Below are 115,343 nucleotides of genomic sequence, written 5' to 3' on the forward strand. Positions count from 1 at the left end.
CCCGCGCATAAACCCCGGCCACCTAACACCCCGTGGCGGCCCTGTGTGGGGTTTTTTTGCCGCGGCCGGGTTTCCCCGCGCCCCATATGGCCCGTTACCCGGGGGGCCCGGCCCCCCCGGGCCCGGGCGCCACGGCTCCGCCATTTCACCGGCAATTGAGGAACGCGGGAAATCCGGGCAGCGGAAATACCCGCCATCGAATTCCCTCCTCTTTGTATACGGTGCCCGTGTTAATGCCGCGGGCTCGACATGTTTACAGCATGTTGCGAAGTCCTCACGCGGTCCGGGCGGCCCTCGCCGCCGGAAAAGCGCCATCGGTGCGCGACCGTCGCCCGCTCGGTGTGCAGCGCCGTGAGCGCACGCGCGCGTTCGCCGTCGCCGCGCGCCACCGCGTCCACGATCGCGCCGTGCTCGGCCCAGGAGTCCACCGGGCTCGACGGGGCCGCCACCGCGTACATCCAGGCGATCTTGTGCCGGAGTTGGGTCAGCATCGACGTCAGCGAGGGACTGCCCGAGGCCTGGGCGAGCGTCTCGTGGAACCAGCCCCCCAGCGCGCGCAGATCCTCGCTGTTGCCCCGTCTGGCCCGCTCCTGCCCCAGCCTGACCAGGCCGCGCAGCACCTTCAGGTGGGCCTCGGTGCGCCGCTGGGCGGCCCGGGAGGCGCCGAGCGGCTCCAGGAGCATGCGCATCTCCAGCAGGTCGGCGGCCTCCTGCTCGGTCGGCTCGGCCACGCACGCGCCCGCGTGCCGCCGGGTCACCACGAAGCCCTCCGCCTCCAGGGTGCGCAGGGCCTCACGAACGGGGACGCGCGAGACGCCGTAGCGGCGGGCCAGGACTTCCTCGGTGAGCCGGCCGCCGCGCCCATGGACACCTGCGACGATGTCGTCCCGGATCGCCGTGCACACCGAGTGCGCCGGAATACGCATGACCGACCTCCGCCTTAATCCCCGTGAAACGCCGACGATGGACGTGTTGATCCGTGACTCTATTCCAAAGGAGCGGAATTTCCGACGGCGGCCCGGAATCCATGCATATTTTTTGGCCAACCGGTCCGGCGGCCATCGCTGGAAACGGCGAAAGCCCCGGCTGGGTGAGCCGGGGCTTTCGGGTGTCCGTGCGGGAGATGTCAGACGTGCACGCCGTGCTTGCGGAGGTAGGCGATGGGGTCGACGTCCGAGCCGTACTCGGGGGTCGTCCGGGCCTCGAAGTGGAGGTGCGGGCCGGTGACGTTGCCGGTCGCGCCGGACAGGCCGATCTGCTGGCCCGGAACGACCTTCTGGCCCACCGTGACGCCGATGGACGACAGGTGGCCGTACTGGGTGTACATGCCGTCGGCCATCCGGATCACGATCTCGTTGCCGTACGCCCCGCCCCAGCCGGTGGAGACGACGGTGCCGGCGCCGACCGCGTGCACGGAGGTGCCGCTGGCGGCGTGGAAGTCGATGCCCGTGTGCGAGCCGGACGACCACAGGGAGCTGCTGGCCTGGTAGGCCGTGGAGACGTACGAGTGCACGATCGGGGCGACGAAGGCGTTCAGACGCCTGCGCTCGGCCTCGCGGGCGGCGCGCGCCGCGGCCTCGCGTTCCTTCTTCGCCTCGGCGGCGGCCGCCTTGGCAGCGGCCTCCTCGGCCGCCTTGCGCTCGGCGGCCTGGGTCTGGGCGGCGGCCTGCTCGTCGATCTGCTCGGCGACCTCGTCGCTCACACTGATCACCGGCGTGAGGCCGGTCTGCTCGACGGGCTTCTCGGCGGCGAGCGCCGGGGAGGCCGCGAGGGTGCCGATGACACCGGTGGTGGTGAGGGCTGCGACACCCGCCGCCTGGGCGGTGGTGCGCTTGACGCGGCCGGGCTTGCGGTGCTTCCCGGAGGCGCACATGAACGCCATGAAGTGGCTGGTCCTTTCCTTCCCTCTCGCCTACCGGGTTAGCTGACGGGTTCGGAGCAGGAAGGTCTCCTACGGACCCCCTCGCTCGCGCGCGGGCGTCCGATTCACCCCAGGGACTGCGATGGGTCCCCGGCTCCCCTGGCTCGCGCCGTACGGGGACTCGGCGATGGCTGTCCGGTGCCGCGGGCGCGGCGCACTGCCTGACGGACAGCCCGGAAGAAGCTAAGCGGCCCGGTCTTCGCCGCCCAAACGGATCCGGGCTTTTGTAGCGCATCCCACAGGGCAGACAGGCAACCTCCGCCTCAATTCGGACATCTGAACAAGGGCGGCTCACCCGTTTCAGGAAGGACCGCGCACGCGACGGGGACCTGACGGCCCGTCGGCCGCGAGGTCCCCACGCGCGCGTGACGCCGTCCGGCCGTTACTCGGCGGCGACGACGGTGACTTCGCCGATGCCGAGCGCCTCCACGGGCTCCTTGATCTGCGCGGCGTCACCGACGAGGACGGTCACCAGGCCGTTCACCGGGAAGGCGCTGACGACCGCCGCGGTGGCCTCCACGGTGCCGGTGGCCGCGAGCTGCTGATACAGCGTCGCCTGGAAGTCGTCGGGCAGGTGCTGCTCGACCTGGTCGGCCAGGGTGCTCGCGACGGCCGCCGCGGTCTCGTACTTCAGCGGCGCCACCCCGACCAGGTTCTGCACGGCGACGTCCCGCTCGGCGTCCGTCAGGCCCTCGGCCGCGAGGGTGCGCAGCACCTTGTACAGGTCGTCGAGCGCCGGGCCGGTGTTCGGGGTGTCCACGGAACCGCTGATGGCGAGCATCGCGGCGCCGGTGCCGTCCGGGGCGGACCGCAGGACCTGCCCGAAGGCGCGCACGCCGTAGGTGTAGCCCTTCTCCTCGCGCAGGACGCGGTCCAGGCGGGAGGTGAGCGTGCCGCCGAGGCAGTAGGTGCCGAGCACCTGGGCGGGCCACACGCGGTCGTGCCGGTCGGGGCCGATCCGGCCGATGAGCAGCTGCGTCTGGACGGCGCCGGGCCGGTCGACGATGACGACACGGCCGGTGTCGTCGGCGGTCACCGGCGGCACCGGGCGCGGCTCGGCGGGGGTGCCGGACCAGGCGCCCAGGGTGTCGGCGAGCAGGGCGTCCAGGTCGGTGCCGGTGAGGTCGCCGACCACGACCGCGGTCGCCGTGGCGGGACGCACATGGCGGTCGTAGAAGGCGCGGACCGCGGCCGCGTCGATCTTCTCGACCGTCTCCTCGGTGCCCTGACGCGGACGCGACATGCGCACGGTGGCCGGGAACAGCTCCTTGGAGAGCTCCTTGGCGGCGCGGCGGGAGGGGTTGGCCAGCTCGTGCGGGATCTCGTCCAGCCGGTTGCGCACCAGCCGCTCGGTCTCGCTCTCCGCGAAGGCGGGGGCGCGCAGGGCGTCGGCGAGCAGGCCGAGGCCCTTGGCCAGGCGGGAGGCCGGCACCTCGAGGCTGAGCCGGACGCCGGGGTGGTCGGCGTGCGCGTCGAGCGTGGCGCCGGCCCGCTCCAGCTCGGCGGCGTACTCCTCGGCCGAGTGCTTGTCGGTGCCCTCGGAGAAGGACCGCGCCATGATCGTGGCGACGCCGTCCAGGCCGGACGGCTCGGCGTCCAGGGGCGCGTCGAGCAGCACCTCCACGGCGACGACCTGCTGGCCGGGGCGGTGGCAGCGCAGCACGGTCAGGCCGTTGTCCAGCGTGCCGCGCTCGGGGGCCGGGAACGCCCAGGGCCTGGCCTCGCCCGGCTGCGGCTGGGGGTGGAAGTCCATCGGGGCGAGCTCGCTCACTTGGCCGTCTCCTCGTTGTCGTGTCGACCCTCCACGGTCGCCTCGGCCTCCGGGTCCTCCGGGACGTCGGCGTCCTGGACGGTCTCCGGGGACTTGGGCTCGTACACGAGGACCGCGCGGTTGTCCGGGCGCAGGCGGGCCTTGGCCACCTCCTGGACCCGCTCGGGGGTCACCTCCAGAACGCGCTCGACGGCCGTCAGGGCGAGCTGCGGGTCGCCGAACAGGACGGCGAACCGGCACAGTTCGTCGGCGCGGCCGGCGACCGTGCCGAGCCGGTCCAGCCACTCGCGCTCCAACTGGGCCTGGGCGCGCTCCATCTCCTCGGGCGTGGGGCCCTCCTCGGCGAACCGGGTCAGCTCCTCGTCGATCGCGGCCTCGATCACCGGCACCTCGACGTCACCGGAGGTCTTCACGTCCAGCCAGCCGAGCGAGGGCGCGCCGGCCAGCCGCAGCAGACCGAAGCCGGCCGCGACGGCCGTACGGTCGCGGCGCACCAGCCGGTTGTACAGGCGGGAGGACTCGCCGCCGCCGAGGACGGTCAGGGCCAGGTCCGCCGCGTCCGCGTCGCGCGTGCCGTCGTGCGGGAGCCGGTAGGCGGCCATCAGGGCGCGCGCCGGAACCTCCTCCTCGACGACCTCGCGCAGCTGGCCGCCGATGACCTCCGGCAGCGAGCCGTCGCGGGGCGCGGGCTTGCCGTCGTGGCCGGGGATCGAGCCGAAGTACTTCTCGATCCAGGCGAGGGTCTGCTTCGGGTCGATGTCGCCGACCACGGACAGCACCGCGTTGTTGGGCGCGTAGTACGTCCGGAAGAACTGGCGTGCGTCCTCCAGGGTGGCCGCGTCCAGGTCGGCCATCGAGCCGATCGGCGTGTGGTGGTAGGGGTGGCCCTCCGGGTAGACCAGGGCGGTCAGCTTCTCGAAGGCGGTGCCGTAGGGAACGTTGTCGTAGCGCTGGCGGCGCTCGTTCTTGACGACGTCCCGCTGGTTCTCCATGGACTCCTCGTCCAGGGCGGCCAGCAGTGAGCCCATGCGGTCGGCCTCGAGCCAGAGGGCGAGCTCCAGCTGGTGGGCGGGCATGGTCTCGAAGTAGTTGGTGCGCTCGAAGCTGGTGGTGCCGTTCAGCGAGCCGCCGGCGCCCTGCACCAGCTCGAAGTGGCCGTTGCCCGTGACCTGCCCGGAGCCCTGGAACATCAGGTGCTCGAAAAGGTGAGCAAGGCCGGTACGTCCCTTGACTTCGTGGCGGGAGCCGACGTCGTACCACAAGCAGACCGCCGCCACCGGGGTCAGGTGGTCCTCGGAGAGCACCACGCGCAGACCGTTGGCCAGGCGGTGCTCGGTCGCTGTCAGGCCCCCGGAGCCTGCCTCGGCTGTGGTCGTGTGACCCATGGGCATGTACGTCCCTTCGCGAGCGGAGGCGGTTGATGGAAACCGCGGTTTTCCTGCCGGTCCTGCCACTGTATGCAAGCGGGCGGAGCCTCGGCGAAGTTCCCGCCGGACGTACGCCCACAGCGGATCGCGTAGCCTGCGTCCCGCGTGCCGTGGGAGGGCTTCCCGGCACCGGGCCGGACCGCGGGGGACCGGGTCGCGGCCCGGGTTGTCAGTGCCGCGGTCCACAATGGTCCGCGTCAGATCCGTCAACCCCGAGCGAACAGAAATCTGGAGGAGCCGGCAGCGATGGCCCGCCGCAGCACGAAGACCCCGCCGCCCGACGATTCGTACGAGGAGAGGATCCTCGACATCGACGTCGTTGACGAGATGCGTGGCTCCTACCTCGAGTACGCGTACTCGGTCATCTATTCGCGCGCCCTGCCGGACGCCCGTGACGGACTCAAGCCCGTGCACCGCCGGATCGTCTACCAGATGAACGAGATGGGCCTGCGCCCCGACCGGAGCTACGTGAAGTGCGCCCGCGTCGTCGGCGAGGTCATGGGCAAGCTGCACCCGCACGGCGACTCGTCGATCTACGACGCCCTGGTGCGCATGGCGCAGCCGTTCTCGATGCGCGTCCCGCTGGTCGACGGCCACGGCAACTTCGGCTCGCTGGGCAACGACGACCCGCCGGCCGCCATGCGGTACACCGAGTGCCGGATGACCGAGGCGACGAGCCTGATGACGGAGTCGATCGACGAGGACACGGTCGACTTCGCGCCCAACTACGACGGCCAGGAGCAGGAGCCGGTGGCGCTGCCCGCCGCCTTCCCGAACCTGCTGGTCAACGGCTCCTCGGGCATCGCGGTCGGTATGGCGACGAACATGCCGCCGCACAACCTGCGCGAGGTCGTGGCGGCGGCCCGCCATCTGATCAGGCACCCGAACGCGGACCTGGACGCGCTCATGAAGCACGTCCCGGGCCCCGACCTGCCCACCGGCGGCCGGGTCGTCGGCCTGGACGGCATCCGGGACGCGTACGCGACGGGACGCGGCACGTTCAAGATCCGGGCGACGGTCACCGTCGAGACCGTGACCGCCCGCCGCAAGGGCCTGGTCGTCACCGAGCTGCCCTTCGCGGTCGGCCCGGAGAAGGTGATCGCCAAGATCAAGGACCTGGTCAACTCCAAGAAGGTCCAGGGCATCGCCGACGTCAAGGACCTCACCGACCGTGAGCACGGGCTGCGCCTGGTCATCGAGATCAAGAACGGCTTCGTGCCGGAGGCGATCCTGGAGCAGCTCTACAAGCTGACGCCGATGGAGGAGTCCTTCGGCATCAACAACGTCGCCCTGGTCGACGGCCAGCCGCTCACGCTGGGCCTGAAGGAACTGCTGGAGGTCTACCTCGACCACCGCTTCGAGGTGGTCCGGCGCCGCAGCGAGTTCCGCCGCAGCAAGAGGCGCGACCGGCTGCACCTGGTCGAGGGTCTGCTCACCGCGCTGGTGGACATCGACGAGGTCATCCGGCTGATCCGGTCCAGCGAGAACTCCGCGCAGGCGAAGCAGCGCCTGATGGAGCGGTTCTCGCTGAGCGACGTCCAGACGCAGTACATCCTCGACACGCCGCTGCGCCGGCTCACCAAGTACGACCGCATCGAGCTGGAGGCGGAGAAGGACAAGCTCATCGCGGAGATCGAGGAGCTGACCCGGATCCTGGAGTCGGACGCGGAGCTGCGCAAGCTGGTCTCGGCCGAACTGGCCGCCGTGTCCAAGAAGTTCGGCACCGACCGGCGTACGGTCCTGCTGGAGTCCGGGGGCGCGCCGGTGGCCGCCGTGCCGCTCCAGGTCGCCGACGACCCGTGCCGGGTGCTGCTGTCCTCGACGGGACTGCTGGCCCGTACGGCGACCGACGAGCCGTTCGCGGATGCGGCCGGCGCGAGGCGCGTGAAGCACGACGTGATCCTCTCGGCGGTCCCGACCACCGCGCGCGGCGAGATCGGTGCGGTGACCTCGGCGGGCCGGCTGCTGCGGATCAACGTCGTCGACCTTCCGCAGCTGCCCGAAGCGGCGACGGCGAACCTGTCCGGAGGAGCGCCGCTGGCCGAGTTCGTGTCCCTGGAGGACGACGAGACGGTGGTCTGCCTGGCCACGCTGGACGAGTCGTCCCCCGGCCTGGCGCTCGGCACGGCGCAGGGTGTCGTCAAGCGCGTGGTGCCCGACTACCCGTCCAACAAGGACGAGTTGGAGGTCATCACGCTCAAGGAGGGAGACCGGATCGTCGGCGCGGTGGAGCTGCGCACCGGCGAGGAGGACCTGGTGTTCATCACGGACGACGCTCAGCTGCTGCGCTACCAGGCGTCCGTCGTCCGCCCGCAGGGCCGCCCGGCCGGCGGTATCGCCGGCATCAAGCTGACCGAGGGCGCCAAGGTCATCTCCTTCACCGCGGTCGACCCGGCCGTCGACGCGGCGGTCTTCACGGTGGCGGGCTCGCGCGGCACGCTGGACGACTCGGTGCAGACGACGGCCAAGCTGACCCCGTTCGACCAGTATCCGCGCAAGGGCCGGGCCACCGGCGGCGTGCGCTGCCAGCGGTTCCTGAAGGGTGAGGACTGCCTGTCGCTGGGCTGGGCGGGCCCCGTCCCGGCGCGGGCGGCGCAGAAGAACGGCACGCCGGTGGAGCTGCCGGAGCCGGACCCGCGCCGTGACGGCTCGGGCACGTCGCTGCCGAAGACGGTGGCGGTGGTCGCGGGACCGGTGTCGTAGGGCGCCTGGCCTCACGCCCGCCGGCTGCTACGCCTCGTAGGTCTTCGTGCCCGGCTCCTCCTCGGAGCCGGGCACGAAGCGCAGGACGCCCCACATGCCGTGCTCGTCGGTGTGCGGGGCGTCGTTCCCGCACGCCTCGAGTTCCTTTTGGAGGGCGTCCGCGTCGATGTCGGAGCCGATCAGCACGAGCTGGGTGTGGCGGGGGCCGGCGGACGGCCAGGGCTCGGGCCTGAAGCGCAGGAACCGGCCGACGGCGTGCACGGCGTACCGGTTGACGGCGTCGTACGGCCCGAAGTCGACGTATCCCTTGATCCGGTAGAGCCCCTCGGGACGGCTGTCCAGGAATCGCATCAGCCGACGGGGGTCCATGGGCGGCGCGGAGGTGAAGGAGAGGCTGTCGTAGCCGGTGTGCAGGTGGCCGGCGTGATCGTGACCGTCCTCGCGGTGCTCGTGCAGGTCGTCGAAGGAGAGCTGGCCGATGCGCTCCTCGCTCGGCCCGCAGTCGAAGAGGAACTCCGGGTCGACGCGGCCGTAGGTGGCGGGGAGGACCGCGGCACGGTCGGTGAGCGAGCGGACGAGCGCGAGCACGCGGTCGGGGTCCGGCGCCCGGTCCAGCTTGTTGACCACGACCAGGTCGGCCAGGGCGAGATGCCGGTCGATCTCGGGGTGCCTGGTGCGGGTGTCGTCGAACTCGGCGGCGTCGACGACCTCGACGAGGCCGCCGTAGACGATCCCCGGCTGCTCGCTGGCCAGCACCATGCGCACCAGTTCCTGCGGCTCGGCCAGTCCGCTGGCCTCGATCACGATGGCGTCGATGCCCGCGGTGGGGGCGGCGAGCCGCTCCAGGTAGACGTCGAGTTCGCTCGCGTCGACGGCACAGCACAGGCAGCCGTTGCCCAGCGAGACCGTCGAGTCGCCGAGGGCGCCGGCCACCGCCATCGCGTCGATCTCGATGGCGCCGAAGTCGTTGACGATCGCCCCGATGCGGCTGCCTCCGCTGTGGTGCAGCAGATGGTTGAGGAGCGTGGTCTTCCCGGAGCCCAGGAATCCGGCGAGCACGAGCACCGGGATCGGCTGCGGGCTGCGGCTGTTCACCAGGCTGTTCCCCAACGGGCGACCTCTCTCACGCGGACGCGCACACCGGCTCGTGGCCCGGCGCGCGGAATTGCTGGAATTGACTGCGACCAGGATACGAGCGGGCGGAAACACGACGGATTGCGCGCTTGTCGGCACGCCCCGCGACGGCCGCTCGACCCGGTGGCGACCGGGTGCCAACCCAGCTCCGGGTCGGCTCCGGGTGGCGTCGGGTCGGCACCCGGTCGGCTCCAGGTCGTCGTCGTCGCCTCAGGCCGCCGGTGGCACCGCGACCGGCGGCTCCGGGCCCACGTAGCGCGCCACCGGCCGGATGATCTTCGGGTCCGCCGCCTGTTCCAGGATGTTGGCGCTCCAGCCCACCACCCGGGCCGCCGCGAAGGTGGGGGTGAACATCTCCCGGGGCAGGCCGCACAGTTCCATGACCACGCCCGCGTAGTACTCCACGTTGGTGTGCAGTTCGCGGCCCGGCTTCAGCTCGGTGAGGATCGCCTCGACGTGCCGCTCGACCTCGACGGCCAGATCGACGCGCGGACCGCCGAAGCCGAGGGCGATCTCCCGCAGCATCCGTGAACGGGGGTCCTCCGTGCGGTAGATGGCGTGGCCGAAGCCCATGACGCGGTCACCGGCGAGCACCCGCTCCCTGAGCCAGGCGTCGGCCCGGTCCGGCGTTCCGATCGCGTCCAGGGTGTCGAGCGCGCGGCTCGGCGCCCCGCCGTGCAGCGGCCCGGACAGGGCACCCACGGCTCCGACCAGGCAGGCGGCCACGTCGGCGCCGGTGGACGCGATGACCCGCGCGGTGAACGTTGACGCGTTGAATCCGTGGTCGATGGTTGAGATCAGGTATTGCTCGACCGCACGGGCCCGTCGCGGGTCCGGCTCCTCACCCGTGAGCATGTAGAGGTAGTTCGCCCCGTACGGCAGGTCCTCGCGGGGCTCGACGGGCTCGAGGCCCCGCCCGAGCCGGTACAGCGCGGTGAGCAGCGTGGGCACGGCCGCACAGGCGGCGACGGTGTCGGCACGCCGCTGTTGCGGGTCCGTGTCGTAGACCGGACGGAATCCCCGCGCGGCTCCCAGCAGCGACAGCGCGGTACGCAGGCCGGCCAGCGGCCCGGAGCCTCGGCCGGCCGCGGCGACGACGGGAAGGGCCGCGCGGACCTCCTCGGGCAGCCGGCGCAGCCTCGCGGTCTCGGCCACGAAGGACGCGGCGCGCTCGGGCTCCGGCAGGGTCCCGTGCACCAGGAGGTGCCAGACGTCCTCGAAGCCGCGGGTCCGCGCGAGTTCGACGGCCGAGTACTGCCGGTAGTGGTAGAAGCCCTCGATTCCCCGGACGTCGCCGATACGGGTGTCGGTGACGACGACCCCCGCGAGGCCACGCGGTACCTCGACACGGGGTGCGGTCCTGCTGACGGACATGGTGTCTCCTCCCTGGACTTGATCCGACTGTCCATGCTTGACTCGATTGCTGTCAATATTGATTGCATCAATATGTATCAATCAAGGTATGGAGAGACGACTACGGTGACCCCCATGCGCGATCACGAACCCGCTTCCGACCGGCGGCCCGGGCGACGGCTGAGCACCCGGGAGACCGCCGAGCTGCTCGGGGTGAAGCCGGAGACGGTGTACGCCTATGTGAGCCGCGGCCTGCTCAGCAGCAAGCGGGAACCCGGTGGCCGCGCCAGCACCTTCGACGCGAAGGAGGTCGAGACCCTCGCCCGGCGCAACCGCCGGGAAGCCGCGGGGAGTCCGGGCTCCGGGGGTGACCTGTCGGTCCGGACCCGCATCACCCTCATCGAGGAGGATCGCTACTACTTCCGCGGTGTCGACGCCACCGAACTGGCCGCGCGCCATTCCTACGAGGAGGTCGCGGAGTGGCTGTGGACGGGCCGGCTGACCCCGGGCATGACCTTCACCGCTCCGGCGACCACCGTCGAGGTCGCCCGCCGCGCCGTGAACGCCCTGCCGGAACACACCTCCCCGGCCGACCGGCTGCGGGTGGCGGCCATCGCCGCGGCGGCCGAGGACCCGCTGCGCTTCGACCTCTCCGAGGAGACGGTGCTGGGTACCGGGCGCATCCTCATCCCCACGCTCGTGGCCGCGCTGCCGCCCGTCCGGCACGACCACGAGGACGACGGCCCGCTGGCCCACCGCCTGTGGGGCCGGCTGACCGGTCGCCGCGCCGACGAGGCCTCGCTGCGCGTCCTGGACACCGCCCTCGCCCTGCTCGCCGACCACGACCTGGCCGCCTCCACGCTCGCCGTCCGGGTCGCCGCCTCGGCCCGCGCGCACGCGTACGCGGCCGTCTCGGCCGGACTCGGCGTCCTGGAGGGCCCGTTGCACGGTGCCGCCAGCGGCCTGGCCCACCGGCTGCTGCTCGATGTGCTGGACCAGGGCACCGCGGTCCCGGTGATCGCGGACGAGTTGCGGGCGGGACGGCGCGTCCCCGGGCTGGGCCACCGGCTCTACTCCGGCGAAGACCCCCGCGCGCACGTGCTGTTCGGCCTGCTGGAGCAGGTGCCGCACGCTGAGCCCGCGCTCCTCGCGGCCCGCGACGTCGTCGCCACGACCGCCCGGCACGCCCCGCTGCACGCCAACGTCGACCTGGCGCTCGCGGTGTTCACCGCCTCCTGCGGCATGCCCGCCACCGCCGGGGAGACGATCTTCGCCGTCGCCCGTACGGCGGGCTGGATCGCCCACGCCCTGGAGGAGTACGGCGAGCGCCCGCTGCGCATGCGCCCGAGCGGTCACTACGTCGGCCCGCGGCCCCCGCAGCCCCTGCCGGAGTGAGGCCGTCCGCGCCTGCGCCGGAGCCGACAGGGGCCCGGCCGGAAGTCGCCCCGGGAGGAGTCAGGTTAGGCTCACCTCTGTGAGTAGGTGCGCGACCGTCTCCCGGAACCTCGACGAGCCCGTTTCCGCCACGGCCGCCACGGCGACGACGTGGCTGCTGCTGGAGCAGTCCGGGCCGTGGGGGGCCAAGGCGCTCACCTCGAGCCACCTCGACCCCGTGGTCGGCCGCGCCCTGGAGGCCGCCGCCGAGGGAACCGGCGTACGCGTCGCGCTCGTCCGGCGCCCCGGCCGGCACGCCGACCCGGGCACCCCGGAACCGCGACAGGTGTACGCGGCCCACACCGTGCCCGGGAACGTGTGGCTGCACAGCGCCACCACGTGCGACCCGCGCCGTCTGCTCGACCTCGACTTCACCGCTCTCGGCGCCGGCGACCACCGCTCCTTCGGCACGGCGCTCGGCGGCGGGCCGCACACCGGCGATCCGCTCGCGCTCGTCTGTACCAACGGCAAGCGCGACCGCTGCTGCGCCCTCCTCGGCCGACCGCTCGCCGCCGAGCTGGACGCCTCCGGGGTGCGGGGCGTCTGGGAGGTCACCCACTTGGGTGGTCATCGCTTCTCACCGACGGTGCTCGTGCTGCCGTACGGCTACGCCTACGGCCGGGTGGAGGCGCACACGGTCGAGGCGGCCCTGCACGGCGTCCAGGAGGGGCGCGTGGTGCTGGAGGGCTGCCGCGGGTGCTCCGCCTGGGAACGGCCCGGCCAGGCCGCAGAGCTGGCCGTGCGCTCGGTGGCGGGGGTACACCGGGCCGGAGCGCTGGACGTCGTACGGACCGAGGGCGGGGCGCCCCGCTGGGAGGTCACCGTCGCCCATGCCGACGGCCGCCGCTGGCGCGTCTCGGTGGCACAGGGCGCGTCCCTGCCGCCGCGCCCGGAGAGCTGCGGCGCCTCGGTGCTCGGCGCGCCCGCGCGCATGGACGTGCTCGCGGTACGCGAGCTGAGGACGACGGCGCTGGCGAGCTGAACCCGGTGCCACCGGCCACGGCCCCGGCTCCGTCCGGCACCGGCCGGGAGATCCGTGCCACACCGGCTGGGGGCGGGCCGGGCCGCCCACGTACCGTCGTGGGTATGAGCTCCACTCCCCCCGCACGTCGCCTGCGCCTCGGTCTGCCCCGGCGGGTGTTCTCGCAGGTGCTGCTGATGCAGGTGGCGATCGCCGCGGGAGTCGCGGTGCTCGCCACGGGGTTGTTCCTGGCGCCGCTGAGCAAACAGCTGGACCAGGAGGCGATGCGCCGGGCCCTGGCCATCGCCCAGACCACGGCGCAGGACCCGGAGATCGCCGAGGGTGTTCTGACCACCCCGCCGAGCAGGAACGGCCCGGTGCAGCGGGAGGCGGAACGGATCCGGCACGCCACCAACGCCGAGTACATCGTGGTGCTGGACCGCCACTGGGTGCGCTGGTCGCACCCCACCCCGGAGCAGATCGGCCAACACGTCTCCACCGATCCCAGTGACGCGCTGGACGGCAGGGACGTCATGGAGATCGACAGGGGCACCCTGGGCCGCTCCGCGCGGGGGAAGGTGCCGCTGTACGACGCCGATCACCGGATCATCGGGGCGGTGTCGGTCGGCATCGCGTACGACAGCGTGCGCGCCCGGCTGCTCGCCGCGATACCGGGGCTGTTCGCTTACGCGGGCGGGGCCCTCGCGGTGGGTGCCCTGGCCGCCTGGCTGATCTCCCGCCGGGTGCAGCGGCAGACCAGGGACCTGGCCTTCTCCGACATCTCGGCACTGCTCGCAGAGCGTGAGGCGATGCTGCACGGCATCCGGGAGGGCGTGGTCGCGCTCGACCGCGGCGGCCGTATCCGCCTGCTCAACGACGAGGCCCGGCGGCTGCTGGGCCTCGGCGACGAGGCCGTCGGCAAGTCGCTGGACGAGGCGCTGGGTGAGGGCCGCACCGCGGACGTGCTGGCCGGCCGGGTGACCGGCACCGATCTGCTGACCGTGCGCGGGCAGCGCGTCCTGGTCGCCAACCGCATGCCCACCGACGACGGGGGCGCCGTGGCCACCCTGCGCGACCGCACCGAGCTGGAGCAGCTGGGCCGTGAACTCGACTCCACCCGTGGTCTGATCGACGCGCTGCGCGCGCAGGACCACGAGCACGCCAACCGCCTGCACACCCTGCTCGGTCTGCTGGAGCTCGAGATGTACGACGACGCCGTGGAGTTCGTCGGCGAGGTCGTCGGGGACCACCGGGTCACCGCCGAGCAGGTCACGGAGAAGATCCAGGACCCGCTGCTGGCCGCCCTGCTGGTCGGCAAGGCGACCGTCGCCGCCGAGCGCGGCGTCGCCCTGTGGGTGTCGGAGCGCACCCGGCTCCCGGACCGGCTCGTCGACCCGCGAGGACTCGTGACGGTCGTGGGCAACCTGGTGGACAACGCGCTGGACGCGGTCGCGGGCACCCCGCACGCGCGCGTGGAGGTCGAGTTGCGCGCCGAGGGCCGTACGGTCGTGCTGCGAGTGCGCGACACCGGGCCCGGCATCCCGGCGGACCAGCGGGAGCTCGCCTTCACGGACGGGTGGTCCACCAAGAAGCCGCCCGCGCACGGCAAGCGGGGCCTGGGTCTTCCGCTGGTGCGCCGGCTGGCCGAACGGCAGGGCGGCGGCGCGACGGTGGGCACGGCGGACGGCGGCGGCGCGGAGTTCACCGTCGTACTGCCCGAGGGGCTCACCGACGCGCTGAGCGCGCCGGACCAGGAGCCCTCGCTCACCGGGTCCGACGCGTCCGGGGCGGCCACGGCCGGGGTGCCGGCCCCCGCCGGGGAGGAGGCACGGTGATCGAGGTCCTGGTGGTGGACGACGACACCCGCGTCGCCCGGGTCAACGCCGCCTACGTCGGGAAGATGCCCGGCTTCCATGTGGCCGGCGAGGCGCACAACGCGGCCGAAGCGCTGCGCCTGTTGGACACGCTGCCCCGGCTCGACCTGGTCCTCATGGACCACTACCTGCCCGACGACACCGGGCTCGCGGTGGTCCAGGAGATGCGCCGGCGCGGGCACCAGACCGACGTCATCATGGTGACGGCCGCGCGGGACGTCTCGACCGTCCGGGCGGCCATGCGGCACGGCGCGCTGCAGTACCTGGTGAAGCCGTTCGCGTTCGCGGGACTGCGGGCCAAGCTGCAGGCGTACGCCGTGCTGCGCCGGACACTGGACGGCGGCGGTGAGGCCGAACAGGCCGAAGTGGACCGAATCTTCGGCGCCCTGTCCGCGCCGTCGGAGCCCGAGCTGCCCAAGGGGCACTCCCCCACCACCGCCGAACTGGTGCGCCGCGCCCTGATGCAGGCCGAAGGCGCCCTGTCCGCGCAGGAGATCGCCGAGCTCACCGGGGTGAGCCGGCAGACCGCCCAGCGCTATCTCAAGCTCCTGGAGCGGACCGGACGGGCCCGGCTGACGCTGAAATACGGCGACGCGGGCCGCCCGGAACACCGTTACGTGTGGGCGACCCGCGTCTGAGCGGGTTGGTCGCGGGCGCTACTTGGCGGCGTCGACGAACTCGGTCGTGTACGTCTTCTTCAGGTCCACCTTGGCGTTCTTGATGTTGAGGTTGAACGCCTTGAGGACCTTCTCGACGGTCTCGGGACCGTTCGCCGGCATCACGCCGTCCTTGGTGAACATCGGCAGCGTGCTCTTGATCGCCTCCGCGTAGAGCGTCTTGTCGCCCTGGGAGTAGTCGGCGGGCATCTTGGCGGCGATCTCGGAGGCGCTGTGGGTGGACATCCACTTCAGCGTCTTGACGAACGCGTTGGCCAGCTTCTGGACGGTCTCCTTGTGCCCGTTCACCCAGTCCGTCTGCATGTACAGACTGGACGACGGGTACGGCCCGCCCAGCGCCTCCTGGGAGCCCTCGGGGGTGCGCATGTCGAGGAGGATCTTCCCGGCCTTCTTGTCCAGGATGGTGGCGACGGTCGGGTCGGTGGTCATGCCGGCGTCGATCGAGCCCTGCTGCAGCGCCGCGATGAAGGTGGGGCCGGCGCCCACGGCGACCGGGGTGAACTCGCTGATGTTCACGCCGTTCTTGACCGCGAGGTACTTGGTGAGGAAGTCGGTCGAGGAACCGAGGCCGGTGACGCCGAGCTTCCTGCCCTTGAAGTCCTTCGGCGAGGTGATGTCCCCCGCCTTCTTGCCGGCGACGACCTCCACCTCGCCGGGGGCGTGCGAGAACTGCACGACGGACTCCACGGCCTTGCCCTTCGTCTGCAGGTCGAGGGTGTGGTCGTAGAAGCCGACGGCGCCCTGGACCTGGCCTGAGACAAGCGCGGTCTCGGCCTGGACACCGGCGGGCTCGCTGAGCAGTTCCACATCGAGGCCCTCGGAGCCGAAGTAGCCGAGGCGCTGGGTGAGCATGGCCGGCAGATAGATGACCTTGTCCAGGCCACCGACCATGATCTTGACCTTCGTGCCCTTGCCGTCGCCCTTGCTGCCGGCGTCGGCGGAGGTGCTGCTCGCCGCGTCATTGGCGCAGGCGGTGAGCGAGGAGAGGGCGAGCAGGCCGGAGACGGCGAGCGAGGCGTATCTGGCGGTCTTGCGCATGAAGGTTCACGTCCTTGTGAGAGGGCGGTGCGGGGAAGGGGGGTGTCTTGGAGCGCCACGGCTGCACGGCGGCGCTCGGCGACGGCCCGGGCTCAGTGGTCGGAGTTCGCCGGCTTCCACCGGAAGATGCGGCGCTCGGCGAAGGTCAGCAAGCCCTCGGCGACGAGTGCGACGACCGCGAGAATGACCATCGCCGCGTAGACGCCGGCGGCGTTGAAGGTGCCCTGGGACGCGGCTACGAGCAGGCCGATGCCCTTCGTGGCGCCGATGTACTCGCCGACGATGGCGCCGATGAGGGCGAAGCCGAAGCTGACGTGGAGGCTGGTGAAGATCCAGGAGGTCGCCGACGGCACGACCACCTGAAGCGTCACTTTGCGGTCGCTCGCGCCGAGGATCCGGGCATTGGCGACCAGGTTGCGGTCGACCTCGCGGGCGCCCTGGAAGGCGTTGAAGAACACCGGGAAGAACACCAGCACCACGGCCGACGCGATCTTGGAGGCGGGACCCAGGCCGAACCAGATCACGAAGATCGGGGCCAGGACGATCCTGGGAAGGGAGTTGAGGACCTTGATGTACGGACCGAGGACATCGGCGAGGAAGGCGATCCGCCCCAGCGCGATACCGAACACCACACCGGCGACGACACCGATGGCCCAGCCGAGCAGCGCCTCGTGCAGCGTGTACCAGATCTGCTCGCCCAGAGAGCCCTGTGCGGTCCCGTGCATCACCCAGGTGTTGATCTGGTCCCAGATCTTCGAGGGCATCGAGAAGTTGAACGGATCGATGACCTTGGCGCGGGACAGCGCCTCCCACAGACCGAGCACGGCCACCAGGAGGATCACCCGCGCGGCGGTGACGACCACCTTGCGTCTGCGGGCGGCCTGAGCCCGCGACTCCGCGCGGCCCGGAACCTTCACCGTGTCGACGACCGGCGTGCTGAGCACCTCAGGCGACATTCGCGGCACCCCTTTCCCGGGTGATGCGGACCTCTTCGCCGAGGGACTCCCAGATCTCGCGGTAGATCTCGATGAACCGCGGCTCCAGCCGTACCGACTCGACCTTGCGCGGCCTCGGCAGATCGATGTCGAAGACCTGCTTCACGGTCGCGGGCCCCGCGGTCATCACGACGACCTTGTCGGCCAGCGCGATGGACTCCTCCAGGTCGTGGGTGACGAAGACGACCGAGGCGCCCGTGCCCTCCCACAGCTCCAGCAACTCGTCAGACATCAGCGCACGGGTCTGCACGTCGAGCGCCGAGAACGGCTCGTCCATCAGCAGGATCTCGGGGTCGTTGACGAAGGTGGCGGCGAGGGCGACGCGCTTGCGCTGGCCGCCGGAGAGCTGGTGCGGATAGCGGTCCTCGAAGGCCGCGAGACCGACCCGGGCCAGCCACTCGCGGGCCTTCTGCTTGGCCTCCGCCTTGGGCACGCCCCGGAAGCGGGGACCCGCCATCACGTTGGACAGCACCGTCCGCCAGGGGAAGGTGGCGTCCTGCTGGAAGACGAAGCCGACCTTGTCACCGACGCCGTCGACCGGCTCCCCGGCCACCAGCACCTCGCCCTCGCTGGGCTCCTCCAGGCCGCTGACCAGGGTCAGCGTGGTGGACTTCCCGCAGCCGGTCGGCCCGACGACGGCCACGAACTCGCCGCGCCGCACGGTGAGGTCCAGGCCGCGCACGGCCGTGTGCAGACCCCCCGACGGGGTCCTGAAGGTTTTGCTCGCGCCCCGTAGCTCGATGGCGGGGCTGGTGTCTGTGCTCATGGCCCGGGACGGTAGATGTGGCCCCGGCCACAGCAGCAGTCTTGTGAGCACATGCCGTTCTTTTGCTCGCAAGCACCTGTTGTGCTCATTTTGCTCGCGTTACAACTGCGGAGCCGAAACACGGGCTTAACGCTCGCCGGCCTTGAAGGAGAGGCCCGATGATTGACGTCCTGGTCGTGGACGACGACTTCCGCGTCGCAGAGATCAACGCCAAGTACGTGGGAAAGGTTCCCGGTTTCCGGGTGGCCGCCCGCGCGCACAGCGCCGCACAGGCTCTGGCCGCCCTCGAACGCGCCGCCATCGACCTGGTCCTGCTCGACCACTACCTGCCGGACCGGACCGGTCTCGAACTCGTGCACCGCATGCGGGAGCAAGGACACGGCACCGACGTCATCATGATCACGGCGGCCGGCGATGTCACGACCGTCCAGCAGGCCATGCGCCTGGGCGCCCTGCACTATCTGGTCAAGCCCTTCACCTTCGCCGCCCTGCGCACCCGCCTGGACTCCTACGCTGCCCTGCGCCGCACCGTCGACCGTGTTGGTGGCCGGGGGCTGACGGGTCAGGAGCAGGTCGACCGGATCTTCGGCGCGCTGCGCACCTCTCCCGCGCCGTTCGCGCCTGGCCTGCCCAGCGGCCACTCGGAACCCACCACGGACCTCATCTGCGATGTGCTGCACGGCGCGGACCAGCCGCTGTCCGCCCACGAGGTCGCGGCGCGCACCGGCCTGAGCCGCTCCACGGCCCAGCGGTACCTCCGCCACCTGGAACAGGCGGGCCGCCTCAGCCTCTCCCTGAAGTACGGGGACACCGGCCGCCCGGAACACCGGTACGCATGGGTGGCGCCGTAAGCGCCGGTGCCCGTCGGCCACCGCGCCGAACGGCGCCCGCGCGCGGTGCGCCTGCGCCTGCCCCTGCCCCTGCCCCTGCCCCTGCTATACGGCGCCCGCGCCGGTCAGCGACCGTACCTCGGTCTCCGCGTACTTGGCCTCGTCGGCGACCTCGTCCGAGGTGACCGTGCCCAGCCAGCCGGCCAAGAAGCCCAGCGGGATGGAGACGATGCCCGGGTTCTGCAGCGGGAAGTACTGCAGGTCGAGGTCCGGGAACAGCGAACCGGGGCTGCCGGACACCACCGGGGACAGCAGCACCAGCACGAGAGCCGGGATCAGTCCGCCGTATACGGCCCACACCGCACCCCGTGTGGTGAAGGCACGCCAGAACAGCGAGTAGACCAGCACCGGCAGGTTCGCCGACGCGGCGACGGCGAAGGCCAGACCGACGAGGAAGGCGACGTTCAGATCGCGGGCCAGCAGACCGAGCGCGATCGCGACGACGCCGATGCCCACGGCCGCGAGACGGGCCACGGCGACCTCGCCGCGCACCTTGGCGTGCGGACGCCGCAGCGACGCGTACAGATCATGGGCCACGGACGCCGAGGAGGCGAGGGTGATCCCGGCGACCACCGCGAGGATCGTCGCGAAGGCGACGGCGGCGACCACCGCGAACAGCACCGTCCCGCCCGTGGAGCCGACGCCTCCGCCGAGATCGAGGGCGAGCAGGGGCATCGCCGTGTTCCCGGCCGCGTTGGAGCGGCGCAGGGCCTCGGGTCCCACCACGGCGGCGGCCCCGAAGCCGAGCACGATCGCCATCAGGTAGAAGCCGCCGATCAGGCCGATGGACCACACCGCGGAGCGGCGGGCGGCCCGCGCGGTGGGCACGGTGTAGAAGCGGGAGAGGATGTGCGGCAGACCCGCCGTGCCCAGCACCAGGGCGAGGCCCAGGCTGATGAAGTCGAGGCGGGCGGTCCAACTCCCGCCGTACTTCAGCCCCGGCGCCAGGAACGCGTCGCCATGGCCGCTGCGTTCGGCCGCCGTGACCAGCAGCCGGTCCAGATCGCCGTGGAAGCGCACCAGCACCAGCACGGTCAGCGCGACCGTCCCGCTGAGCAGCAGGACCGCCTTCACGATCTGGATCCAGGTGGTGGCCCGCATGCCGCCCAGTGACACATACGTCACCATGAGGGCGCCGACCGCGATGACCGTCCACGCCTGGGCCGTCCCGCTCGTGCGCCCCAGCAGCAGTGCCACCAGACTGCCGGCGCCCACCATCTGGGCCACCAGATACAGAACGGACACAGTGACCGAGGCGGTTCCCGCCGCGATCCGCACCGGTCGCTCGCTCATCCGCGCGGCGACCACGTCGGCGAGCGTGAACCGCCCGCAGTTGCGCACCAGTTCCGCCACCAGGAACAGCACGACCAGCCAGGCCACGAGGAAGCCCACCACGTACAGCAGACCGTCGTACCCGTACAGCGCGATGAGCCCGGTGACCCCGAGGAAGGAGGCGGCCGACACGTAGTCACCCGCGACCGCGAAACCGTTCTCCATCGGGGAGAACAACCGCCCGCCGGCGTAGAACTCCTCCGCGGAACCGTGCCGTCTGCGGCTCACCCACGTCGTGATGGCCAGGGTGACGGCCACGAACCCGCTGAACAGCAGCAGTGCCAGTGTCTGGTGTTCGCCGGTCACGAGGCGCCTCCTCGGGCTCCACGGGTCAGTTCTTGTGTGTCCCAACGCAGTTCCAGCGCGAGCCGGTCCCGGCGCAGCCGAGCATGCCGGGCATAGCCCCAGGTGAGCAGGAAGGTGCTGAGGAACTGACCGAGCCCGGCCAGCATCCCCACGTTCACCGCCCCCACCACCGGCCTGGCCATGAGCCCCGGAGCGGTCGTCGCGGTGACCACGTAACCCACGTACCAGACCAGGAAGGCGGCGACACCCGGCACCACGAACCTCCGGTACCGGCCGCGGACCTCCTGGAAGGCCTCGCTGCGCTGCACCTCGAGATACACGTCGCGGGCCCGGACCGCCGCCGCGTCCCACTCCCCGCGCGCGGCCGGAACGGCCCGGGCCGGCGTGCCGGTGCCGTCCGGTTCACCCCAGCCGGAAGCCAGGGCGTCGTACCAGGGGTCCTCGTACCTCACCTCGCGGGAGACCGTGCCGTGGTCATCGTGATTCCCGGCCGAACTCCCGGCACCGTCCCCGGCTCCCCGGGCACGACCGTCGCTTGACTGCATACCCAAGGATGGACAGACCGGGAAGATCCGTGACTTCTCTTCCCAGGACACTTCACCCCATTAGGTGACTCATTTCACGGGGGGCCGCACCAGCCCCTTCGCGTAGGCGTAACGCACCGCCTGCGCCCGGTCCTTGAGGCCCGTCTTGGCGAAGAGATTGTTGATGTGGGTCTTCACGGTCGCCGTGGAGACGTGCAGCCGGCGCGCGATCTCCTGGTTGGTCAGCCCCTCGGCGATCAGCACCAGGACCTCGGCCTCCCGCGCGGTCAGCCCGTCGGGCGCCTCGGTCACGGCGGGTGCGGGCGTGGGCTCCGACAGCCTCTCCAGCAGGCGGCGCTGGACGCTCGGCGACAGTCCCGCCTCTCCCGACAGAACGCTCTCCACGGCCCGCACGATCTCGTCGCCGCCCGCATCCTTGGTCAGATAACCGCGGGCTCCCGCGTGCAGCGCGGGGAACAGCGACTCGTCGTCACCGAAGGTGGTGAGCACCACCACCTGGGTCCCCGGGTACTCCGACCGGATCCGGCGCGTGGCCTCCACTCCGTCGCAGCGCGGCATCCGCAGATCCATCAGCACCACGTCCGGGGCGAGTTCGGCGACCAGCCGCACCGCCTCCTCGCCGTCCCCGGCGGATCCCACTACTTCCAGACCGGGCAGCAGACCCAGCAGCATCACGATGCCTTCCCGGACCACGGTCTGATCGTCTGCGACCACGACCCGCGCGGGCTTCCTCTCCCCCGTCTCCGTCATACGGGCACCTTCAGCGTCACCACGAACCCTTCCTCGTCCGGTCCCGCGTCGAGCGAACCGCCCAGCAGCTCGGCGCGCTCCCGCATCCCCCGCAGACCGTACCCGCCACCGGCCCCCGTGAGTTCGCCCGGACGACCACCCGAGTCCCGTACGTTCAGTGTCACTTCGTGCTCGCCGTAGTCGAGCCGCAGCCGCACCTTGGCACCCTGGGCATGCTTGCGGACGTTCGTCAGCGCCTCCTGCGCGACCCGTCGCACGGCCTGCGACGCCTCGGCCGGCAGAGGTCTGCGCTCACCCGTGACGGTGACATCGGCACCGTCGGCCGCACTGACGAGTCCGGTCAGGAACTCCTCCAGCGGGGTCAGCTCGCCACGCAGCGCGCTCAGTGCCTGCCGGGTCTCGGCGAGGCCGTCACGGGCCATGCCCCGGGCGGCCACCACCCGCTCCAGGAGCTGGTCCCGGTCCGCGCCGCGCTCGATCAGCAGCCGGGCGGCCTCCAGGTGCACCAACTGCGCCGAGAGGCTGTGCGCGAGCACGTCGTGGATCTCCCTGGCGATCCTCGCCCGTTCGGCCAGCGCCGCCGACTCCGCCTCGGCGGCCCGGGCGGCGCGTTCCTGGGCGAGCAGCCGCTGTGCGCCTCCCCGGGCCTCCGCGTCGAGCCGCAGCACATATCCGGCGAGGGCCATGCCCGCCACCGTGGCGGCCGTGGTGAGCCACACGTCGTTGTTGAAGGCGGAGAACGAGGCCAGCGCCACGGACGTCACCGGCAACGCGGCACCCAGGGGCAGGCGCTCCAGGGCGGAGACTCCGCAACCGCACCAGATCACCAGGGCCGGTCCTCTGAACCCGGTGGCCTCGGCCGTGACAGCGATGCTCAGGAGCACCGCCATGAGCATGAGCGAAGACGCCAGCCGGTGCTCGTAGGTGGTGTGGAAGAACGCCCAGGAGACGAGGCCGGCCAGCAGTACTCCCGCCGCGGCCGCGAGCGCACCCCAGATGCCGACGTGTCTCTGGCTGACAGCGCCCCACAGCAGCAGGGCGAGTACCAGGAACCGGACCGCCCAGGCGAGCATCCGCCGGGGCCTGCTGGTGCCCGCCCGGTCGAGCGCCTCCCGGCTCGGCCAGCGGTTCAGAGCGTTCTCCGTCACACGCGCTCCTTCCACGCGAGCCGCATGTCGTCACCGTCAGCGGGGGCCGGGCGGCTCCAGGCGCCGAGGGACTGTGCCCGCCAGGCCAGGATCCCGGCGCGCACCAGCAGCGTGCACGCGAGGCCCAGCATCAGCGCGGAACTGTCCTGGTGTACGCCTGACGCGGCGCCGAGGGCGAAGACGCCGGCTCGCAGGGCTATGCCGACGAGCCAGACGACGGCGCTGGCCTTGGTGCTCCGGGTCCACACGACACCGTCCGACGCCGTCCAGATCCGCGTGGTCCAGGCCCAGCCGGCGCCCGTGACCACACCGATGAGCAGTTCGACGGCGAGCAGGGTGGCCGAGGCTGTGGGGTGGTGGTCGTCGAGTATGCCGGGTTCACGCAGCGCCACCACAGCGAGTATCACGGGCAGCAGCCACCAGCGCCGGTCCGTGCCGATCGCGCGGGCGCGAAACTGCCGCACGATCACCACGGCGGCGACGGCCACGATCACCAGCGCGTTGAGGAACCCGGACATCACTGCCTCCGTGAGCGGGAAGGTGGTGTCGGGAGCGGGTGCCGCCGACACCATCGAAGCTACGGAAAGCCGCCGGTCGGGAGATCGGAGCGGGGGTGGATCGCGGGTGGAATCAGGGGGCCGGTCCGTCTCCACCCACAGGTGGAGAGACGGCATGACCGACCGTTGGGTGAAGAGACCCCGGCTCTGACCGACGTACACGCCTGGGGGGCCACATGGCGGTCGGCCGGTCCGCTCACCTCGAGCGGACCGGCCGGCCGACGCCGGGCGCCGGGGCTAGGCGTCGATCCGCGACCTGTCCAGGGTCGCCGCCGAGCCGGAGATGAACTCCTTGCGCGGCGCCACATCGTTGCCCATGAGCAGGTCGAAGACCTGTTCGGCGGCCTCCAGGTCGGAGAGGTTGATCCGGCGCAGGGTGCGGTGGCGCGGGTCCATCGTGGTCTCGGCCAGCTGGTCGGCGTCCATCTCGCCCAGACCCTTGTAGCGCTGGATGGAGTCCTTGTACCGGACGCCCTTGCTCTGGAACTCCATGAGCTTGTCGCGCAGCTCACGGTCCGAGTACGTGTAGACGTACTTGTCCTGGCCCTTCTTCGGCTGGATCAGCTCGATGCGGTGCAGTGGCGGCACCGCGGCGAAGACCCGCCCGGACTCGACCATGGGCCGCATGTAGCGCTGGAACAGCGTCAGCAGCAGACAGCGGATGTGGGACCCGTCCACATCGGCGTCGGTCATCATGATGATCTTGCCGTAGCGGGCCGCGTCGATGTCGAAGGTGCGGCCCGAGCCCGCCCCTATGACCTGGATGATCGCGCCGCACTCGGCGTTCTTGAGCATGTCGGTCACCGACGACCGCTGCACGTTGAGGATCTTGCCGCGAATGGGCAGCAGTGCCTGGAACTCGGAGTTCCGGGCCAGCTTCGCCGTGCCGAGCGCCGAGTCGCCCTCGACGATGAACAGCTCGCTGCGGTCGACGTCGTCGCTGCGGCAGTCGGCGAGCTTGGCCGGAAGGGACGAGGACTCCAGGGCGGTCTTGCGCCGCTGCGCGTCCTTGTGCTGGCGGGCCGCGACCCGGGTGCGGGCCGCGGCGACGACCTTCTCCATCACGACCCGGGCCTGGGCGGCCGCGTCCCGCTTGGTGGAGGTCAGGAACGCCTTCAGCTCCTTGGTGACCACGGTGTTCACGATGCGGCGGGCCGCCGAGGTACCGAGGACCTCCTTGGTCTGGCCCTCGAACTGCGGCTCGGCGAGGCGCACCGTGACGACGGCGGTGAGACCCTCCAGGGCGTCGTCCTTGACGATGTTGTCCTCGGCGACGCGCAGCATCTTCTTCGCGCGCAGCACCTCGTTCATCGTCTGGGTGATGGCCTGCTCGAAGCCGGCGACGTGGGTGCCGCCCTTGGGGGTGGCGATGATGTTCACGAACGACCGCAGCTTCGCGTCGTAGCCGGTCCCCCAGCGCAGCGCGACGTCGACGCCGAGCTCACGCGTGACCTCGGTGGGGGTCATCTGGCCGTGCTCGTCCAGGACCGGGACGGTCTCCTTGAAGGTGCCCTGCCCCGAGAAGCGGAGGACGTCGCAGACCGCCTTGTCGTTCGCCAGGTACTCGCAGAACTCGCTGATGCCGCCGTCGAAGCGGAAGGACTCCTCGCCCTTGCTGCCGCCCTCGCCGAGTCCGAACTCGTCCCGGACGACGATGGTCAGGCCCGGCACCAGGAAGGCGGTCTGCCGGGCACGCTGGTGCAGCGTCTCCAGGGAGAGCTTGGCGTCCTTCAGGAAGATCTGCCGGTCGGCCCAGTACCGCACGCGTGTACCGGTACGCGTCTTCGGGATCCTCTTGCCCTTGGCCAGGCCGCTCCCGGCCTCGAACTTGGCGTCGGCGCCGTTCCCTCGGAAGGCCCCCGGAACGCCGCGCCGGAAGCTGATGGCGTGGGTGTGTCCACTGCGGTCCACCTCGACGTCGAGGCGGGCCGAGAGGGCGTTGACCACGGAGGCGCCGACGCCGTGCAGACCGCCGGAGGCGGCGTAGGAGCCACCGCCGAACTTGCCGCCGGCGTGGAGCTTGGTCATCACGACCTCGACGCCGGACAGGCCGGTCTTGGGCTCCACGTCCACGGGGATGCCGCGGCCGTTGTCCCGCACCTCGACGGAGGCGTCGTCGTGGAGGATCACCTCGATGTGGTCGCCGTAGCCACCCAGGGCCTCGTCCACGGCGTTGTCGATGATCTCCCACAGGCAGTGCATCAGACCGCGGCTGTCGGTCGAGCCGATGTACATGCCCGGGCGCTTCCGCACGGCCTCGAGGCCCTCGAGGACGAGCAGGTGCCGCGCGGTGTAATTGGAACCGTCCCGGTCTGCTCCTGCCAGCAGCGCTGTGGACGGCACGGACGTATCGGCGGTCACGCGGTTCGCTCCTCGCTGAATTTCAGGTGACCCCCTTGTGGGTAAGGGGGCGGCTTCGGTTGCCGCTCAGAGGGTACCGAGGCCTGGTAGAGCCGTTGTAACGCCACCCTCCTCGAAATCTCACCCTAGTCCACAGTCGTATGAATGTTCGATCCCTCGATGGGGTGAAGTCCACATCACGTTCCATTGGAGGCATGAACCATTTAGGCTCCGGGCACGTCCTCATGAACAACCGGCAACCCAGCCGGGAGGACAGAGACCGGATACCTGCGCGAAACCGTAAGCACACAAGACACGTACTACGGCACATTCGCCGCCAACCGGCAGCAGACAGCCGCCCCGGAAAGATTTTTTCGAGGAAAAGCCACGAGCGGGAACGTTTTCGGGCTGGTTGGATGTTGACCCTGGTACGACAGCTCGTCGAGCTAGAGAAGAGGCGACGTGACTACTGTTCTGACCCCCGCGAGCCCGTTGACGGCCGCCGATCGCTGCGACCGCTGCGGCGCCCAGGCATACCTGCGCGTCGTCCTGCTCAGCGGCGGAGAACTGCTCTTCTGCGCCCACCACGGTCGCAAGTTCGAGCCGGAACTCAAGAAGATCGCCGCTGAGATACAGGACGAGACGGAGCGGCTGACGTCCGCTCCGAGCACCACTTCTGACGAAGAGCGCTGAATCTCGCACCCACGACGAGCCAACCTCGGCACAGGCCGGTGAACGGGCGGCCGCTCCTCTTCCAGGAGCGGCCGCCCATGCTCGTGCCTCCGTGAAGCCCTCAGGAGCCTTTTCCGGGCCGCTGGGGACCCGCAGCCGGCCCTCCCAGGCTTCGGAGGATGTCGGACACCCGTGTGTAGACACCGGGCTCTCCGGGCTGCCCGCATCCGCTCCCCCAGGACACCAGCCCGATCAGCCGGCCCGATGCCACGAGCGGGCCCCCGCTGTCGCCCTGGCAGGCGTCCGGGCCGCCGACGGGCTCTCCCGCGCAGAGCATGGTCTCGGCCCGATAAGTTCCGTCCGGACCGCCGGGATAGGCGCGGGCGCAGACGTCGTCCGCCAGCACCCGTACGCGTGCGGCGTGGAGGTGGCGTGGGTACGCCCCGCCGCCCGTGGTGTCACCCCATCCGGAGACCAGGGCGCCCGTCCCGGGCTTGTACGCGGGATCGCCCTCGGGTGCCATCGCCACAACGGCGCCGCGCGGCAGCGGCTCGGCGAGAGTGAGCACCGCGAAGTCACCGGAGCTGGCCGCGACGTCGTAGCGCGGATTCACCCGGACGTCCCGTACGGCGACCTCCTCGCCCTCGGTGGACAGCAGGTCCGTACGGCTCGCTATGACCCTCAGGTCGCGCACCCGGTTCGGGGGCGCCCCCAGAACCTCATCGGCCATGCAGTGGGCCGCGGTGAGCACGGTGGTCCGCGAGACCGCCACACCGCCGCAGAACTGCCCCGCCCGCGTACCCCCGAACCGGTCACGGCTCGACAGCGCCACGGTCCACGGGGCCTGCGAGACGTCTATCGGGAACCCGCCGACGACCACACCGCCGGTGGCCGCGGATGCCGAGGTGGTCAGGGGTATGGCGGTCATCACGGCCACAAGGGCCAGGGGCCCGATCAGTGCCCGGGCAATCGAACGGCGCATACGGCTTCCTCACTCTGGGGCGGTACTGGAACACCCAGAGTCATTCAGGTGCCCGTCGCGCGCAGCACGAAGGCCCGGCACCCCGAGGGGGGCCGGGCCTTCGGCGTCGTACGACCGGGACCTAGTCGAGGTAGTCGCGGAGCACCTGCGAACGCGACGGGTGGCGCAGCTTCGACATGGTCTTGGACTCGATCTGGCGGATGCGCTCACGCGTCACGCCGTAGACCTTGCCGATCTCGTCGAGGGTCTTCGGCTGACCGTCGGTGAGACCGAAACGCATGGAGACGACGCCGGCCTCGCGCTCGGACAGGGTGTCCAGGACGGAGTGGAGCTGCTCCTGCAGCAGCGTGAAGCTGACCGCGTCGGCGGGGACCACGGCCTCGGAGTCCTCGATGAGGTCACCGAACTCGCTGTCGCCGTCCTCGCCCAGCGGGGTGTGCAGCGAGATGGGCTCACGGCCGTACTTCTGGACCTCGATGACCTTCTCCGGGGTCATGTCGAGTTCCTTGGCCAGCTCCTCCGGGGTGGGCTCGCGGCCCAGGTCCTGGAGCATCTGGCGCTGCACGCGCGCCAGCTTGTTGATGACCTCGACCATGTGCACCGGGATGCGGATGGTGCGGGCCTGGTCGGCCATGGCGCGGGTGATCGCCTGCCGGATCCACCAGGTGGCGTACGTGGAGAACTTGTAGCCCTTGGTGTAGTCGAACTTCTCGACCGCGCGGATCAGACCGAGGTTGCCCTCCTGGATGAGGTCCAGGAACAGCATGCCGCGGCCGGTGTAGCGCTTCGCCAGCGAGACCACCAGACGGAGGTTGGCCTCCAGAAGGTGGTTCTTGGCGCGGCGGCCGTCCTCGGCGATGATCTCCAGCTCGCGCTTGAGCTTCGGGGCGAGCTTGTCGGCGTTGGCCAGCTTGTCCTCGGCGAACAGACCGGCCTCGATGCGCTTGGCGAGCTCGACCTCCTGCTCGGCGTTGAGCAGGGGGACCTTGCCGATCTGCTTGAGGTAGTCCTTGACCGGGTCGGCGGTGGCACCGGCGGCGGCGACCTGCTGGGCGGGAGCGTCGTCCTCGTCCTCGTCGGACAGGACGAAGCCCGCGCTCTCGGTGCCCTCGGGCTCGTCGGCGGCCTTGGTCTCCTCGAGGACCTCGTCCTCGCTCACTTCGGCGTCGTCCTTCTTGGCCGCGGTCTTCTTCGCGGTCGTCTTCTTGGCGACGGTCTTCTTCGCGGCCGCCTTCTTGACGGTCGTCTTCTTGGCTGCGGCCTTCTTGGCGGGCGCGAAGTCCTCGGCGGGCTCGTCGGCGGCCGGGGCGGCGGACGCGTCCGGGGCCGCCGTGGTGGCGGTGGCCTTCCTGGTGGTCACCGTCTTCGCCGCGACCGTCTTGGTGGTGGTGCGCTTGGCCGGGCTCTTCGCTGCGACGCTCTTTCGGGTGCGCTTGGGCTCTGCTGCACTGACCATCAGCGTCACACCCTCTTCCTCAAGGATCTGGTTGAGGCTGCGCAGTACGTTCTTCCATTGAGTGGCCGGAATCTGGTCGGCTTCGAAGGCCCGACGCACATCGTCGCCGGCGATCTGCCCCTCAGCCTTTCCCCGCTCAATGAGAGCCATGACAGAGACGGACTCGGCGATCTCCGGCGGGAGCGTACGGGATGTGCTGGCCGACACGAACAACCTCTCGGAACGTTGGAAAACGGCTTCCGGCCCCGTCCACAGCGGACAGGAGCCGACCATCGGCCGGGGGTGGGCCGACGGAGCGGGCGGGGGCCGGGAAGATGCACAGCGCCCTTGCCAGGCGTCCGTATTCCCTCCGCGGCTGTCACCTCTTAGGTCATCGCGCTGCTCCCACGAGCGTTACGCCCAATCTGCGTGGCCCGAGTCACACCCCGTAAGCCGTCATAAGCGGTCGAAGACTGGCATAAAGGATCACCTGCGCAGCCGCCCGTCGGCCGGGGCCGATCGCAGTCGGTTGGGGCGACGCCGGGCCCCGCCGGACTCCAAGGATTCCGGCGGGGGCCGGCGACGGCCAGTCCCCGAGCCCGGCCGTCGCGACGGCCACGACACCGCGGCACACCGACGACCGCACCGCTGGAGAACGGGTCAGTGTTCGCGCGGAGCGGGAACCACGCGCTCTACGTCGGGGTGGACGGTGAGCAGCTGGCGCATGGCCGTCTCCGACGCCGTGCCGTCGCCGGTGCCCAGCGCGTCGACGATCCGCGCGTGCAGCGCGAGGGATGCCTCGTTCGGCCGGTCACAGCCCGTGACCGGGCTCCCGGAGACCTGAAGAGCGGCCGAGACGATCCCGGAGAGGTGCTCCAGCATGCGGTTGCCGGCGATCTGGATGAGCAGCGCGTGGAACTCGGTGTCGGCACGCGAGAACGTCAGCGCGTCACCCTGCGCCATGGCGTGACTCATGATCTCGACCACGTCGGACAGTCGCTGCTGCACCTCCTCGCGTCCGTGCCCGGCGGCGAGGCGGGCGGCGAGCGGCTCGATCGTCCAGCGCAGCTCGCTCAGCTCGCGGCGCTGATCGTCGCGCTGCGGCCCGAAGGCCCGCCACTCGATGATGTCCGGGTCCAGGAGGTTCCAGTCGCTGACGGGACGCACGCGCGTACCGACGTTCGGGCGGGCACTGACGAGGCCCTTGGCCTCCAGGACGCGGAGGGACTCCCGGACGACGGTACGGGAGACCTCGAAACGCTGGCCGATCTCCTCGGGCACGAGCGGGCGGTCGGCCCCCAGGTCGCCCGATACGATCATCTGACCCAGCTGCTGAACGAGTTGGCCGTGCAGTCCGCGCCCGCGGCTGCCTGCGGGGCGTCGGCCCACGCGGCCCAGCTCGGGGTCCGCTCCCTCCCAGGCGGGCGCTCCGACCCGGCCGTTCACCGGGGCGTCGGTGTAGGGGTAGCGGTCGAGTTCGCCCGGGCCGACCAGACCGGAGTCTGAGGAGCGGGCGGCGGTCATCATGGTGTGCGCAAGGGTACTCACGCATCCTTTGTCGGCGTCGTCTTCAACTCCCTTGAGGTCTTTGGTGAAAAGCACACGAAAGGGTGATCGCTCACCCCGTCGCAATTGACGCCTTATCGGAAAGAAACGAGCCGTATTCGGGGAGTTGTTGGCACGGCGGGACCGGATGCGTTCGCAGCGGTTGTCATCGGACTCTGGTTCGCACAGTCGTGACCAGGTACGCGCACAACAGCGCGGTCAACGACAACGCCAGTGCGCCGCCGACTGGTTGGGCGACGACCCGAACCGTGGCCAGCAGGTAGCGCTCGCCTCCGAAGGGCCATTGCAGCAGCAGTACCTCCCGCATCCGCAAGGGGAAGCCGGCCGCGGTCCGCACGGCCGGTCCGCCCAGCACCCACCGCAGAGCGGGGACGAGGGCGACGGGGACGGCGAGGACGGCGGCGAGACCAGCCGTGGTGGACCGGAAGATCCCGGCCGCCAGCACCCCGGCCCAGGCACAGCCGGCCACAAGCCCGAACCAACTCGCGGTCAGGGAAAGCCAGTCCGAGGGAACTTGGGTCAGCTCCCGACCGTGGACGAGGTAGAGAACCTCGGCGTCGCAGCCCACCGTGAGGAAGGCCAGCATCAGGGCGGTGGCTCCGGAGACGAGGAGTTTGGCGGCGAGCAGTCCCAGCCGACGGGGCACGGTGCCGCGATCCGCCGCCAGTGCGGGGTGACGGAATTCGTCCCCGAAGGCCAGGGCACCGAGCAGCCCCGCCGCGAGCGCCGCGGGTGGCAGCGGCAGCTCCCTCGGCCATGCGGCGAACAGCCGTGCCTGCGGGGTATGACCGGTCCGGGCGAGGAGGACGGCGGTGAGCGCGGACAACAGCAGTGCGGCCCCGCAGGTGAGGAAGCCGGTACCGATTCCCGCGGCGCGGCGCAGTTCGTAGCGCAGCGGGCGGAGGGGACTGCGAGCGGTGCGGACGGAGATGGGAGGCGGGAGGGGGGACAGGGCGTCGAGGGTACGGGCCGCGTCGGCGAGCGAGCGCGACGGCGGTTCGGCCCGGGGCTGACCGCTGCCGGGATGCCCGGTGCCCGGATTTCGCGCGCCGGGGACAGTGGTGCCGGTCGCGGGCGTATCGGCGACGGCCAGGGTCGTGACATCGGTCCTGGCGCGTGTGCCGGTGGCGGCCTCCGAGGAGTCGGCCTCCGGGGAGGGCGCGTCCGGGCGGGCATTGACGGCGATCGCCGAGGCGCCGGAGGCCGCCGCATCGGCACCTCCCGTGGGCGCCTCGGCGGTGGAAGCGGCAGCGTCGGGTGTGCGGCCGGCCGCGGATGCGGAGTCGGACTTCGACAAGCCCTCCGTCTGCGCTCCCGAGGCGGTGTCCGAGCTCCCGGAGAGGGCCTCGCGCTTCCCAGTGGGCACCGGGCGTGGGCCGTCGGCGTTCCACTCCAGCGCGTCGTCCGGCGGGGAGACACGAGACACCGACCGCTTGCGCTCCTCAGAGGGAAGAGCGGCCACCGCCGACGCGGGTGCGGCGCTCCTCCCCTGTGTCGACGAGCCGGCCGCGGCCTGTGTCCTCCCCTGCGGGGAGTGGTCCGGGACGGCCCGGGGCCGCCCGGCCGACAGCGACTCTCCGCCCGCGTTCTCCCCGCCTTCGGGTCCCGCGCTCGACCCCATGTCACCGACTTCATCGGCGAGCTGATGGACGAGGATGCCGTGCCGGAAGGCGATCTCACCGACGTCGGCGGTCGTGCTGCCGTACACCGAGAGGCGATTGCCGGCCTCTCGTACGACCTCGACGGAGCGCTGTGCGGTACGGGCCTCCTTGGTGAGCAGAGCCGCGAGGCGGGCGGCGTGGGGGCTGCGGACGGCCACGCGCGGACGCAGCCGGGTGCGGGCGAACTCCCTGCCCTCCTGGTCGGCGGAGAGTCTGCCGCCGTCGAGGGTGACGACCCGGTCGGCCGTGCGAGCCGCCTCCTTGGGATCGGCCGTCGTGAACAGCACCGTGCCGCCCTGGTCCGCGTGTGCGCGCAGCATGCCGTGCAGCCAGCGTGCCTCGCGGGCGGACAGGCATGCGGTGGGTGCGTCCAGCACGAGCGTGTGCGGGTCGGCCAGCAAGGCACAGGCCAGTCCGAGTCTGCGGTCCATGCCGCGCGACAGGGTGCCGAGGCGTTCCTCGCGGAGACTGACGAGACCGACGGCCTCGAGCACCTCGTCCGCGCGGCGGACGTGGACTCCGGCCGCCGCGCACAGCATGCGCAGGTGGCCGCGGACCGAGCGGGCCGGATGACCGGGCACGTCCCCGAGGAGCACGCCGACCTCCCGTGACGGGTGGGCGATCCGGTGCAGGGGCCGCCCCCGGAAGTAGGTGATGCCGCGACCCTGTTGCAGTTCGAGCATGAGCCTGAGCGTCGTCGTCTTGCCCGCTCCCCCGGCTCCGTGGAGCGCGGTGACATGACCGGCGCGCGCCTCGAAGGAGACGTCGTCGACGGCGGGCGGGTGCGCCTTGCGGGGGTTGCTGGTCAATCCGAACGCCTGGATCACTTGCAGCAAGATAGCGCGCAATGTCCTGTTTTCCTGGTATCCCCCTATCTGTTCTTCGGTGGTGCGCAAGTCGAGCGGGACACGCGTCCGCCAATAGGCGGAAGGGACGTTGGCACGCCCCTGTCGGCACCCAGCCGAAACGGCTGCCGGGAGCCGCGACCGTCAGACCTCGGGACGGAGCATCGGGGGGTTGAGCAGGGTGGCGCCGCCGGCCCGGAAGAGCTGGGCCGGCCGGCCACCCTGGCGGGTCGTGGTACCGCCGGTGGGCACGAGGAATCCCGGCGTCCCGGTCACCTTGCGATGGAAGTTGCGCGGATCGAGGGCGACCCCCCACACGGCCTCGTAGACCCGTCGCAGCTCTCCCACGGTGAACTCGGGCGTGCAGAACGCGGTGGCCAACGAGGAGTACTCGATTTTGGAACGGGCCCGCTCGACCCCGTCGGCGAGGATCTGGGCGTGATCGAAGGCGAGCGGCGCCACAGCTTCGCCGTCGCGACCGTATCCGCCCTGCTGGAGCAGTTCCTCGACCGGCGCCCAGCGCGCGTTGCTCGCGTCGCCGCCCGCGCGGGGCGCGGGCAGATCCGGAGCGAGCGCGAGGTGGGCGACGCTGACGACCCGCATCCGGGGGTCACGCTTCGGGTCACCGTAGGTCGCGAGCTGTTCGAGATGGGCGCCGTTGTCCTGGGCCGGAGCCGCGGGGTCGTGGGCGCGCAGCCCGGTCTCCTCGGCCAGCTCCCGCGCCGCCGCCTGGGACAGGTCCTCATCGGCCCGTACGAAACCGCCGGGCAGCGCCCACCGCCCTTGGAACGGCGACTCACCCCTGCGTACCGCCAGCGCACACAGCGAATGGCGGCGCACGGTCAGCACGACCAGGTCCACGGTGACGGCGAAGGGCGGAAAGGCTGACGGGTCGTAGGGCATACGGCGATCATAGTCGTCTGCCTGACGATAAACACTCCCTTCGCCGGCCGCCCCGGCACTGGATCCTCTTCGTTCCGGGGTATGCGCGCGGGACGGGCTCCGCATCCCCGCGCTGCCGGTGTCGCACGAGGTCAGGCTCCATTCGCGGGCCCTGTGACATGGGGAGGCTGCCACCGCGCCCGGTGCGCCCACGCCCTCGCCACCTCGCCCTTTCCGGGTCAGGCTGTCACCCGTCCGGGACGGCCGCCCGCCCCTTCCTGATGCCGGGCGCTTCAGTGCCGCGAGCTCTCATCCGTCGCCCTCGCTCTCCCGGTTTCCACTCGCCGCCGCTGTGCCGCGGGGCATGCCGTCACCCGCACGCACACGGGCGGCGCCCGGCTTGGCGTTGCCCGGCCGGGAAGGTCCGGCGCCCGATGACTGGGGGTGGGAGCCGACCGGGCGCCGACGCCCTTCGTCCCCGCGCGCCGGCCGAGCAGTGCCGTCGGCGGACCCTGCGGAGCGGGTTCGGCGCCTGCGCCGTGGGCCACCGGCCGCCTGGGCGCGCTCGGCGCTGGGGCCGCCGGGCCGTGCGGTGACTCCGGATCCTTCGACGGCGGTGGGCGAAGTCTCGTCGGACGCGGCCTCGCTCGCCGGGGCAGCCTGTTGCGCGGCCTCCGGCCCGACAGGCCGCTCACGTTCCGCGCGCAGACAGCGGCGGATCGACTCGGGATCGAGCCCTTCGTTGCAGGCCTGGTGCAGCAGCCGGGCGAACAGGTAGTCGGGGTCGGCACCGAGGGCCATGGCGAGGGCCTCCCGGGCCTCCAGTTCGTCGCCGGACGACCAGGCCACCCAGCCCGTCAGGGTCAGCGGGGCGGCGGCGTGCTCGCCGTACGGACCCACGCAGCGGCGGGCCAACGCGCGCCAGAGCCTCAGAGCCGGACCGGCGTCCTCGCCCTCCATCCACGCTGCCGCGCGGTCGCGTGTCGTGCGGTCCTGGAGTCCGAGGATCAGCGTCGCCGCCTCGTCGTGCGCGAGCAGACCGTCGTCGCGGAGGTCCGCCTGGTGGGAACCGGACACCGGCGCCGCCCCGGCGAACCGGCGGATGGCGCGGTCGGCGAGTTCGAGGGTCTCCTCGGCCACGCCCACGCGCTCGGCGTCGTCCAGAATGCGGGGTACCAGGGACATGCCTGCCGCGTCCAGGGCGACCTCCTGTTCCATGGCGGCACCCGTCTCCCAGGGCAGCAGCCTGGCCCGCAGCTCACGGAGCGTTCCGCGCACCTGGATCCCCGCGTAGGTGGCCGCGGCGGCCAGCACCGAGGTGCCGGGCAGGCCCATCGGTGTTCCGTCGTCGGGGCAGCACCCCTTGACCGGGCAGCAGTACGACCAGAACCGGCCGTCCGAGACGCACAGGGCCTCGATCACCGGCACGTCGAGGCTGCCGCATTCGGTGCGCAGGAGCTGGGCGAGCGGTTCGAGCCGCTTCATGACGTCCCGGCCCGTCTCACCCGGGTCCGGTTCCTGGCAGACGTAGGCGACCATCTGCTCGGGCCGGGTGCCGCGTCGTTCGCTGCCGGCCACCAGACCCCGGGCCAGCTGTCGGGCGGCCTCCGGCCAGTCCTCCCGACTCGCCGGGATGCCCAGCCGGGCACGGCCGCCGAACCTGCCGCGGCCCTCCCGGTCGTGCAGGGCGACCAGCACCATGCTGTCCTCGGGGCGGTAGCCGAGCAGGTACGGCAGGGCGTCGGCCAGCTCGGCGGGGGTGCGCAGCGTGACCTGGGGGTCGCGCGCGGACTGGTCGTTCGGTGGCCCACTCAGCCGCTCGTGCCCCGTGAGGTCGCCGTTTTCGAAGGGTCCGGTCGTTTCGCCGTGATTCGTCATGCGCCGACAATCTCGCGGGAGCCAATATTCCGCTTGCGCCTGTGGACAACTCGAATCAGGGACACGACAAGGCAGCGACTGGGTGAACGCCGTCGTGGGCGCTTTTCCACAGCCCGAGCGCGGTGGACGGCCATTCGCCGCCGCCGTCCCGCCCAATTGTCAGTCCCGTCCTGTTGTATGGGACGCATGGAGCACACGAGCAACGCGGACCTCCGGGCGCAGGCCGACACCGTCCTCGCCCGGCTCGTCGGGGACACCACGGCCACGGCTCGGTTGCGCGAGGACCAGTGGAGGGCGATCGAGGCACTGGTCGCCGACCGGCGCCGGGCCCTGGTCGTGCAGCGCACGGGCTGGGGGAAGTCCGCGGTGTATTTCGTGGCGACGTCGTTGCTGCGGGCCAGAGGCAGCGGACCCACGGTGATCGTCTCCCCACTGCTCGCGCTCATGCGCAACCAGGTGGAGGCCGCGGCCCGTGCCGGCATCCACGCCCGGACCATCAACTCCGCCAACTCCGAGGAGTGGGAGTCCGTCCAGGCCGAGATCGAGCGCGGCGAGGTCGACGTGCTGCTGGTCAGCCCGGAGCGGCTGAACAACCCGGACTTCCGCGACCAGGTCCTGCCCAAGCTCTCCGCGGCGACCGGGCTGCTCGTCGTGGACGAGGCCCACTGCATCTCCGACTGGGGTCACGACTTCCGCCCGGACTACCGCCGGCTGCGCACCATGCTGGGCGACCTCCCGCCCGGCGTCCCCGTGCTTGCCACCACCGCCACGGCCAACGCCCGCGTGACCGCCGACGTGGCCGAGCAGCTCGGCACCGGCGGTACCTCCGACGCCCTGGTGCTGCGGGGTCCGCTGGACCGGGAGAGCCTGAGCCTCGGCGTGCTGCGACTCTCGGACGCGGCGCACCGCATGGCCTGGCTCGCCGACCGCCTCGACGACCTGCCGGGCTCCGGCATCATCTACACGCTCACCGTGGCGGCCGCCGAGGAGGTCACCGCGTTCCTGCGACAGCGCGGCCACACCGTCGCCTCGTACACGGGCAGGACGGAGAACGCCGACCGGCAGCAGGCCGAGGACGATCTGCTCGCCAACCGGGTCAAGGCCCTGGTCGCCACGTCGGCGCTGGGCATGGGCTTCGACAAGCCGGACCTCGGGTTCGTGGTGCACCTCGGTTCACCGTCCTCCCCCATCGCCTACTACCAGCAGGTCGGCCGGGCCGGCCGTGGCGTCGAGCACGCCGAGGTGCTGCTGCTGCCGGGCAAGGAGGACGAGGCGATCTGGCAGTACTTCGCCTCGCTCGCCTTCCCCTCCGAGGACCTCGTGCGCCGCACGCTGGACGTCCTCGCCCGGGCCGACGGGCCACTGTCCCTCCCTGCCCTGGAACCCCTGGTGGAACTGCGCCGTTCCCGGCTGGAGACGATGCTGAAGGTCCTCGACGTGGACGGAGCGGTGCGGCGGGTCAAGGGTGGCTGGATCGCGACCGGGCAGCCGTGGTCCTACGACGCCGAGCGGTACGACTGGGTGGCCCGGCAGCGGGGGGCCGAGCAGCAGGCGATGCGCGAGTACGCGTCCACCACGACCTGCCGGATGGAGTTCCTGCAGCGGCAGCTGGACGACGAGGGCGCCAAGCCCTGCGGCCGATGCGACAACTGCGCGGGGCCGCGCTTCACCGCCGACACCACGACAGCGGCACTGGACGCCGCACGCGTCGACCTCGGCCGTGCCGGGGTCGAGGTGGAGCCCCGCCGCATGTGGCCGACCGGGCTCCCGGCGATCGGCATCAACCTCAAGGGCCGCATCGCGGCCGCCGAACAGGCCGCGCCCGGGCGGGCCTTGGGCCGGCTGTCGGACATCGGCTGGGGCAACCGGCTGCGACCCCTGCTGGCACCTCAGGCTTCCGACGGGCCGGTGCCGGACGACGTGGCGCGAGCCGTGGTGGACGTACTGGCCGACTGGGCGAAGGGTCCGGGCGGGTGGACTTCGGGGGCGGCCGGCGGCCAGGCCCGGCCGGTGGGTGTGGTCACCGTCGCCTCGCGCTCCCGGCCCGCGCTGATCAGCTCGCTGGGCGCCCGCATCGCCGAGGTCGGCCGGCTGCCGCTGCTCGGCTCCGTGGAGTACGACGGGGACGCGCCCCGGCTACCCCGCAGCAACAGCGCCCAGCGGCTGAAGGCCCTCGACGGCTCGCTGACGCTGCCACCGGCCCTCGCCTCCGCGCTCGCCGAGACACACGGTCCGGTGCTGCTTGTGGACGACTTCACCGAGACAGGCTGGACTCTCGCCGTCGCGGCACGCCTGCTCAGAAGGGCCGGCGCCGAAGGCGTGCTGCCCCTGGTGCTGGCCGTCCAGGGGTGACAGCGACCCCCGCGAGCCGGGGCGGCACAGCGAGCTGGGACACGAACGTGCCGCGGCCGAGCGCCACAGGGGTCGCCAGCGCCCCCTGTGGGTAGGGATATAAGCCACGCACCACCAGATAACCGTCGGCGGCTCCAATTGCTCGTTGCCGCATCCAAGTTCGACAGGAAGAATTGAAGTCCGCTCCCCGCACGGCTCGCCCATGATCCGTGGGCTTCGCCGCGGTGCGCGCTCCCCCGAATCCGACCTCGCCCGCAGTGTGGGCGCGTAGCCGAAGGGAGGAACGTGACCTTCGGATTCGCCTCGTCCTCGGCGGCCTCATTGTCGACGTCCGCGTCCGCCGCTTCCGCCAGTCGCCTGCTCGAGCCCGCGGAGTGGGCAGCCGCCGGAATTCCCCTGCTGCGCAACCCCCGTGAGGTCGTCAGCGGGCTGCACGCCCGCCATCACCCCCGGCCGTCCATGGCGGTCGTGGCAGTCCTGGATCCGGAGGAACGACTGTGCGCCAGCGCGTCGTTCATACGGCGCCCCGAGGCGGCCGACGGCTGGATGTTCCGCAACGCGCTGCTGGCCCAGCTGCGCCGGGTCATCCCGCACGACCTGCGCCGCCGCACCCCGGTACGCACCGCCGTGCTGCTCTACTGCCGCGAGGGCGAAGCGCGTTGGACCGAGGAGGACGGGGCCTGGATGTGGGGGCTGCGTGACGCCTGCACGCTGCACGGGCTGCGCTGCGGGGCGTACATCACGCTGACCGGGGACGGCTGGCAGGTACTCGGTGAGGGACGGGGCGGACGCCGCCCGAACGCCCACTCGGAGCCCGAGGCCTTCGCCATGTCGCAGGCACCGCCCCTGCCTCCCCGCACCGGTGGCCCGGTTTCCGAGGTCCTGCGCCGCGCGGCTGCCCGCTGACGCCGGCCTGTCCGAGTGCCCGGGGCTCCGGGTACGGCCGGGGGTACGGCGGCGCGGGCCGGCCACCGTCGCGCTAAGACGACGGCTGACGACGGCTACCGGCCCCGCAGGCTGCCAGCAGCACTGCTACGGGAGCCGCAGGCTGCCCACACCGTTGCTGCGGGCGCGCGCGAACGGGGCCGGCTCACACGTGAGATACGGCCGGTTGTCCGGGCATGCCGGAAGCCGCGCCGTACGGATGTCGTCGGAGCGGCCCTTCGCCATGCCCGGCCCCGAGGGGCCGGACGTGCCTCAGACGCCCGCGCCCAGCACCGCGTTGATCTGCTGCGGGTCACCGCAGCAGATCAGCAGCGCACCTGCCCGCGAGTGGGCCAGCGGGAGGGCGGTGGCGGCGGAGTCGCCGTTGACGGCCACGACGACCACCGGCCGGGTCGCGGCACGGGAGGCGTGGACGGCGTCCGTGTAGAAGACGTCGTCACCGGCGTCGTGCAGAGTCCAGTAGGAGGCTTCTCCGAAGGACAACTCGTGTTCCGTCCACGGATGCTGGGCACCGGTGGTGATCACCAGCACCTCTCCGGGGGCGCGGCCCGAGTCCAGGAGCAGGTCCACTGCCTCTTCGGCGGCGTCGAGCGCGCCCTCGGCCGAGGCAGGGATCAGCTGGATCTGCGGAGTCGCCGGCGTGGCGGGGGGAGCCGTGGCGGCGGGAGCGGCCGGGCCCGACGGGGCCGGCTTGGCCGGAGCCGCGTCACGCGAAGCGCGCTGCACCGGCGGCGCGGGCCGCGGGGGGCTTGGACGACCGGGGCGGGACGAAGCCGCCGGACGGGGGCCGGGTACGGGGCGTGGGGTCGGCGCGGTGCGGGGACCCTGGGCACTCTCGTGAATCTGAGGCTCCTCGGGAATGAGAGGCATGAGCTGATTTTTATCAAACGTTGGTGCGGCACGGTTGGCCGGGTGGCACATCAGTGCGAGCGGAACCGTCAGAAGTCGAAGCCGAGCTGACCCTCGATCTCCGGAACGCTTCCGTCCGCCCCGCTACGGACCTTCTTGAGGTGCCGCCACTGGGGCAGCGCATCAAGATACGCCCACGACAAGCGGTGGTACGGGGTGGGCCCCCGCTCCTCCAGTGCCGCCTTGTGCACGGGCGACGGATACCCGGCGTTGTCCGCGAATCCGAAGTCTGCATGGTCGATGCCCAGTTCGGCCATCATTTTGTCGCGCTGGACCTTGGCGATCACCGACGCCGCCGCGACGGCCACGCAGGACCGGTCACCCTTGATGACCGTGCGCACCTTCCACGGGGTACCGAGGTAGTCGTGCTTGCCGTCGAGGATCACGGCGTCCGGGCTGACCGGCAGGAGGTCCAGGGCGCGGACGGCGGCGAGCCGCAGCGCGGCGGTCATCCCCAGGCCGTCTATCTCCTCGGGGGACGCATGCCCCAGGGCATAGGCCGTGACCCACGACCGCAGTATCCCGGACAGTTCCGTACGCCGTTTCACGGTCAGCAGCTTGGAGTCGGTCAGACCCTCGGGCGGCCGGCGCAGTCCGGTGATCGCCGCGCAGACGGTGACGGGGCCGGCCCACGCACCCCTCCCCACCTCGTCGACACCGGCAATGACCTTCGCTCCGGTCGTGGCACGCAGGGAGCGCTCGACGGTGTGTGTAGGTGGTTCGTACGGCATGGCGCCCTTAGGTTACGCCGCCGGCAGGGCCGCGCGACACCCCGGTCCCCAGGATCGGACCGGGGACGCCGAGGGGCCCGTTCAGGACCCGTGCCGCCGCAGCAGCGGCATCATCAGCCCATCGATCATCTCTTCGAGATCCTGATCGCTCCATTCACTGGCGCACATCTTGGACCGGTACATCATCATCGCCGGGACGGCGTCGAAGACGTAACCGTTGTCGGCGTCCGGGCGCACTTCTCCCCGCCCGATGCCGCGGATGATGACCTCGCGCAGCTGCTCGATCATCGGCTCGACCACTCCGTCGAAGATCACGCCATGGAAGCGTTCCACCTGCGCCGGATCGCATTCGTGAATCACGGCACGCAGGGCGAAACCAGGGCGCGAGAACATGGCGTCCCGTGCGCGCCGGCACAGGGCCAGTAGATCCTCCCGGACACTGCCGAGGTCGGGGACCTCCTCGATGCGGGGCAGTCCGGCCTCGAGGGCATGGGCGACCAGATCCTCCTTGGAGGGCCAGCGGCGGTAGACCGCGGCCTTGCCGGTCTGGGCGCCGGCCGCGACGCCCTCCATCGTCAGACCGTTCCAGCCGACCGTGCTGAGCTGCTCCAGGGTGGCATCCAGGATCGCGCGCTCGAGCACCGCGCCGCGCCGACGGGGGGAGGCCGCCTGAGCGGGAGCGGCCGTCCAGCGCGAGGTATCCATCTGTGTTTCTCCAGCATGCAAGGGGAAGCGGGGGTTCCGGGGCGGAGCCGCGCCACGTCGCAGCAAGGGGGACGCGACACGTGACGCGGCATTAAGTGAACGCTTGCGTTCACTGTCGGGGACTCACTACCGTTGACGCGAGAGTGAACGCAAGCGTTCACTAACGCCTTTGTGGGGGACCCATAGTGACAACCTCTCAGCTGCTTCAGGAACGGAAACCGGGTGCGGCCCGCCGGGATGGGCATCCCGGCATCGCGCTCACCGTCATCGCGGCCTGCCAGCTCATGGTGGTACTGGACGCGACGATTGTGAACATCGCGCTCCCGCACATTCAAGACGCTCTCAAGTTCAGCACCACCGACCTCACTTGGGTGGTCAGCGCCTACACGCTCACCTTCGGCGGTCTGCTGCTGCTCGGCGCGCGGGCCGGCGACATCCTCGGCAGGCGCCGGGTGTTCATGGCCGGCATCCTGCTCTTCACCTTCGCCTCGCTGCTGGGTGGGCTCGCCCAGGAACCCTGGCAACTGCTCGCGGCGCGCGCCCTGCAGGGAGTGGGCGGCGCGATCGCCTCGCCCACTTCGCTCGCCCTGATCACCACCACGTTCCCCGAAGGCCCGGAACGCAACCGGGCCTTCGGCGTGTTCGCCGCCGTGTCCGCGGGCGGTGGTGCCATCGGCCTGCTCGCGGGCGGCATGCTGACCGACTGGCTCGACTGGCGGTGGGTGCTCTTCGTCAACGTGCCGATCGGCCTCCTGATCGCGTTTCTCGCCCCGCTGTACATCAGCGAGTCCGAGCGGCACCCGGGACGGTTCGACATCGCGGGTGCGCTCACGTCGACGGTCGGTATGGCCTCGCTTGTGTACGGGTTCATCCGCGCCTCGGAGGAGGGCTGGCGGGACGGTCTCACCCTGGGGTCCTTCGGCGCCTCGGTGGTGCTCCTGCTGGCGTTCGTCCTCATCGAGCTGCGGGCCAAGGAACCGATCACCCCGCTCAAGATGTTCGCCGACCGCAACCGCTCGGGCACGTACGTGATCATGCTGAGCCTCGCTGCGGCGATGTTCGGCATGTTCTTCTACATCGTGCTGTTCGTGCAGAACGTGCTCGGCTACAGCGCGATCAAGGCCGGTCTGGCCTTCCTCCCCGTGACCTTCGCGATCGCGGTCGGCGCCGGTCTGTCCCAGCGCTTCCTGCCCACGCTCGGCCCCAAACCCTTCATGATGACCGGCTCGGCGCTCGTGGTGACCGGACTGGTCTGGCAGACCTTCATCACGCCCGACAGCTCCTACCTCGGCGGGGTGCTGGGACCGATGCTGGTGTTCGGCTTCGGCATGGGCCTGAACTTCGTGACGGTCACCGTCACGGCCGTCTCCGGTGTGGCCCAGCACGAGGCGGGCGCGGCGTCCGGGCTGCTCAACGCCACCCAGCAGGTCGGTGGTTCGCTGGGCCTGTCCATCCTGACCACCGTCTTCGGCTCCGCGAGCACGGACGAGGCGAAGGATCAACTGCCGAAGTTCCTCACCGACGGCACGCCCGAACAGAAGGCGCAGTTCGCCAGGACGCATCAGTTGCCCGCGCCCTGGGGGCATGAGGTGCTCGCTCACGGGATCTCCGCGGCCTTCGTCCCGGCCGCCGCCATGGCCCTGCTCGCGTTCCTCACCGCCTGGCTGGTGATCAGGGTCCGCAAGAGCGATCTCGATGCACTCGCCGGCACGGCGGGCCCGGGCATCGGCTGACCTGTCCGCGGCCGCGCGGAACCGCGGCCGGCCGGACCGCAGCCGGGGGAACGGGACACACTGCGGCCCGGCCGTCCGCACTGCCCGTACGGCCACGACCAAGGAGACCAGCAGCGGGACAAGCACGGTCGGCACAGCGACAACGACAGCCACCACCCACACCCCTCCGCCCTCGCTCCACACCTGCCCGAACCGAGCCGTCGTCCGCATCGACGCGGACGACGGCTACCTGCAGAACGATGGGCAGTCACACACAGTTCCCAGTGGGTACGGAGAGTCTCCGTTCGTGTGGCCCGGCGAGGAAAGGGTTCAGAGCCCCGTCGGCACCCAGTCAGGCAGTGCCTCGGTGCGCTCCACCCACCGCGCGGGTGGCGTGCCCGCCTTGCAGGAGCCGAGCACGCCGCCCACGATCGCGCAGGTCGTGTCCACGTCCCCGCCGACCTGGGCGGTGGTCCAGAACGCCGTCTCGAAGTCGGCCAAGGCCCGCGCGGCGGACCAGAGGGCGAACGGGACGGTGTCGTGGGCCGACGTGCGGCGTCCGCAGCCCAGCACGGCCGCGACGGTGACCGGATCGCCGTAGTCGAGCATGTCGCGGGCCCGGCGCAGGCCCGCACCGACGGCGCTCTTCGGGATGAGTGCGATGACGCCGTCGAGGAGCGCTTCGGGGCCGGGCGGGCCGCCCGGCGAGGCGGCCAGCGCGGCGGCCGCGGCGACGGCCATCGCGCCCACCACGGCCTCGCGGTGCTGGTGCGTGGGGTACGCCGAGATCTCGGCCTGGTGGGTCGCCTGCTCGGGATCGTCGGCGTACCAGGCGCCCAGCGGCGCGATGCGCATCGCGGCGCCGTTGCCCCAGGACCCCTGTCCGTTGAAGAGGCCGGCCGCCACCTCACGCCAGTCCTCGCCCTCGCGGACGAGGCGCAGCAGCCGGTTGACGGCCGGGCCGTAGCCGCGGTCGAAGTCGTGGTGCTCGGCGAAGGAGCGGGCCAGCGCGTCCTGGTCGAGGCGGTGGTGGACGGCCAGGACGGCCACCACGGAGCAGGCCATCTCCGTGTCGTCGGTCCACTGCCAGGGGCCCGCGGGCAGTTCGCGGCGCTTGAGCAGCGGGTAGTTCGCCGGGACGAAGAACTGCGAGCCCAGCGCGTCTCCCACCGCCAGTCCGCGCAGGCTGGCCAGGGCACGGTTCAGGCGCTCGAGAGAAGAGGAGTCAGCGGTCATCGGTCTGCCACTCTATCCGGAACCCCAGTGCGGCACCGGATCCCGCCATCGCTCGAAGGGCCGGTTCATGGTGTACTTGCCGTCCTCACCGAGAACGAGCATCCGCATCTCGGCGTTCCCGGGGTTCGACAGCGACTCGAATTCCGCCACCGTCCAGTGGAACCAGCGCATGCAGAACAGCCGCATCGCGAGTCCGTGCGTCACCAGCAGCACATTCGGCGGATGGTCCGGCGCTTCGAAGCTGCGGAAGAGGCTCTCCAGGAAGCCGCCGACCCGGTCGTAGACGTCGGCGCCGGACTCGCCCTGCGGGAACCGGAAGAAGAAGTGGCCGTAGGCATCCCGGTACGCCTTCTGCAGACGCACGTCGTCACGGTCCTGCCAGTTGCCCCAGTCCTGCTCACGCAGCCTGGGCTCCTCCCGCACCCGTATGAGGTCGGGGTCGAGATGGAAGGCGCGCAGCGTCTCGTGGGTACGGCGGTACGGGGAGACGTACACGCTCACGTGTTCCCCGCCGAAGAGCTCCCGGATCTTCTTGCCGGTCTCCTCGGCCTGTCTCCAGCCGCGCTCGGTCAGGGCGAGAGCGTGGTCGGGCTCCCGCTCGTACACGGAGTCATCAACATTGCCCGTTGACTCGCCGTGCCGGACAAGGACAATGCGCCGTGGTCGTGCCATGCCGAAACCCTAGATCGAACGGGGGACGGTGGAGCACTCGTACGGGCCCCATACGGCGTAGGTCACACGTATCTCGCGCATCGGGGCACTCACGGGCGCACAATTCCCGGGTTGTCCCCCCGTTGGATTCACCGACTGTCCAGGATCAGCCTTCGTCCTCGAGGCGGCCGGTTCAGACCGTCCAGGACGGCTCCAGTTCCACGATGTCACCCGTGAGAGCCGCGATGTCCGCCTCCGTCTGGGCGCGCAGTGCGAGGCGCTCCACCCGCTCGGTGCGGTATTTGCCGTGCTCGGCCGCCGACCGCCACATGGACAGGATGAGGAACTCCTGCTCGGGTGCCTCGGCGAACATGCCCCGGATCATGCCGGGTGAGCCGGCCATGGCAGGGTTCCAGACCTTCTCCTGCATGAGGGTGAAGTGCTCCACACGCTCCTCGTGGACCCGGCACAGGGCGACGCGGATCAGGTCGGAGTCGGTGAACCGGGGCTCGAAGCCGGTCTTCACGTCGAATCGGTACTCGAACAGTTTGACCTGGGAATCCTTGAACGTGCCGGACTGGGCGGCCGCCAGACGGTCGTGGGAGCGGGCCATGAAGGAGTCGTAGAAGGCGCGGCTCTCCCAGAAGGCGAAGATGTGCGCCACCCCGGGCCGCTGCCGGCTCCAGCCTCCGCCCTGCCCCCGAAAACCCGGCTCCCCCGGAAGCCCCGCCCATTTCCGCTGCCCGCGCTCGAAGCCGCGGCGGTCCACCACGGTGCAGCGAATCCACTTGACCAGCACCGCGCCATCGTAAGGCCACCGGCGTGGCGCCGGTCACGCTCCGGCTGAGATCGCCCGCGCACGCTCCCCCGCGCGCGTGGCACGATGAACAAACGGCCCTGACTTCGGGGCAGTTGACAGGCATGGCACTTCAAGGGGGTGGCGAAGCCCGGTGGCTGGTTTCAGCAAGGGAATCCGCAAGGTCGAGGTCGCGCTCAAATGGGACCCCAGTCCGGCGGGCCGACCGCCCACCGATCTGGACATCGTGGCGGGGCCGTTCGAGTCCGGCGACCCGCATGGGGCGCCGACCTATCTGGTGCACTTCGACAGCCGTTCGCCGGACGGCACGATCTTCCTCAACCGGGACAGCACCGACGGCAAGGGCTTCGGCTGGGACGAGGTCATGACGCTCGAGCTCGACCGGCTCGACGGCCGTTACGCGCGCGTAGTGGTCGGTGTGGTCATCCAGCAACAGACCGGGCACAGGACCTTCTCCGACGTACTCGGCCCGGCCATGCGCATCCGCGAGGGCTACACCGTGCTCGCCGAGGACGACTTCGCCTCGGTCCCCGAAGCCACGGCGGCCACGATCGGCGAGTTCCTGCGGGACGACTCCGGTGGATGGACGTTCCACTCCGGAGTCCACGGCTACGACGAGGATCCGGCGACCTTCCCCCGTGTCATGGGCAGCAGGCGACACGCCTGATACAGGGGCGCACAGGTAAGGGGCGCCGGCGATTGCCGGCGCCCCTTACCTCAGGAACGGCGTGTCATCAGCTGCAGCCGCTGGTCGAGCCGCAGCCCTCGCAGATGTAGCAGGAACCGGCCCGCTGCATCTTCGTACCGCAGGAGAAGCACAGCGGGGCGTCGGCCTGGATGCCCAGCTGCATCTCCACCAGCTCGGCGCTGGTGTGCGCCTGCTTCGGGGCCGGCTCGACCACCTCGGACTCGGCCTTCGGCGTGGCGACCGCTTTCAGCTCCTGGGCGCGCGGCGCCGACTGGGCCAGGCCCTCGACGTCGACCTCGTCCTCGGTGGGCTCGTAGGAACCGGTCTCCAGGTGCCGCTGGCGCTCCTCGGCGGAGTGGATGCCGAGCGCGGAGCGCGTCTCGAAGGGCAGGAAGTCCAGCGCCAGGCGTCGGAAGATGTAGTCGACGATCGACTGCGCCATCCGCACGTCCGGGTCGTCCGTCATGCCGGCCGGCTCGAAGCGCATGTTGGTGAACTTCGAGACGTACGTCTCCAGAGGCACGCCGTACTGCAGACCGACGGAGACGGCGATGGAGAAGGCGTCCATCATGCCCGCGAGGGTCGAGCCCTGCTTGGACATCTTCAGGAAGACCTCACCGAGACCGTCGTCGGGGTAGGAGTTGGCGGTCATGTAGCCCTCGGCGCCACCGACCGTGAAGGACGTGGTGATGCCGGGGCGGCCCTTGGGGAGGCGCTTGCGGACCGGGCGGTACTCGACGATCTTCTCGACCGTCTCGCGGATGGCCGCCTCGGCCTTCTCCGTGACCTCGGCCTTCTCCTTCTCCTTGGTCTTGGCGGAGAGCGGCTGGCCGACCTTGCAGTTGTCGCGGTAGATGGCGAGCGCCTTGACGCCCAGCTTCCACGCCTCGTAGTAGATCTCCTCGACCTCCTCGACGGTCGCCGTCTCCGGCATGTTGACCGTCTTGGAGATGGCGCCGGAGATCCACGGCTGGATCGCGGCCATCATGCGGACGTGGCCCATCGGGGAGATGGCGCGCTCGCCCATGGCGCAGTCGAACACCTCGTAGTGCTCGGGCTTGAGGCCGGGGGCGTCGATCACGTTGCCGTTCTCGGCGATGTGGGCGACGATCGCCTCGATCTGCTCCTCCTGGTAACCCAGGCGGCGCAGGGCCTGCGGGACGGTGCCGTTGACGATCTGCATCGAGCCGCCGCCGACCAGCTTCTTGAACTTCACCAGCGCCAGGTCGGGCTCGACACCGGTGGTGTCGCAGGACATCGCCAGGCCGATGGTGCCGGTCGGGGCGAGGACGGACGCCTGCGAGTTACGGAAACCGTTCTTCTCGCCGATGCGGACCACGTCCTGCCAGGCCTCCGTGGCGGCGGCCCAGACCGGGTTGTCCAGGTCGTCCATGCGGACGGCCCCGCCGTTGGCGTCGGCGTGCTGCTTCATGACGCGCTTGTGGGCGTCGGCGTTGCGGGCGTAGCCGTCGTACGGGCCGACGACGGCGGCCAGCTCGGCGGAGCGGCGGTAGGCCGTACCGGTCATCAGCGAGGTGATGGCACCGGCGAGGGCACGGCCGCCGTCGGAGTCGTAGGCATGGCCGGTGGCCATCAGCAGGGCGCCGAGGTTGGCGTAGCCGATGCCGAGCTGGCGGAACGCGCGCGTGTTCTCGCCGATCTTCTGGGTCGGGAAGTCCGCGAAGCAGATCGAGATGTCCATCGCGGTGATGACCAGCTCGACGACCTTCTGGAAGCGCTCGGTCTCGAAGGACTGGTGGCCCTTGCCGTCGTCCTTGAGGAACTTCATCAGGTTCAGCGAGGCCAGGTTGCAGGACGTGTTGTCCAGGTGCATGTACTCGCTGCACGGGTTCGACGCGGTGATCCGGCCGGACTCGGGGCAGGTGTGCCAGTTGTTGATCGTGTCGTCGTACTGGATGCCCGGGTCGGCGCAGGCCCAGGCGGCCTCGGCGATCTTGCGGAAGAGCGCCTTGGCGTCGACCTCCTCGATGACCTCACCGGTCATACGGGCGCGCAGGCCGAACTTGCCGCTCGACTCGACCGCCGTCATGAACTCGTCGTTCACCCGGACCGAGTTGTTGGCGTTCTGGTACTGGACGGACGTGATGTCGTCGCCGCCCAGGTCCATGTCGAAGCCCGCGTCGCGCAGAACGCGGATCTTCTCCTCCTCGCTGACCTTCGTCTGGATGAAGTCCTCGATGTCGGGGTGGTCGACGTCGAGCACGACCATCTTGGCGGCGCGGCGGGTGGCGCCACCGGACTTGATGGTGCCGGCGGAGGCGTCGGCGCCGCGCATGAAGGAGACGGGACCGGAGGCGTTGCCACCGGAGGAGAGCAGCTCCTTGGAGGAGCGGATACGGGAGAGGTTCAGGCCGGCGCCGGAGCCGCCCTTGAAGATCATGCCCTCTTCCTTGTACCAGTCGAGGATCGACTCCATGGAGTCGTCGACGGACAGGATGAAGCAGGCGGAGACCTGCTGGGGCTGCGGGGTGCCGACGTTGAACCAGACAGGGCTGTTGAAGCTGAAGATCTGGTGCAGGAGGGCGTAGGCCAGCTCGTGCTCGAAGATCTCGGCGTCGGCGGGCGAGGCGAAGTACTTGTAGTCCTCACCGGCCTTCCGGTACGTCTTCACGATGCGGTCGATCAGCTGCTTGAGGCTGACCTCGCGCTGCGGGGTGCCGACGGCACCCCGGAAGTACTTGCTGGTGACGATGTTGACCGCGTTCAACGACCAGAAGTCGGGGAACTCGACGCCACGCTGCTCGAAGTTGACCGAGCCGTCGCGCCAGTTGGTCATGACGACGTCACGACGCTCCCAGGCCACCTCGTCGTACGGGTGTACGCCGGGGGTGGTGTGGATGCGCTCGATGTGCAGTCCCTTGTTACCCGCCTTGGCTCCCTTGGCTCGGGAACCTCGCGCCGGACCGCTCGCCGTCTCTGTCATGCCGCCTCCCTGTACGGGCGAAAACGCCCTGAAGTGCCCCGATGTTCCCGTGGCACGGTGTTCTGTCTGATGTTGCGGGCGCCCTCAACTGCCACTCGCAACAGGTCTTCGGTCGCCGCCTTCCGAACCGGAACCCGGGCATCCGTCCGGGTTCCGGCGCGCCGGTCAGTCGGCGGCGTGGGCGGGCACGGGGACCTCGGTGGTCCCTCCGAGCCCGCGTTCGTCTTCCTGGCCCCCCGCTCCCGCGTCTTCGTCGTCCACGGCGGGGCCTCGCGCCTGCCTCAGTTCCGCGATGGCGGCCTCGAAGTCGTCGAGCGAGTCGAAGGCCCGGTAGACGGAGGCGAATCGCAGATAGGCGACGAGGTCGAGCTCCTGCAACGGGCCGAGTATGGCCAGACCCACGTCATGGGTGGTCAGCTCGGCACTCCCGGTGGCCCGCACCGCCTCCTCGACCCGCTGGCCGAGCTGGGCGAGTGCGTCCTCAGTGACAGGCCGTCCCTGGCATGCCTTGCGCACACCATTGATGACCTTGGTACGGCTGAACGGTTCGGTGACCCCGGACCGCTTCACCACCATGAGCGAACACGTCTCCACGGTCGTGAAACGACGGGAGCAGTCAGGGCACTGGCGGCGCCTGCGGATCGACGTGCCGTCGTCGGTCGTACGGCTGTCGACCACGCGGCTGTCGGGGTGCCTGCAGAAGGGGCAGTGCATGATCTCCAACCCTCCTCACAGCAGACTCAATAGCCCCGCTGGACCACATGGGCCCCTCGAAGCAGCCCTAAGCATAGGCGATCGCGGAGCCATCCCAGACCCGGGGGACCACAACTTATGGGCTGCAGTAAGCATCCAACCACTAGATGTAGGGCTTGGCTCATACACCGAGGCGGTCACGCGTGTCGCCACGCCGGAGCACGCCCCGGATACCCGCTGCCGGCATTTCCGAACACGCGGGCGCCGGGACGTATCGATCCTGCGGTTACGGAGATACCGTGGGCGCCGCACGGAGACCGCGTGGGACTCCGGCGCAGAAGGGAGCCCGGATCCGGGTGAACCGGGTTCCGGATGGCAGACTGAGGGCACAACCCGCAAGGTCGCCAATCCCGGCGGTGAAGAGTGCAGCAATGGACGCTTTTGCCCGCCGGATGCCGCGTTAGCCATACACCCAGACACATGATCACGTCAGGCGAATCGCACTTTTTCACTCGAACGTGTGTTTGGCGCAACCTTTCGAAAGCAACTACCGTTGTCCAGCAGGGAGACCATCGAGAGGGGCCGACGTGACCACCACCGCAGACAGTGCCACCATCACCGCCCAGGACCGCTCCATGGGCCGAGTCGAGCCGGTACATGCGATGAACGAAGCCACGAATCCCGAGGGGCACAAGCGCTCCCTGCCTGGCCGACCTCCAGGTATCCGGGCGGACAGCTCCGGGCTCACCGACCGGCAGCGCCGGGTGATCGAGGTCATCAGGGATTCGGTGCAGCGACGCGGCTACCCGCCGTCCATGCGCGAGATCGGCCAGGCCGTCGGCCTCTCCAGCACGTCCTCGGTGGCGCACCAGTTGATGGCGCTGGAGCGCAAGGGCTTCCTGCGCCGCGATCCGCACCGCCCGCGCGCGTACGAGGTGCGCGGCTCCGACCAGGCCGTGACGGTGCAGCCCACCGACACCGCCGGCAAGCCCGCCGCGTCCTACGTCCCGCTGGTCGGCCGTATCGCCGCCGGTGGGCCGATCCTCGCGGAGGAATCGGTCGAGGACGTGTTCCCGCTGCCCCGCCAGCTCGTCGGCGATGGTGAGCTCTTCGTCCTGAAGGTCGTCGGTGACTCCATGATCGAGGCCGCGATCTGCGACGGCGACTGGGTCACCGTCCGCCGCCAGCCGGTCGCCGAGAACGGCGACATCGTCGCGGCGATGCTCGACGGCGAAGCCACCGTCAAGCGCTTCAAGCGCGAGGACGGCCACGTCTGGCTCCTGCCGCACAACGCGGCCTACGAACCGATTCCCGGCGACGACGCGACCATTCTGGGCAAGGTCGTCGCTGTGCTGCGGCGCGTGTGACGGCCGTGGCGGGCGGGCCGGACGGCTCACCCCCCTGACCGGGCCCCGGGACCCCTGCGCCGGTTCCGGGGCCCTGTGCTGTCCGGGGCCCTGTGCTGCCCCGGACGACTGTGCGGACCGTCGCGCAGGTGGTGGTCCGGCCGAAGCCGACCGGACCAGCCGGCTCACTGTTCCTGCGTCTGCTTCTCTTCCGTCTGCCTCGCGGCCGCGTCGATGGCCGCCAGTGATTTGCGCACCTGGTTGCGGTCCGTGGTGTACCAGAAGTCGGGCAGGGACGCCTTGAGATAGCTGCCGTACCGCGCCGTGGCAAGCCGCTGATCCAGCACCGCTACCACACCACGGTCCCCCGAGGCGCGGACCAGACGGCCGGCGCCCTGGGCCATGAGCAGGGCCGCATGAGTCGCGGCCACGGCCATGAAGCCATTGCCGCCCGCCTCCTCCACCGCCTTCTGCCGGGCGCTCATCAGCGGGTCGTCCGGGCGTGGGAACGGGATCTTGTCCATGATCACCAGCTGACAGCTGGGGCCCGGGACGTCGACGCCCTGCCACAGCGACAACGTGCCGAACAGGCAGGTCCGCGGGTCGGCGGCGAAGTTCTTGATCAGCTCCCCGAGCGTCTCCTCGCCCTGGAGCAGGATGGGGAACTCGGGGATCCGGGAGCGCAGCTCCTCCGCGGCGAGCTGGGCGGCACGCATGGACGAGAACAGTCCGAGGGTGCGGCCGCCGGCCGCCTGGATCAGCTCGGTCAGCTCATCGAGCATGTCGGAGCGCTCACCGTCCCGCGCCGGGCGCGCGAGGTGCTTCGCGACGTAGAGGATGCCCTGCTTGGGGTAGTCGAAGGGCGAGCCGACGTCCACGCCCTTCCACTGCGGCAGATCCTCGCCCTCCGTACCCTCGGGGCCGAGCCCCAGCGAGGCGCCGACGCCGTTGAAGTCGCCGCCGAGCTTGAGCGTCGCCGAGGTGAGGACGACGCTGCGGTCCGCGAAGAGCTTCTCCCTGAGCAGCCCGGAGACCGACATGGGCGCGACGCGCAGAGAGGCGCCGAAGCGGTCGTGGCGCTCGTACCAGACCACGTCCCACTCGGAACCGTTGACCACTCGCTCCGCCACGTCGTGCACGGTCTCGACCGATGCCAGCGCCTGTTTGCGGACCGCGTCCTCGTCCTGGACGGACTTGTCGCGGGTGGAGCCGAGCGCGGTGATGACCGTGCGGGCCGCGTCCCGCAGTGCCATCAGCGCATAGCCGAGGTCCTCAGGGATCTCCTCGAGGCGGCCCGGCAGAGCCAGTTCCATCAGCCGCTCGAAGCCCTCCGCGGCGGTCTGGAGCTGGTCGGCGGCCTTCTCATTGACGAGTCTGGCCGCCCGGCGCACGGCGCGGTTGACCTGGCCGGGCGTGAGTTCGCCGGTGGCGACACCGGTGACACGGGAGACGAGTTCGTGCGCCTCGTCCACGATCAGCACCTCGTGCTGCGGCAGGACTGGGGCGCCGTCGATGGCGTCGATGGCCAGGAGGGCGTGATTGGTGACGACGACCTCGGCGAGCTTGGCCCGCTCGCGCGCCATCTCCGCGAAGCACTCGGCGCCGTAGGCGCACTTCGAAGCGCCCAGACATTCCCGCGAGGACACCGAAACCTGCGCCCAGGCACGGTCGGAGACGCCCGGTGTGAGGCCGTCGCGGTCGCCGGTCTCCGTCTCGTCGGCCCAGTCACGCAGGCGCAGCAGGTCCTGGCCCAGCTTGCTGGTGGGCGCGGCGGCCTCGAACTGGTCGAAGAGCCCGTCCTCCTCGTCCTGCGGCATGCCCTCGTGCAGGCGGTGCAGGCACAGGTAGTTCGACCTGCCCTTGAGCATGGCGAAGTCCGGGCGGCGGCGCAGCAGCGGGTGCAGGGCGTCCACCGTGCGCGGCAGGTCGCGTTCCACGAGCTGGCGCTGCAGTGCGAGCGTGGCCGTGGCGACGACCACTCGCTCCCCGTGCGCGAGCGCGGGCACGAGATAGCCCAGCGACTTTCCGGTGCCGGTGCCGGCCTGGACCAGCAGGTGGGATCCGTCGTCGATCGCCTCGGCGACCGCTTCGGCCATGGTCACCTGGCCGGGGCGCTCCGTGCCGCCGACGGCTGCGACAGCGGCATGCAGGAGTTCGGGGAGTGAGGGCTTCGTCATAGCCCGACCACCCTACGGCCCGGCACTGACAAACGGGCGGTCAAGGCGAGGGCGAGGGGTGGGATCACTGCGGGGGCTCCTGGAACGGGGGGGGGGGTGACTGCGGCGGCTTCGCCGGTCTTCCGGATCTTTTCGCGACGACCGGGAACCTCGCCGAGCCGCCATTCGTACTCAATGCGACAGCGTCATCACAATTCGTTACATCAGCCGGTTCGGGACGCGGTCCCGGACCACGAGGGCAGCCCGCTTTCCGGGCAGGTCGACCTCGGACGCGAATCGGAACCCGGCACGCAGGAAGGCGGTGACGGAGGGGGTGTTACGAAGATCCGGCTCGGCGATGACCCGGGCGCAGGCGGGACGACGGTCCAGGATGAGTTCGGCCACGGCCTTGAGCAGGACGGAGCCCAGTCCTCGCCCCCGGTCGGCGGCCTCACCGACGAGGAGGTGGATCCCGGTGTCGTGCGGACGAGTCGGACAGTGGCGGGCCAGCGGATCGAGGTCCGCCCGGTAGATCTCCCAGTAGCTCATGGGGACGCCGTCCAGCATGCCCAGGCACGGCACGCTGCGGCCGTCTCCGTCGAGTTGGGCGCGAAGGTGGTCCTCGGTCCTGTCCGGGGGCCCCGCCAGTGCCCAGAAGGTGGCGACAGCGGGGTCGTTCATCCAGCGGTGGATGAGCGGGAGGTCGTCCTTCAGGCGCACGGGGACCAGTTGGAAGAGGCCCACGGGGGTGACGGTCGGCCCCCAGCCGGATACGTCGTCGAGCAGGTCGGCGGTGGCGAAGAGGGCGACGAACTCGGCGGGCAGGCGCAGATGCAGCGTGGCCTCGCCGTCCTCGGGAGATGCGGTGTCCGCGCTGGTGTCGGTGGAGGGCACGGTGCGCTCCTTTCAGCAATGGGAAGTGGAGAGTTCGGGAGGTGCGGAAGGGCAGGGCGGTTCGCTCAGGAGTGAAGGGGGTTGGCGATGGTGACGTAGACGGACTGGGTGTCGACCGGGCCGATGAGTTCGTCCATGCCGTGCAACCGGGTCAGCAGGTTGGCCTTGCAGCGCAGGACAGGCGAGTCGAGCAGCAGGCCGGGCAGCGGGGTCCGCAGGGCGAGCGGGCCTGACGCGGCCTCGGTGAGAAAGCCGCGGAACGCGGCGATGAGCAGCCGTTCGTCAGCGAGTTGCTGGGAGCCGAAGGCGCCGATCAGCCCGAGCACGTTGTTGATGGCGAGGTAGTACGCGAAGCGTTCGTCGGTCACCTCGTCCGCGACGAAGGTGTCGCTGTGCACGCCGATGCCGGGCAGCCGCGCGTCGAGTTCGGCTCGCCGGGACTCACGGAAGTAATAGCCCTGGTTGTCGCGGTACCGGCCGCCGGCGGGCCAGCCGTCGCGGTCGAGCGGGACCAGCGTGTTCTGCTGATGGGCCTCAAGGGCGATCCCGGCCTCGCTGTCCAGCCAGAGCACGGGCCGGACGACCTGTTCCAGATAGCGCAGGAACCACTCAGCGGCGACGGCTCCGACGGGGCGCCCGGTGCGTGCGGCGAGCCGCGCGACGAGTCGCGACAGACGGGACCGCAGGGCCCAGGGTCCCGTCGTCGGCCAGGCGTCGGGGTCCGGTTCGGCGAGGGGCCGGGGCGTGACGAGTCCGGCCAGGCAGCTGACGTCGTCGGCCGGGGTGAACGGGTTGTGTCTGATCATGACGTCGAGGCCGGGCAGGGGCCGCCCGTCCGGATCGTCGACGGCGAGCCAAGCGGGGTCGCGGACGATGTCGAAGGCGGGGTGTGCGCCCTGCCACTGACGGGCGAGGCCGCCGCGCAGCAACCGGTGCACCTCGACTCCGCGGTGGAGTTCCTTGCGCAGGTTCTCGCGTCGGGAGTTGGTGATGCGCAGGCCCAGCGACAGTTTCAGCATCGCGGGGGCGTCGGACCGATGGACGGTGCGTACGGAGGAGGTGGGGTGCCAGGGCGAGCCGAGGGGACCGAGGTCGCGAAGGGCTCCGGAGTCGAGCAGGGCGGCGATCGCCTCGCGGTGCCTGAGCTCCCTTGCCTGCCAGGGGTGCAGCGGCAGCGCGGCGTATCCGTCGGGCAGGGGGAGGGTGGTTCCGGCAAGCCGCTGGGTGAGCCGGTCCGCGGGAACGGTACGGCCGCGCTCGGTCCAGGCCGAGTCCGTCATCAGCAGAGAGGGGGCCACGGCCCACCAGTGCAGCGGGAACGAGCCGCGCGACTCCGGTGAGTACACGGGACCTTCGGCCTCGGTCAGACCTTCCCGGCTCTTCGGGGCGGGGTGCAGAGGGTGTCCGAGGAGGAGGGACTGCTCGGCGCTGAGGAAGAGGTCGGGGCCGTCTTCCGGGTGTGCGCGCCGATCGCTGAGGAACGTCGCGGTGCGGCGCAGGGAATCGGCCACCCTGGCGACCAGGTCGCCACCGTCACCCGCGGCCCCGGGCTGCTCCGGGACACAGGCGGTGCCGTAGGTGCCGCCGGGTGTCTCCCTGGCGAGGAGGGCCGCGAGAGTGATCGCGTCGATGGGCGGAGCCGTCTCGGCGCCGGCGAGGCAGACCGGCCCGAAGCGGTGCCAGCCCGCCGGGGACCAGTGCCGGACCTGGACGATCAGCGCGGTGCCACTGCGGAGCAGCGGGATACGAAGGGTGCCGGTGGCGGGGGCGGCGAGGTCGGTCTCCCGTACCCAGCAGCGCAGGAGGTTCTCGACAGCGGCGGTCTGGGCGGCGGTGCCGGGATCGGGGTCCTCCAGCGGGTCGGCGCCAGGGGCTTCCGCACTCGTGCTGTCCGGGGCTCGGCGCTTCTGCTGGGGGAACGACTCGGCGAGCGGCACGTGAGAGGGCTGGGTCCCGGAGTCGCCCTGTTCGTCGGGGCTGCCGGAACGGCCGTCGGGTGCGGGGGTGGCGTTCAAGACGGCTCCTCGAAAAGGGGGGGGCTGGGGCTACGGGGGGTTGGGGGTGTTCGCGTCCGGACGTCCCGTCGTCCGTTCGGCCGCCGTGCGGTGGTGCCGCTGTGCGGTCGTCGCGGGCCCAGGCGGGGGGCCGAGCAGCCATGTCGCGCGCGTTGTTCGCGTGCGACCGAGACGAGGAGGGGACCGGCCGTGGGTGGCTCCTCGGGCCCCGGTGGGGCCGCTCCGGTGGGGCTGCTAGCCGTTGCCGGGGTTGGGGTTGTCGTGATGGCGGTGTCGGCGGCCGTGGTCCTGCCGTCGGCGGGCCGCCGCTGCCACCGCGTCGGCCAGACGGTCCATGACGGCTGCCGCCTGCTCGTCGGAGATGGTCAGCGGCGGAAGGAGCCGTACGACGCCGGCGTGGCGACCGCCGAGTTCCACGATGAGCCCCCGGTGGAGGCACTCCCGTTGGACGGCCGCCGCGAGTTCGGAGTCGGCGCGGTGCGGGGTGTGGGTGGGCCGGAGGCCATCGGTGGCGACCCGGTGATCGGCGGCCAAGGAGTCATCGCCCGGGCCGGTTGCCCCGCTCTCCGGGTCCACCAGCTCGATGCCGATCATCAGCCCCCGTCCCCGGACGTCACCCACGCACGGGAACGCCTCCTGCAACTGGCGGAGTTGGGACAACATCCGCGAGCCCAGGGCGGCGGCCCGCTCGGCGAGCGCGTTCTCCCGTACGTGAGCCAGGGTGGCGGTGCCGGCGGCCATGGCCAGCTGGTTGCCGCGGAAGGTGCCCGCGTGGGCGCCGGGCTGCCAGGCGTCGAGGTCGTCACGGTAGACGACCACGGCCAGCGGGAGGCTGCCCCCGATGGCCTTCGACAGGACCATGACGTCGGGTGTGACACCGCTGTGCTCCACGGCCCAGAAGGCACCCGTGCGGCCGACGCCGGTCTGGATCTCGTCGGCGATCAGCGGAATGGACCGGTCGGTGGTGATCTTCCGCATGCGGCGCAGCCAGTCGTCCGGCGCCGGGATCACGCCGCCCTCGCCCTGGACGGGTTCGACGATCATCCCGGCGGGGAGCGGTACGCCCGACTTCGGGTCGTCGAGGAGGGACTCGGTCCAGCGGGCGCCGAGTTCGGCACCGCGCGGGCCGCCGATGCCGAAGGGGCAGCGGTAGTCCTGCGGGTACGGCAGCCGCGCGACCCGTACGTCGCCGGCCCCGCCGGAGGCGGCCATGGCCCCGGCCGTCATGCCGTGGTAGGCGCCGGTGAAGGCGAGCATGCCGGTGCGTCCGGTCGCGGTGCGGACCAGTTTGAGTGCCGCTTCGACGGCGTCGGTGCCGGCCGGTCCGCAGAACTGCACGCGGGCACGGTCGGCGAGCCCGGGCGGCAGGGTGCGGAACAACTCGGTGATGAAGGCGTCCTTCACCGGCGTCGCCAGGTCGAGGACGGAGAGCGGGGCGCCGGAGTCGAGGACCCGGCGGATGGCCTCCAGGACCACCGGGTGGTTGTGGCCGAGGGCGAGGGTTCCGGCCCCCGAGAGGCAGTCCAGGTAGCGGCGGCCGTCGGCACCCTCGATGGTCAGTCCCCGCGCCCGCACGGGCACGATGGGCAGGGCCCGCGCGTAGGTGCGTGCCGCGGACTCACGCGCCGACTGGCGCCTGAGGATCCCCTCGTGCACCGCGCGCTCTTCCCCGTACGCACCTTCAGCCACCGACTCGGTCACGGCCACGACTCGCTGTCCTCCCCGCTGTCCAGAGGCGAGTTGATCCGCGGGGACCGGGCACAGGCAGCGGACCCCCCACCCCTACAACCGCGCACCGGCCCCCGGGTTACGGGTTTTCCCGTATTCCTTGGACGGCGGCCGAACCGCCTGATGCCCCCTGTCCCCGCAGCCCCGCACCCGTGGCGCATCCGCGGTGCTCCCAGCGCCCCGCCCACTCGGCGCTCGTGATGCCGCCCACCCGGGGTCGGCGCAAGCTGGAAGACGAGCGCGCCCGGCACCGGCCGACACCGCCCGGCACCCCCGATCGCACCGCGTCGGAACCCCCCTGGAGGTTGATCATGACGGACCTTCCCCCGCCGCCCACGCCGCAGCTCGAGCGCGCGGCCAAGGAACTCGCCGACGCCACCGCACCGCACCCCCGCATCTACGAGGTGCCTCCAGCGCAGGGGCGCGACATCCTGGCCGGCCTGCAGACCGGCGAAGGGGTGGACAAACCGGCCGTCGACGAGAGCTGGACCGACGTCGACGCCGGTGAGTGGGGCACCGTCCGCGCCCGTGTCGTCAGGCCCGGCGGCGCCGAGGGCCCGCTGCCGGTGATCTTCTACATCCACGGCGCCGGCTGGGTCTTCGGCGACGAGAACACCCACGACCGTCTCGTGCGCGAGCTGGCCGTCGGGGCGAACGCGGCCGCGGTCTTCCCCGTCTACGACCGGGCACCCGAGGCCAGATACCCCACGCAGATCGAACAGAACTACGCCGTCGCGCGGTGGGTCGTGGAGCACGGCGCCGAGATGGGCCTCGACGCCTCCCGCATGGTCGTCTGCGGCGACTCCGTCGGCGGCAACATGTCGGCGGTCCTCGCCCAGATGGCCAAGGACCGCGGTGACGTCCGCCTCGCCGCTCAGGTGCTGCTCTACCCGGTGACCGACGCGAACTTCGACACCGCGTCCTATCTGCAGTTCGCCGAGGGCTACTACCTCACCCGGGACGGCATGCTCTGGTTCTGGGACCAGTACACGACCGGCGACTCCCAGCGGAAGGAGCGCTACGCCTCGCCGCTGCGCGCCTCCCTCGACCATCTCCGGGACCTGCCGCCCGCCGTCGTGATCACCGACGAGGCCGATGTGCTGCGCGACGAGGGCGAGGCCTACGCGGCCCGGCTGCGGGAGGCCGGCGTCCCGGTCACCGCCGTACGGGTGCTCGGGATGGTGCACGACTTCCTGATGCTCGACAGCCTGCGTGACTGCCATGCGACCGGCATCGCCCGCAGGATCGCCGTCGGCGCCATCCGGAACGCCCTGCACGGCGACTGAGGTTTCCGCACGACCGGGCGCTGCCGGGCCCCCGTTCTCCCCGGCTTCCGAGCGCCCGCCTCACCGAATCGGCCGAGCCGCGGTTCCGTGTCCTCCTTGAGGTGAGGACACGGAACCGCGGCTCGTGTGCTTCCAGGTCAGGCCGCTTGTAGCCGAACCGTTGCCGGACCGTCGGAACTCCCCCACAGCGAACGCATAGTGTGTGATGCCGTTCCCAGCGACCAGTGGACCGGCATCAACTCCCCATGAGTGCGGTGCCGGTGCCGGGACCGAAGCGCCGAGCACCTTCACATCAGGGGGAGTCAACAGCATGCGATCCATACGGCCGTCGTTCACCGTTCGCCGAGGGAGGGGCGCGCCGCGCAGGACCTCCCCCGTGCTGGCGACGGTCGCCCTCGTCTCGGCGCTGGCGCTGACCGCCACGGCCTGCAACGGCGACGGTGACGACAACGCCGACGACAGGCCGACCGCCGCCGCGACCCAGGGCGGTACCGGTGACGGCAAGATCAAGATCCCGGACGACATCCGTCAGAAGCTCAAGGAGCACGGGATCGACGTCGACAAGTGGAAGAACGGCGCCTGGAAGAACTGGAACAGGGACGACTGGCTGCGCGAGGCCAACGACTTCATCAACCCCATCATCAAGGGTCTGTGGGACCCGGACCGGATGCGGGACGCCAACGACCCGGCCAAGCGTGTCGACGACAACGACATCTCCGGTGACCAGGGCGTGACGGACCCGACCCCGGCGCCGGTGACGGCGCAGGCGGTCAGGCCGCCCTATCACACCAGCGCGGCCACGTCGGGCAAGGTCTTCTTCGACTCCCCCGAGGGCACGATGGTCTGCTCGGCGACGGTCGTGCGGGACCCGGCGCACCCGGGCAAGTCGAACCTCATCTGGACGGCCGGCCACTGTGTGCACGCCGGCAAGAACGGTGGCTGGTACCGCAACATCGCCTTCGTGCCGTCGTACAACAACCAGGGCAAGTCGACCGCTGAGCTGCAGGACGCGAGCCGGGCCGAGGTCGCCCCGTACGGCGTCTGGTGGGCCGACGCGGCGAAGACCTCGCAGCAGTGGATCGACCAGGGCGGGCGCACCGGCGGCAACGGCGCCTCGTACGACTTCTCGGTCATCCATGTGACGCCGGAGCAGGGCAACGCGGGCAAGTCGCTGGAGGAGACGGTCGGCGGGGCGCTTCCGGTGAACTTCGACGCCCCGGCCGTGCCGAAGGTGCAGAGCATCACGGCGACGGGCTACCCCGCCGCGGCCCCCTACGACGGCCAGCTCGCCTACCAGTGCCAGGACAAGCCGGGCCGGCTGTCCCTCGGCAAGCCGGACCCGACGATGTACCGCATCGGCTGCACGATGACCGGCGGCTCCTCCGGCGGCGGCTGGGTGGAGACCGGCTCGGACGGCAAGTCCGCCCTGGTGTCCAACACCTCGATCGGCCCGGTGCGCGCGGGCTGGCTGGCGGGTCCCCGTCTGGGTGAGGTGGCCAAGGGCGTCTACGACTCGGTCAGCAAGAAGTTCGCCGGGCAGTAGCGCTGCCGCACCACACGGGACCGGACGGCGGCGAGATGTCCAAGGGGACCTCGCCGCCGTCCGGTCCCGCCCCACGCGCGGTCGCGGTGGGGCGTCATCGGACATTTCAACGGGGGACATCGCACCATGCGTTACGCACCTTCTTCCTCGGCGCGCCGGCGCCGAACCGCTCTGGCGGCGGCCGGCATGGTCGCCGCCATGGCGTTCACCACGACCGCCTGCGAGGGCTCCACCGACGACAAGGCGGACGCCCGGTCCGGAGCCGGCGCCTCGCGGGCCGCCACCCACGACGCGGGCGGCGCCGGCAAGGTCCGAATACCGGCCGACATCGCCGGCCGGCTCAAGGAGCACGGCATCGACGCCGACCGGTGGAAGAACGGCGCCTGGAAGAACTGGGACAAGGACAAGTGGCTCAGTGAGGCCAAGGACTTCGTCAACCCGGTGATCGAGGGCCTGTGGAAGCCCGAGCGGATGCGCTCCGCCAAGGAGGCCAACAAGACGGTCACCAAGGACGCGGCGGCCGGCCAGGGCGTCAGCGATCCTGAGCCGCGGCCCGTGCCGGCCGAGGCGGAGAGGACGCCGTACCACCGCAACGCGGCGCCCGTGGGCAAGGTCTTCTTCGACTCGCCCAAGGGGTCGATGGTCTGCTCCGGCACGGTCGTCAAGGACGTCAACCACCCGGGTAGATCCAACCTGGTCTGGACGGCGGGCCACTGTGTGCACGCCGGCGGGAACGGCGGCTGGTACCGCAACCTCGCGTTCGTGCCGTCGTACAACGACCTCGGCAAGTCCGAGGCCGAGCTGAGGAGCGCGACGACGACGGAGGCCGCCCCGTACGGCACTTGGTGGGCGGACTGGGCCTCGACCTCGAACGAGTGGATCCGGGGCGGTTCGGAATCGGGGGGCGCGGGCGCGGCGTACGACTACGCGGTGCTGCACGTGAAGCCCGAGTCCGGGGCGAAGTCGCTGGAGGAGACGGTCGGTGCAGCGCTCGACGTCGACTTCTCCGCGCCGTCCGCGACCGAGGTGGCGAGCATGGGCGCCTGGGGCTACCCGGCGGCACCGCCGTACAACGGCCTGAAGATGTTCAAGTGCCTGGACCGGCCGGGTCGGCTGGCGCTGAGCCCGTCGCTGCCCACCATGTACCGGATCGGCTGCACGATGACCGGTGGCTCCTCCGGCGGCGGCTGGTTCCGGGTGGTGAACGGAAAGACCGAGCTGGTGTCGAACACCTCGATCGGGCCGGTCACCAACACCTGGCTCGCCGGCCCGCAACTGGGCAAGGAGGCCGAGGCGCTCTACCAGAACATGAGCCGCGCGTACGGCGGACGGTGACGAGGCCCCTGAGCCGACGACGAGAGGCCCGCCACCCGGAACGGGGTGGCGGGCCTCTCGCCCACGCTGTGTCGCCCTGGGGTCAGGCCGCGGGCGTCGGCGTGAAGGGCGCCAGGTCCGCGGCCAGCTCCTCGTGCACCCGGACCTTGATCAGGGTGCCCTCCGCGGTGTGCTCCTCGGAGATCACCTCGCCCTCGGTGTGGGCGCGGGCGACGAGCTTGCCGTGGGTGTACGGGACGAGCGCCTCGATCTCGACCGAGGGGCGGGGCAGCTCGTTGTCGATCAGCGCGAGCAGTTCCTCGATGCCCTGGCCGGTGCGGGCCGAGACGGCGATGGAGCGCTTCTCCACCCGCAGCAGCCGCTGGAGCACCAGCGGGTCGGCCGCGTCCGCCTTGTTGATCACGACGATCTCGGGTACGTCGGTGGCGCCGACGTCCCGGATCACCTCGCGCACGGCTGCCAGCTGCTCCTCCGGGACCGGATGCGAGCCGTCAACCACGTGCAGGATGAGGTCGGAGTCGCCGACCTCCTCCATGGTGGAGCGGAACGCCTCGACCAGGTGGTGCGGCAGGTGCCGGACAAAGCCGACGGTGTCGACCAGCGTGTACAGCCGCCCGCCCGGGGTCTCGGCCCGGCGGACGGTGGGGTCGAGGGTCGCGAACAGCGCGTTCTCGACCAGGACGCCCGCGCCCGTCAGGCGGTTGAGCAGGGAGGACTTGCCGGCGTTGGTGTAGCCCGCGATGGCGACGGACGGCACCTTGTTGCGCCGGCGCTCCTGGCGCTTGATCTCGCGGCCGGTCTTCATGTCCGCGATCTCCCGGCGCATCTTCGCCATCTTCTCGCGGATCCGGCGCCGGTCCGTCTCGATCTTGGTCTCACCGGGGCCACGGGTGGCGAGGCCGCCGCGACCGCCACCCATCTGGCGGGACAGCGACTGACCCCAGCCTCGCAGCCGCGGCAGCATGTACTGCATCTGTGCCAGGGCGACCTGCGCCTTGCCCTCACGGGACTTGGCGTGCTGCGCGAAGATGTCGAGGATCAGGGCCGTACGGTCGATGACCTTGACCTTGACGACGTCCTCGAGCTGGATCAGCTGGCCCGGGCTCAGCTCACCGTCGCAGATGACGGTGTCCGCGCCCGTTTCGATGACGATGTCACGCAGCTCCAGCGCCTTGCCGGAGCCGATGTAGGTGGCCGCGTCGGGCTTGTCCCGGCGCTGGATCACGCCGTCGAGCACGAGTGCGCCGGCCGTCTCCGCGAGGGCGGCCAGCTCCGCGAGGGAGTTGTCCGCGTCCTGGATCGTCCCGGTGGTCCACACCCCGACGAGCACGACCCGCTCCAGGCGGAGCTGGCGGTACTCGACCTCGGTGACGTCCTCCAGCTCGGTGGAGAGGCCCGCGACGCGGCGCAGGGCCGCGCGCTCGGAGCGGTCGAACTGCTCGCCGTCCCGCCCGCCGTCGATCTCCTGGCTCCAGGCGACGTCCTCTTCCATCAGGGCATCGGCCCGAAGACCTTCGGGATAGTCGTGCGCGAGGCGCTTGGTGTCCTGGGAAGGGGAAGAAGAGGAGGTCATTGGATCCTTACGTCGGTGGGAATGCCGGGTCGGCGCGGGTCGGCGCTCATGAGACACAACGCACGAGTACCCCGGGAGATTCCCGTGTCCCGTGCCGCGCCGACCCGAAGATGGTCGCACGGCACGGCACGGCTCGTCATCGCCTTATTCTCAGCCCCGCCCACCCTTTTTACCGCGCTTGTCCCGCTTGGGTTCCTTGGCGGACTTACCGCTCTTCCAGTCCGGGTGGCCGGGCATCGGCGGGGTCTTCTCGCCGTACAGCCAGGGCTGGAAGAAGCCGGTCAGGTCGCGGCCGGCGAAGGCCGAGGCCAGGCGGACGAATTCGACGGTGGTGGCGGTCGAGTCGCGGTGCTCCCGGACCCAGGCCCGCTCCAGTCGCTCGAAGGCCCGCGGACCGATCTCCTGGCGCAGGGCGTAGAGCACCAGCGCCGCGCCGTCGTAGATGTTCGGCCGGAAGATGCTGATCTTCTCGCCGGGCGCGGGCGGCTTGGGCCGGGCCGGCGGCCCGCCGGCGGCCCGCCAGCGGTCGGAGGCGCCGTAGGCGGCCTTCATGCGGTCCTCCATGGGCCGCTTCGACTTCTCCTGCGCGTAGAGGGACTCGTACCAGGTGGCGTGCCCCTCGTTCAGCCAGACGTCGGACCAGGTGCGAGGGCTGACGCTGTCGCCGAACCACTGGTGGGACAGCTCGTGCACCATGATCGAGTCGACGTACCAGGCGGGATAGGCGGGCTTCGTGAAGAGGTCCTTCTCGAAGAGCGAGAGGGTCTGCGTCTCCAGTTCGAACCCGGTGGAGGCCTGGGCCATGAGCAGGCCGTACGTCTCGAACGGGTAGGAGCCGACCTTGCTCTCCAGCCAGGCGATCTGCCCGGGCGTCTTCGCGAGCCAGGGTTCCAGCGCCTTGCGGTCGGCGCTGGGCACGACGTCGCGGACCGGCAGCCCGTGCGGTCCCTGGCGGCGCACCACGGCTGAGCGGCCGATGGACACCTGGGTGAGCTCGGTGGCCATGGGGTGCTGGGTGCGGTAGGTCCAGGTGGTGGCACGGCCGACGCGCTCGGCGCCGGTGGGCAGGCCGTTGGCCACGGCGGTGTAGTCGTTCGGGGCGGTGACCCGGATGGTGAACAGCGCCTTGTCGGACGGGTGGTCGTTGCACGGGAAGACCAGGTGGGCGACGTCGGCCTGGTTGGCCATCGCCAGGCCGTCGGTGGTGCGCACCCAGCCGCCGTCCCGGTCCTTGGCGCTGACGGGGTCGCTGGTGTGCTTCACGGTGATCCGCGTCCAGCTTCCCCGGGGCAGTCGGTGGTCCGGCGTGACCACCAGGTCCTCGCCCGCGCTGGTGAAGGCGGCGGGGTGGCCGTCCACCTCGACGGACTCGACGGTGCCGTGCGCGAAGTCGAGGTTGAGGCGGTCCAGGCCGGTGGTCGTCCAGGCGTTGATGGTCGTGACGGCCCGCAGCGGCTTGTCGTTCCTCCCGGAATAGGTGAAGGACAGGTCGTACGACGCCACGTCGTATCCGGGGTTGCCCAGGTCCGGGAAGAGCCGGTCACCGACGCCCAGGGGCTCGGCCGGGGCAGCGGCGGCGAGCAGGCAGACGGAGACGGCGGAGGCGAGCAGGGCGGCCTTCCGGCGGCGGAAGGGGCGGAGGTTCCGGCCCCGGCGGAGGGTGAACGGCATGCACCACGGCTACCAGCGCGCGCGTGCGGCACGACGGCGACTCGCGCCGGGCCCACCCGATCGGGTTGGTCCCGCAGAGCCTTCTTCACGAATCCGGGCGCCTTCGGCGGCCCTTCAGGAAGCGGGTGCCTGGTGCTGGGACCGGGCCACGTCGAACACCCCCGGCACGTCGCGCATCGCCCGCATGAGGGCCGGGAGGTGAGCCGCGTCGGGGAGCTGGAGCGTGTAGGTGTGGCGGACCCGCTGCTGACTGGGGGGTTCCACGGTGGCGGAGACGATGTCGACACCGGCCAGGGCGATCGCCTCGGTCAGGTCGGCCAGCAGATGCGGGCGGCCGAACGATTCGGCGACCAGGGTGACCCGGCACTCGGTGGTGTCCCCCCAGCGCACGTCGATATCGGTGCGCCCCCGGTTCTTCATCTCCGCCACCGCGGCGCACTCCACGCGGTGCACGGTCACCACTCCCCCGCGCACGGCGAAGCCGGTGATCCCGTCGGGCGGTACGGGCGTACAGCATCCAGCGAGACGCACGGTGGCTCCCGGCCGGTCCAGGAGCACGTCGGCGCCGCGGGGGCGGGTGACGCCGCCGTTCTCGGCTTCGGCGGGCCGGACGACCGCCTCGCCGGCCGCGCTCCCGGGGGCACGTTCCGCCTCCTCGGCCCGCGCTTCGGCCTGTGTCTCGCCGCTGCCGCCCGGATGCGCGGCCAGCCACCGCTGGATGGCGATCCGCGCCGCGGCCGTGTGGGCGTGTTCCAGCCACTCGCGGGAGGGCTCGGAGGCCGGGTCCTGGCCCATGAGGAGCTGGACCGTGTCGCCGTCCCGCAGCACGGTGCTGAGGGTGGCCAGGCGGCCGTTGACGCGGGCGCCGATGCAGGCGTGGGCGTCCTCGCCGTACTGGGCGTAGGCGGCGTCCACACAGCTGGCGCCCTCGGGCAAGCCGAGGGCACCGCCGTCCGGCCTGAACACGGTGATCTCGCGGTCCTGGGCGAGGTCCTCGCGCAGGGTGGACCAGAAGGTGTCGGGGTCGGGTGCGGCCTCCTGCCAGTCCAGGAGGCGCGAGAGCCAGCCGGGGCGGGTGGGATCGGCGCGCTCGCCGTCGGCGGGATCGTCGGCTCCGGGGGCATAGGGGTTGCCGAGCGCGACCACGCCGGCCTCGGCGACCCTGTGCATCTGGTGGGTGCGGATGAGGACCTCGACGACCTGCCCGTCCGCGCGGGCGACGGCGGTGTGCAGCGACTGGTAGAGGTTGAACTTGGGTACGGCGATGAAGTCCTTGAACTCGGAGACGACCGGCGTCATGCACGTGTGCAGCTCGCCGAGGACGCCGTAGCAGTCGGCGTCCTCCGCCACGAGCACCAGCAGGCGGCCGAAGTCGGCGTCGCGCAGCTGTCCCCGCTTGCGGGCCACCCGGTGGACGGAGACGAAGTGCCGGGGGCGGATGAGGACTTCGGCGGCGATGTCGGCCTCGCGCAGCACCGCGCGGACCGAGTCGGCGGTCTCCGCGAGGGTGTCGTCGGGGTGGGCCGTGTTCCCGGCGATCAGATCCCGGGTGTGTTCGTACTCCTCGGGGTGGAGGATGGCGAAGACGAGGTCCTCCAGTTCGGTCTTCAGCGCCTGCACACCGAGGCGTTCGGCGAGCGGGATGAGGACGTCCCGGGTGACCTTGGCGATCCGCGCCTGCTTCTCGGGGCGCATCACGCCGAGGGTGCGCATGTTGTGCAGGCGGTCGGCCAGCTTGATCGACATCACCCGCACGTCGCTGCCCGTGGCGACGAGCATCTTGCGGAAGGTCTCGGGCTCGGCGGCGGCCCCGTAGTCGACCTTCTCCAGCTTGGTGACACCGTCGACCAGATAACGCACTTCCTCGCCGAACTGTTCCCGCACCTGATCCAGCGTCACGTCGGTGTCCTCGACGGTGTCGTGGAGCAGGGAGGCCGTCAACGTCGTCGTCTCCGCGCCGAGTTCGGCGAGGATCAGGGTCACGGCCAGGGGGTGCGTGATGTACGGCTCGCCGCTCTTGCGCATCTGGCCGCGGTGCGAGGACTCGGCCAGGACGTAGGCGCGGCGCAGCGGTTCGAGGTCCGCGTCGGGGTGATGGGCGCGGTGCGCGTCGACGACGTGGCTGATGGCGTCGGGCAGCTTGTCGCGCGCGGTGGGGCCGAGCAGCGCGGCCCGGCCGAGCCGACGCAGGTCGATCCTGGCCCGGGACTTCCGGCGGACCGTCGCGGGCGCTGCCGCGGGCGCGACCGGGCCGGGGTTCGCAGGGTTCGTGGCCTCCGCACTCATGGGCACCTCCGGCTCGTGGACCGGCGGACGGAGCCCGGGGCATGCGCGGCTCAGGGATGGCGACGTTCCCCCGTCCGTGCCGGTGCTTGATGCTACCGAGCCCATCCCGTGCGGCTGACCGCCTCTCGCCGAGCGTGAAACGGATCACCCAATCGAGCGACGACATGGAGGTTTAGAGTTTGCGCCACCTGCACTGCGCTCGGCCGCGGTTTCGAATGGCCCCCGGCCGCCGGAAATGGCTGATCCGGGTGTCCGGGAGCCGCCACGACCGGCGTCTCGCCTGGTCAGCGAAGCGCGCTTTCCAGCCACTCGGCGTCGATCTCGCCCTCGGCGACGACAACAGCGGGTCCGGTCATCTCGATCTCGCCGTCGGGCCGCTCGGTGATGACCAGACGGCCGCCGGGCACGTCCACGGTGTACGTCGCCGGGGCGCCGGTGCGGGCCGGGTCGGCGCCGTCACGGCGGGCGGCGGCCACGGCGACGGCACACGCGCCCGTGCCGCACGAGCGGGTCTCGCCGGAACCGCGCTCGTGCACCCGCATCGCCACGTGCCGCGGGCCGCGGTCCACGACGAACTCGACGTTGACGCCCTCCGGGTAGGCGGTGGCGGGGGCGAACGGCGGCGGGGAGAGCAGGTCACCGGCGTGCGCGAGGTCGTCGACGAAGACGACGGCGTGCGGGTTGCCCATGTTGACGTTGCGCGCGGGCCAGCTGCGCTCACCCACGCTCACCGTGACGTCTCCCTCGGGCAGGAGTGCGCTGCCCATACCGACGGTGACGTCTCCGTCCTTGGCGATGTGGACGCTCTTCACACCCGCGCGCGTGGCGATCGCGATGTCACCTTCGGCCACATGACCGGCGTGCTGGAGGTAGCGGGCGAACACACGGGTGCCGTTGCCGCACATCTCCGCGATCGAGCCGTCGCCGTTGCGATAGTCCATGAACCACTCCGCCTCGGCGGCCATCTTCCTGGCCTCCGGGTGCGCGGCGGACCGCACGACGTGCAGCACCCCGTCGCCGCCGATGCCGGCCCGGCGGTCGCACAGGGCGGCGACCTCGGCCGGGGTCAGGTCGAGGGTGTTCTCCGGGTCCGGGACGATCACGAAGTCGTTCTCGGTGCCGTGACCCTTGAGGAAGGCGATCCGCGTGCTCATCCCTCGATCGTACGGGGTCGGTACGACAACGGCGGTGCCGCCGGGGAGCGGGCAGGGGCTAGCGCAGCCGGGCCACGCGCCACACGGCGAGGACGGCCACGAGGGCCACCAGGAGCACGTAGGCGAGGACGACCCGCCAGTCGGGGCGGCGTCCGGAGCCACGCGCCGGCAGACCCGGCCAGGTGTAGCCCACCCGGCGGGCGGCCATCATGCCCCAGCCCGCGGCGCAGGAGCAGATCAGCAGGCCCAGCATGGCGATGACCGCGCCGCTGTCGCCGAAGTCGAAGGCGAGCGGGAAGGCGAACATCAGGGAGCCGCCCGCGGCCAGGGCCACGATGGGCGCGAGCTGCCAGATGCGCAGCCGTCGCTGCGGACGCAGCTCGACCTCGACCTCCGGACCGCTCGCGTACATCTCCTCGGGCGCGGGGCCGTCGGCGGTGACGCCACCCTCGGTGTCGTCGGGACCGTCGTCGGCCAGACGCTCCGCGTCGTCGGTCAGACGGTCCTCGCCCTGTTCCGGTTCACCGGGGTCGGTCGTGATCTGCTCGGCACTTCGTGCGGTGTCGCGAGGGCCGGCCTCCATCGCCACGCGCCCTCCCAACTAGGACTCCACTTGGTCGATCGAAGCTCGATGATGGCACGGCGTCACAGGCCGCGTTGACCGGCGGCGCATCCCGATGCCATCACGTGATCAGGCTGTGACCGGTCGTTCGACCACAGCCAGAGCCAGCCGTGGGAGTTCCCCGCGGTCCGCCGCCGCACCGCTCAGCCAGTGCACCCGCGGATCGCGCCGGAACCAGGAGTCCTGGCGGCGCGCGAAGCGTTTGGTGGCGCGTACGGTCTCGGCCCGCGCCTCCGCTTCGGTGCACTCCCCGGCGAGCGCGGTGAGCACCTGCTGGTAGCCCAGCGCGCGCGAGGCCGTACGGCCCTCGCGCAGCCCCCGCGCCTCCAGCGCGCGCACCTCGTCCACCAGCCCCGCCTCCCACATCCGGTCGACGCGGCGCGCGATGCGCTCGTCGAGCTCGGGGCGGGCTACGTCCACGCCGATCTGCACGGTGTCGTAGACGGAGTCGTGGCCGGGGAGGTTCGCGGTGAAGGGCTGCCCGGTGAGCTCGATCACCTCCAGGGCGCGGACGATGCGGCGGCCGTTGCCGGGCAGGATGGCGCGGGCGGCGTCGGGATCGGCGGCGGCCAGGCGGGCGTGCAGCGCACCGGAGCCGCGCAGCGTCAGCTCCTCCTCCAGACGGGCCCGGATCACGGGGTCGGTGCCGGGGAACTCGAGGTTGTCGACGGCTCCGCGTACATACAGCCCGGAGCCGCCGACCAGGATCGGCCAGCGGCCCTCGGCGAGCAGCGCGTCGATACGCGCGCGGGCCAGTTTCTGGTACTCGGCGACCGATGCGGCGGCCGTCACGTCCCAGATGTCCAGCAGGTGGTGCGGTACACCGGCCCGCTCCTCGGGCGTCAGCTTGGCGGTGCCGATGTCCATCCCTCGGTACAGCTGCATGGAGTCGGCGTTGACGACCTCGCCACCGAGTCGCTGGGCGAGGAATACGCCGAGATCGGACTTTCCGGCCGCTGTGGGGCCGACGACGGCGATGACGCGGGGGGTGGGGGCTGCGCTGCTCACCGCACCAGTCTCGCAAACCTCACAGCCGCGCCTCGAACGAGTTACGTGACGGCGCGCATCCCGGTTCGTTGCACCGAGATACCGCCCGCTCGGTCTTTGGAGGCGGTGACCCGGGTGGCGCAATCGGACGCACCGCTTGACGCGGGATTTCGCCCGCACGAGTAACGTATGGAGTGGTTATGGGCGTTTTTGCACGGCTTCTCGGCAGGTCGAAGGCGAAGCGGGAGGCGTCGGCCGCCGAGGTCCGGGGCGAGGGCGCGCCGGGAGAGGCCGCGACGCCGGAGGCGGTCGAGGGCGCGGAGACAGCGGAGGCGACGGGCTCGTCCGAGGACGGGCACGAGGGCGCGGCGGCCGGGGCGGAGGCCGCGGGGACCAGCGTGACCGAGGATGCCGAGGGTGCCGAGGGCGCGGAGATCCCCAAGCAGCAGTCCGCGGACGAGGCCGCCGACAGCGAGGCCGGTGAGGGCGCCCGCAGATGACCGTCCCCCATCAGGGAAGGTGGAGCATGGGTCTCTTGGACAACATGAAGGCCAAGCTGGGTCCGGCCAAGGACAAGGTGTCGGATCTGGCGCGCCAGCACGGGGACAAGGTGCAGCACGGCCTCGACAAGGCGGCGCGGGCCGTGGACGAGCGGACCAAGGGCAAGTACACCGACCGGATCCACGCCGGTACGGGCAAGGCGAAGGAGGCGATGGACCGCCTCGCGCACAAGGAGGAGCCGCACGTCAGCGGTGCGAAGCCCCCGGCCCGGCCGGAGGGCCCGCCGCCCACCTCCTGAACGGCACCCGGATCGCCGGACGGCTGTGGAGCACCATGCCTCCCGGCCGTCCGCCGTTTCGCGCCCGCTGCCCGCAACGGCCTGCAACAGCCCGCTCCAGGGCTACGACCATGTGGCGACCAGGTATCCCACTCCGTAGGGCGCGTCGTCGTACAGCAGCGTCCCCTCGAGGCCCGCGTCCTCCGCCGCGCCCGCGAGGACCTGCCAGGGCGCGCGTCCGGAGGCCTTCAGCTCGTACGCCAGCCCGGCGTCCAGCGCCTGGAGCGCGGCCACGTCCGCCGTGCCAAGGGCACGCGCCACCGCGGCGTCGAAGGGGGCCGCCCGCTCATCGAGGTAGCCCGGTGCCTTGAGGGTGCGGCAGGCGCTGGCGTCTCCCATCACCAGCATCGCGACCCGCCCGGCCCGGGCGCCCAGCTCCCTGCCGGTCTCCGCGCACCGCTCGGGCTCGAGCGGTTCCCCGACGCCGAGCCCCTCGATCGGGGCGTCCGCCCAGCCGGTGCGCTCCAGCAGCCAGGCCGCGACGGCCAGCGACGGCGGCAGCTCACGCTCGCCGACGGCGTGCGTGGCAGGGCCGAGCCGTACGGTGACGTCGACACCGAAGCCGCGGAAGGACCCCCGGGCGCCCTGTGGGTGCCATCCGCGCCCGCTGCGTTCGGCGGGCCCGACCACCACGAGCGTGTCGGGACGGGCGGCGGCGAGCACGCCGAGCGCGTCGGCGCACGCCGCGCGCGCGGGGTCCAGTTCCGGTGCGGCACCCGCGGCCACCTCGGGCACGAGCAGCGGCGGGCAGGGACAGACAGCGGCGGCGACAAGCATGACCGGCAGGGTAACGCCGCAGGAAGACGGAGCGTTACCCCACGCCGAGCCTCGGGCCGACCCCCGGGCCGGAACCCGGGCCGGAACCCGGGTCGATCCGCACGCCGGCCGGCGCCCGTGCCGCTCAGTCGCAGCCGCAGCCGCTCGCCGCGACGGGCAGCGGCGCCGGGACACCGATCTTCGGCAGGCCGAGCAGCACGCCCGCCGGCTTGGCGGCCTCGGTGGCGTTGCGCTTCTCCCAGGCGTCGCCCGCGCGCGTACGGCGCACGTCGAGGGCGGGGCCCTCGGCGAGGAGGTGGTGCGGGGCCGCGTAGGTCACCTCGACGGTGACGACGTCACCGGGGCGCACCTCCTGCTCCGGCTTGGTGAAGTGGACAAGACGGTTGTCGGGGGCCCGGCCGGACAGCCGGTGGGTGGCACCGTCCTTGCGGCCCTCGCCCTCGGCCACCATCAGCTCGAGCGTGCGGCCGACCTGTTTCTTGTTCTCCTCCCAGGAGATCTCCTCCTGAAGGGCGACCAGACGCTCGTAGCGGGCCTGGACGACTTCCTTGGGGATCTGGTTCTCCATGGTCGCGGCCGGGGTTCCGGGCCGCTTGGAGTACTGGAAGGTGAACGCCTGCGAGAAGCGTGCCTCCCGGACGACCTGCAGGGTCTGCTCGAAGTCCTCCTCGGTCTCGCCCGGGAAGCCCACGATGATGTCGGTGGTGATCGCCGCGTGCGGGATGGCGGCGCGCACCTTCTCGATGATCCCGAGGTAGCGCTCCTGCCGGTACGAGCGGCGCATCGCCTTCAGGACGGTGTCCGAGCCTGACTGCAGCGGCATGTGCAGCTGCGGCATGACGTTCGGCGTCTCGGCCATGGCGGCGATGACGTCGTCGGTGAAGTCGCGCGGGTGCGGGGAGGTGAACCGCACCCGCTCCAGGCCCTCGATGTTCCCGCAGGCGCGCAGCAGCTTGCTGAAGGCCTCGCGGTCACCGATGTCGGAGCCGTAGGCGTTGACGTTCTGGCCCAGCAGCGTGATCTCGCAGACGCCCTCGGCGACCAGGGCCTCGATCTCGGCGAGGATGTCGCCGGTGCGGCGGTCCTTCTCCTTGCCGCGCAACGCCGGAACGATGCAGAAGGTGCAGGTGTTGTTGCAGCCGACGGAGATCGACACCCAGGCCGCGTACGCGCTCTCGCGCCGCGTGGGCAGCGTGGAGGGGAAGGCCTCCAGGGACTCGGCGATCTCGACCTGCGCCTCCTCCTGGACGCGGGCGCGCTCCAGCAGGACGGGCAGCTTGCCGATGTTGTGCGTACCGAAGACGACATCCACCCAGGGCGCCTTCTTCACGATGGTGTCCTGGTCCTTCTGCGCCAGACAGCCGCCGACCGCGATCTGCATGCCGGGCCGCGAGACCTTCTTGGGCGCCAGCCGGCCGAGGTTGCCGTACAGCCGGTTGTCGGCGTTCTCACGTACCGCGCACGTGTTGAACACGACGACGTCGGCGTCCCCGTCCGATCCCTCGGGGGCACGCACGTAGCCGGCCTCCTCGAGCAGTCCGGACAATCGCTCGGAGTCATGGACGTTCATCTGGCACCCGTAGGTGCGCACTTCGTAGGTCCTCGGTCCCTGAACGTCCACTGCGAGGCTCCGGTCGCTGCTGCTGGTCATGGGTCAAGGGTAGGTGCTCGCCGAGGGGCCCCTTCACTCGTCCGCCACACGCACGACGGCCAGCGTGACGTTGTCCGGGCCGCCCGCCGTGATGGCGGCCTTCCACAGTTCGAAGGCCGCCCGGCCGTCGTCGTGCTCGCGCATCACCTCGCTGAGCACGTCGTCCGGCAGCGGATCGGTCAGGCCGTCGGTGCACATCAGGCAGCGGTCGCCGGGCGACAGGGGCCGCGCGGTCACATGGGCGCGGACGGGGCGGTACGCGGGGCTGCCGCCCAGGCACTGGGTGACGAGGTGGGTGCCGCCCCACGCGGAATCCGGCGGGGGGCGGTCGTCGACGCTCAGCAGCCGCAGTCCGTCCCGGTCAGCCGCGTAGACCCGGCTGTCGCCCACGTTGAACACCAGCAGCGAGCCGGGCCGCAGCACGACGCCGGCCACGGTCGTGCCCATGGTCGCGAACTCGCCTCCCGCGTCGCCGCCGGCGGCCGCGTGGATGGCGCGGTTGCAGTCGTCCACGGCGTCGCGGACGGCGTCCTCGCCGCTCAGGCCGGGGCCGGCGGCCGCGATCCGGCGGGCCACCAGGGCGCTGGCCACATGGCCGCCGGGATGTCCGCCGAGTCCGTCGGCCACCGCGACGACGAGAGGTGTGCCGAGCGGGAAGACCAGGGTCTGCGGGTTCTCGGTGACCGTGGCGCACAGGGTCCACGGTCCGGCGACGAGGCTGTCCTCGTTGCGGTCGCGGACCAGCCCGGGATGACTCAGCGCACTCACCACCGCGTACGGCATGGCACGTCACCGCCTTCACACAGGGGACGGGCCCCCGATGTCCCGGCCGGCGGGACCGGATGCGGACAAGATCCTCGTTCTCAAGCGTAGGCGTTCTCCCGGCCTCGCTCAGCGTCGTCGCCCCCGTCCGACCCTGCGGGCTCGGTACCGCCGGGGCACCGGGGCGCTCAGGCCGCGGGTGTCAGGCCGCGCCGTCCGCTGTCCAGCCCTGGCGGCGCAGCACGGCCGTCACGTCCGGCGCCCGGTAGTGCTCCCCCTTGAGGACCTTGCCGTCGGCACGCCGGGCGACCTGGCCGTCGGGGCCCAGCTTGCTCATGTTGGCCCGGTGGATCTCGGCGATCACCTCGTCGAGGTCGATGCCGTGGACCAGCGCGGTGCCGTACGCCACGTACACCACGTCGGCCAGCTCGTGCGCGAGCCGGTCCAGCGGACCTTCGACCGACACCTCGGCGACCTCCGCGGCCTCTTCGGCGAGCAGTTCCCCACGCTGCGCGGCCAGTGCGGGAGCCACCTCGGTGGGCGTGCTGTGCGCGTCGAGGCCGAAGGCGAGGTGGAATTCACGGACGAGACGGGCGGGCGAAGTGCTCATGCGGCGACTCTAACGACCGCCACCGACAGCCCCGGCCGCGCCGCCGCCGCGCCCCGTGGTGACCCCGGCCCTGGTCAGCCCCGCGGGCGGCTGGCAGGATCGCCCGCATGTCCAAAGTGTTCCCCCGTATCAGCAGGCGCCGGGCGCTGCAGAGCGCGGCCGCCGGTGCCGTGGCCCTCGGGCTGCTGCTGTGGTGGCTGCTGCCCCTGGGCGAGAAGCCGCCGAGCGGGACGATCGTCTTCAGTACGGGCACGTCCCGCGGGGTCTACGAGGAGTACGGCGAGCGGCTGCGCACCGAGATGGCGAAGGACATGCCCGGCCTGAAGGTGAAGCTGCTGAACAGCGCCGGTTCGCAGCAGAACGTGCAGCGGGTGGCCACCGGACATGCCGACTTCACGATCGCGGCGGCCGACGCGGTGGGGACGTACGAACAGCGGCACCCCGGCTCGTCCGGCCGGCTGCGCGGAGTGGCCCGGCTGTACGACGACTACGTGCAGCTCATCGTGCCGCGTGACTCGGATGTCGACAGCGTCGCGGACCTGCGGCACAAGCGGGTGGCCACCGGTCTGCCCGACTCAGGGGTACGGCTGATCGCCGACCGTGTGCTCAGGGCCGCCGGCATCGACCCGCACAAGGACATCACGCCGGTGTCGGACGGCATAGACACCGGGCCCGCCCGTCTCGCACAGGGCAGGATCGACGCGTTCTTCTGGTCGGGCGGGCTGCCCACGAGGGGGCTGGAGGGCCTGGCCAAAAAGGCCGCCTTCAAGTTCGTGCCGATCGACGGCGACCTCGTCGCCAAGCTGCACGCGGGCGACGAGGCCGGGCGGTACTACCGGGCCACCAACATTCCCGAGTCGGCGTACGCGCGCGTGCAGCACGGCTCGACGGTGGCGACGATCGCTGTGTCCAACGTGCTGATGACCCGCGCGGACATGGATCCCCGGCTGACCGAGTGGGTGACCCGCACGGTGATCAAGAGCCGGGACGACATCGGCGCCCATGTCCACTCCGCGCAACTGGTCGACCTGCGTACCGCCATCTACACCGACCCGCTGCCCCTGCAGGAGGGCGCCCGGCGCTACTACCAGTCGGTCAAGCCGTAGCGGGCGGCTCGCGCGAGGCCCGGTCGCCCGGCCGGTCCGGGAGGGGAGGGTGCCTAGCGCGGCTCGGCGTGCCGCGGCACCGTCACCGTGACCGTCAGCCCCCGCGGCTCGTGGTGCGCGCAGTCGATCGAGCCGCCGCCCGCGGCGAGCAGGGCGCGGGTGATGGACAGGCCGAGCCCGGAGCCCTTGACGTTCTGGTGGCGGCCGCTGCGCCAGAAACGGTCGCCCACGCGCGTGAGTTCCTCATCGGTGAGTCCGGGCCCGGTGTCGCTGACCTGGACGGTCGTGCTGTCGCCGCTGGAGTCCACGGTGACCTCGACCGTGCCGCCCTCGGGCGTGAATTTCACGGCGTTGTCGATCACCGCGTCCAGCGCGCTGGACAGGGTGATCGGGTCGGCCCAGCCGGTCGTCGGCGGGCAGTCGCCGGTGAGCCGGACGCCCCTGGCGTCCGCGGCCGGTGCCCAGGCCGCCACCCGCTCCTCGGCCAGCGCGCCGATGTCGGTCAGCCGGAGGTCGGCCTCGGCATGCTCGGCCAGCGCCAGGTCGAGCAGGTCGTCCAGGACCTGCGCGAGACGCTTGCCCTCGGTGCGGACCGAGGCGATCTCCGGGTTGCCCTTCGGGAGTTCCAAGGCGAGCAGTTCGATGCGCAGCAGCAGTGCCGACAGCGGGTTGCGCAACTGGTGCGAGGCGTCGGCGACGAAGGCACGCTGCTGCTCCAGGACGTCCTCGACATTGTCCGCCATCTCGTTGAACGATCGGGCCAGCCGCCTGAGTTCCGGGGGGCCGCCGCCGACCGCGACCCGGGACTTCAGGCGCCCGGTGGCGATGTCGTGCGTGGTGGCGTCCAGGATGCGCACCGGTCTGAGCACCCAGCCGGTCAGCCGCAGCGCGGCGCCGACGGCGAGCAGCATCGCGGCGACCTCGCCGGCCCCGATGACCAGCCAGCCGCGCAGGATGCGCGAGCGCAGCTGCCCGGTGGGCGAGTCGGTGACCACGACCGCCACCACGTCCCCGTCCCGGATCACCGGTGAGGCGACGACCAGCCGGCCGCGCTGCCAGGGCCACACCTGGCGCGGGTCGTGGCTGCGGCGGCTGAGCAGCGCCTCGTCGAAGGCCTCCCGCACCTCCCCCGTCCGCGGTAGGAGCCAGTCGCCCGGGGCGTTGGCCATGGCGGCGTCATTGCTGTAGAAGACGCCCGCGCGGATGCCGTAGACGCCGTGGTAGCTGTCGAGTTCACGGCGCAGGGTCTGCCGGCGCTCGTCCGTGGTGGACGGCCGGGACAGGGTGGGGACGTCGGTGACGAACTGGGCGAGCGCGGCGAAGCGCGCGGTGTCGTCGATCCGGTCGACGACGACCTTCTGCTGCTGGGCGGCGGCCAGGCTGACGGCGAGCGGGACGCCCAGGGCGAGGAGTACGGCCGCCATCAGGACGATGAGCAGCGGCAGCAGCCGGGTGCGCACCCGTCCCCGCTACGCGGCCGGGGCGACGAGCCGGTAGCCGACGCCTCGTACGGTCTCGATCAGCGCGGGCATGCGCAGTTTGGCGCGCAGGGAGGCGACGTGCACCTCCAGAGTGCGACCGGTGCCCTCCCAGCTGGTGCGCCACACCTCGCTGATGATCTGCTCCCGCCGGAAGACCACGCCGGGCCGCTGCGCGAGCAGCGCGAGCAGGTCGAACTCCTTGCGCGTCAGCTGGATCACCGAACCGTCGACGCTGACCTGGCGGGTGGGCAGCTCGATGTGCACGGACCCGAGCCGCAGCGCGCCCCCGGCGTCCGGCGCGGGGTCCTCCTGCACGCTGCGCCGGCTGACGGCGTGGATCCGGGCGAGCAGTTCTCCGGTGTCGTACGGCTTCACCACGTAGTCGTCGGCGCCCAGGTTGAGCCCGTGGATCCGGGAGCGGACGTCGGACCGGGCGGTGACCATGATCACCGGGGTGCTGGTGCGCTTGCGGATCTTGCCGCAGACCTCGTAGCCGTCCTGGTCGGGCAGGCCCAGGTCGAGCAGGACCACCCCAAAACCGGCGCCCTCGGGAACGAGCGCCTGGAGGGCCTCCTCGCCGCTGCGCGCGTGGGTGACGTCGAAGCCGTGTCGCGCGAGGACCGCGGACAGGGCCGCGGCGACGTGGTTGTCGTCCTCGACGAGCAGCAGTCTCATCGCCGCCCCCTCCGGTTCAGTGGTCGTACGGTCGTCATTCTCGTTCGGCTTGTATCTCACGTGCACGCGTGCGTGCACGATGGAAGTCACGCCGATGGACAAGGACGGCGTCAAGGGGGTTCCGGTTGCCTGCCGCTTCCGTTATGCGCCCGATACGTGGCACAGAACGCAAGTGCTACGACACGTGTCCGATTGCTATCGGATCGTGATGCTCAGATTCCCCTCAGATGTGATGACGCTGGTCACGGCGTCTCACTACTGTCCACGGAAACCGAGGAGGACGGAGCCCGAGAGCGATGACCGAAGTATCGGTGGCCAAGGAAGACGTGGCCGCGACCGACGAACTGGTCGTCCTGAAGAGCGTCAACAAGCACTTCGGCGCGTTGCATGTGCTCCAGGACATCGACCTGACGATCGCCCGCGGCGAGGTCGTCGTGGTCATCGGGCCCTCCGGGTCCGGGAAGTCGACCCTGTGCCGCACCATCAACCGGCTGGAGACCATCGACTCCGGCACCATCACGATCGACGGGAAGCCGCTGCCCCATGAGGGCAGGGAGCTGGCCCGGCTGCGCGCCGACGTCGGCATGGTCTTCCAGTCCTTCAACCTCTTCGCGCACAAGACCGTGCTCGAGAACGTGATGCTGGGCCAGATGAAGGTCCGCAGGACGGACAAGAAGCAGGCCGAGGAGAAGGCCCGCGCGCTGCTCGACCGGGTCGGCGTGGGCACCCAGGCCGACAAGTACCCCGCGCAGCTCTCCGGTGGCCAGCAGCAGCGCGTCGCCATCGCCCGGGCGCTGGCGATGGGCCCGAAGGTCATGCTCTTCGACGAGCCGACCTCGGCCCTCGACCCCGAGATGATCAACGAGGTCCTCGAGGTCATGCAGCAGCTCGCGCGCGAGGGCATGACGATGATCGTGGTCACCCACGAGATGGGCTTCGCACGATCGGCTGCAAACCGGGTGGTCTTCATGGCGGACGGCCGCATCGTCGAACAGGCTGCGCCCGACCAGTTCTTCAGCGCGCCGCGCAGCGACCGGGCCAAGGACTTCCTGTCGAAGATCCTGCACCACTGACGGCGCGGAGCCCGCGCGCCCTGACGTTCCGGGGTCGCCCGTCCCTCACCGGCCTCGTTCTCTCACCACGCAAAGGATGTTCACCATGAAGCTCCGCAAGGTCACCGCCGCCTCGGCCGCCGTACTCGCCCTCGCCGTGGGTGCCACCGCTTGTGGCGGCGGCAAGGACGACGACAGCTCGTCCGGTGGTGGCAAGAAGATCGCGGTCGGCATCAAGTTCGACCAGCCCGGTATCGGTCAGAAGACCCCGCAGGGCTACTCGGGCTTCGATGTCGACGTAGCCACCTATGTCGCGAAGAAGCTCGGCTACGGCGCGGACCAGATCGAGTGGAAGGAGTCGAAGAGCGCCGACCGCGAGACCATGCTGCAGCGCGGCGACGTCGACTTCATCGCCGCCTCCTACTCGATCACCCCGGAGCGTCAGCAGAAGGTCGACTTCGCCGGCCCGTACCTGCTGGCTCACCAGGACGTGCTGATCCGCGCGGACGACAACACCATCAAGTCGCCGGCGGACCTCAACAAGAAGAAGCTGTGTTCGGTGACCGGCTCGACGTCGGCGCAGAACGTCAAGGCCGAGCTGGCTCCCAAGGCGCAGCTCCAGCAGTACCCGACGTACTCGGCCTGCCTGACCGGTCTGCAGAGCAAGGCCATCGACGCCCTGACCACGGACGACTCGATCCTCGCCGGTTACGCCTCCCAGTCCCAGTTCAAGGGCAAGTTCAAGCTGGGCGGCTTCAAGATGACCAACGAGAACTACGGCATCGGCGTCAAGAAGGGCAGCGACCTCAAGGCCAAGATCAACAAGGCCCTGGAGGAGATGGTCTCCGACGGTTCGTGGCAGAAGGCCGTGGACAAGAACTTCGGCCCGGCCGACTACAAGAACGAGCAGGCTCCGAAGATCGGCGAGATCAAGAGCTGAGGCAACGCCCGCAGGGTGCGCCGCTCCTGACCGCGGCGCACCCGGGCATCCCTACACGCGGAAGCGCGGGAGATCGTGTTCGACTTTCTTGACAAGTACGACGTGCTGGGCGCCTTCTGGACGACGGTGCAGCTCACACTGCTGTCCGCCGTGGGCTCCCTGATCTGGGGCACGTTGCTGGCCGGCATGCGGGTGGGGCCGGTGCCGCTGATGCGCGGCTTCGCCACCGCCTACGTGAACATCGTGCGGAACATCCCGCTCACGGTGATCATCCTGTTCGCCTCCCTCGGCCTGAGGGACACGATGAGCATCACGCTGGGCTCGGACGTGGTCGACACGAGCAACTTCCGGCTGGCTGTGCTCGGCCTGACCGTCTATACGTCCTGCTTCGTCTGCGAGGCGATCCGCGCCGGCATCAACACGGTTCCCGTCGGCCAGGCGGAGGCGGCCCGGGCCATCGGCCTGAGCTTCACGCAGGTGCTCGGCCTGATCGTGCTGCCCCAGGCTTTCCGCGCGGCCGTCGGCCCGCTGGCCAACGTGCTGATCGCATTGACGAAGAACACGACGCTGGCAGCCGCGATCGGCGTGGCGGAGGCGGCGCTCCTGATGAAGGAGATGGTGGAGAACGAGGCACAGCTGCTGCTGATCTCCGCTGTCATCGCCTTCGGGTTCTGCTGCCTGACGCTGCCGACCGGTCTGATCCTCGGCTGGGTGGGCAAGAAGGTGGCGGTGAAGCGATGAGTTCGGTCCTGTACGACGCCCAGGGACCCCGCGCCAAGCGGCGCAACGTCCTGTACACGGCGGGTTTCCTGGTCGCCCTCGCGGCCGTCGTGTGGTGGGTGTACAAGGCCCTGGACGACAAGGGCCAGCTGGACTGGGTGCTGTGGAAGCCGTTCTTCAGCGGCTCGGAAGCGTACTCGACATACATCTGGCCGGGTCTGCAGAACACACTGGAGGCGGCGGCGCTCGCGATGGTCACCGCGCTGCCACTGGGCGCCGTACTGGGCATCGCCCGTCTCTCGGACCACGCTTGGATACGTGTCCCTGCGGCGGCCGTCGTCGAGTTCTTCCGCGCGATCCCGGTGCTGGTCCTGATGATCTTCGGGCTGGCCCTGTTCGCCCAGTACACCAACATCAGTTCGAACGACCGGCCGTTCTACGCGGTCGTGACCGGTCTCGTGCTCTACAACGCGTCGGTGCTCGCGGAGATCGTCCGAGCCGGCATCCTCGCCCTGCCGAAGGGCCAGTCCGAGGCGGCCTTCGCGATCGGTCTGCGCAAGAACCAGGTGATGCGGCTCATCCTGCTGCCCCAGTCGGTCACCGCGATGCTGCCTGCGATCGTCAGCCAGCTGGTCGTGATCGTGAAGGACACCGCGATCGGTGGCGCGGTCCTCACCTTCCCCGAGCTGCTCTCCTCGGCGAACACGATGAGTGGTTACTACGGTGCCAACATCATCGCCTCTCTCACCGTGGTGGCCGCGATCTACATCGCCATCAACTTCTCGCTGACCTCCTTCGCAAGCTGGCTCGAAGGCCGGCTGCGGCGACGCAAGAAGTCGACCGGTGCGGTCCTCGGAGCCCAGGACGTCACTGACACGCCGGGTACGACGGCGGGCGGGGACGGTGTCGGCGCCGGCGCCGGCCCCGGTGGCATCGCCTGACCGACCGTCACGTCACCCGTACGGCCCCCGGAGGCAGTGGCATGATCGCCACTGCCTCCGGTCGCTTGACGCAAACTCTGCCAATGGGTTGCATACATTCTGTGATCGTGCACCCTGCTCCAACCTTCTGTTCACACACATCCCCGAGGGCACCGCTGCGGGCAGGGGGCGCCGCGCCGTGGACCCGGTGATCATCGTCGGAGCGGGGCCCGTCGGGCTCACGCTCGCCCTGGCGCTGGCCCGTCAGGACGTTCCGTCCGTCGTCCTGGACGAGGGGCCGGGCAAGGAGGAACCGCGCCCGGCGCGCACCGTCGTACTGCGCGAGGACACGGCCGCCCTGGTGGAGCGGCTGACCGGGACCGCGCTCGGTGACCAGGGGATGAGATGGACCGGATTCAGGTCGGTGCGGCGCAGGCAGGTGATGGGTGAGATCACTTTCGACGCGGCGGACCCCGCCCCGCTGCACATCGCCCAGCACCTGCTCACCGGCGCCCTGCGCGCGGCCATCGCGGACGAGCCGCTGGTCAAGGTCGCCGCGGACAGCCGGCTCGACTCGATGGAGCAGGAACGCTCCGGCGTCACCGCGCACACCCGCGGCCCCAGTGGCACGTGGTGGCGCGGGAGTTATCTGGTCGGCTGCGACGGTCCCCGCTCGACGGTGCGCAAACTGCAGGACATCCGCTTCCCGGGCCGCACGGCGGTGGAGCGGCACGCGGTCGCCGCGCTGCGCGCGGAACTTCCGTGGGAGGGTCAGGCGTTGCTCCACCGGATGCCGCCGTGGCGGCAGTCCGGGCCCTCGGCCGGGGAGGTGACCGCCCGCCCCCTCCCGCACGGCGTGTGGCGCCTGGACTGGCTGCTGCCACCGGGCAAGGACCTGGTCACGCCCGAGCTGCTGGTGGCGCGGATCCGCGAGACCCTCGCGGGCTGGACGGACGGCTCCACTCCGCCGTACGACCTGCTGGACACGGGTGTCCACACGGTGCATCACCGACTGGCCCGGCGCTGGCGGGCCGGCCGGGTGTTCCTGGCCGGGGACGCGGCCCACCTGCTCGGCGCGCTCGGCACCCAGGGGCTCGACGAGGGGCTCCGGGACGCCGACAACCTCGCCTGGAAGCTGGCCCCGGCCTGGCACCACGGGCATCACGAGACCCTGCTCGACAGCTACCAGACCGAACGCCGTGCGGTGGTCGCAGCCCGGCTGCGCGCCGCCGACCAGGTGCTGCCGGTGCTGCGCGGGGGTGGCGGGCTGCGCCACATCGTCCCCGGCGCGGCCCGCGGCCACGACGCGCTGCTCACGGACGGTCATCTGGGGCACGGCCCGCTGGGCGCGCCGGGGGCGTACGCCGACTCGCCGCTCGCGCCGGGGCGCCTGGAGGGCGAAATCCCGGTCGCGACCGCGCCGGGCGCACCGGTCACGGACGTGCGGGTCACGGCGGAGGATGGTTCCTTCGTACGGCTGCGCGACCGGCTGGGCCGCGGCGCGCTGCTCGTCGTGCTCATCGCACCCGGTACGGGTGTGTGGGACCGCAAGCACTGGGTGTCCGCGGGGGTCATGCCCCGGCTCGCCGCCGCGGTGACCGCGCTTCCGCATCCGGCGGAACTGCTGGTCGCCGAGGAGTACCCGGGTGCGCCGGCGCACTGTGTGCTGCTCGTGCGCCCCGACGGCCACCTGGTCACCGCGCTCAGCGGGGTACGCCCCGCCGACCTGTACGCGGCAGCGGAGGCAGCCGTGGGTGGCGCGGTGAAGGAGGCGGAGGCGAGCTCCGGCGTGCGCTGACCGAGGGCTCCGTCACCCGCTGTCCGCATGGTGACGGTGAGTTGACCGGCGTCCGGCAGCGTGCTGTACTCCGGATCGTGACCGACACCTGTGTGCGCCTGTGGCGGAGGGTCCATATGGACCTCGTCCGCTATGCGGGCTGTGTGTGTCGCCCGTCCTGCTGAATTTCGCTCCCTTTTCCCGGGCGCCGTCGTGCGCCCGTCTCGGCGAACCTTCCTCAGGACGGTGTACGTGTCTGTCTCCCCCGCTGCCGCCACATCCCTCTCTGCGGCCGCCCCCTCCTCCGGCTCCGCCGCCTCCTCCGTACCCCCCGCCGCAGCCGGTGCCGCCGGCCAGGTGCCGACCCAGGCCGACCTCCTCGACTTCGCGCGGCGTACGGCCGCCGACGGCGAGCTGATCGCCTCGCTCCCGCTCGACCCGGAGGGCCGCACCTGGGTGCGCCTCGGGGGCCCCGGCGGCAGCGAGGCCTGGCTGATCGGCTGGCCGCCCGGCAGTGGGACCGGCTGGCACGACCACGCCGACTCGGTCGGCGCATTCGTCACCGCTTCGGGCGAACTCAAGGAGTACTCGCTGGCGGCCCGGCTGCCCACCGACGGCTGGAAGACCCTGGAGCTCACCGAGGACGTGGACCGCGAGCGCCGACTGCCCGCCGGGCAGGGCCGCGCCTTCGGCCACCACCATGTGCACGAGGTGCTCAACGAGTCCCCCGACCGGCACGCGATCTCGGTCCACGCCTACTATCCGCCACTGCCGCGGATCCGTCGTTACAGCCGCACGGGCCAGGTGCTGCGCCTGGAGCAGGTCGAGCGTCCGGAGGACTGGCAGTGAGCGGCGAACCGACGGTGCGGCCGGCCGGCATCGACGAGTTGCTGGAGCGGGTGCGTGCGGGCTACCGGCGCATCGAGGCACGAGCGGCGCACGAGGCGGCGCGTACCGGTGATGCCCTACTGGTCGACATTCGCTACGCGGCCCTGCGCGAGCGGGACGGGCTGATCCCCGGCGCCCTGGTCATCGAGCGCAACGAACTGGAGTGGCGCCTCGATCCCAAGGGCAGCCACCGGGTGCCCGAGGCCACCGGCCATGATCTGCGGGTCGTCGTCATCTGCAACGAGGGCTACGCCTCCAGCCTGGCGGCGGCCTCCCTCCACCAACTGGGCCTGCACCGGGCGACGGACCTGGTGGGCGGCTTCCAGGCGTGGCGAGCGGACGGACTGCCCGTGGAGCCGGCGGCGGGCTGAGCGGGCCACCGCCGGAAGGCGACCCGCGGCCTTCACCTGAAGGCAGCGTCCGGCGGCGGCGCAGCCACCGCCGCTCGCCCCATTCCTTCGCGGTGGCCACCGTCACGGCCCTGACGCGAAGCGCCGCACGCCCGGGAAGTGCACTGGCGGTGAGCGCCAGGAGGGCGGCCACCGCGACGACGGCGACATACAGCAGAGGCACGACCGTGGGGGCTGCCCAGCCCGTCATGCCGAGGCTGAACGCGGTGAGCACGGCGAGGGAGATGCCGCTACCGAGCACGGTGGCGAGGAGCAGCACGGACAGCGCCTCGGTGCGGAGCATGCGCAGCACCTGGCGGCGGGTCGCGCCGGCCAGACGGAGCAGGGCGAACTCCCGGACACGCTCCGCGACCGACATGGCGAGGGTGTTGACGACCGCGATGGCGGTGAATGCCAGGACCAGCCCCATGGCCAGGTAGTTGACCTCGGCGTTCGCCTGCTGCCGTTCTGCCTGGAGTGAGTCGGCGGCGGCCGGCGAAAGAATTTCCAGCCCCGGGAACTCACGGAGTGTAGTCGCGAGTTGTGTCTTTGTACGGGCCGTGCCGACGAGGACGGAGGAGGCGAGTGGATTGTCCATGTGGCGGGCCAGGAGGTCGTGGGCGAAGGTGAGGTCGCCGAAGCCGAGACCCCGGGCGTAGACGGCGGCGACGGTGAGCGTGGCGGGCGTCCCGTCTCCGAGCGTCAGTTTCACGCTGCTTCCGGGCTTCAAGTGCTGTTGATCCGCTGCCAGTTGGCTGACGGCGACGGTGCCGGGGGCGAGGTCCGCGAGGGAGCCTGCGGTGACCTCCGGGCCCCAGGTGCGGGTGAGACCGGCCGGGGTGACGCCCTGGGCGGGGTACTTGTCGAGGCCGACGCGGACGGTGGTGTGCACCACCTCGGTGACGGTGTCGTGCCGACCCGCAACAGCCGCGCGGCCTCGCCCGGGACGCCGGGTCCCTGGGCGGCGACGACCCAGTCTGCGGTGACACCCTCGCGCGCCTGGGCCCGGCGGCGCCGCCTCGCCCGCGCGGGGCGGCCGGAGCACTGCGGTGGCCCGGCGTCTTGGGCGGGGGCTGACCCCACGCCGGCACGCGGCCGGCGGCGCTCGGTGGCCGGGCGCCCGCCGTCAGAAGCCCTCGCCCTCGAGGAACTCCGCTTCCTCGCCCTCTTCCTCCAGGGCCTGGCGGACGACGCGGAGGGCCATGCCCTCGGGGTAGCCCTTGCGGGCGAGCATGCCGGCCAGGCGCCGGAGCCGCTTGTCGCGCTCGAGGCCTCGGGTGGCCCGCAGCTTGCGGGCCACGAGTTCCCGGGCGGTCTCCTCCTCCTGCTCGGAGTCGAGCTGGGCGACGGCCTCGTCGATCAGCGTGGAGTCGACGCCCTTGGTGCGCAGTTCGCGGGCGAGTGCGCGGCGGGCGAGTCCCCGGCCGTGGTGCCGGGACTCCACCCAGGCTTCCGCGAACGCGCCGTCGTCGATGAGTCCGACCTCCTCGAACCGCGAGAGCACCTCCTCGGCCGCCTCCTCGGGGATGTCCCGCTTGCGCAGGGCGTCCGCGAGTTGCTTGCGGGTGCGCGGGGTCCCGGTGAGCAGGCGCAGACAGATCGCCCGCGCCCGCTCGACCGGGTCCCCCGAAGACTCCCCCCGCTCGGCCCTCGACGAGGTAGGGGCGCCTTCGTCCTCACCGGGCGGCTCCCCGAAGCCGCCCCGCCGGCGGCCGCGGCCGCGCCCACGGCCGCCACGTGATCCGGCGGGCCGCCCCGGGCCGTCGGCCTCGTTCGTGCCGTTCCCGTACGGCTCGCCGCGCGGGTGCCTGCCACCGCCCTCGTATCCGCCGAGTCCCCCGTTCCCTTCTCCGTCGCCCCCGTACCCGTCGTCGGCCGTGGCGGAGCCGATGTCGCCCCCGGTGCCCCTCCCCCGCGGGGCATCGGGGGTGGCGTACTCGTACTCGGCCCAGTCGGTTCGTCGTGTCACGGGTCAGCTCTTGGCTGCGGCGGCCTTGGGCTTGGTGGCCTTGGCAGCCGCGGGCGCCGTCTTGGCGGTGTCGTCGGCAGGGGCGGCGACCGCCGCGTCCGCACCCGGCTCGGCGGCGGGCTTCTCCGGCCGGACACCCACGCCCAGCTTCTCCTTGATCTTCTTCTCGATCTCGTTGGCCAGGTCGGGGTTGTCCTTCAGGAAGTTGCGCGCGTTCTCCTTGCCCTGGCCGAGCTGGTCGCCCTCGTACGTGTACCAGGCGCCGGCCTTGCGGACGAAGCCGTGCTCCACGCCCATGTCGATCAGGCCGCCCTCACGGCTGATGCCGTGGCCGTAGAGGATGTCGAACTCGGCCTGCTTGAAGGGCGGCGCGACCTTGTTCTTGACGACCTTGCAGCGGGTGCGGTTGCCGACCGCGTCCGTGCCGTCCTTCAGGGTCTCGATGCGGCGGATGTCGATGCGCACCGAGGCGTAGAACTTCAGCGCCCGGCCACCGGTCGTGGTCTCCGGGGAGCCGAACATCACACCGATCTTCTCGCGGAGCTGGTTGATGAAGATCGCGGTGGTCTTGGACTGGTTGAGCGCGCTGGTGATCTTCCGCAGCGCCTGGCTCATCAGACGGGCCTGCAGACCAACGTGACTGTCACCCATCTCGCCCTCGATCTCCGCACGCGGGACGAGCGCGGCCACGGAGTCGATGACGATGAGGTCGAGGGCGCCGGAGCGGACCAGCATGTCCACGATCTCCAGGGCCTGCTCACCGTTGTCGGGCTGGGAGAGGATCAGGTTGTCGATGTCGACGCCGAGCTTCTTCGCGTACTCGGGGTCGAGGGCGTGCTCCGCGTCCACGAACGCGACCTGGCCACCGGCCTTCTGGGCGTTGGCCACGGCGTGCAGGGTCAGCGTGGTCTTACCGGAGGACTCCGGTCCGTAGATCTCCACGACACGGCCGCGCGGCAGGCCACCGACGCCAAGGGCGACGTCGAGCGCGGTCGACCCGGTCGGGATGACCTCGATGGGCTCCATCGAGCGCTCGCCCATGCGCATGACAGCGCCCTTGCCGAATTGTCGTTCAATCTGTGCGAGCGCGGCGTCGAGCGCCTTCTCGCGGTCGGTTCCTGCCATGGGTTCCACCCGGTTTGCTTGAGTCGATCGCTTCACGTCAAAGACGCTAACGCCTGCCACTGACAATGCGCCCCGACGCAGGCTCGGCCTGTGGATAACCTGGGCACATACTCCAACCAAAGGGGACAAAATTCCCGTCCGGAGCCTTGCCTGAGCTTCCATAAGAATGGATGTTCGATTTTGGTGTCAAGCGCACCACGCGGGGCCGCGGAGGGCGTCCGGCGGTGCGGGCCGCTACGAGGGCTCCTGCGAGTCGGGCCGCCGTTCCCACAGCAGCCGCACGCGCGTGAAAGCGCCGGGACGGCCCGGATCCCGCCGGCGGTGTCCGTGCACCCGCGGATCGTCCGTGACGGTGTACCGCTTCACGTACGCCCCCAGGAAGGCCTGCAGAGTGGCGACCGCGGGGATGGCGATCAGCGCGCCGACCGCGCCGAGCAGCGCGGTGCCCGCGATCACCGAGCCGAAGGCGACGGCCGGATGGATGTCGACGGTCTTGGAGGTCAGCTTGGGCTGCAGCATGTAGTTCTCGAACTGCTGGTAGACCACGACGAAGACCAGCACCCACAGCGCGTACCAGGGGTTCACGGTGAACGCGATCAGCATCGGCAGCGCGCCCGCGAGATAGGTGCCGATGGTCGGGATGAACTGCGAGACCAGCCCCACCCAGACGCCGAGCACGGGCGCGTACGGCACGCCCAGCGCCTCGAGCAGGATGTAGTGCGCGATCCCGGAGATGAGCGCCATGAGGCCGCGCGAGTAGAGATAACCGCCCGTCTTGTCGACGGCGATCTCCCAGGCGCGCAGCACCTCGGCCTGGCGCGCGGGCGGCAGGACGGAGCAGAGGGCCCGGCGCAGCCTGGGGCCGTCGGCGGCGAAGTAGAACGAGAACAGCCCGACCGTCAGCAGTTGGAAGAGGCCGCCGAGCACCTGGGCGGACACGTCGAGCACGCCGGCCGCGCTGTTCTGGGCGTACTTGCGCAGCCAGTCGGAGTGCAGCAGACCCTCCTGGACGTCCACGCGTCTGAGCTCCATGTGGAACGTCTCGTTGATCCAGTTGATCACCGAGTCCAGATAGGCGGGGAAGCCCTCGACCATCTTGATGATCTGTCCCGCCAGCATCGACCCGAGCAGCGTGACGAAGCCCGCCGCGACGATCGTCAGGCCGAGGAAGACCAGGAAGGTGGCGAGGCCCCGGCGCATGCCGTGGGCGGCCATCCAGCTCACCGCGGGCTCTATGGCGAGCGCGAGGAAGAACGCGATCAGGATGTTGATCAGCAGTCCGGTCAGCTGGTGGAAGGCCCAGCTGCCCAGCTGGAACGAGGCGATGAGTGCGAGTGCGAGCACCATGGCACGCGGGAGCCAGCGGGGCATGCGGCGGCCGGGGCGCTCGGCGGCGCCGTCGTCGGCCGGGCGCCGGGCGGGCGGCGGCGTAGCGGTCGGGGAGGCTGCGTGCCGGACGGCCGGCTCATTGTCGTCAGTGGGTGCCACGCACCCAGTCTCGCCCACGCCACCGGCAGCCCACGGTCCGCCCGAAGTCCTCGTGTCGGCTCAGTGCCTCTCCCCGGGCACGTTCATGACCGAGCAGACCACGCGCCACACGTCCTTGGCATCCCAGCCGGCGTTCAGCGCCTCGTGCACCGTGCGCCCGCCCAGCTCCGTCATCACATGATCGCGCGCGAAGGTGTCGGCGTACCCCGGACCGAAGTGTTCCGCCATCCGCTGCCAGAAGACCGTCAACCGCATGACTCCAGTATCCCGCCCCCGGGGGTGGGGCCCGCCGGCAGGCGCCCGCCGAGAGCCTTTCCGTCCTACGGTCTGTCGCATGGCCGAATCAGGAGCTTCCCCACTCCGTCCAAAGCCCCCGGCGCGCTCCCCGCTCTTCCGCGCCGAACAGTTCGTCTGGCTCACCGCGCGCGTGCTGGAGCAGCGGCTCTTCGCGTACCACTTCCTGAACGGCGCCGCCGAGCCGGTGGAGGCCGCGCTGAACGCCTACCGCAACGAGGACGGCGGCTACGGCCACGCGCTGGAACCAGATCTGCGCGGACCCGTGAGCCGGCCCCTGCACACCGCTCGCGCGCTGGGCGTCCTGGACGCCATCGGGCGCTGCGGCGGGCAGCGGGTGGAGCGGGTGTGCCGTCATCTGACCGCCGTCTCGACGGCGGACGGCGCGCTGCCGGCGGTCGATCCCGGCCAGCGCGGCTACCCGGTGGCACCGTTCGTCCCGGTCGTGGACGACCCGCCCAGCGAACTGCTCACCACCGGCCCCGTGGTGGGGCTGCTGCATCGCAACGAGGTGTGGCACGCGTGGCTGTTCCGGGCCACCGACTTCTGCTGGCAGGCAGTGGAGTCCCTGCGGAGGTCCCACCCCTACGAGGTGCAGGCCGCGGTGGCCTTCCTGGACTCCGTCCCGGACCGTCCGCGCGCGGAGGCGGCGGCCGACCGGCTCGGCCGCCTGGTGCGCGAACAGCGGCTGGCGGCACTGGATCCGGACCGGCTCGACGCGTACCCGGTCGCGCCCGGGTACGCCTCCGGGGAGCACCACTTCCCGCACGACTTCGCGAGGAGCCCGCGGTCAGTCGCGCGCGCGTGGTTCACGGAAGAGGAGATGACGCGCTCCCTGGACTACCTCGCCGGAGCGCAGCAGGAGGACGGCGGCTGGCCCGTCCGCCGGCGCCAGTGGGCACCGGCCCCGACGCTGGAGGCGCGGCCCGTGGTGACGATCGAGGCGCTGCGCACCCTCAGGGCATACGGCCGCTACGTGGGTTGAGCCGCGCTCAGCCGCCGATCGCCCGCACCCCCGCGGTCACCACCACCGCGGCGGCGACGACCAGCAGGAAGGGCGCGCGCAGCACCAGCGCCACGGCGGCGGCGCCGAGCCCCGCCGCCCTGGCGTCCAGCACCAGGGCGTGCCCGTAGGCGAACGTCTGCTGGGCCGTGAGCGCGGCCAGCAGGGCGACGGGCAGCAGGGCGGCGAGCCGCCGGACGAGCGGCCGCTCCATGGCGCCCGCGGGCACGAGCAGTCCGGCGAGCTTGACGGCGTAGCAGCCGAGGACGGTCAGGCCGATCGCTATCCAGGTGTTCACCGGCCCTCCTCCGTTCCGTCAGGTGCGCTCCGCCGGGTGCGTCCGATGCGCCGGCCCTCGACGAAGAGCGCGACCGGCGCCGCCAGCGCGGCCACCAGGACCGGTACGCCGGCCGGCAGGACGGGCAGCAGGCCGAGGCCCAGGAGAACCGCGAGGCCCGCGACCGCACGTTCGGTGCGCGTCTTCAGCATGGGGGCGAGCAGGGCCAGGAAGACGGCGGGCCCGGCCGCGTCCAGCCCCCAGGCGTCGGTGTCCCCGATGGCCTTCGCGCCCAGCGCGCCGAGCAGCGTGGTGAGGTTCCACAGCAGGTACAGGCTGAGCCCGGTCACGGTGAAGCCGATCCGCGCGGCACGCCGGGTCGGCTGGGCCAGGGTCACGGCCGTGGTCTCGTCGATCACCCACTGGGCGGCGAACGGCCGCAGCGCGCGCGGGACGGCCAGCAGCTGCGACAGGCGCAGCCCGTAGAAGGCGTTGCGCACGCCCAGGAAGAAGGCGCCGGCGGCGGCCGTGAACGGGCTGCCGCCCGCGGCGAGCGCGCCCACCAGGGCGAACTGCGAGGCGCCGGTGAAGACCAGGAGGCTGAGCGCGCAGGTCTGGAGGAGTCCGAGTCCGCTGCCGGCCGAGGTCACCCCGAAGGCGAACCCGGACAGCCCCACCGCGACGCCGACGCCCAGGGCGTCCCGTACGACGGCGGCATCGGGCTTGGCGGTGCCTTCGGCGGACATGTCCGCGAGTGCTGTCTGTTGTGCCACGCCCCGGACGGTACGTCCGTGCCTCAGCCCGCGTCTTGTACGTTCTTGCGCTCGCGCTGGTAGGCGCCCGGGGGCACGCCGACGATGCGGGCGAAGTGCCGGTTGAGGTGGGGCTGGTCGCTGAAGCCGACGGCGACGGCCGCCTCGGCGGGTGCGGTTCCCGTATCGAGCAGCAGCCGCGCGCGGCGCACGCGCGCGTCGGTCAGCCAGGTGTGCGGCGGCATCCCGTAGGCGTCGCGGAACGCCCGCAGCAGAGCGAACGGGCTGGTCCCGAGGTCGGCGGCCAGGCGCTCCAGGGTCGGCGGCGCGGCCATCTCCTCCTCCAGCACGCCACGCGCGCGTGCCGCGATCCGGGCGCCGGCCGTCCGGCGCGGCCGCTGCGGCAGCGAGCCGCCGTTGAGCCGCAGCAGCCGGGTCACGACCACTCGCAGCAGGGTGTCGGCGGCCAGCGCGTTGCCCTCCTCGGCGGCGCGCAGCACCTGGTGGACCAGGCGGACGGTGTACGGATCGTCGAGGACCGGGCCGACGAAGCCGGGGGTACCGCGGATCGTGGTGGTCTCGGCCGCGATCCCGGCCACCACCTCGGGCGACGGATAGACCGCGCCGTAGCGCCAGCCCTCGGGGACACCGGCCCGGCCCGTGTGCGGGGTGTCCGGGTTGACCAGCGCGAGGGCGCCCGCGCCCGCCGACACGTCGGAGCCCCGGTGGTGGAAGACCTCGACGCCGTCGGCGATGGCCGCGATCACGAAGTTCTCGTGGGTGTGCCGGACGAAGGTCTTGTGGATGTACCGGGCACGCAGCAGGTCGACACCGGGCAGCTGCTCGTACCGCCAGTGCCGTGCCCGCTCCGCCGAACCCGCCATACCTCCATTCTCCGCCAGGCCGGCGGGCCCCGGTCCGCGGGCGGCTCACGCCCGGGCCCGCCCCTTTCGCCCAGGTCAGCCCGATTGTCAGTGGCCGGGTGCAGGATGGAGGGCATGGTCAGCTCCGCACACCGAGCCCTCGACGGCTTCTCGCCCGCGACCCGCGGCTGGTTCACGGGGGCGTTCTCCGCGCCCACCGCGGCCCAGGCGGGCGCCTGGCAGGCCATCGGCGCGGGCTCGGACGTGCTGGTGGTGGCCCCCACCGGCTCGGGCAAGACGCTGGCCGCGTTCCTCGCCGCGCTGGACCAGCTGGCCTCGACACCTCCTCCGGCCGACCCGAAGAAGCGCTGCCGGGTGCTGTACGTGTCCCCGCTGAAGGCACTCGCGGTCGACGTCGAGCGGAACCTGCGCAGCCCGTTGACCGGCATCCGCCAGGAGTCCGTGCGCCTCGGCCGGCCCGAGCCCGAGGTGAAGGTCGGCATCCGTTCCGGCGACACCCCGGCCGCCGAGCGCCGCGCCCTGTCCACGCGCCCGCCGGACATCCTGATCACGACCCCCGAGTCGCTGTTCCTGATGCTGACCTCGGCCACGCGCGACGCGCTGACGGGCATCGAGACGGTGATCCTGGACGAGGTGCACGCGGTCGCGGGCACCAAGCGCGGCGCTCACCTCGCGCTGTCCCTGGAACGGCTGGACGAACTGCTGCCGAGGCCCGCCCGCCGGATCGGGCTGTCGGCGACGGTGCGTCCGGTGGACGAGGTGGCCCGCTATCTCTCGCCCCGCCGCAAGGTGGAGATCGTCCAGCCGGAGTCCGGCAAGGAGTTCGACCTGTCCGTGGTCGTCCCGGTGGAGGACATGGGCGAGCTGGGCGGCTCCCCGCCGGCCGACAGCGGCGACGGGGCCGAGCGGCCCTCCATCTGGCCGCACGTCGAGGAGCGGATCACCGACCTGGTGCAGGCACACCGGTCCACGATCGTGTTCGCGAACTCGCGACGCCTGGCCGAGCGGCTGTGCAACCGGCTCAACGAGATCGCCTACGAGCGGGCGACCGGCGAGTCCCTGGACGAGCATCACTCGCCGGCCGAGCTGATGGGCGGTTCGGGGGCGGCCCACGGCGCACCCCCGGTGATCGCCCGCGCGCACCACGGCTCGGTCTCCAAGGAGCAGCGCGCGCTCGTCGAGGAGGACCTGAAGGCGGGCCGGCTGCCCGCCGTGGTCGCCACCTCCAGTCTGGAGCTGGGCATCGACATGGGCGCGGTCGACCTCGTCGTCCAGGTGGAGTCCCCGCCCTCGGTGGCCTCCGGGCTCCAGCGCGTCGGCCGGGCCGGCCACCAGGTGGGCGCCGTCTCCACCGGCGTGGTCTTCCCCAAGTACCGGGGCGACCTGGTCCAGTCCGCCGTGGTCACCGAGCGGATGCGCTCCGGCTCCATCGAGTCCCTGCGGGTCCCCGCCAACCCGCTGGACGTGCTCGCCCAGCAGCTCGTCGCCATGACGGCGCTGGACACCTGGCAGTTCGACGACCTGCTGACCATGATCCGCCGCGCGGCTCCCTTCGCCTCGCTCCCCGAGTCGGCGTTCACCGCGACCCTGGACATGCTCGCGGGCCGCTATCCGTCCGACGCGTTCGCGGAGCTGCGCCCGCGCGTGGTGTGGGACCGCGTGGCCGGCACGATCACCGGCCGCCCGGGCGCCCAGCGTCTCGCGGTCACGTCCGGCGGCACGATCCCCGACCGGGGCCTCTTCGGGGTCTTCCTCGCCGGTTCCGACCCCAAGAAGGGCGGCGGCCGGGTCGGCGAGCTCGACGAGGAGATGGTGTACGAGTCCCGGGTGGGGGACGTCTTCACGCTGGGCACCAGTTCGTGGCGCATCGAGGACATCACGCGCGACCGTGTCCTGGTCTCGCCCGCGCCGGGTGTGCCGGGCCGGCTGCCCTTCTGGAAGGGCGACCAGCTGGGCCGTCCGCTCGAACTGGGCCGTGCGGTGGGCGCGTTCCTACGCGAGATGGGCTCGCTGTCGAAGGACGACGCCCGGCAGCGCCTGCTCAGCGCGGGCCTGGACGCCTGGGCGGTGGACAACGTCCTGTCCTACCTGAGCGAACAGCGCGAGGCCTGCGGGCATGTCCCGGACGACCGCACGATCGTGGTCGAGCGCTTCCGCGACGAGCTGGGCGACTGGCGGGTCGTCGTCCACTCCCCCTTCGGCGCTCAGGTCCACGCCCCCTGGGCCCTCGCCCTGGGCGCCCGTCTGTCCGAGCGGTACGGCATGGACGCGCAGGTCATGCACGCCGACGACGGCATCGTGCTGCGCCTGCCGGACGCCGACCTGATGGGCCTGGACCTGCTCGACCAGGAACCGATGAAGGGCGGCGCCGAGTACGACAGCGAGCAGGCCCCGATCGGCGCCGCGGACGTCGCCTTCGACAAGGGCGAGGTCGACCAGATCGTCACCGACCAGGTCGGCAGCTCCGCCCTGTTCGCCTCCCGGTTCCGCGAATGCGCCGCCCGCGCGCTGCTGCTGCCGCGCCGCAGCCCGGGAAAGCGCACCCCGCTGTGGCAACAGCGCCAGCGGGCCGCCCAACTGCTCCAGGTGGCGAGCGAGTTCGGCTCGTTCCCGATCGTCCTGGAGGCGATCCGCGAATGCCTACAGGACGTCTTCGACGTCCCCGGCCTCGTCGAGCTGATGGGCGACATCGAGTCCCGCAAGGTCCGCCTGGTCGAGGTCACCACCCCCGAGCCCTCCCCCTTCGCCCGCTCCCTCCTCTTCGGCTACGTCGCCCAGTTCCTCTACGAGGGCGACTCGCCGCTCGCCGAGCGCCGCGCGGCCGCGCTCTCCCTGGACTCCCGGCTGCTGGCCGAGCTGCTGGGGCAGGCGGAGCTGCGCGAACTGCTCGACGCCGACGTGCTGACCGAGCTGGAGCGCGAGCTGCGGTGGCTGACGGAGGACCGCCGGGTCAAGGACGTCGAGGGGGTCGCCGACCTCCTGCGGCTGCTCGGCCCGCTGACCGACGCCGAGCTGGCCGAACGGGGCGCCGAGCCGCAGTGGGCGCGGGAGCTGACCGCCGCCCGCCGGGCCATCCGGGTGCGCATCGCCGGCACCGACCACTGGGCGGCCGTGGAGGACGCGGGCCGCCTGCGGGACGCCCTCGGCACGGCGCTGCCCGTGGGCGTCCCCGAGGCCTTCACGGAACCGGTCAAGGACCCGCTCGGCGACCTCCTCGCGCGGTACGCCCGCACCCACGGCCCCTTCACGTCGGCCACGGCGGCGGCCCGCTTCGGTCTGGGCGTGGCGGTCACCGAGGGCGCCCTGCAGCGGCTGGCCGCGGCCGGCCGTGTCGTCCAGGGCGAGTTCCACCCGGCGGGCATCGGCCAGGAGTGGTGCGACGCGGCCGTACTGCGCCGGCTGCGCCGCCGTTCCCTGGCAGCCCTGCGTCACGAGCTGGAGCCCGTGCCACCCGCCGCGCTAGCCCAGTTCCTGCCGCAGTGGCAGCACATCGGCAAGGGCTACGAGCTGCGCGGCGTCGACGGACTGGTGCGTGCCATCGAGCAGTTGCAGGGCGCCTCCGTGCCCGCCTCGGCGCTGGAGAAGCTGGTCCTGCCCTCACGCGTCGCCGGTTACACGCCCTCGATGCTCGACGAACTCACCGCGGCCGGCGAGGTCGTGTGGGCCGGGGCGGGCGCCCTGCCCGGCAAGGACGGCTGGGTCTCCTTGTACATGGCGGACGCGGCCCCGCTGCTGCTGCCCCAGCCGCACCCACTCGAGCTGACGGCACTTCACCAGTCGGTGCTGGACACCCTTTCCGGCGGCTACGGCCTGTTCTTCCGCCAGATCGCCGACCAGGTGCGCGCCACCACGCACCCCGAGGCCGGCGATCCCCAACTGGCCGACGCCCTGTGGGATCTGGCCTGGTCGGGACGGCTCACCAACGACACCCTCACCCCGATGCGTGCCCTGCTCGGCTCCGGCCGTACCGCGGGCTCGACGGCCCACCGCGCCAAGCGCACCGTCCCGCGCGGCCGTTACGGCTCCCTGACCGCCGCGGCCCGCGCCGCCTCGCGCACCGGCCCGCCGACGGTGGCCGGCCGCTGGTCCCTCCTTCCCGCGTCGGAACCGGACGCCACGGTGCGCGCGCACGCGCTGGCCCGCACCCTCCTCGACCGGCACGGCGTGGTCACCCGGGGAGCGGTGGCCGCCGAGGGCGTCGAGGGCGGCTTCTCCGCGGTGTATCGCGTGCTGTCCGCCTTCGAGGACAGCGGGCAGGCCAGGCGGGGTTATGTGGTCGAGGGGCTGGGCGCCGCCCAGTTCGCGATGGACGGCGCGGTCGACCGCCTCCGCGCGGCCTTCAACGCCCGCGAACGCGGCCAGGGCCTGCCCAACGGCTTCGGCGGCGACCCCGGCACCTCGCCCTTCCCCGCCGACGGGCACGCCGTCCCGGACCGGAACACCGCCGGTCACACCACTCCTGGCGGCTTCCAACAGGCCGACGGCGGACTGGCTCATCCGGGCCTCGACGGCGACTTCACCTGGCCGCCGGACGAAGCGGCACGGCCGGGTGACGGCGGCTTCTCCTGGCCACCCGAGAACAACAGCCCCGCCGCCGACGAGTACGTCTCCCCGCGCGACCGCACGGCAGACCCCTTCACCACCCCTGGCTACGGCGGCCCCAGAGGCGGCACTTCCGCTTACGGCCCGTACGGGAACCGCGACTTCGGCGACCGCCGCGGTCGGCCCGACTCCCCCGACCCGCGCGCCGCCGTCCTCGCCGCGGCCGACCCCGCCAGCGCCTACGGCGCGGCCCTTCCCTGGCCCGAACCGCCGACCGGAGCAGGACACAAGCCGGGCCGCAAGGCCGGTTCGCTCGTGGTGCTGGTGGAGGGCGAGCTGACGCTGTACATGGAACGCGGCGGCAAGACTTTGCTGGCCTGGCCCGCCGACCCGGACGCGGCCGCCGGCGACGACCCGCGCCTGCGCACCGCCGCCCAGGCCCTGGCCTCGGCCGCCCGCGCGGGCTCCCTCGGCACGATCACGGTCGAGCGGATCAACGGCGCCCAGGCCCTGACCTCTCCCCTGGGCGCCCTGCTGGAAGGAGTTGGATTCATCGCGACCCCGCGCGGCCTGCGCCTGCGCGCCTGAACACGACAGCCGTCACGACCCGCGCGCACCACCACACATCACCCGTCCGTGGCACCCTTGACGCATGCCCGAAGGTGACACGGTCTGGCAGGCCGCGAAGCGGCTGCACGAGGCCCTCGCGGGCAAGGTGCTGATCCGCAGCGACTTCCGGGTACCGCAGTACGCGACGGTCGACCTCACCGGCCGCGCGGTGCTGAGCACGATCGCGCGCGGCAAGCACCTGCTCACCCGCTTCGAGGGCGGCCTGACCCTGCACACGCATCTGCGCATGGAGGGCGCCTGGAAGGTGTTCGGCACCGGCGAGCGCTGGCGCGGCGGCCCGGCCCACCAGATCCGGGTCATCCTCGGCACCACCGACCGCACGGCCGTCGGCTACCGCCTCCCGCTGCTGGAGCTCCTGCGCACCGGCGAGGAGGAGCAGGCCGTCGGCCACCTCGGCCCCGACCTGCTCGGCCCGGACTGGAACCCCGAGCTCGCCCTCACCAACCTGCTCGCCGACCCCGGCCGCCCTCTCGGCGAGGCCCTGCTCGACCAGCGCAATCTGGCCGGCATCGGCAACGTCTACAAGTGCGAGCTCTGCTTCCTGCTCGGCGCGACCCCCTGGCTGCCGGTCGGCGCCCTGCCGGCGGACCGTGCCGCCAAGCTGATCGGACTCGCCAGGAAGCTGCTGGAGAGCAATCGCGACCGCCCGGTCCGGCAGACCACGGGCCTGCACCGGCAGGATCTCTTCGTGTATGGCCGCGCCCCGCGTCCGTGCCTGCGCTGCCGCACCTCGATCCGGGTCGCCGACCAGGGCGACGGCTACCAGGAACGCCCCACCTACTGGTGCCCGAACTGCCAGGCGGGCCCGGCGCCGGCGCGGGGCACAGCCCAGGCTTGGCGTGAGCGCTATCCCCGCCGGTCGCCGTCCAACTGATCGACGCTCCGTCAGAAACGCCCGTCACCGAGGTCGGCCGGTGCGGCATCCCGATCGGCGCCGTCGCGCCGGACCTGATCCGCGCCCCCCGAACAGGGGCCCGTCGCTGCCGTGATGACACTCCCCGCACGCCAGGCGGCCGTCCACCGTCCCGCCGCCACGGCGTCCGCCGCCCGTCCCTTGGACACGCAGTGCACCGGCAGAACGCTGAGCCCCCAGCCACCGATGGCGACGGCTCCTTCGAGCAGGCCCGCGCCCTGCCCCAGGGCGATCCGGAGTATGGCCCACCACCACACGGCGCCCAGCCCGAGAGCGGTTCCCCAGCGCACCACCCGCCTCACCATGGCCGCCACCTCCAGCCGGACGCCGGAGCACCGCCCGACCCGCGCGGGAGGCGCACCGAGGGCTCACTGACGCAAGGACACCGGACAGGCGATCCGCCGCGGAGTGACCGGCCCAGGGCGGCTCCTCACGCGTTCTCCGCCTGGAACATCCAGTGGTGCTTCTCCAGGTCGGCGGTGATCCCGATGAAGATGTCCTGGGAGACCGGATCGGGCTCGCCGGTCGCCGCCACCCGCTCGCGCATCCGCGTGATCACCGCGCCCAGCGCGCCGACCATCGCCCGGATCGCGTCGGCGTCCTTGATCCAGCCGGCCGGAGTGGTGCCGATGCCGCTGCTGGCGGCGACCGTGGGCGCGCGGCCGTCCGGTGGGACGCCGAGGGCCGAGGCCCGCTCGGCCACCGTGTCGGAGTGCGTGCGCGCGGAGGCGACGACCTCGTCGAGCTGGAGGTGGATGGACCGGAAGCGGGGCCCGACGACGTTCCAGTGGATCTGCTTGGCGACCAGCGAGAGGTCGACCAGGTCCACCAGGGCGCCCTGCAAGGCCTCGGACACGGTCTTCAGCGCCTCGTCGGGCAGCGGGCTCTTCACGACGTACATCCGCTTCCTCCGGTGGGTTCGGCTCCGGTCACGTCACCTCCACGATGACCGCCGCACCGGGTACCGGCAAACGGGCGCAGTCACGGACGCGGACCACGCGGACAGAACAAAGCCCCGGCCGGGCTTCCCAGGGTCTGCCTGGAGAGGCCCGGTCAGGGCTTCACACGTATCGGGTGGTCAGGCCGTGCTCGCGGACATCACGCGGCGACCACGTCCACCGCCTCGGCGGGCGCCTTGATGGTCACCCGTTCCGGTGGCACACCGGTCACCGACACGGGACCCAGCATCGGACGGACCGGCGTGGGCACAGGCTCGGTGGCCGCGGCGGACTGGGCCAGTTCCGCGAGCGCCAGCTCGTCGCTCACTTCCCGCATGAGTTCCGACATCCGTACGTCCAGCGCGTCGCAGATGGCGGAGAGCAGCTCGGAGGAAGCCTCCTTCTGCCCCCGCTCCACCTCGGAGAGATAGCCGAGTGAGACTCGGGCGGACGAGGAGACTTCGCGCAGAGTACGGCCCTGGCGTTGGCGCTGCCGACGCAGCACGTCACCCAGCAGGCGACGGAGCAGAATCATCGGTGGCTCCCTCCTCGGACCGCGTAGCCGCATCCTTCTCGCCCCACCGTACCGCCTTGCGCCGCGGCCGTGCGGGGAGCGATGTCGTGTTCACTCAGGGCTGCAAACATCAAAACCCCCCGTTCCGTTCCGTATCCTGTGCCCGCTCATTCCCGGTCTGTTCGCCCGCAAGCTCCTTCAGAAGCAGTGCGAGTACGCTCCGTACACTCTCCATACGAATTTCCGCACGGTCGCCGTTCAACCGCAGCGCCTCCACTTTTCCGCGACCGGCAGAACCCGGGCGAGTGGTGAGCGGCCCGTCGACGGCGACGAAGACCGTTCCCACGGGCTGGCCGTCCTGTGGGTCGGGCCCGGCGACTCCGGTCGTCGCGAGGCCCCAGTCGGCACCCAAAGCCCTGCGTATCCCGGCCGCCATCTCTGCCGCCACCTGCGGATCCACCGCTCCGCGCTCCGCCAGCAGGGTGGCGTCGACCCCCAGCAGTTCCCGCTTCAGCTCGGTGGCGTAGGCGGTGACCGAACCGCGGAAGACCTTGGAGGCCCCGGGGACGGCCGTGATCTCCGCCGCCACCATTCCACCGGTGAGCGACTCCGCGACGGCGAGGCTCTCGCCCCTCACGGTCAGTAGTCGGACCAGTTCGGTGGCCGGGGAACTCACGCTTCCTTCTCCTCCAACGCCGCCGCGCGCTCGGCGATTCCCCGCCGGCGCAGCACAATGGCCTGTCTCACGTAGTCGAGGCCGGTGACGACGGTGAGCACGACCGCCACGGCCATCACCCAGAACCTCAGGGTGGCCAGCCACCCCGTCAGCGCCAGGACGTACATCCCGACGGCGACGCCCTGGATGAGCGTCTTGAGCTTGCCGCCCCGGCTCGCGGGGATCACGCCGTAGCGAATGACGAGAAAACGCAGCAGTGTGATGCCGAGTTCCCGGCCCAGGATCACGATGGTGACCCACCACGGCAGATCGCCCAGGGCCGACAGACAGATGAGCGCCGCACCCATGATCGCCTTGTCGGCGATGGGGTCGGCGATCTTCCCGAAGTCGGTGACCAGGTTGTAGGTGCGCGCCAGATGCCCGTCGAAGAGGTCGGTGATCATGGCGACGGCGAAGGCCGCCCAGGCGAGCGAGCGCCAAGCCGGGTCGTAGCCGCCGTCCGCCAGCATCAGCGCCACGAAGCCGGGCACCAGGAGCAGCCGCAGCATCGTCAGCAGATTGGCGACGTTCCACACGCTGGCCTGGTTGACGGCCGCCGCGGTCAGTTTCCCACCGCGTGCGGGACGCGCACCGCCCTCCGGGCCGGGGGCCGGAGCGGGAGAACGGGCAACGGAGCCGGAGACCTCGGAAGCAGCGCCGTCGGCAGCGGCGGCCGAACCCCGGGCGCCCTGCGCACCGGTGGAGCCGCCCGCGGCGGATGCCGGGACTCCGGTCATCTGCCCGCCTCCTCACTGCACGACGGCGAGCCCGCCAGCGGCTCGGCGACCAGGTCGACACCTTCCGTGCCGACCACCTTCGCCTCGACCATACGTCCCACCCTCAGGCCCTCGCCGCTCGTGAGCAGCACCTGGCCGTCGGTCTCCGGGGCCTGGTGCGCGGCCCGGCCGTACACCCCGTCCTCCCCGTCGACGGACTCCACGAGGACGTGCACGGTCTCCCCGAGGCGCTCCTCGGCGCGCTGGGAGACGAGTTCCTCGGCCAGCCGGGAGACGCGGGCGAGGCGCTCGGCGACGACGTCCTCGTCGAGCTTGTCGTCGTACGTGGCCGCCTCCGTGCCCTCCTCGTCGGAGTAGCCGAAGACACCGATGGCGTCCAGGCGGGCGCCGTTGAGGAAGCGCTCCAGTTCGGCCAGGTCGGCCTCGCTCTCGCCGGGGAAGCCGACGATGAAGTTGGAGCGCACGCCGGCCTGCGGGGCCTTGCCGCGGATGGTGTCCAGCAGCTCCAGGAAGCGGTCGGTGTCGCCGAAGCGGCGCATGGCGCGCAGCACGCCGGGCGCGGAGTGCTGGAAGGACAGGTCGAAGTAGGGGACGACCTTCGGGGTGGAGGTCAGGACGTCGATCAGGCCGGGGCGCATCTCGGCCGGCTGCAGGTAGCTCACGCGGACCCGCTCGAGGCCGTCGACCTCCGCCAGCTCGGGCAGCAGGGACTCCAGCAGGCGGATGTCGCCCAGGTCCTTGCCGTAGGAGGTGTTGTTCTCGGAGACCAGCATGATCTCCTTCACCCCCTGCTCGGCCAGCCAGCGGGTCTCGTTCAGCACGTCGCTCGGGCGGCGGGAGATGAAGGAACCGCGGAAGGAGGGGATGGCGCAGAAGGAGCAGCGCCGGTCGCAGCCGGAGGCGAGCTTGACCGAGGCGACCGGCGAACCGTCCAGACGGCGGCGCAGGGGCGCGCGGGGGCCGGAGGCGGGCGAGACGCCCTCCGGGAGGTCGGCCGGGCCGTGGCCGGGCAGCGCCACGGCGGCGGCGGAATCCTGCCGCTCGGCGGGGCTGATCGGCAGCAGCTTGCGGCGGTCGCGCGGGGTGTGCGCGGCGTGGACGCCGCCGGAGAGGATGGTCTGCAGGCGGTCGGAGATGTCGGCGTAGTCGTCGAAGCCGAGCACGCCGTCGGCCTCGGGCAGCGCCGCGGCCAGTTCGTTGCCGTACCGCTCGGCCATGCAGCCCACCGCCACCACGGCCTGGGTTCTGCCATGGTCCTTGAGGTCGTTGGCCTCCAGAAGGGCGTCGACGGAGTCCTTCTTGGCGGCCTCGACGAAACCACAGGTGTTGACCACGGCGACATCGGCGTCCGCGGCGTCCTCGACGAGCTGCCAGCCGTCCGCCTCCAAACGGCCTGCGAGCTCCTCCGAGTCCACCTCGTTACGGGCGCAGCCAAGAGTGACGAGTGCGACGGTACGGCGTTCAGGCATGGGCTCAAGACTACTTTGTCTGGCTGACACCCCACGTCGACGGGGTTGGCCGATCTTGGCCAACCCCGTCACATCCGTGCCCCGTCTGCGCTTATCCGGCCTCGGGGTCGCCCTTCGTGTACGTGAGACGCTCCACGGCGCCCGGCCGGAAGTCGTCCTCGATCTTCTTGCCGTTGACGTACAGCTCGATCGCGCCGGCGTCACCGAGGATCAGATTGATCTTGGAGCTGTCCTGGAAGGTCTTGGACTCGCCCTTCTTCAGCAGCCCGTCGAAGAGCATCCGGCCGTTGTGGTCCTTGGCGGAGATCCAGCTGCGCCCGTTCGGCGCGCTGACCTGGACGGTGACCTTGTCCTGCGGCGCGGCGGCGATGGCACTGTCGGACGGCTCGGACGACGGCGCGGCGGGCTTGTCCTTCTTGGGCGTGGGCGAGGACGACTTGCCGGGCTTGGGCGAGGCCCCCTCGGCGACCTGCGACTTGGCGTCGTTACCGCCGTCACCGCCCTTGAACGCGGTGAACCCGACGAAACCGACGACGGCGACGATCGCGGCGACCATGGCAGCGGTCCAGTTGGGCCCCCGGCGCTCGGGGCGGATGCGTTCCGCCTCGAACATCGGCGCGGCCGGGGTGGGCGCGGGCCGCCCGCCGTGCTCGGCGTCGTACTGCGCGATCAACGGGGCGGGGTCGACACGCACGGCCCTGGCCAGCGTGCGGATGTGCCCGCGCGCGTACACGTCACCGCCGCAGGGGGCGAAGTCGTCCGCCTCGATGGCGTGCACGATGGCGATACGGACACGAGTGGCGCTGCTGACGTCGTCGACCGTGAGGCCGGCCGCGATGCGCGCCTGCCGCAGGGCACGGCCGACGGAGGGACGGGCTTCCTCGGACACGTCGTGGAACGGACGCTCGTCTTCAGGGGAGTTGCCGATGGACACGGGGGCGCCTTTCGAGCGTGTGAGCCACCTGTGCTGGAGGTTCAGTCTAGGCGGGTACGAAAGGGTGGGGCGACCGGGCGGAGGGGCTTTGTACGCCATCGGTATGGCCCGACAACCCGATGGTGGGACAGACACATACCCCAGGACGGGATCCGCACCGGTCCTTTCGCTCAACTTGACGTACAGCGAGGGGAAACGGTTGCTCGCCGCTCCCTAACGGGTGGATCACGGCGCTGCCGCCACCCGGCGTAACCCCGACACGCCAGGCGGCCCGCTGTCCTACCCGTCCGTCTCCCCACGGATCACCGCGAGTACGCCGTCCAGCTCGTCGGGTTTCACGAGAACGTCACGCGCCTTCGAACCCTCGCTCGGTCCCACGATGTTGCGGGACTCCATCAGGTCCATGAGCCGTCCCGCCTTGGCGAAGCCGACCCGGAGCTTGCGCTGCAGCATGGACGTCGACCCGAACTGGGTGGAGACGACCAGCTCGGCCGCCTGGCACAGCAGGTCGAGGTCGTCGCCGATGTCCTCGTCGATGTCCTTCTTCTGCTTGGTGCCCACGGTGACGTCGTCGCGGAAGACGGGCGCCATCTGGTCCTTGCAGTGCTGCACGACGAGCGCGACCTCGGCCTCGGTCACGAACGCGCCCTGCATACGCGTGGGCTTGTTCGCGCCCATCGGCAGGAAGAGGCCGTCGCCCTTGCCGATCAGCTTCTCGGCGCCGGGCTGGTCGAGGATGACCCGGGAGTCGGCGAGCGAGGAGGTGGCGAACGCCAGCCGGGAGGGCACGTTCGCCTTGATCAGGCCGGTGACCACGTCCACCGACGGGCGCTGGGTGGCGAGCACCAGGTGGATGCCGGCCGCGCGCGCGAGCTGCGTGATGCGCACGATGGAGTCCTCGACGTCCCGCGGGGCGACCATCATCAGGTCGGCCAGCTCGTCCACGATCACCAGCAGGTACGGGTACGGCTGGAGCTCGCGCTCGCTGCCCTCCGGCGGCTTGACCTTGCCCTCGCGGACGGCTCGGTTGAAGTCGTCGATGTGCCGGTAGCCGTAGGCGGCGAGGTCGTCGTAGCGCAGGTCCATCTCGCGCACCACCCACTGCAGGGCCTCGGCGGCCCGCTTGGGGTTGGTGATGATCGGCGTGATCAGATGCGGGATGCCCTCGTAGGCGGTCAGTTCCACGCGCTTGGGGTCGACGAGGATCATCCGGACGTCCTCCGGGGTCGCCCGCATCATGACCGAGGTGATCAGGCAGTTGATGCAGGACGACTTGCCGGAGCCGGTGGCGCCCGCGACCAGCATGTGCGGCATCTTCGCCAGCGAGTGCATCACGTACCCGCCCTCGACGTCCTTGCCGAAGGCGACCAGCATCGGGTCGTCGTCCTCGGCGGACTCCGCGAGGCGCAGCACGTCACCGAGGTTGACCATCTCCCGGTCGGTGTTCGGGATCTCGATGCCGACCGCCGACTTGCCGGGGATGGGGCTGATGATCCGCACATCGGGGCTGGCGACGGCGTACGCGATGTTCTTCGTCAGCGCGGTGATCCGCTCGACCTTCACTGCGGGGCCGAGCTCGACCTCGTAGCGGGTGACCGTCGGACCGCGGGTGAAGCCGGTGACGGCCGCGTCGACCTTGAACTCGGTGAAGACCTGGGTGAGCGAGGCGACGACCGCGTCGTTGGCGGCGCTCCGCACCTTGCCGGGGCCGCCCCGGGTGAGCAGGTCGAGCGACGGCAGCGCGTAGGTGATGTCGCCGGACAGCTGGAGCTGCTCCGCGCGCGCGGGCAGGTCGCGGGGCTCGTCAGGGGCTTTCTTGGTCAGGTCGGGGACGCCGCCGGTGGGCGTCTCCTGCTTGGGGCGGGCGGCCGGGACCGGCGTCGGGACCGGCACCCGGTCCGGCGCGGGCACGGGCGTGGGCACCGGGGTGGTGTCCTCGCGCTCGCCCACGCTCACGCCCTGGGTGAGGTCGGCGACGACCGGGGACGGCGGCATGCCGTGCATGACGGCACCGTCGAGCGCGGCCGCGGCGGCCGACGCGACGTCCACGGCGTCCATCCGGCGCCGCGGATCGGGTTGCGGCACCGCGGAGCGCCTCGGGCGGCCGCGGCGCTGCGAGAGCGCGTCCTCCTCGGCTTCCTCGGGGTCGTACGCCTGTGGGGCGCTCCGGCGCCCGCGGGGGCGCGCGGGCAGCGCCTCGCGCCATTGTTCGTCGTACCGTTCGTCGTCCCCGGTGGCCTCGAACTCCCGCGGATCGGACAGCAGGCCGAGGCGCACGCCGAGCGCGCGCAGGCGCTGCGGGATGGCGTTGACCGGCGTGGCGGTCACCACGAGCAGCCCGAAGATCGTCAGCAGCACCAGCAGCGGTACGGCGAGCATCTCGGTCATGGTGTACGTCAACGGGGTCGCCGCCGCCCAGCCGATGAGGCCGCCGGCATCCCTTATGGCCTGCATGCCGGAGCTGCGGGCGGGCGCCCCACAGGCGATGTGGACCTGCCCGAGGACGCCGATGACCAGGGCGGACAGGCCGATCACGATCCGGCCGTTGGCTTCCGGCTGCTCCGGGTGCCGCATGAAGCGGACCGCGATCGCCGCGAGCAGTATCGGCACCAGCAGATCGAGCCGCCCGAAGGCGCCGGTGACCAGGATCTCCACCAAATCGCCGACGGGGCCGCGCAGGTCGGCCCAGGTACCGGCGGCGACGATCAGCGCGAGAGCGAAGAGCAGCAGCGCGACGCCGTCCTTGCGGTGGGCCGGGTCGAGGTTCTTCGCGCCCTGCCCTATGCCGCGGAAGACGGCGCCGACGGCGTGCGCGAGGCCGAGCCAGAGAGCGCGCACGAGCCGGTACACGCCCCCCGTGGGGCTCGGAGCCGGCCTGGGCGGCACGGCCTTCTTCGCCGGGGCCCTCCTGGCGGGCGCCTTCTTGGCCGGGGCCTTTTTCGCGGCGGCCTTCCTTGCCGCAGCCTTAGCGGGAGCGGCCGCCTTCTTGGCGGGCGGCTTCTTGGCTGCGGAGGGACGTGAGGCCATGGGTGTGAGATTACCGGGGGAGACGACAGCGGACACGTGTGCCCACTGCTTCACCCGTTCGTGTCGCCCCTGCCGAGGCGCGGAACTGACGCACGCTCATGGGCAACTGCCTTCCCGACGGACGTCAGTTCTGCGTCGGCACCGACTGGCTGTCGCTGCCCGTGCCCGGCTCCAGGGCGTCCAGCGCCCGCCGCAGTCCCGTCAGTTTCCGCTCCAGATGGGCGGCCGTGGCCACCGCGGCGGCGTCCGCGGACTCGTCGTCCAACTGCTTCGACAGCGCCTCGGCCTGCTCCTCGACGGCCGCCAGACGCGCGGACAGCTCGGCGAGCAGCCCCGCGGACTCCTTGCCTCCGACCGCGCCCTTGCCGCCGCCCTCCAACTGCAGCCGCAGCAGCGCCGCCTGCTCCCGCAGCTGGCAGTTCTTCATGTACAGCTCGACGAACACGGAGACCTTCGCCCGCAGCACCCACGGGTCGAACGGCTTGGAGATGTAGTCCACCGCCCCCGCCGCGTAACCCCGGAAGGTGTGGTGCGGGCCGTGGTTGATCGCCGTGAGGAAGATGATCGGGATGTCCCGGGTCCGCTCCCGCCGCTTGATGTGCGCGGCAGTCTCGAATCCGTCCATGCCCGGCATCTGGACATCCAGCAGAATGACCGCGAAGTCGTCCGTGAGCAGTGCCTTGAGCGCTTCCTCCCCGGACGATGCCCGCACCAGCGTCTGATCGAGCGCAGAGAGGATGGCCTCCAGCGCCAGCAGATTCTCCGGCCGGTCATCGACCAGGAGGATCTTGGCCTTCTGCACCATGGCCCGCCCTCCTCGCCCCGGCGGTACACCGGGCGCCGCCCCAGGGGACGACTCCGTTTCGCCGCCCGTCCTTGTGCCGGTCATCGTAGCCGCACCCTGCCCGTCGCCACACCCTGTCACCGCGATGTCACTGTGCACGTAACGGAAACGCCATGAGTGACCTGAAGGTTCCCGGAATCCGGGATTCCCACACAACCCGGCACACGGCCCGGCACCCCGCACTCCGACAACTCCGCGTGCACACCCAAGGTTCCCGCCGCGTTCACATCCGCTCCCGCGGGCCCGTCACCGCTCGCCCATCCACTGCCGCATGACCGCCAGCAGATGGTCCGGATCGACCGGCTTCGTCACGTAGTCGTAGGCACCCGACTCGATCGCCTTCTCCCGGTCGCCCTTCATCGCCTTCGCGGTCAGCGCGATGATCGGCAGCCCGGCGAACTGCGGCATCCTGCGGATCGCCGTGGTCGTCGCGTACCCGTCCATCTCCGGCATCATGATGTCCATCAGCACCACCGCCACATCATCGTGCTGCTCCAGCACCTCGATGCCCTCACGGCCGTTCTCCGCGTACAGCACCGACAGCCCGTGCTGCTCCAGCACGCTGGTGAGCGCGAACACGTTGCGGATGTCGTCGTCGACGATCAGCACCTTCTCGCCCCCGAACCGCACCGCGCGGGCCGGCTGCGGGGTGCTCTCCTGCTCGGCGACCGTGATCCACTGCTCCGGCCGGTGCTCGGGCGGCGGCAGGCTCCGGCGGCGGCGCCTGAAGAGCGCGGCGGCCCCGTTCTGCGTCTCCCGGTACGACTTCACCTCCGCCGGCGTCTCGATCTCCGCCGCCGACAGATCCGCGTCCGGCCGGCCCTCGGAGGCGAGCAGCTCACCGGCCTCCAGCGCCTGCACGGACTGCTGGTAGCCCTGCGGCGGCAACTCGCTCGGGTGCACCGGCAGGTACAGCGTGAACGTCGAGCCGCGGCCCGGTTCGCTCTGTGCGTAGATCTCACCGCCGAGCAGCTGTGCGATCTCCCGCGAGATCGACAGACCGAGACCGGTGCCGCCGTACTTGCGGCTGGTCGTGCCGTCCGCCTGCTTGAACGCCTCGAAGATCACCCGCATCTTGCTGGCCGCGATGCCGATCCCCGTGTCGGTCACCGAGAACGCGATCAGGCCGGCGTCCGGATTGGTCAGCGAACCGGCCTCCAGCATCTGCTCCCGGATGATCTGGGGCACATCGGCGCCGGCGGGCCGGATCACCAGTTCCACCGAACCGGAGTCGGTGAACTTCACCGCGTTGGACAGCAGGTTGCGCAGCACCTGCAGCAGCCGCTGCTCGTCGGTGTGCAGGGTGGCCGGCAGCTCCGGGGAGACCCGCACGGACAGGTCCAGGCCCTTCTCCGCGGTCAGCGGCCGGAAGGTCGCCTCCACGTAGTCCACGAGCTGGACGAGCGCGATGCGCGTCGGGGAGACGTCCATCTTGCCCGCCTCGACCTTCGACAGGTCCAGGATGTCGTTGATCAGCTGCAGCAGATCGGAACCGGCGCCGTGGATCGTCTCGGCGAACTCGACCTGCTTCGGGGAGAGATTGCCCTCGGCGTTGTCGGCGAGCAACTTGGCCAGAATCAGCAGGGAGTTGAGCGGAGTACGCAGCTCGTGCGACATGTTGGCGAGGAACTCGCTCTTGTAGCGCATCGACACCGCGAGCTGCTCGGCACGCTCCTCCAGGACCTGCCGGGCCTCCTCGATCTCGGTGTTCTTCACCTCGATGTCCCGGTTCTGCCGGGCCAGCAGCTCGGCCTTCTCCTCCAGTTCGGCGTTGGACGCCTGCAGCGCCTTCTGCCGGTTCTCCAACTCGGCCGACCGCTCCCGCAGTTGCTCGGTCAGCTCCTGCGACTGCTTCAGCAGCAGCTCGGTCTTGGTGTTCACCGAGATGGTGTTGACGCTGGTCGCGATCATCTCGGCGATCTGGTTGAGGAAGTCCTTCTGGATCTGCGTGAACGGCGTGAACGACGCCAGCTCGATCACGCCGAGCACCTTGCCCTCGAAGAGCACCGGCAGCACGATCACCTGCGCGGGCGGGGCCTCACCGAGCCCCGAGGAGATCTTCAGATAGCCGCTGGGCGCGTTCTCCACCAGGATCGTGCGCTTCTCCTGGGCAGCCGTGCCGATCAGCCCCTCACCCGGCCGGAACGACGTCGGCATGGAGCCCATCGAGTAGCCGTACGAGCCGAGCATCCGCAGCTCGTAGTGGTCCTCGGCGTCGGCGCCGAGGTCCTGGCCCTCCATGAGCGGCATCGTCAGGAAGAACGCGCCGTGCTGCGCGGAGACCACCGGCGTCAGCTCGCTCATGATCAGCGAGGCCACGTCCGCCAGGTCCCGGCGCCCCTGCATCAGCGCGGAGATACGGGCCAGGTTGCCCTTCAGCCAGTCCTGCTCCTTGTTGGCGATCGTGGTGTCGCGCAGGTTGGCGATCATCTTGTTGATGTAGTCCTGCAGTTCCTGGATCTCGCCGGAGGCGTCGACGTCGATCTTCAGGTTCAGGTCGCCGCGGGTCACCGCGGTCGCCACGCGCGCGATGGCACGCACCTGCCGGGTCAGGTTCCCGGCCATCTCGTTCACCGACTCCGTCAGGTCCCGCCAGGTGCCGTCGACGTCACGCACGCGTGCCTGACCGCCGAGCTGCCCCTCGGTACCCACCTCACGGGCGACCCGGGTGACCTCCTCGGCGAAGCTGGACAGCTGATCGACCATCGTGTTGATCGTCGTCTTCAGCTCGAGGATCTCGCCCCGGGCATCGATGTCGATCTTCTTCGTCAGGTCACCCTTGGCGATGGCCGTGGTGACCATGGCGATGTTGCGCACCTGACCGGTCAGGTTGGACGCCATCTGGTTCACGGACTCGGTGAGGTCCTTCCAGGTGCCGGCCACACCCGGCACGTGCGCCTGGCCGCCCAGGATGCCGTCCGTACCCACCTCACGGGCCACCTTGGTGACCTGGTCGGCGAACGAACTCAGCGTCCGCACCATGGTGTTGAAGGTGTCGGCGAGCTGCGCGACCTCACCGCTCGCCTCGATGGTCACCTGCCGCGTCAGGTCACCGTTGGCGACCGCGGCCGCCACCTGGGAGATGTTCCGCACCTGCATGGTCAGGTTGTTGGCCATCAGGTTGACGTTGTTGCTCAGGTCCTTCCAGATGCCGGTGACACCCGGTACGTGCGCCTGACCGCCCAGGATGCCCTCGGTGCCCACCTCTCGGGCCACCCGGGTCACTTGCTCGGCGAAGCTCGACAGCTGGTCCACCATCGTGTTGACCGTCGTGACGAGCTCGAGGATCTCGCCCTTCGCGTCAACGGTGATCTTCTTCGACAGATCGCCCTTGGCGACGGCGGTCGTGACCTCGGCGATGTTGCGCACCTGGATGGTCAGGTTGTTCGCCATGAAGTTCACGGACTGCGTGAGGTCCTTCCAGGTGCCCGAGACGCCCTGGACCTCCGCCTGACCGCCCAGCATCCCCTCGGTGCCCACCTCACGGGCCACGCGCGTGACCTCCTGGGCGAACGACGACAGCTGGTCGACCATCGTGTTCAGCGTGTTCTTCAGCTCCAGGATCTCCCCGCGCGCGTCCACGGTGATCTTCTGGGAGAGGTCACCGCGGGCCACCGCCGTGGCCACCTGGGCGATGTTGCGCACCTGGGCGGTGAGGTTGCCGGCCATGCCGTTCACGGAATCCGTCAGGTCCCGCCACACACCGGCCACGCCCGGCACCTGCGCCTGACCGCCGAGGCGGCCCTCGGTGCCCACGTCCCGGGCGACCCGGGTCACCTGGTCGGCGAAGGCGGAGAGCTGGTCGACCATCGTGTTGATGGTGTTCTTCAGCTCGAGGATCTCCCCGCGCGCGTCGACGTCGATCTTCTGCGAGAGATCACCGCGCGCCACGGCCGTAGTCACCTGCGCGATGTTTCGCACCTGACCGGTCAGGTTGGACGCCATCGAGTTGACGGAGTCGGTGAGCTCCTTCCAGGTGCCCGACACCCCGTCCACCCGGGCCTGCCCGCCGAGCCGGCCCTCGGTGCCCACGTCCCGGGCCATCCGCGTCACCTGGTCGGCGAAGCTCGACAGCTGGTCCACCATCGTGTTCACGGTGTTCTTCAGCTGGAGCATCTCACCGGAGACGTCCACGGTGACCTTCTGGGAGAGGTCGCCGTTGGCCACCGCCGTGGTCACCTGGGCGATGTTGCGCACCTGTCCGGTCAGGTTGCGGAACGCCGTGTTGACGGAGTCCGTCAGGTCCTTCCAGGTACCGGCCGCGCCCGGCACCTGCGCCTGACCGCCCAGCTCACCCTCGACACCGACCTCCCGCGCGACCCGCGTCACTTCGGCACCGAACGCCGACAGCTGGTCCACCATCGTGTTGACGGTGTTCTTCAGCTCCAGCATCTCGCCGGCCACGTCCACCGTGACCTTCTGCGACAGGTCACCGCTGGCCACGGCGGTCGTCACCGCGGCGATGTCGCGCACTTGCGTCGTCAGGTTCCGGAACACCGTGTTGACGGAGTCAGTCAGGTCCTTCCAGGTACCGGCGACACCCGGCACCGTCGCCTGACCGCCCAACCGGCCCTCGGCGCCGACCTCGTTGGCCACGCGCGTGACCTCGTCCGCGAAGATCCGCAGCGTCTCGGTCATCTGGTTGATCGTCTCGGCGAGCTGCGCGACCTCGCCCCGCGCCGGAACCGTCACTTTCTGCGACAGATCACCGTTGGCCACCGCCGTGGTGACCTGGGCGATCCCGCGCACCTGGGCCGTCAGATTGCCGGCCATCAGGTTCACCGAATCGGTGAGTTCCTTCCACGTGCCGTCCACACCCGGCACATGCGCCTGGCCGCCGAGGATGCCGTCGGTGCCGACCTCCCGCGCGACCCGCGTCACCTCCGAGGAGAAGGCGGAGAGCTGGTCCACCATCGTGTTGACGGTGTTCTTCAGCTCCAGCATCTCGCCGGCCACGTGAACGGTGACCTTCCGCGACAGATCACCCTTGGCGACCGCGGTGGTCACCAGGGCGATGTCCCGCACCTGGGCCGTCAGCCGGGACGCCATCGTGTTGACCGAGTCCGTGAGGTCCTTCCACGAACCGGACAGCCCGCGCACCCGGGCCTGGCCGCCGAGCTTGCCCTCGGTGCCGACCTCGCTGGCCACGCGAGTGACCTCGTCGGTGAACGTCGACAACTGGTCGACCAGGTTGTTGACCGTACGGCCGACCTTCAGGAACTCGCCGCGCAGGGGATGCCCGGTGCCGTCCGGCGCCTGCGTGCGCAGATCCATCCGCGGCGACAGATCACCCTCCGCGACCGCCGTCAGGACCCGGCTGACATCCGAGACGGGCCACACCAGGTCGTCGACCAGCGCGTTGGAGTTGTCGACGGCGGTCGCCCACGAGCCCTCGCAGGCCCCCGTCTCCAGCCGTTCCGTGAGTTTTCCCTCACGCCCCACCATGCGCCGCACGCGCGACAGCTCACCGGTCAGGTGCAGGTTGCGGTCGGCCACCTCGTTGAAGACCGCGGCGATCTCCGACATCACGCCGTCCCCGGACACCGTGAGCCTCTTGCGGAAGTTCCCGTCGCGCATGGCGACCAGAGCCGCCTGCAGCCGGTTCAGGGCAGCCGTGTCCACGACGGTGGTGCCGCCGCCCCTGCCCAGGGACTGTCCGCCCTTCGCGCGCGCCTTCGTGCCCCGCGTCGCTGCGCCAGACTCCACTGTGTCCCTCCCGAAGGGGTAGACCGTTACTGCCGTGCTCGGTCACATCGTCCGGTGTGCCGCTCCCCGGCATACCGGTTGCTTCCGCGTACCCGTTACCGCTCGGTATTTCTGCCAGAGGAGCTCCGGACACACCAGGGGCTGCTGCCCACCGTGCACGGAACACACTCAAACTGACCGGACCTTCATCAGAAGCTTGCCCAGTGTTTCACCCCGGCCGAACCAGGCCATAACAGTTCGGCAGCTTCGCACATCGTCCGCACACACCCTGGGGGGTTAAACAACGGCGACCGGCATCCGCTCGGACGGCGAAGGTAAGTAACCTTGCATGCGGCTGTCCAGCCGCACCGGTCCGTCCGGCCTGGGCGGTGGCACCAGAACGAGCGGGCATCGGAGGGGCGGCCGCAGAACATGACCACCGGACTGATCCCCGGGGGACCATCCCCGGAGCCACGGCCGACGGGCGAGCTGATGCCGCAGCAGCGGCGCGAGCCGGTCGGCCCAGCAGCCCTGTCCGCCGACAACAGGCTGAGGAGTTTTGTGATCACCGCGCGCGCGGCCGCCAGCTTCGAGCCCGTCGGACGATCGGTGGCGACCGCCCGGTCCTTCGTCCGCGACACCCTCCAGGGCTGGGGTTTCGCCGACATCATCGACGACGCGGTGGTTCTCACCAGCGAACTCGTGACCAACGCGGTGGTGCACGCCGGTACGCACGCGGAGGTGCTGTGCCTGCGCACCGAGGACGGCGTGCGCGTCGAGGTCTCCGACCGCTACCCCGAGCGTGAGCTGCCCGTGCAGAGCGCCCACGCCGCGATGGGCAACCCCGACCGCGAGGGCGGCCGTGGCCTGCAGCTGTGCGCGGCCCTGGCGACCCGCTGGGGTGTGGACTACACGCCCACCCACAAGAACGTCTGGTTCCACCTCGACCTGCCCGAACGTCCGGTCGGCACCCGCACCGCCGGCCCCTTGATCCCCGCCGACCTGCTCCCGCTGGCCGACGGCCGGATCCGCGTAGCGGTCCTCCAGGTCGACCGGAAGGGCTCCATCAGCGCTTGGAACGAGGACGCGGAGGAACTGTTCGGGCACCTGGCGAGCGAGGTCGTCGGCAAGCCCCTCACCGACCTCGCGGCCTGGCCGCACACCCCGGGCACCGGCACCGGCATCGCCGAGGCCC

Annotated in this window: 91 protein-coding genes, 2 pseudogenes and 1 riboswitch (1 of these 94 running past the window's edge); of the genes and pseudogenes, 30 read left to right on the top strand and 63 right to left on the bottom strand. The window is 71.2% G+C overall.

Going from position 1 to position 115,343, the window contains the following annotated elements; all coding sequences use genetic code 11:
- Positions 1-230: 230 nt before the first annotated feature.
- The 4 genes from ACFVVO_RS06345 to ACFVVO_RS06360 form a co-directional block, all read right to left on the bottom strand.
- The gene (locus tag ACFVVO_RS06345; protein ID WP_390052183.1) at positions 231-926 is read right to left on the bottom strand and encodes a GntR family transcriptional regulator; all 696 of its coding nucleotides are present in this window, start codon (positions 924-926) and stop codon (positions 231-233) included.
- Positions 927-1,126: 200 nt separating this feature from the next.
- Positions 1,127-1,882, bottom strand: a complete 756-nt coding sequence (locus ACFVVO_RS06350; protein ID WP_390052185.1) for a M23 family metallopeptidase — start codon at positions 1,880-1,882, stop codon at positions 1,127-1,129.
- A gap of 12 nt (positions 1,883-1,894) precedes the next feature.
- Positions 1,895-2,058, bottom strand: a riboswitch (cyclic di-AMP (ydaO/yuaA leader).
- A 245-nt stretch (positions 2,059-2,303) separates the two neighbouring features.
- The gene (locus ACFVVO_RS06355; protein ID WP_390052187.1) at positions 2,304-3,692 is read right to left on the bottom strand and encodes a M16 family metallopeptidase; all 1,389 of its coding nucleotides are present in this window, start codon (positions 3,690-3,692) and stop codon (positions 2,304-2,306) included.
- Positions 3,689-5,083, bottom strand: a complete 1,395-nt coding sequence (locus tag ACFVVO_RS06360; protein ID WP_390052189.1) for a M16 family metallopeptidase — start codon at positions 5,081-5,083, stop codon at positions 3,689-3,691. Before ACFVVO_RS06360 ends, ACFVVO_RS06355 begins: the two co-directional genes overlap by 4 nt.
- Before the next feature lie 282 nt (positions 5,084-5,365).
- Between ACFVVO_RS06360 and ACFVVO_RS06365 the strand changes: the two genes are divergently transcribed.
- Positions 5,366-7,822: a DNA topoisomerase (ATP-hydrolyzing) subunit A gene (locus tag ACFVVO_RS06365; protein WP_390052192.1), complete on the top strand. Its 2,457-nt coding sequence runs from the start codon at positions 5,366-5,368 to the stop codon at positions 7,820-7,822.
- Between the two features lie 27 nt (positions 7,823-7,849).
- Here ACFVVO_RS06365 and ACFVVO_RS06370 read toward each other — a convergent pair whose 3' ends face one another.
- Positions 7,850-8,920, bottom strand: coding sequence for a CobW family GTP-binding protein (locus ACFVVO_RS06370; RefSeq protein ID WP_390052363.1), 1,071 nt, complete (start codon positions 8,918-8,920; stop codon positions 7,850-7,852).
- Positions 8,921-9,166: 246 nt separating this feature from the next.
- Positions 9,167-10,330: a citrate synthase gene (locus tag ACFVVO_RS06375; RefSeq protein WP_390052193.1), complete on the bottom strand. Its 1,164-nt coding sequence runs from the start codon at positions 10,328-10,330 to the stop codon at positions 9,167-9,169.
- A gap of 114 nt (positions 10,331-10,444) precedes the next feature.
- On the opposite strand from ACFVVO_RS06375, the gene ACFVVO_RS06380 reads away from it, so the two are divergent.
- The 4 genes from ACFVVO_RS06380 to ACFVVO_RS06395 all read left to right on the top strand — a co-directional run bounded on the left by ACFVVO_RS06380 (position 10,445) and on the right by ACFVVO_RS06395 (position 15,216).
- Entirely contained in the window at positions 10,445-11,704 is a 1,260-nt protein-coding gene (locus tag ACFVVO_RS06380) for a citrate/2-methylcitrate synthase (RefSeq protein WP_390052195.1), read from the top strand.
- 79 nt (positions 11,705-11,783) lie between these two features.
- Entirely contained in the window at positions 11,784-12,725 is a 942-nt protein-coding gene (locus ACFVVO_RS06385; protein WP_390052196.1) for a sucrase ferredoxin, read from the top strand.
- Positions 12,726-12,829: 104 nt separating this feature from the next.
- Positions 12,830-14,539: an ATP-binding protein gene (locus ACFVVO_RS06390; protein ID WP_390052197.1), complete on the top strand. Its 1,710-nt coding sequence runs from the start codon at positions 12,830-12,832 to the stop codon at positions 14,537-14,539.
- Entirely contained in the window at positions 14,536-15,216 is a 681-nt protein-coding gene (locus ACFVVO_RS06395) for a response regulator (RefSeq protein WP_390052199.1), read from the top strand. The genes ACFVVO_RS06390 and ACFVVO_RS06395 overlap by 4 nt, the downstream gene beginning before the upstream one ends.
- Positions 15,217-15,234: 18 nt before the next feature.
- On the opposite strand, the gene ACFVVO_RS06400 is transcribed toward ACFVVO_RS06395, so the two are convergent.
- The 3 genes from ACFVVO_RS06400 to ACFVVO_RS06410 form a co-directional block, all read right to left on the bottom strand.
- Positions 15,235-16,293, bottom strand: a complete 1,059-nt coding sequence (locus ACFVVO_RS06400; RefSeq protein WP_390052201.1) for an ABC transporter substrate-binding protein — start codon at positions 16,291-16,293, stop codon at positions 15,235-15,237.
- A gap of 92 nt (positions 16,294-16,385) precedes the next feature.
- Entirely contained in the window at positions 16,386-17,249 is an 864-nt protein-coding gene (locus ACFVVO_RS06405; RefSeq protein ID WP_390052202.1) for an ABC transporter permease, read from the bottom strand.
- Complete coding sequence (locus ACFVVO_RS06410; RefSeq protein WP_358936660.1) at positions 17,239-18,054, bottom strand: ABC transporter ATP-binding protein; 816 nt, start codon at positions 18,052-18,054, stop codon at positions 17,239-17,241. The genes ACFVVO_RS06405 and ACFVVO_RS06410 overlap by 11 nt, the downstream gene beginning before the upstream one ends.
- A gap of 158 nt (positions 18,055-18,212) precedes the next feature.
- Between ACFVVO_RS06410 and ACFVVO_RS06415 the strand changes: the two genes are divergently transcribed.
- Complete coding sequence (locus ACFVVO_RS06415) at positions 18,213-18,905, top strand: response regulator (protein WP_390052204.1); 693 nt, start codon at positions 18,213-18,215, stop codon at positions 18,903-18,905.
- Between the two features lie 84 nt (positions 18,906-18,989).
- Here ACFVVO_RS06415 and ACFVVO_RS06420 read toward each other — a convergent pair whose 3' ends face one another.
- From ACFVVO_RS06420 to ACFVVO_RS06445, 6 genes are all read right to left on the bottom strand, one after another.
- Positions 18,990-20,582: a cation acetate symporter gene (locus ACFVVO_RS06420; RefSeq protein WP_390052206.1), complete on the bottom strand. Its 1,593-nt coding sequence runs from the start codon at positions 20,580-20,582 to the stop codon at positions 18,990-18,992.
- Complete coding sequence (locus tag ACFVVO_RS06425) at positions 20,579-21,034, bottom strand: DUF485 domain-containing protein (protein WP_390052208.1); 456 nt, start codon at positions 21,032-21,034, stop codon at positions 20,579-20,581. The genes ACFVVO_RS06420 and ACFVVO_RS06425 overlap by 4 nt, the downstream gene beginning before the upstream one ends.
- 162 nt (positions 21,035-21,196) lie before the next feature.
- Positions 21,197-21,877 carry a response regulator gene (locus ACFVVO_RS06430; protein WP_390052209.1) on the bottom strand — a complete coding sequence of 227 codons (681 nt, stop codon included), beginning with the start codon at positions 21,875-21,877 and terminating at the stop codon, positions 21,197-21,199.
- Positions 21,874-23,025 (bottom strand): sensor histidine kinase, encoded by a 1,152-nt coding sequence (locus ACFVVO_RS06435; RefSeq protein WP_390052211.1) that lies wholly within the window; start codon positions 23,023-23,025, stop codon positions 21,874-21,876. The genes ACFVVO_RS06430 and ACFVVO_RS06435 overlap by 4 nt, the downstream gene beginning before the upstream one ends.
- Positions 23,022-23,543, bottom strand: a complete 522-nt coding sequence (locus ACFVVO_RS06440) for a DUF1453 domain-containing protein (protein WP_390052213.1) — start codon at positions 23,541-23,543, stop codon at positions 23,022-23,024. The genes ACFVVO_RS06435 and ACFVVO_RS06440 overlap by 4 nt, the downstream gene beginning before the upstream one ends.
- A gap of 276 nt (positions 23,544-23,819) precedes the next feature.
- A complete protein-coding gene (locus ACFVVO_RS06445; protein ID WP_390052215.1) occupies positions 23,820-25,943 on the bottom strand; it encodes a type IIA DNA topoisomerase subunit B in 2,124 nt (707 codons plus the stop codon).
- Between the two features lie 441 nt (positions 25,944-26,384).
- Here ACFVVO_RS06445 and ACFVVO_RS06450 point away from each other — a divergent pair, with 441 nt between their 5' ends.
- Positions 26,385-26,615 carry a hypothetical protein gene (locus ACFVVO_RS06450; RefSeq protein WP_390052217.1) on the top strand — a complete coding sequence of 77 codons (231 nt, stop codon included), beginning with the start codon at positions 26,385-26,387 and terminating at the stop codon, positions 26,613-26,615.
- A gap of 100 nt (positions 26,616-26,715) precedes the next feature.
- On the opposite strand, the gene ACFVVO_RS06455 is transcribed toward ACFVVO_RS06450, so the two are convergent.
- The 6 genes from ACFVVO_RS06455 to ACFVVO_RS06480 all read right to left on the bottom strand — a co-directional run bounded on the left by ACFVVO_RS06455 (position 26,716) and on the right by ACFVVO_RS06480 (position 35,843).
- Positions 26,716-27,576, bottom strand: a complete 861-nt coding sequence (locus ACFVVO_RS06455; protein WP_390052219.1) for a serine protease — start codon at positions 27,574-27,576, stop codon at positions 26,716-26,718.
- Positions 27,577-27,697: 121 nt separating this feature from the next.
- Positions 27,698-29,239, bottom strand: a complete 1,542-nt coding sequence (locus ACFVVO_RS06460) for an RNA polymerase sigma factor (RefSeq protein WP_390052221.1) — start codon at positions 29,237-29,239, stop codon at positions 27,698-27,700.
- 432 nt (positions 29,240-29,671) lie between these two features.
- The gene (locus ACFVVO_RS06465) at positions 29,672-30,559 is read right to left on the bottom strand and encodes a FadR/GntR family transcriptional regulator (protein ID WP_390052223.1); all 888 of its coding nucleotides are present in this window, start codon (positions 30,557-30,559) and stop codon (positions 29,672-29,674) included.
- A 163-nt stretch (positions 30,560-30,722) separates the two neighbouring features.
- Entirely contained in the window at positions 30,723-33,065 is a 2,343-nt protein-coding gene (locus ACFVVO_RS06470) for an ATP-binding cassette domain-containing protein (RefSeq protein ID WP_390052225.1), read from the bottom strand.
- A 162-nt stretch (positions 33,066-33,227) separates the two neighbouring features.
- A complete protein-coding gene (locus ACFVVO_RS06475) occupies positions 33,228-33,986 on the bottom strand; it encodes an NUDIX domain-containing protein (protein WP_390052226.1) in 759 nt (252 codons plus the stop codon).
- 288 nt (positions 33,987-34,274) lie between these two features.
- A complete protein-coding gene (locus tag ACFVVO_RS06480) occupies positions 34,275-35,843 on the bottom strand; it encodes a DUF4192 domain-containing protein (RefSeq protein ID WP_390052228.1) in 1,569 nt (522 codons plus the stop codon).
- 186 nt (positions 35,844-36,029) lie between these two features.
- On the opposite strand from ACFVVO_RS06480, the gene ACFVVO_RS06485 reads away from it, so the two are divergent.
- Both ACFVVO_RS06485 and ACFVVO_RS06490 read left to right on the top strand, forming a co-directional pair.
- The gene (locus tag ACFVVO_RS06485; protein WP_390052230.1) at positions 36,030-38,195 is read left to right on the top strand and encodes a RecQ family ATP-dependent DNA helicase; all 2,166 of its coding nucleotides are present in this window, start codon (positions 36,030-36,032) and stop codon (positions 38,193-38,195) included.
- A 285-nt stretch (positions 38,196-38,480) separates the two neighbouring features.
- The gene (locus tag ACFVVO_RS06490) at positions 38,481-39,101 is read left to right on the top strand and encodes a hypothetical protein (RefSeq protein WP_390052232.1); all 621 of its coding nucleotides are present in this window, start codon (positions 38,481-38,483) and stop codon (positions 39,099-39,101) included.
- 291 nt (positions 39,102-39,392) lie between these two features.
- Here ACFVVO_RS06490 and ACFVVO_RS06495 read toward each other — a convergent pair whose 3' ends face one another.
- The 3 genes from ACFVVO_RS06495 to ACFVVO_RS06505 all read right to left on the bottom strand — a co-directional run bounded on the left by ACFVVO_RS06495 (position 39,393) and on the right by ACFVVO_RS06505 (position 41,485).
- Positions 39,393-40,010, bottom strand: a complete 618-nt coding sequence (locus ACFVVO_RS06495) for a hypothetical protein (protein WP_390052234.1) — start codon at positions 40,008-40,010, stop codon at positions 39,393-39,395.
- A gap of 68 nt (positions 40,011-40,078) precedes the next feature.
- Positions 40,079-40,780, bottom strand: a complete 702-nt coding sequence (locus ACFVVO_RS06500) for a ribonuclease HII (protein ID WP_390052236.1) — start codon at positions 40,778-40,780, stop codon at positions 40,079-40,081.
- Positions 40,781-40,861: 81 nt separating this feature from the next.
- Entirely contained in the window at positions 40,862-41,485 is a 624-nt protein-coding gene (locus ACFVVO_RS06505; RefSeq protein ID WP_390052365.1) for a TetR/AcrR family transcriptional regulator, read from the bottom strand.
- A gap of 185 nt (positions 41,486-41,670) precedes the next feature.
- Here ACFVVO_RS06505 and ACFVVO_RS06510 point away from each other — a divergent pair, with 185 nt between their 5' ends.
- A complete protein-coding gene (locus ACFVVO_RS06510; protein ID WP_390052238.1) occupies positions 41,671-43,218 on the top strand; it encodes an MFS transporter in 1,548 nt (515 codons plus the stop codon).
- A gap of 309 nt (positions 43,219-43,527) precedes the next feature.
- Here the strand turns inward: ACFVVO_RS06510 and ACFVVO_RS06515 are convergent, their stop codons facing one another.
- The 3 genes from ACFVVO_RS06515 to ACFVVO_RS06525 all read right to left on the bottom strand — a co-directional run bounded on the left by ACFVVO_RS06515 (position 43,528) and on the right by ACFVVO_RS06525 (position 45,883).
- A complete protein-coding gene (locus tag ACFVVO_RS06515; protein ID WP_390052240.1) occupies positions 43,528-44,433 on the bottom strand; it encodes an ADP-ribosylglycohydrolase family protein in 906 nt (301 codons plus the stop codon).
- A gap of 12 nt (positions 44,434-44,445) precedes the next feature.
- A complete protein-coding gene (locus ACFVVO_RS06520) occupies positions 44,446-45,105 on the bottom strand; it encodes a histidine phosphatase family protein (protein ID WP_390052242.1) in 660 nt (219 codons plus the stop codon).
- Between the two features lie 172 nt (positions 45,106-45,277).
- Positions 45,278-45,883, bottom strand: a complete 606-nt coding sequence (locus ACFVVO_RS06525) for a YdbC family protein (RefSeq protein WP_390052244.1) — start codon at positions 45,881-45,883, stop codon at positions 45,278-45,280.
- Positions 45,884-46,007: 124 nt separating this feature from the next.
- Between ACFVVO_RS06525 and ACFVVO_RS06530 the strand changes: the two are divergent.
- Positions 46,008-46,568, top strand: a pseudogene (locus ACFVVO_RS06530) (TerD family protein); the annotation flags it as partial.
- A 67-nt stretch (positions 46,569-46,635) separates the two neighbouring features.
- On the opposite strand, the gene ACFVVO_RS06535 reads toward ACFVVO_RS06530, so the two are convergent.
- Together ACFVVO_RS06535 and nrdR are read right to left on the bottom strand one after the other, a co-directional pair.
- Positions 46,636-49,533, bottom strand: coding sequence for a vitamin B12-dependent ribonucleotide reductase (locus ACFVVO_RS06535; RefSeq protein ID WP_390052246.1), 2,898 nt, complete (start codon positions 49,531-49,533; stop codon positions 46,636-46,638).
- A 165-nt stretch (positions 49,534-49,698) separates the two neighbouring features.
- Positions 49,699-50,247: a transcriptional regulator NrdR gene (gene nrdR, locus ACFVVO_RS06540; protein ID WP_390052247.1), complete on the bottom strand. Its 549-nt coding sequence runs from the start codon at positions 50,245-50,247 to the stop codon at positions 49,699-49,701.
- 566 nt (positions 50,248-50,813) lie between these two features.
- Between nrdR and lexA the strand changes: the two genes are divergently transcribed.
- On the top strand, positions 50,814-51,593 hold the full coding sequence (gene lexA, locus ACFVVO_RS06545) for a transcriptional repressor LexA (protein ID WP_014675455.1): 780 nt from the start codon (positions 50,814-50,816) through the stop codon (positions 51,591-51,593).
- A gap of 164 nt (positions 51,594-51,757) precedes the next feature.
- Here the strand turns inward: lexA and ACFVVO_RS06550 are convergent, their stop codons facing one another.
- The 4 genes from ACFVVO_RS06550 to ACFVVO_RS06565 all read right to left on the bottom strand — a co-directional run bounded on the left by ACFVVO_RS06550 (position 51,758) and on the right by ACFVVO_RS06565 (position 58,344).
- Positions 51,758-53,749 (bottom strand): ATP-dependent DNA helicase, encoded by a 1,992-nt coding sequence (locus tag ACFVVO_RS06550; protein ID WP_390052249.1) that lies wholly within the window; start codon positions 53,747-53,749, stop codon positions 51,758-51,760.
- 198 nt (positions 53,750-53,947) lie between these two features.
- A complete protein-coding gene (locus tag ACFVVO_RS06555) occupies positions 53,948-54,622 on the bottom strand; it encodes a GNAT family N-acetyltransferase (RefSeq protein WP_390052251.1) in 675 nt (224 codons plus the stop codon).
- A gap of 65 nt (positions 54,623-54,687) precedes the next feature.
- Positions 54,688-56,637, bottom strand: a complete 1,950-nt coding sequence (locus ACFVVO_RS06560) for an IucA/IucC family protein (RefSeq protein ID WP_390052253.1) — start codon at positions 56,635-56,637, stop codon at positions 54,688-54,690.
- 234 nt (positions 56,638-56,871) lie between these two features.
- On the bottom strand, positions 56,872-58,344 hold the full coding sequence (locus tag ACFVVO_RS06565; RefSeq protein ID WP_390052255.1) for a diaminobutyrate--2-oxoglutarate transaminase family protein: 1,473 nt from the start codon (positions 58,342-58,344) through the stop codon (positions 56,872-56,874).
- Between the two features lie 332 nt (positions 58,345-58,676).
- On the opposite strand from ACFVVO_RS06565, the gene ACFVVO_RS06570 reads away from it, so the two are divergent.
- The 3 genes from ACFVVO_RS06570 to ACFVVO_RS06580 all read left to right on the top strand — a co-directional run bounded on the left by ACFVVO_RS06570 (position 58,677) and on the right by ACFVVO_RS06580 (position 62,529).
- Positions 58,677-59,651 (top strand): alpha/beta hydrolase, encoded by a 975-nt coding sequence (locus ACFVVO_RS06570; protein WP_390052257.1) that lies wholly within the window; start codon positions 58,677-58,679, stop codon positions 59,649-59,651.
- Between the two features lie 310 nt (positions 59,652-59,961).
- Complete coding sequence (locus ACFVVO_RS06575) at positions 59,962-61,194, top strand: trypsin-like serine peptidase (RefSeq protein ID WP_390052259.1); 1,233 nt, start codon at positions 59,962-59,964, stop codon at positions 61,192-61,194.
- A gap of 126 nt (positions 61,195-61,320) precedes the next feature.
- Complete coding sequence (locus ACFVVO_RS06580) at positions 61,321-62,529, top strand: trypsin-like serine peptidase (protein WP_390052261.1); 1,209 nt, start codon at positions 61,321-61,323, stop codon at positions 62,527-62,529.
- A gap of 82 nt (positions 62,530-62,611) precedes the next feature.
- On the opposite strand, the gene hflX is transcribed toward ACFVVO_RS06580, so the two are convergent.
- From hflX to miaA, 6 genes are all read right to left on the bottom strand, one after another.
- Complete coding sequence (hflX, locus tag ACFVVO_RS06585; protein ID WP_390052263.1) at positions 62,612-64,102, bottom strand: GTPase HflX; 1,491 nt, start codon at positions 64,100-64,102, stop codon at positions 62,612-62,614.
- A 150-nt stretch (positions 64,103-64,252) separates the two neighbouring features.
- Positions 64,253-65,773, bottom strand: a complete 1,521-nt coding sequence (locus ACFVVO_RS06590) for a M1 family metallopeptidase (RefSeq protein ID WP_390052265.1) — start codon at positions 65,771-65,773, stop codon at positions 64,253-64,255.
- Between the two features lie 114 nt (positions 65,774-65,887).
- Positions 65,888-68,059: a RelA/SpoT family protein gene (locus tag ACFVVO_RS06595; RefSeq protein WP_390052267.1), complete on the bottom strand. Its 2,172-nt coding sequence runs from the start codon at positions 68,057-68,059 to the stop codon at positions 65,888-65,890.
- Between the two features lie 284 nt (positions 68,060-68,343).
- Positions 68,344-69,213 (bottom strand): diaminopimelate epimerase, encoded by an 870-nt coding sequence (dapF, locus tag ACFVVO_RS06600; protein WP_390052268.1) that lies wholly within the window; start codon positions 69,211-69,213, stop codon positions 68,344-68,346.
- A 58-nt stretch (positions 69,214-69,271) separates the two neighbouring features.
- Positions 69,272-69,796 carry a hypothetical protein gene (locus ACFVVO_RS06605; RefSeq protein WP_390052367.1) on the bottom strand — a complete coding sequence of 175 codons (525 nt, stop codon included), beginning with the start codon at positions 69,794-69,796 and terminating at the stop codon, positions 69,272-69,274.
- Between the two features lie 108 nt (positions 69,797-69,904).
- Positions 69,905-70,843, bottom strand: a complete 939-nt coding sequence (gene miaA / locus ACFVVO_RS06610) for a tRNA (adenosine(37)-N6)-dimethylallyltransferase MiaA (protein ID WP_390052270.1) — start codon at positions 70,841-70,843, stop codon at positions 69,905-69,907.
- Between the two features lie 179 nt (positions 70,844-71,022).
- Between miaA and ACFVVO_RS06615 the strand changes: the two genes are divergently transcribed.
- The gene (locus ACFVVO_RS06615; protein WP_390052271.1) at positions 71,023-71,322 is read left to right on the top strand and encodes a hypothetical protein; all 300 of its coding nucleotides are present in this window, start codon (positions 71,023-71,025) and stop codon (positions 71,320-71,322) included.
- A gap of 26 nt (positions 71,323-71,348) precedes the next feature.
- Positions 71,349-71,621: an antitoxin gene (locus ACFVVO_RS06620; RefSeq protein WP_390052273.1), complete on the top strand. Its 273-nt coding sequence runs from the start codon at positions 71,349-71,351 to the stop codon at positions 71,619-71,621.
- Between the two features lie 102 nt (positions 71,622-71,723).
- Here ACFVVO_RS06620 and ACFVVO_RS06625 read toward each other — a convergent pair whose 3' ends face one another.
- The 4 genes from ACFVVO_RS06625 to ACFVVO_RS06640 form a co-directional block, all read right to left on the bottom strand.
- Positions 71,724-72,437, bottom strand: a complete 714-nt coding sequence (locus ACFVVO_RS06625; RefSeq protein ID WP_390052274.1) for a class III extradiol dioxygenase subunit B-like domain-containing protein — start codon at positions 72,435-72,437, stop codon at positions 71,724-71,726.
- 124 nt (positions 72,438-72,561) lie between these two features.
- Positions 72,562-74,088 (bottom strand): tRNA (N6-isopentenyl adenosine(37)-C2)-methylthiotransferase MiaB, encoded by a 1,527-nt coding sequence (gene miaB, locus ACFVVO_RS06630; RefSeq protein WP_390052276.1) that lies wholly within the window; start codon positions 74,086-74,088, stop codon positions 72,562-72,564.
- A 33-nt stretch (positions 74,089-74,121) separates the two neighbouring features.
- Complete coding sequence (locus ACFVVO_RS06635) at positions 74,122-74,871, bottom strand: PP2C family protein-serine/threonine phosphatase (RefSeq protein ID WP_390052277.1); 750 nt, start codon at positions 74,869-74,871, stop codon at positions 74,122-74,124.
- 181 nt (positions 74,872-75,052) lie between these two features.
- Positions 75,053-75,460 carry a MazG nucleotide pyrophosphohydrolase domain-containing protein gene (locus ACFVVO_RS06640; RefSeq protein WP_390052279.1) on the bottom strand — a complete coding sequence of 136 codons (408 nt, stop codon included), beginning with the start codon at positions 75,458-75,460 and terminating at the stop codon, positions 75,053-75,055.
- A gap of 107 nt (positions 75,461-75,567) precedes the next feature.
- Here ACFVVO_RS06640 and ACFVVO_RS06645 point away from each other — a divergent pair, with 107 nt between their 5' ends.
- Positions 75,568-76,566, top strand: a complete 999-nt coding sequence (locus ACFVVO_RS06645; protein ID WP_390052280.1) for a TAXI family TRAP transporter solute-binding subunit — start codon at positions 75,568-75,570, stop codon at positions 76,564-76,566.
- 53 nt (positions 76,567-76,619) lie between these two features.
- Here ACFVVO_RS06645 and ACFVVO_RS06650 read toward each other — a convergent pair whose 3' ends face one another.
- Both ACFVVO_RS06650 and ACFVVO_RS06655 read right to left on the bottom strand, forming a co-directional pair.
- Positions 76,620-78,026, bottom strand: coding sequence for an ATP-binding protein (locus ACFVVO_RS06650; RefSeq protein WP_390052282.1), 1,407 nt, complete (start codon positions 78,024-78,026; stop codon positions 76,620-76,622).
- Between the two features lie 9 nt (positions 78,027-78,035).
- Positions 78,036-78,722: a response regulator transcription factor gene (locus tag ACFVVO_RS06655; RefSeq protein ID WP_390052283.1), complete on the bottom strand. Its 687-nt coding sequence runs from the start codon at positions 78,720-78,722 to the stop codon at positions 78,036-78,038.
- Between the two features lie 296 nt (positions 78,723-79,018).
- Here ACFVVO_RS06655 and ACFVVO_RS06660 point away from each other — a divergent pair, with 296 nt between their 5' ends.
- The 8 genes from ACFVVO_RS06660 to ACFVVO_RS06695 all read left to right on the top strand — a co-directional run bounded on the left by ACFVVO_RS06660 (position 79,019) and on the right by ACFVVO_RS06695 (position 85,390).
- Positions 79,019-79,795, top strand: a complete 777-nt coding sequence (locus tag ACFVVO_RS06660) for an amino acid ABC transporter ATP-binding protein (RefSeq protein WP_390052284.1) — start codon at positions 79,019-79,021, stop codon at positions 79,793-79,795.
- Between the two features lie 85 nt (positions 79,796-79,880).
- Entirely contained in the window at positions 79,881-80,714 is an 834-nt protein-coding gene (locus tag ACFVVO_RS06665) for a glutamate ABC transporter substrate-binding protein (protein ID WP_390052285.1), read from the top strand.
- A 75-nt stretch (positions 80,715-80,789) separates the two neighbouring features.
- On the top strand, positions 80,790-81,455 hold the full coding sequence (locus tag ACFVVO_RS06670; RefSeq protein WP_390052287.1) for an amino acid ABC transporter permease: 666 nt from the start codon (positions 80,790-80,792) through the stop codon (positions 81,453-81,455).
- Positions 81,452-82,375: an amino acid ABC transporter permease gene (locus ACFVVO_RS06675; RefSeq protein WP_390052288.1), complete on the top strand. Its 924-nt coding sequence runs from the start codon at positions 81,452-81,454 to the stop codon at positions 82,373-82,375. The genes ACFVVO_RS06670 and ACFVVO_RS06675 overlap by 4 nt, the downstream gene beginning before the upstream one ends.
- Before the next feature lie 178 nt (positions 82,376-82,553).
- A complete protein-coding gene (locus tag ACFVVO_RS06680; RefSeq protein ID WP_390052290.1) occupies positions 82,554-84,152 on the top strand; it encodes an FAD-dependent monooxygenase in 1,599 nt (532 codons plus the stop codon).
- Positions 84,153-84,244: 92 nt separating this feature from the next.
- The gene (locus tag ACFVVO_RS06685; RefSeq protein WP_309544753.1) at positions 84,245-84,316 is read left to right on the top strand and encodes a putative leader peptide; all 72 of its coding nucleotides are present in this window, start codon (positions 84,245-84,247) and stop codon (positions 84,314-84,316) included.
- A gap of 172 nt (positions 84,317-84,488) precedes the next feature.
- A complete protein-coding gene (locus ACFVVO_RS06690; RefSeq protein WP_390052368.1) occupies positions 84,489-84,980 on the top strand; it encodes a cysteine dioxygenase in 492 nt (163 codons plus the stop codon).
- A complete protein-coding gene (locus ACFVVO_RS06695) occupies positions 84,977-85,390 on the top strand; it encodes a rhodanese-like domain-containing protein (RefSeq protein WP_390052292.1) in 414 nt (137 codons plus the stop codon). Before ACFVVO_RS06690 ends, ACFVVO_RS06695 begins: the two co-directional genes overlap by 4 nt.
- 82 nt (positions 85,391-85,472) lie before the next feature.
- On the opposite strand, the pseudogene ACFVVO_RS06700 reads toward ACFVVO_RS06695, so the two are convergent.
- The 5 genes and pseudogenes from ACFVVO_RS06700 to ACFVVO_RS06720 all read right to left on the bottom strand — a co-directional run.
- Positions 85,473-86,416 (bottom strand): annotated as a pseudogene (locus tag ACFVVO_RS06700) (ABC transporter permease); the annotation flags it as partial.
- Positions 86,417-86,534: 118 nt separating this feature from the next.
- Complete coding sequence (gene recX, locus ACFVVO_RS06705; protein WP_390052293.1) at positions 86,535-87,377, bottom strand: recombination regulator RecX; 843 nt, start codon at positions 87,375-87,377, stop codon at positions 86,535-86,537.
- Between the two features lie 3 nt (positions 87,378-87,380).
- Complete coding sequence (recA, locus tag ACFVVO_RS06710; RefSeq protein WP_390052295.1) at positions 87,381-88,502, bottom strand: recombinase RecA; 1,122 nt, start codon at positions 88,500-88,502, stop codon at positions 87,381-87,383.
- Between the two features lie 234 nt (positions 88,503-88,736).
- Positions 88,737-89,990, bottom strand: coding sequence for an AI-2E family transporter (locus ACFVVO_RS06715; RefSeq protein WP_390052297.1), 1,254 nt, complete (start codon positions 89,988-89,990; stop codon positions 88,737-88,739).
- A gap of 60 nt (positions 89,991-90,050) precedes the next feature.
- Entirely contained in the window at positions 90,051-90,245 is a 195-nt protein-coding gene (locus ACFVVO_RS06720; RefSeq protein ID WP_390052299.1) for a DUF3046 domain-containing protein, read from the bottom strand.
- A 79-nt stretch (positions 90,246-90,324) separates the two neighbouring features.
- On the opposite strand from ACFVVO_RS06720, the gene ACFVVO_RS06725 reads away from it, so the two are divergent.
- The gene (locus ACFVVO_RS06725; protein ID WP_390052300.1) at positions 90,325-91,269 is read left to right on the top strand and encodes a hypothetical protein; all 945 of its coding nucleotides are present in this window, start codon (positions 90,325-90,327) and stop codon (positions 91,267-91,269) included.
- 7 nt (positions 91,270-91,276) lie between these two features.
- Here the strand turns inward: ACFVVO_RS06725 and ACFVVO_RS06730 are convergent, their stop codons facing one another.
- The 3 genes from ACFVVO_RS06730 to ACFVVO_RS06740 are packed head-to-tail and all read right to left on the bottom strand — an operon-like array spanning position 91,277 to position 93,200.
- The gene (locus ACFVVO_RS06730) at positions 91,277-91,585 is read right to left on the bottom strand and encodes an AzlD domain-containing protein (RefSeq protein WP_390052302.1); all 309 of its coding nucleotides are present in this window, start codon (positions 91,583-91,585) and stop codon (positions 91,277-91,279) included.
- Complete coding sequence (locus ACFVVO_RS06735) at positions 91,582-92,337, bottom strand: AzlC family ABC transporter permease (protein ID WP_390052304.1); 756 nt, start codon at positions 92,335-92,337, stop codon at positions 91,582-91,584. Before ACFVVO_RS06735 ends, ACFVVO_RS06730 begins: the two co-directional genes overlap by 4 nt.
- A gap of 23 nt (positions 92,338-92,360) precedes the next feature.
- Positions 92,361-93,200, bottom strand: a complete 840-nt coding sequence (locus ACFVVO_RS06740; RefSeq protein WP_390052306.1) for an AraC family transcriptional regulator — start codon at positions 93,198-93,200, stop codon at positions 92,361-92,363.
- 114 nt (positions 93,201-93,314) lie between these two features.
- On the opposite strand from ACFVVO_RS06740, the gene ACFVVO_RS06745 reads away from it, so the two are divergent.
- A complete protein-coding gene (locus ACFVVO_RS06745) occupies positions 93,315-98,330 on the top strand; it encodes an ATP-dependent helicase (protein WP_390052308.1) in 5,016 nt (1,671 codons plus the stop codon).
- 64 nt (positions 98,331-98,394) lie between these two features.
- Positions 98,395-99,246, top strand: coding sequence for an Fpg/Nei family DNA glycosylase (locus tag ACFVVO_RS06750; protein WP_390052309.1), 852 nt, complete (start codon positions 98,395-98,397; stop codon positions 99,244-99,246).
- An 11-nt stretch (positions 99,247-99,257) separates the two neighbouring features.
- Here the strand turns inward: ACFVVO_RS06750 and ACFVVO_RS06755 are convergent, their stop codons facing one another.
- The 10 genes from ACFVVO_RS06755 to ACFVVO_RS06800 form a co-directional block, all read right to left on the bottom strand.
- Entirely contained in the window at positions 99,258-99,590 is a 333-nt protein-coding gene (locus ACFVVO_RS06755) for a hypothetical protein (RefSeq protein WP_390052311.1), read from the bottom strand.
- A gap of 125 nt (positions 99,591-99,715) precedes the next feature.
- Positions 99,716-100,186: a Dps family protein gene (locus ACFVVO_RS06760; protein ID WP_390052313.1), complete on the bottom strand. Its 471-nt coding sequence runs from the start codon at positions 100,184-100,186 to the stop codon at positions 99,716-99,718.
- Positions 100,187-100,383: 197 nt separating this feature from the next.
- Entirely contained in the window at positions 100,384-100,758 is a 375-nt protein-coding gene (locus ACFVVO_RS06765) for a helix-turn-helix domain-containing protein (protein WP_390052314.1), read from the bottom strand.
- 109 nt (positions 100,759-100,867) lie between these two features.
- Complete coding sequence (locus ACFVVO_RS06770) at positions 100,868-101,413, bottom strand: CinA family protein (RefSeq protein WP_390052316.1); 546 nt, start codon at positions 101,411-101,413, stop codon at positions 100,868-100,870.
- Entirely contained in the window at positions 101,410-102,189 is a 780-nt protein-coding gene (gene pgsA, locus ACFVVO_RS06775; protein ID WP_390052317.1) for a CDP-diacylglycerol--glycerol-3-phosphate 3-phosphatidyltransferase, read from the bottom strand. The genes ACFVVO_RS06770 and pgsA overlap by 4 nt, the downstream gene beginning before the upstream one ends.
- Positions 102,186-103,658: a 30S ribosomal protein S12 methylthiotransferase RimO gene (gene rimO, locus ACFVVO_RS06780; protein ID WP_390052319.1), complete on the bottom strand. Its 1,473-nt coding sequence runs from the start codon at positions 103,656-103,658 to the stop codon at positions 102,186-102,188. Before rimO ends, pgsA begins: the two co-directional genes overlap by 4 nt.
- A gap of 91 nt (positions 103,659-103,749) precedes the next feature.
- Positions 103,750-104,592, bottom strand: a complete 843-nt coding sequence (locus ACFVVO_RS06785; protein ID WP_390052321.1) for a helix-turn-helix domain-containing protein — start codon at positions 104,590-104,592, stop codon at positions 103,750-103,752.
- 279 nt (positions 104,593-104,871) lie between these two features.
- A complete protein-coding gene (locus ACFVVO_RS06790; protein WP_390052322.1) occupies positions 104,872-107,619 on the bottom strand; it encodes a DNA translocase FtsK in 2,748 nt (915 codons plus the stop codon).
- 124 nt (positions 107,620-107,743) lie between these two features.
- Positions 107,744-108,424 carry a two-component system response regulator gene (locus ACFVVO_RS06795; RefSeq protein WP_390052324.1) on the bottom strand — a complete coding sequence of 227 codons (681 nt, stop codon included), beginning with the start codon at positions 108,422-108,424 and terminating at the stop codon, positions 107,744-107,746.
- Between the two features lie 285 nt (positions 108,425-108,709).
- A complete protein-coding gene (locus ACFVVO_RS06800) occupies positions 108,710-114,169 on the bottom strand; it encodes a HAMP domain-containing protein (RefSeq protein ID WP_390052326.1) in 5,460 nt (1,819 codons plus the stop codon).
- Positions 114,170-114,580: 411 nt separating this feature from the next.
- Here ACFVVO_RS06800 and ACFVVO_RS06805 point away from each other — a divergent pair, with 411 nt between their 5' ends.
- Positions 114,581-115,343: the 5' portion of a SpoIIE family protein phosphatase gene (locus tag ACFVVO_RS06805; RefSeq protein ID WP_390052327.1), read on the top strand. Its footprint extends 1,997 nt past the window's final position; 763 of the gene's 2,760 nt are visible here — the first part of the coding sequence; its start codon is at positions 114,581-114,583; its stop codon lies off the right edge, out of view.

Origin of the sequence: Streptomyces sp. NPDC058145 (assembly GCF_042884245.1) — a bacterium.
Taxonomy (GTDB): Bacteria; Actinomycetota; Actinomycetes; order Streptomycetales; family Streptomycetaceae; genus Streptomyces.

Coding starts and splice junctions, on each gene's coding strand:
- ACFVVO_RS06345 (WP_390052183.1), bottom strand. CDS start 926: ATGCGTATTCCGGCGCACTCGGTGTGCACGGCGATCCGGGACGACATC.
- ACFVVO_RS06350 (WP_390052185.1), bottom strand. CDS start 1,882: ATGGCGTTCATGTGCGCCTCCGGGAAGCACCGCAAGCCCGGCCGCGTC.
- ACFVVO_RS06360 (WP_390052189.1), bottom strand. CDS start 5,083: ATGCCCATGGGTCACACGACCACAGCCGAGGCAGGCTCCGGGGGCCTG.
- ACFVVO_RS06365 (WP_390052192.1), top strand. CDS start 5,366: ATGGCCCGCCGCAGCACGAAGACCCCGCCGCCCGACGATTCGTACGAG.
- ACFVVO_RS06375 (WP_390052193.1), bottom strand. CDS start 10,330: ATGTCCGTCAGCAGGACCGCACCCCGTGTCGAGGTACCGCGTGGCCTC.
- ACFVVO_RS06380 (WP_390052195.1), top strand. CDS start 10,445: ATGCGCGATCACGAACCCGCTTCCGACCGGCGGCCCGGGCGACGGCTG.
- ACFVVO_RS06390 (WP_390052197.1), top strand. CDS start 12,830: ATGAGCTCCACTCCCCCCGCACGTCGCCTGCGCCTCGGTCTGCCCCGG.
- ACFVVO_RS06400 (WP_390052201.1), bottom strand. CDS start 16,293: ATGCGCAAGACCGCCAGATACGCCTCGCTCGCCGTCTCCGGCCTGCTC.
- ACFVVO_RS06405 (WP_390052202.1), bottom strand. CDS start 17,249: ATGTCGCCTGAGGTGCTCAGCACGCCGGTCGTCGACACGGTGAAGGTT.
- ACFVVO_RS06410 (WP_358936660.1), bottom strand. CDS start 18,054: ATGAGCACAGACACCAGCCCCGCCATCGAGCTACGGGGCGCGAGCAAA.
- ACFVVO_RS06415 (WP_390052204.1), top strand. CDS start 18,213: ATGATTGACGTCCTGGTCGTGGACGACGACTTCCGCGTCGCAGAGATC.
- ACFVVO_RS06430 (WP_390052209.1), bottom strand. CDS start 21,877: ATGACGGAGACGGGGGAGAGGAAGCCCGCGCGGGTCGTGGTCGCAGAC.
- ACFVVO_RS06440 (WP_390052213.1), bottom strand. CDS start 23,543: ATGTCCGGGTTCCTCAACGCGCTGGTGATCGTGGCCGTCGCCGCCGTG.
- ACFVVO_RS06455 (WP_390052219.1), bottom strand. CDS start 27,576: ATGCGCCGTTCGATTGCCCGGGCACTGATCGGGCCCCTGGCCCTTGTG.
- ACFVVO_RS06475 (WP_390052226.1), bottom strand. CDS start 33,986: ATGCCCTACGACCCGTCAGCCTTTCCGCCCTTCGCCGTCACCGTGGAC.
- ACFVVO_RS06480 (WP_390052228.1), bottom strand. CDS start 35,843: ATGACGAATCACGGCGAAACGACCGGACCCTTCGAAAACGGCGACCTC.
- ACFVVO_RS06485 (WP_390052230.1), top strand. CDS start 36,030: ATGGAGCACACGAGCAACGCGGACCTCCGGGCGCAGGCCGACACCGTC.
- ACFVVO_RS06495 (WP_390052234.1), bottom strand. CDS start 40,010: ATGCCTCTCATTCCCGAGGAGCCTCAGATTCACGAGAGTGCCCAGGGT.
- ACFVVO_RS06500 (WP_390052236.1), bottom strand. CDS start 40,780: ATGCCGTACGAACCACCTACACACACCGTCGAGCGCTCCCTGCGTGCC.
- ACFVVO_RS06505 (WP_390052365.1), bottom strand. CDS start 41,485: ATGGATACCTCGCGCTGGACGGCCGCTCCCGCTCAGGCGGCCTCCCCC.
- ACFVVO_RS06515 (WP_390052240.1), bottom strand. CDS start 44,433: ATGACCGCTGACTCCTCTTCTCTCGAGCGCCTGAACCGTGCCCTGGCC.
- ACFVVO_RS06520 (WP_390052242.1), bottom strand. CDS start 45,105: ATGGCACGACCACGGCGCATTGTCCTTGTCCGGCACGGCGAGTCAACG.
- ACFVVO_RS06535 (WP_390052246.1), bottom strand. CDS start 49,533: ATGACAGAGACGGCGAGCGGTCCGGCGCGAGGTTCCCGAGCCAAGGGA.
- nrdR (WP_390052247.1), bottom strand. CDS start 50,247: ATGCACTGCCCCTTCTGCAGGCACCCCGACAGCCGCGTGGTCGACAGC.
- ACFVVO_RS06550 (WP_390052249.1), bottom strand. CDS start 53,749: ATGACGAAGCCCTCACTCCCCGAACTCCTGCATGCCGCTGTCGCAGCC.
- ACFVVO_RS06570 (WP_390052257.1), top strand. CDS start 58,677: ATGACGGACCTTCCCCCGCCGCCCACGCCGCAGCTCGAGCGCGCGGCC.
- ACFVVO_RS06575 (WP_390052259.1), top strand. CDS start 59,962: ATGCGATCCATACGGCCGTCGTTCACCGTTCGCCGAGGGAGGGGCGCG.
- ACFVVO_RS06580 (WP_390052261.1), top strand. CDS start 61,321: ATGCGTTACGCACCTTCTTCCTCGGCGCGCCGGCGCCGAACCGCTCTG.
- hflX (WP_390052263.1), bottom strand. CDS start 64,102: ATGACCTCCTCTTCTTCCCCTTCCCAGGACACCAAGCGCCTCGCGCAC.
- ACFVVO_RS06590 (WP_390052265.1), bottom strand. CDS start 65,773: ATGCCGTTCACCCTCCGCCGGGGCCGGAACCTCCGCCCCTTCCGCCGC.
- ACFVVO_RS06595 (WP_390052267.1), bottom strand. CDS start 68,059: ATGAGTGCGGAGGCCACGAACCCTGCGAACCCCGGCCCGGTCGCGCCC.
- dapF (WP_390052268.1), bottom strand. CDS start 69,213: ATGAGCACGCGGATCGCCTTCCTCAAGGGTCACGGCACCGAGAACGAC.
- ACFVVO_RS06605 (WP_390052367.1), bottom strand. CDS start 69,796: ATGGAGGCCGGCCCTCGCGACACCGCACGAAGTGCCGAGCAGATCACG.
- ACFVVO_RS06615 (WP_390052271.1), top strand. CDS start 71,023: ATGGGCGTTTTTGCACGGCTTCTCGGCAGGTCGAAGGCGAAGCGGGAG.
- ACFVVO_RS06620 (WP_390052273.1), top strand. CDS start 71,349: ATGGGTCTCTTGGACAACATGAAGGCCAAGCTGGGTCCGGCCAAGGAC.
- ACFVVO_RS06625 (WP_390052274.1), bottom strand. CDS start 72,437: ATGCTTGTCGCCGCCGCTGTCTGTCCCTGCCCGCCGCTGCTCGTGCCC.
- miaB (WP_390052276.1), bottom strand. CDS start 74,088: ATGACCAGCAGCAGCGACCGGAGCCTCGCAGTGGACGTTCAGGGACCG.
- ACFVVO_RS06635 (WP_390052277.1), bottom strand. CDS start 74,871: ATGCCGTACGCGGTGGTGAGTGCGCTGAGTCATCCCGGGCTGGTCCGC.
- ACFVVO_RS06640 (WP_390052279.1), bottom strand. CDS start 75,460: ATGAGCACTTCGCCCGCCCGTCTCGTCCGTGAATTCCACCTCGCCTTC.
- ACFVVO_RS06645 (WP_390052280.1), top strand. CDS start 75,568: ATGTCCAAAGTGTTCCCCCGTATCAGCAGGCGCCGGGCGCTGCAGAGC.
- ACFVVO_RS06655 (WP_390052283.1), bottom strand. CDS start 78,722: ATGAGACTGCTGCTCGTCGAGGACGACAACCACGTCGCCGCGGCCCTG.
- ACFVVO_RS06660 (WP_390052284.1), top strand. CDS start 79,019: ATGACCGAAGTATCGGTGGCCAAGGAAGACGTGGCCGCGACCGACGAA.
- ACFVVO_RS06665 (WP_390052285.1), top strand. CDS start 79,881: ATGAAGCTCCGCAAGGTCACCGCCGCCTCGGCCGCCGTACTCGCCCTC.
- ACFVVO_RS06675 (WP_390052288.1), top strand. CDS start 81,452: ATGAGTTCGGTCCTGTACGACGCCCAGGGACCCCGCGCCAAGCGGCGC.
- recA (WP_390052295.1), bottom strand. CDS start 88,502: ATGGCAGGAACCGACCGCGAGAAGGCGCTCGACGCCGCGCTCGCACAG.
- ACFVVO_RS06720 (WP_390052299.1), bottom strand. CDS start 90,245: ATGCGGTTGACGGTCTTCTGGCAGCGGATGGCGGAACACTTCGGTCCG.
- ACFVVO_RS06725 (WP_390052300.1), top strand. CDS start 90,325: ATGGCCGAATCAGGAGCTTCCCCACTCCGTCCAAAGCCCCCGGCGCGC.
- ACFVVO_RS06740 (WP_390052306.1), bottom strand. CDS start 93,200: ATGGCGGGTTCGGCGGAGCGGGCACGGCACTGGCGGTACGAGCAGCTG.
- ACFVVO_RS06745 (WP_390052308.1), top strand. CDS start 93,315: ATGGTCAGCTCCGCACACCGAGCCCTCGACGGCTTCTCGCCCGCGACC.
- ACFVVO_RS06750 (WP_390052309.1), top strand. CDS start 98,395: ATGCCCGAAGGTGACACGGTCTGGCAGGCCGCGAAGCGGCTGCACGAG.
- ACFVVO_RS06755 (WP_390052311.1), bottom strand. CDS start 99,590: ATGGTGAGGCGGGTGGTGCGCTGGGGAACCGCTCTCGGGCTGGGCGCC.
- ACFVVO_RS06760 (WP_390052313.1), bottom strand. CDS start 100,186: ATGTACGTCGTGAAGAGCCCGCTGCCCGACGAGGCGCTGAAGACCGTG.
- ACFVVO_RS06765 (WP_390052314.1), bottom strand. CDS start 100,758: ATGATTCTGCTCCGTCGCCTGCTGGGTGACGTGCTGCGTCGGCAGCGC.
- pgsA (WP_390052317.1), bottom strand. CDS start 102,189: ATGACCGGAGTCCCGGCATCCGCCGCGGGCGGCTCCACCGGTGCGCAG.
- rimO (WP_390052319.1), bottom strand. CDS start 103,658: ATGCCTGAACGCCGTACCGTCGCACTCGTCACTCTTGGCTGCGCCCGT.
- ACFVVO_RS06790 (WP_390052322.1), bottom strand. CDS start 107,619: ATGGCCTCACGTCCCTCCGCAGCCAAGAAGCCGCCCGCCAAGAAGGCG.
- ACFVVO_RS06795 (WP_390052324.1), bottom strand. CDS start 108,424: ATGGTGCAGAAGGCCAAGATCCTCCTGGTCGATGACCGGCCGGAGAAT.